This window comes from Erwinia sp. MYb416 (assembly GCF_037479575.1).
GTDB lineage: Bacteria > Pseudomonadota > Gammaproteobacteria > Enterobacterales > Enterobacteriaceae > Erwinia > Erwinia rhapontici.
In genome coordinates, this window is record NZ_JBBGYT010000438.1 from 1,547,749 (window position 1) to 1,661,837 (window position 114,089).

Here is a 114,089-nt window from a genome sequence, read left to right on the forward strand (position 1 = left end):
GACCAGACCCGCACTGGCCGCGCCTTTCGACATAATAATTGCCGAAACGATACCGCCAACCAGTGGCGGGATAGTGACGATAGCCGTATTAAAATCGAACAGTAGCAGGCAGACGCCAAAGACTGTGACAAAAATACCGGCGATACCGGCCAGAGAAATAACAATCGTCTTCCACTGACGGATCAACTCCGGCACGGACAGCAGCGTGCCCATATTGGTGATCAGCAGATACATCAGCATCACCGCTACCACCGGCGTGATCCCGGCAACGCTGACAATATCTTTGGGGAAAAAAGTCCAGTAACCGATTAAAAACAGTACCGCGCAGACAAAGACGGAAGGCACCCACGCTTTCGTTCTGACTGAAACCAGATCACCGAGATATAGAATAGAAATAATCAGTAAAAGAGCGAGCATTTGCGACATGAACCACTTCCATTTGAATAATTATTAGAATAATTCCTCTGACCGAGGCGCGAATGACGATATGATTAAAACTCAATGAAATCATGGGGTTTCCAGCTTCCAGGTTTCATAGTAAGCGGAATGCAGCCGTGCTGACCAGCAGAGATTGAAATAAAGTGAAAGGCGGTGGAAACAGGAAGGCACGACGGAGGGACGGGAGGGGCGGACCTCTTGCGGTCCGCCTGATATCTCACTGAACCCGTGGGATTAACGCTGATTCAAACGGTAGTACGCTTCGTTCCAGCGCAGGGCATCGCGGAACCCGTGCAGCGTTGTCTCCTCATCAATCACCAGCACCTCAATTCCGTGCAGTTCAGCATAGAGGCGCATATCTTCCACCGTCAGCGCCTGGCTGAACACCGTATGGTGTGCACCGCCGCCGAGGATCCAGGCTTCAGACGCTGTCGCCAGCGAAGGCTGCGCACGCCACAGTGCACGGGCCACCGGAAGCTTAGGCAGGGCCTGCGGCTGTTCAATCGCATCCACCACATTCACCAGCAGGCGGAAACGGTCGCCCATATCTATCACACTGGCGTTCACCGCGCGCCCGGCAGGGGCAGAGAAGATCAAGCGGGCCGGATCGGCTTTGCCACCTATACCCAGCGGCTGCACATCCAGCAGCGGTTTGGCTTCGCGTGCAATGGTCGGGCAGACTTCAAGCATATGGGAACCCAGCACCAGATCGTTACCCGGTGCGAAGTGATAGGTGTAATCCTCCATAAACGAGGTGCCGCCCGGTAAATCCCCTGCCATCACCTTGAACACATGCAGCAGTGCAGCGGTTTTCCAGTCACCTTCACCGGCAAAACCATAGCCTTGCTGCATCAGGCGCTGAACCGCCAGACCTGGCAACTGCGTCATGCCATGCAGGGTCTGGAAATTCGTGGTAAACGCACGGCAGCCTTCATCGTCCAGGAAGCGCTTGATCCCCAGCTCAATACGGGCAGCATCCAGCACATTCTGGCGCTTATTACCGTTTACCGCTGCCGCCGCGCTGAACTCATAGCTGCTTTCATACTCGTCGATTAGTGTGTTCACATCGCCGTCGCTGACCTGGTTGATCACGTCCACCAGATCGCCCACGCCCCAGCCATTGACCGCATAGCCGAACTGGATCTGTGCCGCGACTTTATCGCCTTCGGTCACCGCGACTTCACGCATATTGTCGCCAAAGCGCGCCACTTTGAGCTGCTGGCTGGCGAGCAGGGCGGCGGCACCGCGCATCCATTGGCCGATACGCTGCTGGGAACGCTCGTCCTGCCAGTGTCCGGTCACCACCTGATGCGGCAGGCGCATACGCGCGCCAATAAAGCCGAACTCACGCCCGCCGTGTGCGGTCTGGTTCAGGTTCATAAAGTCCATATCCATCGTGTCCCACGGGATTTCCGCATTGAACTGGGTATGGAACTGCAACAACGGTTTATTCAGGATCGACAGGCCGCCAATCCACATTTTTGCCGGAGAGAAAGTATGCAGCCAGGTGATAATGCCCAGGCAGCTTTGATCGTGATTAGCCTCGCGGCACAGCGAAAGCGCTTCATCAGGGGTTTTCACCAGCGGTTTAAGGACCAGCGGGAAGGGCAGTTTACCCGCCCGGTTTAAGCCATCCACCACCTGCTGTCCGTGCTGCTCCACCTGGCGCAGGGTTTCCGCACCGTACAGATGCTGTGTACCAATCACAAACCATACGCTACGGGCGTTTAACTGTGTCATAAAACGATTCCTTAACTGACTGATGAAGGTTGTGGGGCAAACTGCGGTTCCGCCAGTTCACACCATTCAAGATAACGTTGATAAAGCTGTTGGAAGCGGGCAACGCGCATCGGGTCCGGTTGCAGGGTTTGTTCCAGCGGGCTGGCCATCTGCGCCTGTGCTGCGGGGATATCCGCATACACGCCAGCGGCCACCGCAGCAAAAATCGCAGCGCCAAGGGCACAGCACTCATCGGAGGCGACAATATCCAGTGGACGGTTCATCACATCACAACACACCTGCATGATGGTTGGTGATTTGCGGGCAATCCCGCCCAGCGCGAGGATTTGCTGTACCGGAATATCCTGCTGTTCGAAACACTCCATAATGGCGCGCGCGCCAAATGCGGTCGCCGCAATAAAGCCGCCAAACAGCGTTGGGGCATCGGTGCCCAGATTCAGATCGGTGATCACACCTTTCAGGCGCTGGTTGGCAAAAGGGGTACGACGGCCGTTAAACCAGTCGAGTACCACCGGAAGATGGTCGAGCTGTGGGTCAGCCGCCCAGGCGGCGGTCAGCTGTTCCAGCAGGCTGTGCTGGATCGCTTCCAGCTGCGGCTGCAGGTCGGGGTGCAGCGTGGCCGCCTGCACTAACGGCCAGCTCAGCAGGCGGCCAAACCAGGCATACATATCGCCAAAGGCTGACTGTCCGGCCTCCAGGCCAATCATGCCCGGTACCACGCTGCCGTCCACCTGGCCGCAGATGCCTTTAATCGCCCGGTCAGCCACGCGATCCGCATCGGCAATCAGAATGTCGCAGGTGGAAGTGCCAATGACTTTCACCAGGGTATAAGGCTGTGCGCCTGCGCCCACCGCGCCCATATGGCAGTCAAATGCCCCGCCGGACAGCACGACATGGTCCGGCAGGCCAAGACGTTCGGCCCATTCGGCACTGAGCTTGCCGACAGGCACATCGGCGGTCCAGGTCTCGGTGAACATCGGGTGATCGAGATCGGCCGTGAGCAACGGATCGAGAGCATTAAGGAATTTCGCTTCTGGCAGTCCCTGCCATAAAGGGTGCCAGAGGGATTTATGACCGGCAGCACAGCGGCCACGCTTCAGGTCGGCAGGGGCGGTAGTGCCGCTGAGCAGGGCGGGCACCCAGTCGCACAGTTCCACCCAGGAAACGGCGGCCTCACGAACCGCCGCATCGTTACGGCTGATGTGCAGGATCTTGGCCCAGAACCATTCAGACGAATAGATACCGCCGATAAAGCGCGAGTAATCCTGATAGTCACCGCTGTGGCAGAGTCGGGTAATGGCTTCAGCTTCTTCAATCGCGGTGTGATCTTTCCATAGCACGAACATCGCATTGGGGTTGTCGGCAAACTCCGGGCGCAGCGCCAGCACGCGGCCTTCACGATCGACAGGAGCGGGGGTGGAGCCGGTGGAATCCACGCCAATACCCACCACGTTAAGGCGCTGCTCAGGGGTTAATTTAGTGACAACGTCACGAATGGCCTGTTCCAGGGCATCAATATAGTCCTGCGGATGGTGACGGAACTGATTGTTCGCCGGGTTGCAGAATCGCCCGGCCTTCCAGCGAGGATAGGCAACCACGTGCTTGTGCAGCTCACGACCACTGGCGCAATCGACCGCCAGCGCCCTGACCGAGTCGCTGCCGAAATCCAGACCGAGGGTAATCGCACCCTTATGCATAGTTGTTCTCCGTTATGTTCAGAAGAGGCTCTTTTACTGTTCCTCTATCCTGGAAACATCGCGGCGGAGTGGTTAGGTGCGGCTGGCTGCAAATATGCACTTTTCTGTCATGCAGGGTGGGAATGTGATGGGCTTCAAATGTTGCCTGTCGGTTAAATTGGCTGAATAGATGGACAAAACGACTGTAATTTCAGGGTGTGATAGCGCTCTACATATTTCCCTTTACTTGCGGGTAAAACTAGCGCACTACCGCCACTGTTAAGTTGTCAGTGCTCAGGTAAGGTCTTGTTTAAATGCTTTTAATTTTTTCAACAACCGATTGTTACCGTTTACACAATCCCGCCCTGAGCGGGCACTGAGCCGGAGAGCCTCATGCACAAATTCACTAAAGCGCTGGCCGCGATTGGCCTCGCAGCCGTTATGTCACAATCCGCTATGGCGGAAACCATGAAGCTGGGTTTCCTGGTGAAACAACCGGAAGAACCCTGGTTCCAGACTGAATGGAAATTTGCCGATAAGGCCGGTAAAGATCTCGGCTTCGAGGTGATCAAAATCGCTGTGCCGGATGGTGAAAAAACCCTGAATGCTATCGACAGTCTGGCGGCCAGCGGCGCGAAAGGGTTTGTTATCTGTACACCTGATCCCAAACTCGGCTCTGCCATTGTGGCCAAAGCACGCAGTTATGGCCTGAAAGTGATCGCGGTGGATGACCAGTTTGTGACCGCGAAAGGCAAACCGATGGACACCGTACCGCTGGTGATGATGGCTGCCACCAAAATTGGCGAACGTCAGGGCCAGGAACTGTACAAAGAGATGCAGAAACGCGGCTGGGATGTGAAAGACACCGCGGTGATGGCGATCACCGCCAATGAGCTGGACACCGCCCGCCGCCGTACCGGTGGCTCTATTGATGCCCTGAAAACAGCCGGATTCCCGGAAAAACAGATTTACCAGATCCCCACCAAATCTAACGATATCCCCGGCGCCTTTGATGCCGGTAACTCCCTGCTGGTTCAGCATCCTGAAGTGAAGAACTGGCTGATTGTTGGCATGAACGATAACACCGTACTGGGTGGCGTCCGTGCGACCGAAGGTCAGGGCTTTAAAGCGCCGAATGTGATTGGGATTGGCATTAACGGTGTGGATGCAGTGAGTGAACTGTCGAAAGGCCAGGCGACCGGATTCTATGGTTCGCTGCTGCCAAGCCCGGATGTCCACGGTTATCGCAGTATCCAGATGCTGCATGACTGGGTGACGAAAGATATCGAGCCTGCCAAATTTACCGAAGTGACCGATGTGGTGCTGATCACCCGCGACAACTTCAAAGCAGAACTGGCGAAAAAAGGCCTGATGTAATCCGTGGCAGCGGGTGGGGCATGCCCGACCCCTACATAACACATGACCGCTGGGGTAAGGGATGCCCGCCCCTGCAAAACACATGACCGCAGGGGTGAGGGATGCCCGCCCCTGCATAACACACGACCGCAGGGGTGAGGGATGCCCGCCCCTGCATAACACACGACCGCAGGGGTGAGGGATGCCCGCCCCTGCATAACACACGACCGCAGGGGTGAGGGATGCCCGCCCCTGCATAACACACGACCGCAGGGGTGAGGGATGCCCGCCCCTGCATAACACACGACCGCAGGGGTGAGGGATGCCCGCCCCTGCATAACACACGACCGCAGGGGTGAGGGATGCCCGCCCCTGCATAACACACGACCGCAGGGGTGAGGGATGCCCGCCCCTGCAAAACACACGACCGTAGGGGCGAGGCATGCCTCGCCCGGATGCCTCCACCCAAAAATGCAGGAGACACCATGACTTCGCAACCACCGTACCTCAGCTTTCACGGCATCAGCAAAACCTTCCCGGGCGTGAAGGCGCTACAGGACATCAGTTTTGACTGTTATGCAGGACAAGTGCATGCCCTGATGGGGGAAAACGGCGCCGGGAAATCAACGCTGCTCAAAATTCTCAGCGGAAGCTATCAGGCCAGCGGCGGTGAGATTCGCCTGCAGGGCCAGCCAGTTAATTTTCAAAACACCACCGATGCGCTCAATGCCGGGGTGGCGATTATTTATCAGGAACTCCATCTGGTGCCGGAAATGTCGGTGGCAGAAAATATCTTTTTAGGCCAGTTGCCACAACGTGCCGGGCTGGTCAATCGTTCCCGCCTGCGCTCAGAAGCCGCGCGTCAGCTCAAAATCCTCGGTATGGATATTGACCCGGATATGCCGCTGAAATACCTCTCTCTCGGGCAGTGGCAGATGGTGGAAATTGCCAAAGCGTTAACGCGTAATGCGCAGGTTATCGCCTTTGATGAGCCGACCAGCTCGCTCTCGGCGCGTGAAATTGATCAGCTGTTCCGCGTGATCCGCCAGCTGCGTGCCGACGGCCGCGTGGTGCTGTATGTCTCCCATCGCATGGAGGAGATTTTTGCCCTCAGCGATGCCATCACGGTGTTTAAAGATGGCCGCTACGTACGTACCTTTACCGATATGGCCACCACCGGAAACGACGAACTGGTGCAGGCGATGGTGGGGCGTGAAATTGGTGATATCTACGGTTACCGACCACGCGCGCAGGGCGATGTGAGACTGAAGCTGGACAATGTGCATGCCAAAGGCGTGCGCAGTCCGGTATCGTTCAGCGTGCGTGCAGGGGAAATTGTCGGGCTGTTTGGCCTGGTGGGGGCCGGGCGCAGTGAGTTGATGAAAGGGCTGTTTGGTGCCACGCGTCTGACCAGCGGTGAACTGTGGCTGGATGGTAAAAAACTCCAGATTAATGAGCCGATTGAAGCCATTCGCGCCGGTATTATGCTCTGCCCGGAGGACCGCAAGGCCGATGGCATCATCCCGGTACATTCCGTGCGCGACAACATCAATATCAGCGCCAGGCGTAATAACCTGAAGGCAGGTTGTCTGATCAACAACAGCTGGGAAGCCAGCAATGCCGGGGTGCATATCCGCTCGCTCAATATCAAAACCCCGTCAGCAGACCAGCTGATTATGAATCTGTCCGGGGGCAATCAGCAGAAGGCGATCCTCGGTCGCTGGCTGTCCGAAGAGATGAAAGTCATCCTGCTGGATGAACCCACGCGCGGCATTGACGTCGGCGCGAAAAACGAAATTTATCAGCTGATTTACGCCCTGGCCGACCAGGGTATTGCGGTGCTGTTTGCCTCCAGTGACCTGCCCGAAGTGATGGGGCTGGCTGACCGTATTCTGGTGATGCGCGAAGGCGAAATCGCCGGAGAGCTGGACCATAACGACGCCACTGAAGCCCTGACGCTGAGTCTGGCGATGCCAAAAACCGCCAAACCTGCCACACACGTGGCCTGACTATGCAGGAGAAACCTATGTCAACGACCTCATCTGTTACACCCGCTGCCCCATCGCGCTTCAGTCTGAGCCGTGTGTGGGACAACTTCGGCATGCTGGTGGTGTTTGCCGCGCTGTTTATTGCCTGCATGGTGTTTGTGCCGAATTTTGGTTCCCTTATCAATATGAAAGGCTTAGGGCTGGCGATGTCGATGTCCGGCATGGTGGCCTGCGGTATGCTGTTCTGCCTGGCGTCCGGCGACTTTGACCTGTCGGTGGCCTCGGTGATTGCCTGTGCCGGTGTCGTCTGCGCGGTGGTCATCAACATGACCGAAAGCCTGTGGATCGGGGTGATTGCCGGGCTGTTACTCGGCGTAGCCTGCGGCTTTGTGAACGGTTTCGTGATTGCCAAACTGAAAATCAACGCCTTGATCACCACGCTGGCCACGATGCAGATCGTGCGCGGGCTGGCGTATATCTTCTCCGACGGTAAAGCCGTGGGTATCGAAGACGAGCGCTTCTTCGCCCTGGGTTATGCCAGCTGGCTGGGCGTTCCAGCCCCGGTATGGCTGACCATTATTACCCTGGTATTGTTTGCTTTCCTGCTGAACAAAACCACCTTTGGGCGCAACACGCTGGCGATTGGTGGCAATGAAGAAGCCGCCCGTCTGGCCGGTGTGCCGGTGGTACGCACCCGTATCATCATCTTTATTCTTTCCGGCCTGGTGTCGGCAGCGGCAGGGATCATCCTGGCATCGCGTATGACCAGCGGCCAGCCGATGACCTCGCTGGGTTATGAACTGATTGTTATCTCAGCCTGTGTGCTCGGCGGCGTCTCCCTGAAGGGCGGTATTGGTAAAATTTCTTATGTGGTGGCCGGGGTCCTGATCCTCGGAACGGTGGAAAATGCGATGAATTTACTCAATATATCGCCTTTCTCACAGTACGTGGTACGTGGTCTGATATTGTTAGCAGCGGTGATTTTCGACCGTTACAAACAAAAAGCGAAAGCGGTCTGACAGGAGGCGTTATGTATCATCGTCTGGCGCCCGTGGCGCAATCCAACCCGTTACTTCCCGGCTATCCGTTTAGCGCCTGGGCACCGTCCCCACGGCATGAAAGGCTACATTCTCAACCTGACCATCAAAGGGCGCGGGCGGGTGTTTGACGGTGAAGCGGCCTTCGATTGTGAACCCGGTGACCTGCTGCTGTTTCAGCCTAAAACACCGCATTATTACGGACGCCTCCCGGACAGCGATTGCTGGTATCACCGCTGGGTTTATTTTCGTCCGCGCGCCTACTGGAGCGACTGGCTGGAGTGGCAGGATGAGGCGCAGGGCGTGGGGCGACTGCGGCTGCCGGAGTCATTACGCGGTGAGTTTGACCGTCTGTTTGCCAATATCGAACATACCCATAACTCCGGGCGTCCGTTTGCAGAAGAGCTGGCAATGAACCTGCTGGAGCGTTTGCTGTTGCGGGCGGTACAGGAAGATCCGCGCAGCCAGCAGCAGGTGCGCGATGCGCGTGTGGTAGAAGCCTGCCAGTATGTGACCAACAACCTGGCCGCAGAGGTGAAAATCGAAGAGGTGGCCAAACATGTCTGTCTGTCACCGTCACGGCTGGCGCATCTGTTCCGTGAGCAAATGGGCGTGAATCTGCTGCGCTGGCGTGAAGACCAGCGGGTGATCCGGGCCAAACTGCTGTTGCAGACCACTCAGGAGCCGATAGCCAGCATTGGCCGTGAAGTGGGCTATGACGACCAGCTCTATTTCTCGCGCGTGTTCCGCAAGCGGGCGGGTGTCAGCCCCAGCGACTTCCGTCGCCGCAGCCTGGACGCCCATGATGCGCTGGTTGCTCAGGAAACCTGGCATTTACCCCGACGTGCCCAGGAGGCGTAATTCAGCCAAATCCTTCTTGTGGTTAGTGAGTTGATCGTCTTAAATCAACGGGTAACCACGAGAGGGATTAATATGAGTGACAAGATTCGAGTTGGCCTGGTCGGCTACGGCTTTGCCAGTAAAACCTTCCATGCACCGCTGATTGCCGGCACATCAGAAATGGAACTGGCCGCCATTTCCAGCAGCAATGCGACCAAAGTCCAGGCCGACTGGCCGTCGGTACAGGTTGTGTCCGATCCCCAGATGCTGTTTGACGATCCCACCCTGCACCTGATCGTCATTCCTACCCCCAATGAAACCCACTTCCCGTTAGCCAAAGCCGCGCTCACCGCGGGTAAGCATGTGGTGGTGGATAAACCGTTTACCGTGACGTTGTCACAGGCGCGGGAGCTGGATGCGCTGGCGAAGGCCAAAGGCCTGTTGCTGTCGGTGTTCCATAACCGCCGCTGGGACAGTGATTTCCTGACGGTGAAAGCATTGCTGGCTGAAGGGACGCTGGGGGACGTGCGTTATTTCGAGTCACACTTTGACCGTTTCCGCCCTCAGGTACAGCAGCGCTGGCGTGAGCAGCAGGTGCCGGGCAGCGGTATCTGGTACGATTTGGGTCCACATCTTATCGACCAGGCATTACAGCTGTTCGGTTCCCCGGTGGCGATTAATGTTGATACCGCCGAGTTGCGTGCGGGTTCAGTGACGACCGACTATTTCCACGCCACGCTGATCTATCCACAGCGCCGCGTGGTGCTGCACGGCAGTTTACTGGTGGCCGCCGAATCTGCGCGTTATCTGGTGCATGGCACCAAAGGCAGCTATGTCAAATTTGGCCTCGATCCGCAGGAAGACAGCCTGAAGTCCGGTGCACGTCCGCCGCAGGAAGACTGGGGCTACGATATGCGTGACGGCGTACTGACGCTGGCGGATGGGGATGTGATGATAGAGAAAGCGCTGCTGACCATTCCCGGTAACTATCCGGCGTACTATGCAGCGATCCGTGATGCGGTGAACGGCACAGGTGAAAATCCGGTGAAAGCGGAAGAGGCGATTCAGGTGATGGAACTGATCGAGCTTGGCCTGCAATCGGCTGAGAAACGCCAGACGATGTCACTGAAATAGCAGACGGGCTGATGCCCCGGTAGGGGCGGGTCATGACCCGCCCTTGTTAGAGTTACGCTGCAACGCGAGCGCGAACCGCTGCTTTCTCAGCATCGCTGAGGAATGCAATCTTCAATCCGTTCTCCTGCGCCGTACGCATTTGTGCCTGGCTCAAACCGGCTGCCGGGGCTGCCACATGGTACTCGTGACCAATCTCAATCCCCTGGACTGCCGGGTCATCCGTATTGATCGTGGCCAGGATGCCGTGCTCCAGGAACGTTTTCAGCGGATGACGGGCGAGTGAAGCCACGGTGCTGGTCTGAATATTGGAGGTCAGGCAGGATTCCACACCAATGCTGTGTTTTACCATAAAGTCCATCAGTGCCGGGTCTTCCACCGCTTTCACGCCGTGACCAATACGTTCTGCCCCCAACTCACGAATCGCCTGCCAGATGCTTTCCGGCCCTGCGGCTTCCCCTGCGTGGACGGTAATGCGCAGTCCGGCATCGCGGGCGCGCGTAAAGTGGCTGAGGAACTGGCTGCCAGGGAAGCCAAGCTCATCTCCGGCAAGATCCAGTGCGGTAATGCTGTCACGGTGTGCCAGCAGGCCGTTCAGCTCATCCAGACAGGCTTCTTCACCAAAGGTACGGCTCATAATGCCAATCAGACGCACATCAATATTATTTGCGCTGCAACCCGCTTTAATCCCGTCGATAACGGCTTCAACCACACCCGCAATCGGCAGGTTGTGGGTCATTGCCATATAGCCCGGGGAGAAGCGCAGTTCAGCATAATGAATACCGGCACGTGCCGCATCCTGCACGTTTTCCAGCGCCACACGGCGGCAGGCATCCAGAGAGCCCAGCACTTTTACGCCCCAGTCCAGCTTATTGAGGAAACTCACCAGGTCAGGCTCGGTTTCAATCACCTGCACATGCGGGCGCAGGGTTTCCAGCGTGCTGGCAGGCAGCGTCAGATTAAACTCACGGCCTAAATCGAGGATGGTTTGTGCGCGAATATTGCCGTCAAGGTGGCGGTGAATGTCGGTGAGGGGAAGCTGGGAATCGATCATATCGGCACTCTCTGTTTTTTTAATAAAGTGCGGAGCATTATAAAAACTTATTGCGCAACAGCGCCAGTTAATTGCGCATCAGGTTAAAGGTTTTAGTTTTTTTGCCGAAAATAGCATCAGAAGTACCACATTTACTGTGACGCTACGGCGTAAGACCAAGGGACTGAACGCAATGACTGTTATTTCTTCTGTTGGAAACCTGTCAGTGAACACGTTGCCGGGCGCAACGAAACTGGCCACTACCGCTGCGGCGGTAGACACGTTACAAACGCCGCCCCTCTCCTCAACCACGGTGTCTCTCGGCCAGTCTGCGGCCGCGCCCCCCGTTTATTCTCTGCCACGTGTTTCAACAGCTGCGACGCAAACCGACAATCAGGGGACTCTGAGCGTAAAAACCGCCAGTGGCGCAGAGGTTGAACTGACCCAGGCCAGTGACGGGTCGGGTGTTCAGATCAAAGTGAACAAGGGAACCTTGAGTGAAGCTGAACGCAGCGCGCTTGAGAAGCTGTCGGACGGTTTTAAGAAGGCGATGGAAGGGCTGACAGGTCAGCCACCGCGTCTTGACCTGAGCGGCTTGACCAGATTTAACAGTGCAGTACTGACGTCAGTCGATCTGCAGGCGAAAGTGACAGGCGAAAATAAGCTGACGCTGGCTTTTCATGCTGACACTAACACGCGTTCGGTAAAATCCACCGGCACCCTCGGCACCGTAGATATCAGCGTGGATATGAGTAAGCGGGCGATCCTGGGTAATGAGAGTCAGCAGCAGCGGGCGCTGAGCCAGTATCTGAAGCAGTTCGACCGGGCGCAAAGCCGGGGTGAGGGTAACAGTACGCTGATGACCATGTTCAAGGATGCCTTTACGGCGCTAAACAGTCACTACGACCATAAAGCGCTGACCTCCGGGCTGCAACTCGCGCTGACCGCGGACAGAAACGCGCAGAATTATTTCTACACGCAGATTGATGATAAGGCGGAAAGCACCACAGAAGTGCAGTATCGCAAAGGGGCGCTGGTGTCGGCGACGCTTGACCAGTCGGCGAGTACTCCTTTGCGGATTATCTGCGCCAGCATACACTGCCAGATTTCGGGGAAGAGGTGCTGTTAAATTCTGATCCTTCCAGTCTATAAAGCCAACGGGCCGCGGTTGCGGCCCGGTGGTTTACACATCTTACTGCGGCATACCTTCTGGTATGGCATAACTACCCAGCATATTTTGTTGCGAAACGCCGAGTCGGGGCAACAGTTTTCGGACTTTCTGATATACCGTGCCCGCTGGACTCACGCTGAGTCCGTCCGTAAGTGGATCGTCCAGCGGACAGTAAAGACGGATTTATTGTATTCCAGGAAAATCACTACTGACGCAGTCTCATACGACTGGTACAGTATCAACCTTTATTACCGAACCCTAATCGGACACGTAATAAAATAGGAGAGTGATGGTTTATAATATGAAAAGGACTGCTGCAATTTAACATCATGTAAAGGAATACACTATGTACGTAGATGAAGACGGTTATATTTTTGACGTCCGAATTGAAAGGAAAATATTTAAAGGGATAGAACGGGGTAACCTGGATAACGTCAATGGCATTATTGTCCATCAAACTGACAGTACGTCGGCTCAGAGTACATTTAATAGCTATAATAATACGTCCGCGAATGGGGCGCATTTTTTAATTGATAAAGATGGAACGGTCTATCAAACAGCCTCTCTATTAAAAATGACATGGCATGTTGGATTGATGCAATCCCGATGTATTTTAAAGAAAGCATGTAACCCTACTGAAACCACATTAATAACGTTGCATAATGGCCACTGGAACTCTACAAAACCTAAAAAGATATCAGATTTAGAAAAGGAGAAACGTTTCCCCGATCGCTTTCCGAACAACACTGACAGTATCGGCATTGAAATAGTGGGATCGCCGAGCTTACATCTAAATTCAATGTCCCTATGACTGAGATTTACAGGCATCCTGATGTAGGTACAAAACACGAAACTGAGGCCAGCACAGCGATATGGGAATAAAAAATCTCTTACTAAGCGCTATGTTCTTATTATCTTTGTATGCACAGGCCGGTAGGGAAGTAGTGCAACTCGAAATATTACAAAGCGGTCATTATGGGGGGGCTTCTAAGGAAGATCCCTACAACTACACTACGGAATGTAAAGGCTGGAATCCCACCAAAGAACAATTGATGGACTACTTTGTCAATGCTAAAGAAGCGGATTCTAGCGAGGGTTGGCTACACGAATACTATTCTCCCTGCATTGCGACTGGGAAAGTAACCTTTAAAGATGAATCCTTTGGGGAGTGGGGGATTTACGATACCGGTTATGGGGTGGTGGATTTTAAGGACAAGGCGAATAAAACCGTAAAGCAAAAATATTTCCTTAACTTAAAGAATGGATGGGATAGCGAATAAGTAAACGTCTTACTGGATTATCTGCGCCAGCATACACTGCCAGATTTCGGGGAAGAGGTGCTGTTAAATTCAGACGGGCCGCTGTTGCGGCCCGTTGGTTAACACATCTTACTGCGGCATACCTTCCGGTACCGCTCCGCCACCCAACATATAGCGGGAGAGGAACTGTTCCAGCGGCATCTTCTCACCGTTCATGGTGATCTGACCGGCGCCATATTGCAGGCTGATGGTGATGTTATTATCCTGCTGCGTGGTCAGTTTGAACATCTGGCCCATCGCCGCCAGGCCTTTCACCTGCTGGTCAGCCAGTTTCACCGCATCTTCCTGCTTGTAGCCTTCACCCATGGCGACGTGAGTCATCATTTCGGTCGCCATTGGCATCGAAACAGCCAGTTTGGTATCCAGCGTTTTCAACACACTGTCCACTTGCTGACCCAGATTCTGCACAGGAGCAGTGGCAGTAGACGGATCTTTGAACTGTGCATTCAGGGTATAGGTGCTTTCCCCTTTGTCATTTTTCCAGCTAAATGGCGCAATGCTGATGGACGGATCGCCCTTCAACAGCAACGACAGGTTAGCCGTCAGCAGTTCACTGGCGCGCTGCTGATAAAGCTCAGGGTTTTCCTGCATCGCTGGATCGTTGGTCAGTGCCTGCACCTGGCGATTATAGTTTTCAGAGAAGGTCTTGACGGCTTTGCCATCGAAGCCATCCAGTTTAATCGTCAGCTTGCCCTGGCCAAAAGGCTGACCCTGCAATTTCAGGCTGTCTAAACTGTAGTCAATCAGACCGGAAACGCGGTTGTTGGTGGAGTCAAAACTGGACTTACCGTTCAGTCCTTCAGCCACCATCGCTTCTTTACCTTCCACCGCCGCGCTCAGTTTTTTCAGATTGATGGTCTGATCGCCAATGCGCAGTCCTTCCGGGCTGAGATGGGTATTGGCATCAATTTTCAGGCCGTTGACGGTAAACAGCACCGGCATATCCAGCTCATTTTTGGTGGTCATCACCAGGCTGTCGATATCACCGCTAAAGTCGACCTTATCGCCTTTGTCATCGGCGCTCACCTTCAGGGTGCCGCCATTGAAGGCAAAGCGCTCACCGGTTTGCGCATTGCTGTAATCGGCCGGCAACAGGCGAATGTCTGAATCGGTGCTGCCGCCGTAGCCGATACGGGTTTCTGCCTGCACGATGGACTGACCTTTGGTGATTTCAAACAGCTTTTTCACCACATCGGTATTCTCCAGTTCACTATGAACGGAGGCCATGCTCGGCATCAGGTTGAATTTTTTCAGCTGGGCCAGCGGGAAAGGGCCATGATCGATATTTTCACTGAAAATGATGCTCTGGCCTGGCTTCAGAATAGAGTTATCTTCGGTTTGTGAACTCGACTGTAAGACAAAGCGCGCATGGCTGCTGAATACGCCACGCTGGAAATCCTGGTAGCTCAACTTCAGCCGGCTTTCCGGTGCCGTGTTCTGGATTTGCGCGTTAGCCTGCTGAACCATCTGGTCCATGTTTTTTTCCAACTGCTTGCCAGTAAACCAGGCTCCCGCAGTCCAGGCCACGCCAAGAGCAATCACTACACCCACGGCAATCTTTGTTTTTTTCATCTGTAATATCGTCCTTTTCTGTTCACGAAGACGGGCGTACCCGTTCAGGTCCTGCAGGTAACCCTTTGGCGATAAAAAACGCCATAACGGCGTTTTTGATAATTCCTAGATAATCTTAGCAATTATGGTCGCTGACGTCAGCCGCAATTCGGCAGATCGTTATAGACTCGCGCCACGCGACCGCTACCCCTTAGCGTAAGGGGAGACTCGCTGGCGGTAATCCATGCCGATTCGCCTGCTGTTAACGACAACATCTGTTCACCACAGTTCAATAGCGCTTCACCGTCAATACAAAAAAGGATCGCAGCGCTTTGCTGGCTAACGGTTAACGGATCGTCGGTCAGCGTGTGGATGGCAAAGGCGAAATCATCCACCGGAATCGGGAAGTTAAGCATCGTTCCCTGCTGCACGGGTGTGGTCAGCAGACTCTCTGCTGGACGGGAATCAAAGCGCAGATTGGCCAGCAACTCCGGGACATCGATGTATTTCGGCGTCAACCCGGCACGCAGCACATTATCTGAATTTGCCATCACCTCCAGCGCCACACCGTGCAGGTAGGCATGCGGTGTTTCGGCGAACAGAAACATCGCATCAGACGGCTGTAAGGTGATGACGTTCAGCAATAGCGGGGCAAACAGGCCGCTGTCATCAGGATAAACGTCAGCGATCTCAGCGATGGTCTGCCAGGGTTCAACAGACTGACTGGCAACGGTGGTGCGCAGGATATCCAGCGCGAGGGATTTCTCTTCATCCTGCATAGAGAGCAGGCTGGCAAACAGCGAAGCGAGAGACGTGGTATCTGGCGTATTTAGAAAATGGGCAATGGCCGGATGAGCGCCTGCGACCGGCTGTAGCAGCGAGACGATTTCAGACAGCGGACGGAAGCCGTTAATTGCTTTAAACGGCGTCAGCGCGTACACCAGCTCCGGTTTATGATTGGCATCTTTATAGTTTCGCGTGGCCGCATCCAGCGGAACGCCGCTGGCGTTTTCGCGTGCATAGCCAACTTCGGCCGCCGCTTTACTCGGATGCACCTGAATCGACAGCGGCTGTGCAGCGCACAGCACTTTAAATAAAAACGGCAACTCGCCAAAACGCTGCGCCACACCGGCACCTAACTGCGCAGGCGGGTCAGCATCGATCACATCGCGTAGCGAGCGAGATTTGCCATCGACGACGATGTGCGATGGGCTTTTCGGATGGGCTCCCATCCATAATTCGGCCATCGGCTGCTGCGACGGATTAGCGATCCCATACAGTTCAGTGAGCGCGGTTTTACTGCCCCATGCGTAATTTTGCAGCGAATTGATTAATTTTTGCATCATATCTCCCTGGTCATTCACTGGTTACTGGATGTATTAAAGCAGAAAAGCACCGCTGAAAGACAATCGGGATGCAATAAACGCGAATGAGTCGCATAATCGTAACCTGGTGTATGTCAGACTACCGCCGCGCTTTTTAACCGCAAAACGGCTAATCAGCGTCAATAATATTCATATGTTTGTGCTCAAGGAGACAGAAATGGCTGCGAACCGCGTTGAAAAAGACTCAATGGGACCGATTGATGTACCTGCCGACAAACTCTGGGGGGCGCAAACGCAGCGTTCTCTGGAACATTTCCGTATCTCCACGGAGAAAATGCCTGCTGAACTGGTGTATGCGCTGGCGCTGACTAAGCGTGCGGCGGCAAAAGTGAACAATGACCTCGGTCTGTTACCGGATGACCGCGCGGGCGCGATCATCAAGGCGGCTGATGAAGTGCTGGCCGACAAGCATCAGGGTGAGTTCCCGCTGGCTATCTGGCAGACCGGCTCGGGTACACAAACCAATATGAATATGAACGAGGTGCTGGCGAACCGGGCCAGCGAGATCCTCGGTGGCGAACGCGGCATGTCACGCCTTGTGCATCCCAATGATGATGTGAACAAGAGCCAGAGTTCCAACGATGTCTTCCCAACCGCGATGCATGTGGCGGCGGTGGTGGCCGTGCAGGAACACCTGATCCCTGAGCTGAAAGTGCTGCAACAGACGCTGCATGAAAAAGCTGAAGCTTATAAAGACATTGTCAAAATTGGTCGTACTCACTTGCAGGATGCCACACCGCTGACGCTGGGCCAGGAGATCTCCGGTTGGGTGGCGATGTTAAGCCACAGCCTGAAGCATATTGAACAGAGCATTCCACATGTTGCCGAGCTGGCACTGGGTGGTACAGCGGTCGGTACCGGGCTGAATACTCACCCTGAATATGCCGTGCGCGTTGCCCAGGAGCTTGCTGAGCTGACTAAACAGCCTTTTGTCACCGCGCCGAACAAGTTCGAAGCCTTAGCCACCTGTGATTCGCTGGTTCATGCCCATGGTGCGCTAAAAGGCCTGGCGGCATCACTGATGAAAATCGCCAACGACGTGCGCTGGTTATCATCCGGCCCGCGCTGTGGAATCGGTGAAATCGCTATCCCGGAAAACGAGCCGGGTAGCTCCATCATGCCGGGTAAAGTGAACCCGACGCAGTGTGAAGCCATGACCATGCTGTGTTGTCAGGTGATGGGCAATGATGTGGCGGTAAACATCGGTGGCGCATCCGGTAACTTCGAGCTGAACGTTTACCGTCCGATGGTGATCCATAACTTCCTGCAATCTGTTCGTCTGCTGGCGGATGGGATGGACAGCTTTAATCACCACTGCGCTATCGGTATTGAGCCAAACCGCGATCGTATTACTCAATTGCTGAATGAATCTCTGATGCTGGTGACCGCGCTGAATACGCATATTGGCTACGATAAAGCGGCTGAAATTGCCAAGAAAGCGCATAAAGAAGGGCTGACCTTGAAAGGGTCTGCGCTAAAGCTGGGTTATTTGACGGAAGAAGAGTTTGATGCCTGGGTGCGTCCGGAAGAGATGGTCGGTAGCATGAAGGTGTAAGTTGTTGCCAAAAACCAGGTCTTAGACCTGGTTTTTTTATGCCTGCACCAGACGATCGGTATAAAGATGCAAGCGAGGGATCAGTAAATAGAGCGGCTGAGCATCAGGTTTGTAACGATGGGTCACGTTAGCGGCATCATAATTCAGCAGCTCTCCCAGTTTTGGCACGCTATTGGCGTCCGGGCACAGTACCAGCAGCGGAGAAGGGCAGGCCAGCTGGGTTTGTTTTCGATCGCTGCTGCTCCAGACGCGGGCAATCGGTTGTACTTTCACCGGGCGTTTAATTTTAAATGCCGCGCCTGCAGGCAGTGATTTTACCGCTTCAATTTCGCCCTGGACGCGTTCTGCCCATTGCTCACGTGTCCAGGGGGCCACGGCACGTCCGGCCTTCAGGCTTTTTTCCAGCGTTGCCAGCATCTCATCAGGACTGATATTTTTAATAATATGCTTATTCGCCCAGCCAAAGCGCACGGAATCGGGCGCTTCAAGCAGCGTCAGCGAACGGTAAGCGTTCAGGGTAATCAACCCGCGCAGATGACGGTGGACAAACTCGAACCGCTCCTCGCTCGGCAGGCCCGATTCCACGGTAATAATCTGCTCCAGCCGTTGTTTCAGTTGATTGATTGAGGCGACCTGCTGGTGGAGCAGGGCAGATTGCGTATTATCGGCTTCCAGGCACACCGCACCAGGAAGACGCACCGCCGCCTTAGTGCTCAGTTTTTCTGACTGGTGCTGCATAAACAGACGCGCAAAATGCGTCAGGGAGCGCTGCAGGGCGGCCTGACCAGTCAACTGCTCAACCTTAACCTGCGTCAGCGGGTCGTGCTCCTTACCTTTTTCCACCTCTGGCAGTTCAAACACCCTGGCGGTCAGCAGACGCATACTCAGGATCTGCTGCTGTAATACCTCCAGTTCCTGCTCGAGATCGGCCACACAGCGGTGAAGCTGCTCAACAGTATCGTAATGACGCATGACACCTCCATTAGTTACAACATACTAATGACTATAGCAGTCGAAAACAGAGATGAACATCAACAACGGTGTTTTTTGCGTCGGGCAGGGGAAAATGGTGCCATTGATCAGAGGGATTCATTTTTTGTAGGGGCGGACCTTCTTTTTCGGTCCGCCTGTGACAACACATTGTGCCCGGAAGTTAGAGTTTTCGTCCGTGTAGACGGCTTCCTACCAGTAACGCCAGCACCAGCATGGCAGCAATAAACGCTGTAATTCCGTACCAGCCAAAATGATGCCAGAACACACCGCCGAGCGTACCGGCAACGCTTGACCCCAGATAATAACTGAACAGGTATAGCGATGATGCCTGGCCTTTAGCGCGGCGCGCACGATGGCCAATCCAGCCGCTGGCAACGGCATGTGCAGCAAAAAATCCGGCGGTAAACAACATCATACCTGGCAGAATAAACCAGATATTGCTGGCGAGAGTGATCAGAAGACCGCTCAGCATCAGTGCGGTGGAGAACAGCAGCACCGGTGCGCGTCCATATTTTGCCGTCATCGCACCCGCTTTAGGCGAACTCCATGACCCCGTGAGATAGACCACCGACAGCAGGCCGACAATCGCCTGATTCATTGAATAAGGCGGCGAAAGCAGACGGTAGCCGATGTAGTTAAACAGGGTGACAAAGGCCCCCATCAACAGAAAACCTTCGGCAAACAACAGCGGCAAACCGTTATCGCGCCAGTGCAGCCGGAAGTTAATCATCAGACTACGCGGTTTAAGCGAAGCAGGGCGGAAATGGCGCGAGGCAGGCAGAATTTTCCAGAACATCAGCGCAGCGGCCAGTGCACAGCAGCCGATGGCCATCACGGCAATGCGCCAGCTGCTGAAATCGGTGATCACCCCGCTGAGTAAACGGCCGCTCATACCGCCAATCGAGTTCCCGCTTATATACAACCCCATTGAAAACGCCACCATACTGGGATGAATTTCTTCACTCAGGTAAGTCATCCCCACGGCCGCAACACCGCTCAGCGACAGGCCGGTCAGCGCACGCATCAGTAAAATCCCGTGCCAGCTGGTCATGCTCGCGGACAGCAGGGTACAAATTGCGGCCAGCATCAGCGCGGTCACCATCACCGATTTACGCCCGATGGCATCGGATAACGGACCGGTTACCAGCAGCCCAAGCGCCAGCATCCCGGTGGAAATCGACAGGGAAATGCTGCTGGTCGCCGGAGAAACGCCAAACTCCTGCGACAGAACCGGAAGGATCGGCTGTACGCAATAGAGCAGGGCAAACGTCGCCAGCCCGGCTGAAAATAGCGCCAGCGTGACGCGCATAAATTGAGGAGTACCACGTTTGATATAGAGATTTTTATCGACAGCAGGTGAGTCGGTGATGGCAAGAGATGCACGGTCAGCAGAATACGGCGGTCTGACGGCATGGGATGAGCGGTTCACAACAGATCCTTAGAGATATTCAGGGAGTTCACGTTGTAAAGGGTAAGAAAGTCAGATTATGATGTCTAATATATTAATAATCTCGAATGATACTTTTAACATATGAATATCGAGTTGCGTCACCTGCGTTACTTTATCGCCGTGGCAGAAGAGCTACATTTTGGCCGTGCGGCACTGCGCCTGAATATTTCCCAGCCGCCGCTCAGCCAGCAAATTCAGATCCTCGAGCATGAAATAGGCGCACGCCTTTTCGCCCGTACCAACCGCAGCGTCCAACTGACGGCGGCCGGGCAGCAGTTCCTGCAGGATGCTCGTCTGGTACTGCAACAGGTCGATCAGGCTGCCGACAAAGCTGCGCGCCTGCATCGCGGTGACGAAGGCGAAATACGTATTGGTTTTACGTCATCCGCCCCGTTTATCACCGTCGTATCAGACGCATTGTTCACCTTTCGTCAGCGCTTCCCGGCGGTCCATATCCAGATGCAGGAGATCAATACCCGCCAGCAACTGGCGCCGCTGGGTGACGGGCGGCTTGATTTAGGCGTGATGCGCAATACCCTTCTGCCGGAAACCCTCGATCATCAGCTGCTGCTTCGTGAACCCATGTATGCGCTGGTGCATCGTGCCCATCGCCTGGCAGGCAGGCCGCAAATTGCACTGAGCGATTTGGCGCAGGAGCCCTTTGTCTTCTTTGACCCGCAGGTGGGAACAGCGCTGTACGGTGAAATTCTGGGGTTACTTGGCCGTTACGATATTCAACCTAATATTGCTCAGGAAGTGGGGGAAGCAATGACGATTATCGGCCTGGTGTCTACCGGACTGGGCGTCTCTATTCTTCCGGCATCTTTCCGACGCGTGCGCCTGAGCGATGTGGTGTGGATCCCGCTGGTGGAGCAGGACGCGCGTTCGGAAGTGTGGCTGGTGTGGTCGAAGCAACGTGAGATTCCTGCCGTGGTTGCCGCGATGATGACGTTGTTATTGCCGAAATGATCTGGCAATCGCGGAAAACATGAGCGTTCAGCAACGGTTTATGTGCGGCAAATCACATATCGAATCAAATATTTGACGCCATCTGATAAGTGTTTCACCATGAGCGAAATGCTTTATTTTGAAGCGTGAAAATAACAGACAGCAGCGCCTTTTAAGACAGGTGATAAGTGGGAGTGGGGTGTGATTGCGGATAGTCAGCCTGGTCATATTGACCAGATTAAACAGACTAATGCCGGAGCGGTGTACCGACTGATTGATCGGTTTGGTCCCATCTCGCGTATAGAGCTGTCCAAAAAAGCGCAACTGGCCCCGGCCAGCATCACGAAAATTGTGCGTGAAATGTTGGAAGCGCATCTGGTGCAGGAAACGGAATTTCAGGACCCAGGCAGTCGTGGTCGTCCGGCTGTCGGACTGGTGCTGGACACCCAGGCCTGGCACTTCCTGTCTGCCCGTATCGGTAATGGCGAAATCACCCTCGCGCTGCGCGATCTCAGCAGCAAAATGGTCGTTGAAGAGCAATTCCCCCTTCCCGCAGAGGCCGATTTGCCGTTGTTGACGCGTATCGTCCAGCAAGTCGACCAGTTCTTTATTCACCACCAGCACAAACTCGAGCGTCTGACGGCCATTGCCATCACACTGCCGGGCATCATGAACAGCCAGTCAGGTATTGTTCACCGCATGCCGTTTTACGAGGTTGATGATATGCCGCTGGGGCCGGTTCTTGCCGAGCGCACCGGATTGCCAGTGTATATTCAGCATGATATCTGCGCCTGGACGATGGCAGAATCGCTGTTTGGTGCTTCACGTGATGCCAGCGATGTGCTTCAGGTGGTGATTGATCACCATGTGGGCGCCGGGGTGATTACCGGTGGGCGCTTGCTGCACGGTGGTAGCAGTTCGCTGGTTGAAATCGGTCATACCCAGGTCGATCCCTGGGGAAAACGCTGCTATTGCGGGAATAATGGCTGCCTGGAAACCGTGGCCAGCATCGACAATATGCTTGAGCTGGCAGCGCAGCGCATGCAGGCGTCGATGAGCTCGGTCCTGCATAATCAGCCGTTGACCATTGATGCACTGTGTGAGGCGGCGCTGGCGGGCGATCATATTGCCTGCGATGTCATTACCGGCGTTGGTAACAGCGTAGGGCGCATTCTCGCCATCATGGTCAATCTTTTCCATCCACAAAAAATCCTGATTGGTTCCCCGCTTAATCAGGCGCAACGGATTCTCTTCCCTGCCATCGTTAACTGTATTCGCCAGCAGGCATTACCGCGCTACAGTGCCGATCTTAAGGTAGAACCTACTGAGTTTGTGAATCTTGGCACCATGCCGGGTGCCGCACTGGTGAAGGATGCGCTCTACAACGGATCCTTATTAATCAAACTGCTACAAGGCTGATAAATTCACTAAACATTGCGCTAACGCAATCCCCGACATCCGGCACTACCCTACAATTTTCGTTCATTCATCATGTTCGAAAATTATCAATGAGGCCAGACAGTGCCTGTCGGAGTCATCCCATGTTAAAACGTTTATTTGTCACCGGCACAGATACGGAAGTCGGTAAAACCGTGGTGTCGCGCGCGTTATTACAAAAGCTGGCAACGGGCAGTAAACAGGCCGTAGGATATAAACCCGTCGCGAAAAGTAGCCAGCAAACGGAAGAAGGGCCACGTAATAAAGATGCTCTGGTTCTACAGGCATCCTCCTCAGTGCAGTTGCCTTACCATGCCATTAACCCGGTCACCTTACTGGAAGATGAGATCAGCACCAGTTGCACGCCCATCAGCTATGCCGCGCTCAGTAGCGGCCTGCAAGCGTTGGATCAGCATGCGGACTATATCGTGGTGGAAGGGACGGGCGGCTGGCGTAGCCTGATGAATGATCTGCGCCCGTTGTCTGACTGGGCAGTGCAGGAGCAGCTTCCGGTCGTACTGGTGGTAGGCATCAAACTGGGTTGCATCAGCCACGCTTTGCTAACCGCGCAGGCGGTGATCAACGATGGATTGCCGCTGTTGGGCTGGGTAGCGAACCGCATCAATCCGGGGCTGGCACATTACGCGGAAATCATTGATGTGCTGCGCGATAAAATCCCGGCACCGCTGCTGGGCGAACTACCGTATCTACCACGAGCGGAGAGTCGCGATCTGGCGCATTATTTGGATTTGACTGCGCTGAATTTGTAACAATCACCTCCTTGTACTGGCCAAAGTCGCTGCTTATTCGGCCGTTTTTCGGACGGTCGGATAAGCTCAGGCATGGTGTAATACTGCAAACATATAGCCTGAGTATGCGACGTAAATGCCCCCTGGATGCTCATTCCCCTCTTGTTTTATCCTCCCTTTCTGTCCTTCAGGCTTCAGTGTCAAATGCGTCTGAATGACAAATTTATAAACAAATCATTTTTTTTGTAAATTTAGTTAAATAAATGTGATTAATGTCACGATTTTGTTATTAAATTGTGAAGGATAACTGGTATTTCTTTGCTCCAATCAACGCTAATGATAAGTATTGTTACTATATTATTCTGCTGGTGACGTTAGTTTTCCTCGAAGTCGCGGCACGTTCACCAGGACTGATGACGGTACCGGCTTATCAACGCTGGGAAGGCGTCAATATGTATGACTTGGAGTTGCTGATCCAGTGTGGTATGCCTGCTTCCGATATTGCATTACCGCACAGTCAGCACCGGTCACGCCCCTCCTTCTTTGTCGTCTACCCGAAAATTTCCGGTAGCATCAATGCCCTGAACACCCCTGAAACAGAGGCTGAGATTGACATTGACTGGCAGGTCACGGCGGGGCAGGAGGTCAGCGATACCACCACGAATATTGATTATGCGGCGCGATTTTTTGTCACCTGTAATAACGTCGATGAGGCAAAGCGTACGTTTGAATACCTCACTCGGGAATTTAAAGCCGTTGACTATGCATAAAAGCGACGTGACCTTAAGAAAGGAAAAAGTGCCACTTTTCCGTCCTTTCCGACACCGGACTTTTCGCCATCTGTGTGTGGCGAACTTTATGGCGAATATCGGTAGCTGGATGCAGATTTTTGCCACGGGTTGGCTGGTCGCCTCGCAAACCCGGGACCTCCTTCTCTGGGCTCTCTGCTTTTCCTGCTGGCGGGACCTTCCATCCTCTATTTCACTCATGCACTTTGTCTGGCATCTCTGGTGATGATTTATATCTGGATGCAGCGAAGAGACCACCAGGCCGTGTCGCAAAAGCGACAGAGCTATAGCGCCCTGCTGGCCGAAGGCATGAAGGTGAGTGCCGGTAATCAACATTTTAGCAGTATTTTGTTTACGACGGTCATCGTGTTTTTTTCTGTTTCAACGTTTCAGGCTTTGTTACCTGCCTATGTCAGTCTGGCATTAAACGAAGACAGCCACGCGCTGGGACTATTGATGAGCGGATTTGGCTGCGGCGCAGTGATTTCAGCGTTTGCATTGCCCACGCTAAGAAGCGTGTTTGAGCGACACCAGCTTCTGGGAGGGGCTGCTCTGATTTACGGTATTTCTCTGCTGGTGTTTTCCGCTACTTTACCGATGGTTGCGCTGGTGCCAGTGGCGGTAGTGGGAGGTTTTTCATGGGCGGCGATTGTCTCGACGTTTAACTCAGCGGCGCAGTCTGTCTTTGGCGTATCCGTCCGGGCGAGGGCGTTGTCGGTGTACAGCATGTGCTTTTACGGTGCGCTGACGCTGGGCAGCCTGACCTGGGGAAAAGTTTCCGGGCTTCTGACTATCCGCAGTGCTTTTCTGATGTATGGGCTGCGCGTAAAACCGCGGACGAAAATACGGGTCATAATCTGGCCTCCGATTTAACCGATAAGAGATAAAACGTGTCTGAACAGATGACGATATCACCGGCACTGGCGGAACAGGTGTTGGAAAAACTCGCCTTCAGCTATTTTCCTGCGGTGACAGAAGCAGGACTGGCTGCCCTTTATCAGGCGTGGTGCAGGAAAGTGCCTTTTGACAATATCCGCAAGCGCATCGACGCCTGCAGTGAACAGCGTCGCCCTTTGCCTGGCGCAACGGCAACGGATTTTTTTGATCACTGGCTCAGATTAGGTACCGGCGGCACCTGCTGGGCAGGGCATGGTGCGCTTTACCATGCTCTCTCAACGGACATCACTTGCGGGTTCTCCGGGTCACGGTACCTTGCTGATTAACCTGGAACAGGGCAGCTTTATTGTCGATGCCACCATGCTGCATGGTGAGCCACTTCCTCTCAGAGAGTGGTACTCAACCGATCCATTGTGGGGGACGCAGGTGCATCGCAGTGACGGTTACTGGTGCGTCAACTGGAAACCGTTGGGACGCCCCCGACTGGATTGTCGCCTCCTTGAGCGAAATGCCCCGACCAGTGAGTATCCGCGCCGTCATGAGATGAGCAGGCACAACAGCCGCTTTGATGGCGCACTGCTGATCCGTCTCGCCGAGCCTGAGGCGATTATTGGCATTGTGAAGGGTGAACAGGTGGTCAGAAATGCCACCGGCACTGAAACCAAAATGACGCTTTCAAATGAAGAACAGCGTAAGCTGCTGATAGAACAATTTGGCATTGCTGAAGAGATCGCCGTCATGCTCCCGGATAATCTTGTCGAAACACATTGAGTATAATGGGGGGACCGTTTACCCCCCATTTTCTCTGTTCGTTAAGCCGGGTTCAGTATCCGCCGCGTACGCCCTGAACTGAGGTAATCTGCAATATAATCCTGCGAAATCTCCCCGCTGTAACGACCCTCTTCATCGACAATCGGCATCCATACCATATTGTGTTCGTACAGTTTCGACAGCACCACGCGCAGGTTCTCTTCAGCCCGTCCCGTCACCGTAAAGTGGTGCAACAGGTCAGCACACTGACCGCTGGCACCACGCGCCTCACGGCGCTTCACAAAGCCCAGTGGTTTACCGTCCTCGTCCACCACGGTAATCGAGCGCAGATCGTTATCATCCATGATGCCGAATGCATCAGACAGCGGCGTGGATTTACGCACGGTGAGGGTCGGTTGCTGGTCGGTCACATCACCGGCCTGCACCAGAAGCAGACGTTTTAACGTGCGGTCCTGGCCGACAAAGGAGCCGACAAACTCATTGGCGGGTTTCGCCAGCAGCTCGTCCGGGCTGGCACACTGCACGATTTTACCCTGGCCAAACACGGCAATACGGTCACCCAGCTTCAGCGCCTCATCAATATCATGACTGACCAGCATCACGGTTTTTTTCAACTGACGCTGCATATCCAGAAACTCATTCTGAATCACTTCACGGTTGATCGGGTCGACCGCACCGAAGGGTTCATCCATCAGCAGCACCGGAGGATCCGCCGCCAGCGCACGGATAACGCCAATACGCTGCTGCTGTCCGCCGGACATCTCACGCGGATAACGATGCAGGAATTTCTTCGCATCCAGCGCCATCATGCTCATCAAATCGCTGGCGCGTTCTTTACAACGCTGCTTGTCCCAGCCCAGCATCCGCGGCACCACGGTAATGTTCTCTTCGATGGTCATATTCGGGAACAGACCAATCTGCTGAATGACATAGCCAATATTACGGCGTAACGTCACGGTATCCAGCCCGCTGGTGTCTTCTCCGTTGATCAGGATCTTACCGCTGCTGGCAGGGATCAAACGGTTAATCATTTTCAGCGTGGTGGTTTTGCCGCAGCCGGAAGGGCCGAGCAGCACGCACATTTCACCCTCCGGGACGTTCAGGCTGACATTGTCCACCGCATTCACGCTGGAGCCATTTTTCTGTTTGAAGGTTTTGGTGAGATTTTCCAGTTTTATCATTATCGGATCCCCTTAGGTGTCAGTGCGACCTGCAAACGGTGCAGCAGCCAGTCAAGAACGACGGCCAGTAAACAAATCATCAGTGCGCCAGCAACCAGCATGCGGACGTCACTTCCGCTAATACCATCCAGCAGCAGCAGGCCCAGACCGCCAGCACCAATCACGGCCGCGATAGCCATCACGCCAACATTCATCACAACGGCGGTACGAATACCGCCAAAAATCACCGGTAACGCCATCGGAATTTCTACCCAGCGCAGACGTTGCCAGAAGGTCATGCCAATACCTCGTCCCGCCTCGCGCAGCCCGCCGGGCAGATTCTCCAGCGCAGTGTGGGTGTTGCGCACAATCGGCAGCAGGGAGTAGAGAAACACTGCCGTGACGGCGGGCAGCACACCAATACCCTGACCGATCAGCGAAAACAGTGGGATCATCAGACCAAACAGGGCGATAGAGGGAATGGTCAGTACAATGGTGGCCAGACCGAGTACCGGGGTGGCCAGCCACTTAAAACGCACAATCAGAATACCGACGGGGACGCCAATTACGATAGCGAAACCCACAGCCAGCGCCACCAGCCACAGATGCTGGAAGGTGAGGCTCGCCAGGTAACCGCTGTTGTCCATGATGTAATGAATCGTTTCCACCAGGCCTCCTTAAAGCATGTTATGGGATGTCAGGAAATCATGTGCCACCTGTTGCGGCGACTGATGATCGATATCCACACGTTTGTTCATTTCAGTAATCGCCTCATCGGTGATTAACGGCGACAGCTTATTCAGTGCGGCATCCAGACCCGGATGGTCCTTCAGCGCTTTTGCCGTGACCACGGGCGTTACGGCGTAGCTGGGGAAAAATCCTTTATCATCTTTCAGTACTTTCAGGTCGAAGCCTTTTACGCGGCCATCGGTGGTGTACACCAGCCCGGCATCGACAAAACCGTCGCGAATGGCGTTATACAGCAGCCCCGGATCCATCTGGCGGATCTGCGGACGATCCAGCGGCATGTTGTAGGCTTTTTGCAACGGTTTCAGGCCATCTGAGCGCCCGGCGAATTCCAGATCCAGTCCCAGCATCCAGTTGTTATCCGGGTCGGTTTGACGCACGTGCTCCAGCTTCGCCACCATCTGTGAAATCGTCTCAATATGCTCGGCTTCGGCCCGTTTGGCCGACATGGCAAAAGCATAGGTATTGTTCATCGGTGCCGGGTTAAGCCATACCAGACCCAGCTTCGCATCCAGTTTTTTCACCGTCTGCCAGGTCTCATCGGGTGACATCCGCTGCGTGATATGGTTGAAGATAATCAGTGAGGTCCCGGTGTATTCCCAGGTCATATCAACCTGCTTATTGATCATCGCATTACGACCAATTACCGTGGCAATATTGGTTTTGGGTTCGATCTCGAAGCCCTGTTTGCGCAGATACTGTGTGGTCAGCGCAGACAAAATATGCTGCTCAGTAAAGCTTTTGGTGGTCATCACAATCGGGGCTGCCGTTGCCATACTGCTCAGTGTCAACGAGGCGGCAAGGGCGAGGGTGGCGGTACGTAGCCAGCGGGTCAGTACAGTAGTAGCATCAGCCATCATCCGTTCCTTATTCTTCAGGCAGTGTGTGGGCTGAGGAGACGGCCAAGGCCGGCCAGCAACAGATCGAGGATCAGGGCAAACAGCGCAGTTGCCGCAGCACCCAGGATCAACGTCGGGAAATCATTGAGGTAAATACCGGGAAAAATCAGCTCGCCGTAGCTACTGGCCCCAATCAAACACGCCAGTGGGGCGGTGCCAACGTTGATGGCCATTGCCACGCGGATGCCGGACAGCATCACCGGCATAGCGTTCGGAATTTCCACCTGACGCAGGCGCTGACCTTTGGTCATGCCGATGCCATTGGCAGCCTCAAGCAGGGAGTCCGGCACTGAACACAAGCCGGAATAGGTGTTGCGCACGATGGGCAGAGTGAGGCCAGGAACAGCGCGATGATCGCCGGGCATTACCGACGTTAAAAATCTGCATCACATACTCGGCCCAGCGACGGGCGCCGGGACGGCTGAGAATGATCCCGCTGGGAATACCGATTAACAGGGCAAACAGCATAGACCAGAACACCAGCGTCATGTGTTGTTGCCCGAGGTAGATCAGATCGACGCGTTTCGCCTTAATGGTCTCAATCCCCAGCCCCCAGACCAGCAGGGCGATGATCGCAGCGACAAACAGCGTCGCCAGTAAGGCACGCCGTAACAGCGTGGAATGTGGCATATCAGTGTTCTCCCTGGGGGGCAAATAAGCATTAAAAGTGTTTATCTCGTGGGCGATTATCACTTTACCCGGTAAACTTGCTTTCAAAGCTATAGCATTTGCCAAATTTCTGGCCGAAAATCAGCAGGATACTTTTTCGGCAAAACAGGCGTCAGCCGTTGATAGCGCTGGGAAAATCGTCGATGAAAAAAATTGCATAGAGCACAATCCGAAAACTGTTGTGTGGAATATCATGCACACTTTCAGGACGTGCGACAGAAAGGGGATATATGACGGAACAGACTGCGACACAAGTGACACACCGTCACTGGGTGCTTATCGCCTCAATGCTGGCGATGTTTATGGCCGCCATTGAAGTCACGATTGTTGCCACCGCCATGCCAACGATTATTGCCGAGCTGGGGGGCTTCTCTCAGTTTGGCTGGGTGTTTTCAATCTATCTGCTCACTCAGGCGGTCAGCGTGCCGATCTACGGTCGTCTGGCAGATCTCTGGGGCAGAAAGCGGATGTTTTTTATCGGCACCGGGCTGTTCCTCATCGGGTCGGTGTTATGTGGGTTCGCCACCAATATGGGCTGGTTGATCCTGTTCCGCGCCTTCCAGGGGCTGGGGGCCGGGGCGATTATGCCGCTGACCTCGACGATTATTGCCGATGTCTATCCGCCGAAAGAGCGCGCGGGCGTGCAGGGCTGGCTGTCGAGCGTGTGGGGCATCGCGGCGATTGTCGGGCCGCTGACCGGGGCCTGGCTGGTGCAGCACTTTAACTGGGCGTTGATCTTCTGGGTCAATGTCCCCATTGGCATTGTGTCGATGCTGTTGCTGGCGCGGTTTTTCCCTGAGTCGAAGGAACGTAGCCCGCATCGGCTCAATCTGGCAGGCAGCGCCTGGCTGATGCTGACCGTCAGTGCATTGCTGGTGGCCCTGCTGCAGGCAGAAGCACTTGGCACCCTGTTTGTTGTTGCACTACTGGTCCTGGCCGTGCTGGCGGGTACCGCGCTACTGCGGCATGAGCGTCGGGCCAGCGAACCGCTGTTTCCACTGGCGATCTGGCGCAGTCGCACACTGCTGGCGGGTAACGCGGGAAATCTGCTGATTGGTGCGGCGATGATGGGGATCAGTGCGTTTCTGCCCACCTGGATCCAGGGCGTCAATGGCGGAACGCCACTTCAGGCGGGCAGCGCACTGGCGATGATGTCGATCGGCTGGCCGCTGGCCAGTACGCTCAGCGGGCGTCTGATGCAGCGTACCTCGTACCGGTTTACCGCGTTGCTGGGTTCCGCCTTGCTGATCGCCGGCACCGCATTGTTACTGACGCTGCACCGGGAAAGCCCGGTATGGCACGCCGGGCTATTTGCTTTTGTCATTGGCACCGGCATGGGCATGACCAGCACCACTTTCCTGATCGCGGTACAGAACACGGCCGACTTTGCCATTCGCGGTATTTGCACTGCCTCGATTATGTTCAGCCGTATGCTGGGGTCGGCACTGGGAACAGCGTTAATGGGCGCGGTACTGAATTACAATTTACTGCTGCGTTTGCCTGGCGATAATGATCCGGTACAGCAGGTGATGTCACACGCTCAGCGACAGCAGATTGATGCCCCCAGTCTGGAGATGATGTTGAGTGAAATTGCGCATTCGCTGCACTGGGTGTTTGCGGTCTCGACGGTGATTGCGGTGATGAGCCTGGTGATTGCACGCTTTGTGCCGGCAGAGAAGCCACACTAGCGGTAAGGCAGGGCGGCCCTAAAGGGTCGCCCTAAAGAAGACTACTGCGCAGGGGCATCCTGAGAGGTGCCTGCACTGGCGGGAACACTGCTGTCACCATCGTTGCCCGTGCGTTTGTAGACAATTTTCTGTGTGTCATTTTCGCAATGCCCGACAACCTGTCCTGCAGCCTGATCGGCCTGGTCGTTAGGGACAATATCAAGCGTAAAACCGGAAGCCGGCACGCCATTGTTAATGATTTTCTGATTAATATCGGCTTTGACCGTTTCGCACGACGCCTGAACAGCGAGTGGCATCGCAACAATCAGCCCGGTTAACATCCACTTAAACCCTTTCATCATTTCATCCTTATCTGTGTGAAAATCCCGCTAACTATAGCAGTTAAATCCACTTATGGCGCAACCGGACGGCCGGTGCGACGGTCGAGGCAACGCAGCGTATTGGGTTCCCAATAGGCATTCACATTCAGGCTATGTTCGCAACCGTCACGGGTATCAAACGCACGGTCAGTTTTATCAAACTCTTTCTCCACGCGGGTGTTCACCTTGTTACGCAGGCTACGGGTCGCATCCCACTGCTCTTTCTGTTCGCGTGCCTGCTCGGTCGTGAGGGCATTATCGCCTTCTGAAATAATCAGACGGTCAGTACGCGCCTGAGCGCTGTGCTGAACAGAAAACAACGCGGTCAGCAGCAGCAGTGGGACAGTGGCTTTTGTCAGACGGCTTTTCAGGGTATTCATCATCGGTTCCTTTATATGGGCAGCCACGGCAACGGCGACTGAACAGGTCATGTCATGTAGTATATCACCAGCTTTCAGGCCCTCACCAGTCTGCCTGACACTGCCGTTTACCATTGAGAGAGAAAAGAAAACGTGCTGACCACGACACTGCTATTTTTTGCCACGGCATTAGCCGAAATCATCGGCTGTTTCCTACCCTGGTTGTGGCTGAAGAAAAATGCGTCTGCCTGGCTGTTGCTGCCTGCGGGCGTCAGCCTGATGGTGTTCGTTTGGTTGCTCACGCTGCATCCGGCAGCCAGCGGGCGTGTTTACGCGGCTTACGGCGGGGTTTATGTGGTCACGGCGCTGTTGTGGTTGCGTATTGTCGATGGGGTAAAACTGAGCACCTATGACTGGGTGGGTGCCGCCGTGGCGTTCTGCGGAATGTTGATTATCGTAGCAGGATGGGGACGGGCCTGAAGGCAGGCCCGAACAGCGTTGATTACGCCTTGTGCACGCGCAGGCCCGCCTGGCTCTGACCCACCGGCATCATCTCCAGCGCGCTGATATTGACATGCTTCGGCAGGGTGGCAACCCACCAGACGGCTTCGGTCACATCTTCCGGCGTCAGCGGTTCAGTACCGTCGTACACGCTGCCCGCACGGGTGTCATCACCTTTGAAACGCACGTTGGAAAACTCGGTGCCGCCGACCAGACCGGGTTCGATATCGGTCACGCGTAACGCCGTGCCGTGCAGGTCGGTACGCAGGTTGAAGCTGAACTGGCGTACAAAGGCTTTGGTGGCACCGTAAACATTCCCACCGGGATAAGGCCAGCTTCCGGCGATTGAACCGATGTTGATAATGTGGCCAACATTACGTTCTACCATCGCGGGCAGCAGGGCGCGCGTCATGTACACCAGCCCTTTATTGTTGGTGTCGATCATATCTTCCCAGTCTTCCAGGCTGGCACGCTGCGCAGGCTCAATACCGAGCGCCAGCCCGGCGTTGTTGACCAGAATATCAATGTTGCGCCACTCAGCAGGCAGGCTGGCGATGGCGGCATCAATGCCCGCGCGGTCGCGCACATCCAGTACCAGCGTATAAATACTCTCACCAAACTCCTGTTGTAGGGCGTCGAGACGCTCCTGACGGCGACCGGTCGCAATGACTTTATGGCCCTGGGCGATAAAGCGGCGGGTAATGCTTTGACCAAAACCGGCGGTGGCGCCGGTAACAAATACGATCATCTCACTGTTCCTCAACACATTTTGGATTTTTATCACCTTACCATCTGATGGCCGAGGTGATAAGAAGCGAATTGTTATGATGAATGAGAAAGAATGGATAACACCCCCTGGCAATAAAAACTGCACAAATTTCACGCACCCCCTGGCTGCTTCTATGCATGATCAGAACTGTGGTGAGTTATCGACTTGCACCATCACCACATTAATTTTTGAAACTGAACTAACAGTGACAGTTTCAGCAGGATCACTGCCTTTCCAGCAATATCCCTCCACTGAACAGAAATTTTGCTTAGTGTAGCCAAGAGATGCCAGATAAGCGTTAACCCTACTGGCATCAATTGTATTGTAAAACGTAACCGAATAGACAAGTGATCCGGGACCCGCCACGTTATAAAAATCAAACTCATAGCGGTCAGATATTCTTGGTATTTTTTTCAGGATGTCCGGGGTGTAAAATTCATATTCCCGCTTATCTTGTTCAGTGTAGTGTGCGCAACCCGCCAGCTATATTTTTATCGTTGGCCAGCATAAAAAAACACGCCTGCTATCACAACGATAATGAACAGTGTTGCTTTAAGTGAGCTTTTCATACAATTAAATCCTTCCTCTTGCCATCTTGTATGAAAGAGCCATCCATGGTTGCAATAGCAACGTTTCCTGATTTCCAGTCATTGTAGGGTTTTATGGCCTGCATGAAGATGGTTGCGTAGCACCCCAGCTGAATGATTCTATCTGTATCCATCCCTGATGGCGGGCATCTCTTGACTCCCCTGTGACACCATCAATTTTTAAGAAAATGTCCGTACTCATATCGTTCTCCCTTAGTTATATATTATGTGGACGTATATCTCTGTGTTTCTATAAAAATTGTCACAAGGCATATTGCACCGTCAGCGCGCAACGGCGGGAGATTCTGCGTTAGCGCGGTGCAACGCCATCAGGATGATGAGGTAAAACCGGATAAGCCGCTCGCTATATTGCCGACGGGCTGCTGTTGCTCAATCAGGGCGTTATCGTCGGGTTGTCAGACTGGGAAGAGGGGCAGCACCTGCTGACGTCGGACATATCCACTACCCGCAAACCGAAATGATCGGCGCATTTGGTGAACAGCTGCTGGAGTGGCTAAATCAGTACACGTTCCCGGTTGAAAGCCAGTATCACTGTCCGCAGCATGCGGCACGCATGTCGGCATTTTTCCTGCAACAGCTGCTGAGTAACGGTACCACCACTGCTCTGGTGTTTGGCACCGTCCATCCGCAGTCGGTGGATGCGCCTGGGTAAAAACACTTTTCCCGCAGCATAACGGCTACCTGGATGTGTATCACCAGTATCAGTTGACCGGGAAGCGCAGTCTGTTTGCGCACTGCCTGCATCTGGACCGACACGAATGGGACTGCCTCCACCACACCGATTCCGCCGTCGCATTCTGCCCGACCTCCAATCTGTTCCTGGGCAGCGGCCTGTTTGACCTGAAAACCTGCTGGCACAAAGGGGTGAAGATGGGCATTGGTACGGATGTCGGCGCGGGCACGACCTTTAACATGCTGCAAACAATGGGAGAAGCTTACAAAGTGGGGCAGCTCCAGCGCTATACACTTTCAGCCTGTGAAGCCTTCTACCATGCCACGCTGGGCGGGGCGAAAGCGCTGGATCTCGATGACCGCATTGGCAACTTTATGCCGGGTAAAGAGGCCGATTTTGTGATCCTCGATCCGGCAGTCTCCCCGCTGCAACAGATGCGCCACGCCAACAGCCGTGATATCTGGGAGAAACTGTTTGTACTGATGACGCTGGGTGACGATCGCAATATCGCCGCCACCTGGGTCAATGGTCGCTGCGTCTGGCAGCGTGAAGAGAAGGAGCAGGCCGCATGATCCAGTTTTTACTTAACCAGCGCCTGGTCAGTGAGCAGGACCTTGACCCCAATACCACGATCCTGAACTACCTGCGCCAGAACCACCGGCGTTGCGGCACCAAAGAGGGGTGTGCCTCCGGGGATTGCGGTGCCTGCACCGTCACGCTGGGCCATGTGGATCAAGGGAAAATGCGCTATCAGACGGTGAACAGCTGTCTGACGTTTGTCAGCCATTTACAGGGAAAACAGCTGATCAGCGTGGAAGATCTCCGCCAGCCGGAGGGCCTGCATGGCGTACAGCAGGCGATGGTGGACTGCCATGCTTCACAGTGTGGTTTCTGCACGCCGGGCTTTGTGATGTCGATTTTCACCCTGCAAAAAAATGGCGGCGGTCATCACCAGCAGATCGAACAGGCGCTGGCCGGCAATCTTTGCCGCTGCACCGGCTACCGTCCGATTGTCGATGCCGCCCGCCAGGCCTGCGCGCTGGCACAGCAGGACAGCTTTGATCGGCAGGAAGCGGCGACTGTGGCGCAGTTGCTGACGCTGCAAACCCCGGAGATGCAGGAAATTAACCACCGGGGCAACCGCTGCCTGCTGCCGAAAACAGTGAAGCAGCTGTCCGATGCGCTGCTAGCCCATCCGCAGGCGAAACTGCTGGCCGGGGGAACTGACCTGGCGCTGCAGGTGACCCAGCGCGGCGAAGCGTTACCGCTGTTGGTCGCCCTTGATCAGATCGATGAGCTGAAGCACTGCACGCTCAGTGACGATGAGATGGTGCTGGGCGCCGGGACGTCCCTGAGCGACTGCTGGCAATGGCTGGAGGAGGGTATCCCCGCGCTGACGCAGATTCTGGCGCGTTTTGCCTCGCAGCAGATCCGCAACCTCGGCACGCTGGGGGGGAATATTGGCAACGCCTCTCCGATTGGCGATATGCCGCCTATGTTGCTGGCGCTGGATGCATCGCTGATTTTGCAACAGGGCGGCAGCCAGCGTCGTCTGCCGTTAGACGACTTCTTCCTCAGTTACCGTAAAACGGCGCTGCGCGAGGGCGAATTTATCCGCGCTGTGGTGATACCACGGGCCATGATCGCGCAGCATTTCCGCGCCTGGAAAGTGTCTAAACGGCGGGAGGATGATATTTCCGCTGTGTTTGCCGCCTTCACGCTGGCGACGGATGACGCGGGCCGCATCAGCAGCGTGCGCATCGCGTTTGGCGGGATGGCCGAAACACCACGCCGTGCCCATCACTGTGAGCAACAATTACTGGGACAAATGCTGACGACGACCGCGGTAGAAAGCGCCTGTCGTGCACTGGAACAGGATTTTCAGCCGCTGAGCGATTTCCGCGCCAGCGCTGCGTATCGCCTGCAACTGGCGAAAAACCTGCTGCGGCGTTATCACGCCACGCTGAGTGGCGAACTGACCGTGACGGAGGTATCAGACTATGTCTTATAAACCCCCGGCGTTAAGCCCGGACGCGCTGGCCCGCCAGTTTCAACAACACAATGCGGGGGGCGTGGGTAAAAGCACGCGACATGACAGCGCAGCGATGCATGTCGCCGGAGAAGCCCTCTACATTGACGACCGTCTGGAACTGCCGGGCATGTTGCATCTCTCTCCCCCGGTGAGCTGGATATTGGCCCGCTGGAGCCGGGCGATCCGTTGATGGCGAAAGCGATCGTGGAATACGTCGGGCAGATGGTGTTGGTGGTGGCCGCAGAAAGTGAGCAGGCGGCGCGTCAGGCGGCCGCGCTGGCGGTGATTGAATATCAGCCGCTGACCCCGTTGCTGGACGTGAAGCAGGCGCTGGAGCAGGGCAGTTTTGTCCAGCAGCCGCATATCCACCAGCGCGGGGATGCTGATGCAGCGCTGGAGAAGGCACCCCATCGCCTGAAGGGCGAGTTTCATATTGGCGGTCAGGAGCATTTCTATCTGGAAACCCAGGTGGCGCTGGTGGTGCCGGGCGAAGATCGCGCGTTGCAGGTTTACTCCTCTACCCAGAACCCCACCGAAGTGCAGAAGCTGGTGGCATCGGTGATGGGGCTGACGATGAATAAAGTGACCATCGATATGCGCCGCATGGGAGGCGGTTTCGGCGGTAAAGAAACGCAGGCAGCAGGCGTCGCCTGCCTCTGTGCGCTGGCGGCACGTCTGAGCGGGAGGCCTGCTAAAATGCGTCTGTCGCGGCGTGACGATATGCTGACGACCGGAAAACGGCATCCGTTTTTCGTGCGCTATGACGTGGGTGTGGAGGCTGACGGGCGTTTCAGAGGGGTGAAGATCGACCTGGCGGGGAACTGTGGCTACTCGCTGGATCTGTCCGGTTCGATCGTCGATCGCGCCATGTTCCACGCCGACAACGCCTATTATCTCGGTGATGCGCTGATCACCGGCTACCGCTGCCGCACCAACACCGCGTCCAATACCGCCTATCGCGGTTTTGGCGGCCCACAGGGCATGGTGGCGATTGAGCAGATCATGGATCATATCGCCCGTGAGCTGGGCCTTGACCCGCTGGAGGTGCGCAAACGTAACTACTACGGCAAACAGACGCGCAACGTCACCCACTATTATCAGACGGTCGAGGATAATCTGCTGGATGAGATCACCGCACAGCTGGAACAGAGCGCGGACTATGCCGCACGCCGTGCGCAGATCACCGCCTTTAATGCTGCCAGCCCGGTGATGAAACGCGGCCTGGCCCTGACACCCGTGAAGTTTGGCATCTCCTTTACTTCCAGCTTTCTCAACCAGGCGGGAGCACTGATCCTGATTTACACCGATGGTACGGTACAGTTGAATCATGGCGGCACCGAAATGGGCCAGGGGCTGAATACCAAAGTGGCGCAGATTGTCGCTGAGGTGCTGCAAATCGATATTAACAGCATTCAGATCACCGCTACCGATACCGGGAAAGTGCCTAACACCTCGCCCACGGCGGCCTCCAGCGGCACAGACCTTAACGGTAAGGCGGCGCAGAATGCGGCTGAAATCCTGCGTGAAAGACTGGTCAGCATGCTGTGTAAGCTGCATGACTGTCGCACGGAACAGGTAACGTTCAGCAACGGCATTGTTCACGTCGGCGATAAATACTTTACCTTTGCCGATGTCGCCCAACTGGCATGGCTGAATCAGGTTCCGCTTTCTGCCACCGGCTACTACCGTGTGCCGGGCATCCACTACAACCGCCTGGCCGGGCGGGGGCAGCCGTTTTATTACTTTGCCTATGGCGCGGCCTGTGCCGAAGTGCTGATCGACAGCCTGACCGGGGAATACCGCCTGCTGCGTGCCGATATTCTGCATGACGTGGGGGCTTCGCTGAACCCGGCCATTGATATCGGTCAGGTAGAGGGCGGTTTCGTACAGGGTATGGGCTGGCTGACCAGCGAAGAGCTGGTGTGGAACGACAAAGGTCGTCTGCTGACCGATGGCCCGGCCAGCTACAAAATTCCTGCGATTGGCGACGTGCCGCACGATCTGCGGGTGACGCTGGTCGAAAATCGCAAAAATCCGCAGGACACCGTGTTCCATTCTAAAGCGGTGGGAGAACCGCCGTTTATGCTGGGGATCGCCGTCTGGTGCGCCTTGCAGGATGCGGTGTCCAGCGTGGGCGGCTACCGCCAGCATCCGCTGCTGGATGCACCCGCCACGCCAGAGCGCGTGTTCTGGGGCGCGGAGAAACAGCGTTCAGGAGGTGAAGATGCGTAGCGATGACTGGATTACTGTTCTGGCAAACCTGCGCGATCGTGCAGAGCCCTGTGTGCTGCTGACGGTACTGGATGATAAAGGGTCTGTCCCACGCGATCGCGGCAGTAAAATGGTGGTGACCGCCGATAAAACCTGGCTGACCATCGGCGGCGGCCATCTTGAGTTTCAGTCGGTTGCCATTGCACGCGAGATGCTGCTTGCCGGGCAGACGCAGGCGCGCTACGAGCAGTTTAACCTCGGGGCGCGTCTTGGGCAGTGCTGTGGCGGCATCAGCAGCGTGCTGTTCGAACCGCTGATCCAGGCGCAGCCGCAGATAGCGGTCTTCGGTGCCGGGCATGTTGGTCAGGCACTGGTGACGTTACTGGCAACGTTACCCTGTCACGTTCACTGGGTGGATGAACGGGCGGAACAGTTTACCCAGGTGGCACCCGGCGTCACCGTTTGCTGCCTTGAAGACCCGACAGAGCAGGTAAAACGTATGCCTGCGGGCAGCTACTACGTGGTGATGACCCATCATCATCCACGCGATCTTGAACTCTGTGAAGCGATCCTCCGCCGTGATGATGTCGCTTATTTCGGCATGATCGGCTCAGACACCAAACGCCAGCGCTTTGACTATCGGCTGGAGGGCAAAGGCTTCAGCCGTGACCAGCTCAATCGTCTGCGCTGCCCGATTGGCTTGCCGGATGTGAAAGGTAAACTCCCTGCGGAAATCGCGGTGGCCGTGGCGGCGGAGATTATTGCCTGCTATCAACGACGGGAATGATTTTGCGCCACGGCGCGCGGGCGATTATGCTGGAGGTTCAGCCAAAGGGAATGGGAGCAGGGAAATGAGGATCGCACCGTTAGTCTGGGCCATTAGTCTGGCACTGACCGCCAGCGCACAGAGCGCACTGGCGGCAGAGCCGCAAAAGGAGAGTCGTCACATGTCGTCGCAGCACAACAACCCCTTCAGTCAGGCCAGTTCACTGCCTTTCCAGGCACCGCCTTTTGACCGTATCACTATCGATGACTACCGTCCGGCGCTGATAGCGGCGGTAACGGAAAAGCGCGATGAGATTGCACGCATTGCAGATAATCCCGCCACGCCGACGTTTGAAAATACCTTCCAGGCACTGGAACAGAGTGGGCAACGCCTGCGACGCGTCAACAATGTGTTCAGCGCCATGACCTCGGGAAACACCAGCGATGAACTTCAGGCACTGGATGAGGAGATGTCACCGACGCTGGCCGCACTGGATGATGATATCAAGCTGAACGGTAAGCTGTTTGCCCGGCTGGATGCGGTTTACCAGCAGCGGCAGCAACTGGCGCTGGACCCGGAGTCACTGCGCCTGGTCGAGGTCATCTGGCAGGCCTATGTGCTGGCGGGCGCACGCCTGACGGAGAGCGACAAAACGGCGCTGAAAGCTCTGAATCAGGAGTCAGCCACACTCAGTACGCGCTTTACCAACCGTCTGCTGGCCGCCACCAAAGCGGGAGGCGTGGTATTTGACGATGCGCAGGCACTGGCAGGACTGAGTGATGCAGAAAAGGCGGCGGCGGCGGAAGCAGCAGGGGCGCGCGGATTAAACCATCAGTGGCTGCTGGCTCTGCACAACACCACGCAGCAGCCCGATCTGCAAACCCTGACGGATCGCGCTACCCGTGAGACGCTTTTCACCGCCAGCTGGACGCGCGCCGAAAAAGGCGATGCCAATGATACCCGCGAGGTGATCGTGCGTCTGGCGCAGGTGCGCGCACAGCAGGCAAAAGGGTTTTGACAGCTACGCTGCCTGGAAATTACAGGATCAGATGGCGAAAACCCCGCAGGCGGCTTTTGACTTTATGCGTCAAATTGTGCCGGCCGCCACTGCGCGGGCGCAGCGTGAAGCGGACGATATTCAGGCAGTCATTGACCAGCAGAAAAGCGGCTTTACTCTGGCCCCCTGGGACTGGCAGTTCTATGCCGGGCAGGTCCGTCGTGCGAAATACGACCTCGATGAAACGCAGATTAAACCGTATTTTGAACTGAACAACGTGCTGGAAAATGGCGTATTTTATGCGGCCACCCAGCTGTACGGCATCACCTTTAAACCGCGCCCGGATATCCCGGTTTATCACCCGGATGTGAAAGTCTATGAAGTGCTGGATAAAGACGGCAGTTCGCTGGCGCTGTTCTACGCCGACTGGTTCAAACGCGACAACAAGGGCGGTGGCGCCTGGATGGGCAATTTTGTTGAGCAGTCGACGCTGTTAGGGACAAAACCGGTGATTTACAACGTGGCTAACTACAGCAAGCCCGTAGCCGGGCAGCCTGCGCTGTTGTCATGGGATGATGTGATCACCATGTTCCACGAGTTCGGCCATGCGCTGCACGGCATGTTTGCTGAACAGCGCTACCCGAGCCTCTCCGGTACCGAAACGCCACGAGATTTTGTCGAGTTCCCGTCGCAGTTTAACGAGCACTGGGCCAGCAACACTCAGGTGTTTAACCACTTTGCCCGTCATTACCAGAGCGGGGAGCCGATGCCTGCGGCATTGCGTGAAAAGATGCTGCGCGCCAGCACCTTTAATAAAGGTTATGACATGAGTGAACTGCTGGCTGCCGCGCTGCTGGACCTGCACTGGCACAGCCTGAGTAACGGGCAGCCCTTGCAACAGGCCGATCGCTTTGAACAGGCGGCGCTGGAGAAAGAACATATCCATCTGGCTGCCGTACCGCCGCGCTACCGTTCCAGTTATTTCCAGCATATCTGGGGCAATGGTTATGCCGCCGGCTATTACGCCTATCTGTGGACCGAAATGCTGGCCGATGATGGATTTGCCTGGTTTGAAGAGCACGGCGGGCTGACGCGGGAAAATGGTCAGCGTTTTCGCGATAATGTGCTGTCGCGCGGTAACAGTGAAGACCTCAAGCAGCTCTATCATGACTGGCGGGGACAGGAACCGGCCATTGAACCGATGCTGCATCACCGTGGGTTGAAATAACGTTATCTAAAACGGGCAGGCCGGTAAAGGCCTGCCCCTGACGCTTACTGACCGTAGGCCAGCTGTAATTTGGCGTAAAAATCTTCCAGCACAAAGCGCGCATCAATTGCGTTATAGACACGAATTTCGCGATGGCTTTCATCGATACTGTATGTCAGATCATCATTCAGCTTCGGTGCTTTCACCATCGTATAGTGATACTCGTGATCGTCCAGCAGCAGGGCAATCGCCGGGTTGTCGCCCAGCACCCAGACCTCACTTTTTGGCCAGGGAATGCCTTTCAGATTAGCCGATGCCCAGTCGTTAAATTCCAGCATCTGCTGCCAGAGATACTCCCCGGTTTTCCCCTGCGGTTTGACTTTCACGGCCAGCTCGGCCAGTGACACACGCATCGACATATAAACGTTGTGCGGTACCTGCCACAGCGGGGCTTTTGATGCGAACATAATGCGTCCGGCCTGCGGGTCGTTATACAGGTTGTATTCCCAGCCGCCTTTTGGATACGGATTGCCGCCAATCCATACCACGGTTAAGCGACTGGCAATCTCAGGCCGCGCCTGCAAGGCCAGCGCCACATCGGTGGCCGGGCCGAGCACCAGCACAAACAGCGGGCGTGTGTCGTTGCTCAACGCTTCCCGAATAATGCCCTCAGCACCTTCACTTAGCGGCTGGGTCTGTTGATTGATTTCATGCTGTGCACCGTGCCAGACCGGGGTGGAGGCGTGCATCAGCGAGGTCAGATGCTGCAACTCCTGATAGCTTTTCGGTTCGGTCGGGTCAAACTTCTTCATCATTGTTGCCGTGCGTTGGTAGTGGGCAGCAATCAGCCCGCGCACATCAAAGGTCGGTGTCAGCAGGGCGTGTGCCACGGCAAAGTCATCATCCGCTTCATTTTTGGCGTCGCTGCTGATAATCACCCGTACCTGTTTCGCCACATCGGGTTTGAAAGGCAGTGGATGCCCGGGCGTGGTGGCCAGCAGCGGGGCAGAAAACGACAATGCCAGCACCATCAATAACGGTTTGAACATGATCTCTCCAGAGGATGTCACATAAAACAACGCCCTGCGCGATAGCGCGCATCGTCACAGGGCGTGGAGTAAAGGGCAGCCAGGCTGCCCGGGGGGGATTACTTCAGTGATTCGCCGTGCGTTTTAATCACGTTCTGATACCAGAAAAAACTCTTCTTACGGCTGCGGGCGAGGGTGCCGTTGCCCTGATCGTCACGATCAACGTAGATGAAGCCGTAACGTTTGGAGAACTCCGCTTTTGACGCACTCACCAGGTCAATCGGGCCCCAGCAGGTGTAACCGAGCACTTCAACGCCATCGTCAATCGCTTCACGCACCTGCACAAGGTGGTCGTTCAGGTAGGCGATACGATAGTCATCATTAATGGATCCGTCGGCTTCCACGGTATCGCGTGCACCCAGACCGTTTTCCACAATAAACAGCGGCTTCTGATAACGATCGTACAGCTCGTTCATCAGATAACGCAGCCCTTCAGGGTCGATCTGCCAGCCCCACTCAGAGCTTGCCAGATGCGGGTTAGGCACCATATTGAGAATATTGGCGCGGGCTTTGTTGTTTTGCTCTTCGTTGGTGGTCACGCACCCGGTCATGTAATAGCTGAACGAGATAAAATCGATAGGTTCGCGCAGATCCTGCTTGTCCTGTTCGGTGATCTCAAGTGTGATGCCATTCTCTTTAAAGTAGCGCGTCATGTAGGCCGGGTAGTATCCACGCGTCTGCACATCACCAAAGAACAGCCAGTCGCGGTTCTGCTTCTGGGTTTCAAGCAGGTCAGCAGGCAGCGGGCTGAGGGGGTACAGCATGGCACCCAGCAGCATATTGCCGATTTTGGCATCCGGGATGATCTGGTGGCAGGCTTTCACCGCACGAGCACTGCCGACCAGTTGATGGTGGATGGCCTGATACACGGCCTGCTTATCACTCTCTTCCGGCAGGCCTACGCCAGTGAAAGGCGCATGCAATGACATATTAATTTCGTTGAAAGTCAGCCAGTGCTTGACCTTATCTTTATAGCGAGCGAACACCGTTTCGGCATAGTTCACGAAGCAGTCGATGGTTTTACGGTTGCCCCAGCCGCCATACTTTTTAATTAAACCGTAAGGCATTTCATAATGGGAAAGGGTGACCAGCGGGGCGATATTGTATTTCGCCATCTCGTCGAACAGACGATCGTAGAACGCCAGGCCTGCTTCGTTCGGCTGTGTTTCATCCCCTTCCGGGAAGATGCGCGTCCAGGCAATTGAGGTACGCAGAACCGTAAAGCCCATTTCGGCAAACAGCTTAATGTCTTCCGGGTAGCGGTGATAGAAATCAATGGCCACATCCTTGATACCAAAATCACCTTCCTGACGTTCCACGCGCTCACCAAAAATGCCGTGTGGCTGTAAATCCGAGGTGGAAATGCCTTTACCCTCGGTCTGCCATGCGCCTTCTACCTGGTTTGCGGCAACGGCACCGCCCCAGAGGAAATGTTGTGGGAAACGTTGTGTCATGTTGATCTCCTTATGAAAGATTATTTAATCAGCGTCAGCAGTGGCTCACCTGCGGCCACCTCGCGTTGCTGGCTGGCAGCCAGCACGTCGATATAGTCATCGCTGTTACTGATTAGCACCGGAGTGGTGAGGTCATATCCCGCCGCACGAATCGCCGGGATATCGAATTCCAGCAGCAGGTCACCGACACGTACTTTGTCGTCCTGGCTGACATGAGCAGTAAAATGCAGTCCATCAAGTTTTACGGTATCAATGCCCACGTGGATCAGCACTTCTGAACCGTCTTCTGCTTCCAGACCAATAGCGTGGCGGGTGCGGAACAGCGAGGCAACGGTGCCGTTAACCGGCGAGACCACCCGGCCAACACTGGGCTGAATACCGATGCCTTTCCCCAGCAGACCGCTGGCAAAGGTCTCATCCGGCACCTGGTCCAGCGCAACGACAGCACCGCTCATTGGGCTGACCAGCGTCTCTTTATGCAGCAGGTCAGGATTGACGACCGCCATCGGGGCAGCGGGTGCCGCTTCTTCTTTTGCTGCTGCTTTCACCGCAGGCAGACCGAACAGCGAAGTGGTTATGGCGGCAAAAATAAAGGCAATCAACGCCCCGGCAATCGCGGCAACCACGCTGGCATCAAAGCCAGTTTTTGGTACCACCTGGCTGAAGGTAAACACTGACGGTAAACCAAAGGAGTAGCTGGTGGTGTGATAGAAACCGAGCACCGCAGCACCCAGTGCACCGCCAATACAACCGAAGATAAACGGACGGCGGTTCGGCAGCGTGACGCCGTAGACCGCAGGCTCAGTGATACCAAACAGGCTGGCACTGAAGGCCGACGCAGCAATCCCTTTGAGTTTTACGTCACGGGTACGCAGCAGCACGCCCAGCGTTGCCCCGGCCTGGCCGAGAACGGCAGGCATCAGCAGCGGGAGCAGGGTGTCCGCGCCATGTACCGCGAGGTTGTTCAGCATGATAGGGACAAGGCCCCAGTGCAGACCGAAGATCACGCAGACCTGCCAGAATGCGCCCATAAAGGCACCTGCAAAGGTCGGGCTGAAGCTGTAGGCATGAAGGTAGCCCGCTGCCAGCAGTTCACTGACCCAGGTGGCGACCGGGCCAATCAGCATAAAGGTGACCGGAACCACAATGGCCAGACAGATCAGCGGGGTGGTGAAGTTACGAACCGCGCCCGGCAGGCGGTTGTGCACCGCGCGCTCAATCAGGCAGGAGAACCAGGCCGCGAAGATAATCGGGATCACGGATGAGCTGTAGTTAATCAGGATCATCGGAATGCCGAAGAAGTGCAGCGGCGGGCTACCCGCCTGTGAAGCCGTAAAGGCCGCCATCATCATCGGGTGGACCAACGCCGCACCGATAATCATTGTCGTAAAGGCGTTACCGCCAAATTTTTTGCCCGCACTGAAGCCCAGCAAAATCGGCAGGAAGTAGAAGACGGCATCACCGGCCGCAGAGAGCGTAATGTAGGTGCCGGTGGTTTCCGTGGTCAGGCCGCAGGCCAGCGCCAGAGAGAGCAATCCCTTAAGAATACCGGAGGCGGCCATGATGCCGACAAACGGGGTGAAAATACCGGAAACAATGTCAATAAAGCGGGCAAACAACGAACCTTTATCCTCGTCCGCGTTATTGCTGCTGTCGTCTGCCAATCCCGCTGTGGTGAGCAGGTCCTGATAGACCTCGCTGACGTGGTTACCAATCACCACCTGATACTGACCCCCGCTTTCCACCACCATAATCACGCCAGCGTTGGCCTTCAGCGTTGCGGTGTCGGCTTTACGGCTGTCTTTAAGTTTGAAACGCAGACGCGTAGCGCAATGCATCACCGAATTGATGTTCTCTTTGCCGCCTACACCTTGCAGGATCTCTTCTGATAAAACCTGGTACTTCATCTTATGCTCCTGGTTTCGACATCTGTAACCTTCATATTTCACGGTGCAGGTGTGTTGGCTGCCTTCCTGCACCTTGAATTATGTTGGGTCTATGTTTTCGGGCCGTTGCTGAATTCAGGCCAAAAAAAAACCTAAACTGCTTCAACATCGCCGAACGGGCGTGAAAAGCAGTTTAGGTTTTGCCTGAAAATCATTCAGGAAGTGGGTCAGATTAGGCAACCGCTTCAGCACAGGCTAGACTGTATCGCATTGATTCTGTTGAGGGCGACGCAAACGTGGATGTTATTGCTGGTAAATCATTGCAGGTGTCTGACGCGATTATTTCCTGTCAGTTAGATGGAAAGGGCGGGTTAATCCCGATCGACGACAGCGATGTGCTGACGTGTGACAAGCCGTGCTGGCTGCACCTGAATTATACCCACCGTGAGAGCGCAGACTGGCTGGTGTCGACCCCGCTGCTGCCTGACGCGGTTCGTGATGCGCTGGGCGGCGACAGTATGCGTCCACGCGTTAACCGGCTGGGTGATGGCACCATGATCACCCTGCGTAGCATCAATCTCAACAGCGAATCACGCCCGGAACAACTGGTAGTGATCCGCGTTTTTATCAACGAGAAGCTGATTGTTTCAACCCGGCAGCGCAAAGTCTTTGCCATCGATGAAGTACTGACCGACCTGAAAAATGGCAATGGCCCGGTGGACGGTGGCAGCTGGCTGGTGGATGTCTGCGATGCGCTTACCGATCACACCAGCGAGTTTATTGAAGAGTTGCACGATAAGATCATCGACCTGGAAGATGCGGTGGTTGATCAACAGGTGCCGCCACGCGGTGAGCTGGCATTGATTCGTAAGCAACTGATTATCATGCGGCGCTACATGGCACCGCAGCGCGATGTCTTTTCACGTATTGCCAGTGAACGTCTTCCCTGGATGAGCGATGACGATCGTCGTCGTATGCAGGATATTTCTGACCGCTTAGGGCGGGGGCTGGACGACCTTGATGCCAGCGTGGCACGTACTGGCGTGCTGGCGGATGAGATCAGCACGGTGATGGCAGAAGCGATGAACCGCCGCACTTATACCATGTCGCTGCTGGCAATGGTTTTCCTGCCGACGACCTTCCTGACGGGGTTGTTTGGCGTCAATCTGGGTGGGATACCGGGGGGGGAATGGCATTATGGTTTTGCGACCTTCTGCCTGCTGTTGACGCTTCTGGTTATCGGGGTTGCCTGGTGGTTACGGAAACGTAAATGGTTGTGATAAATGATAATTATTGCGGAAGAGACGCAACAAACGGCCCGAAAGCTGATCGACATCAATAAATCCCCCCGTGGTTCAGGGCAAACTCTTTCCCGCAGGTGAATGCAACGTCAAGCGATGGGCGTTGCGCTCCATATTGTCTTACTTCCTTTTTTGAATTAATGCATAGCACATTTGATTCGTACGACGCCGGCTATCCGCCGGCTTTTTTTTGCGCGTTTGCCAGCGCGGTCAGATGTCCTACGCTTAAGGTTCATGCAATGTTTGAGGAGGAAGGTATGCCTGTTGACCGTATTATGGCGATTCGCTCATCTGAACCACTCAGCGACCCGGCGCCCGTTCCTGGTCCCATTCCCACACCACAGCCGTTACCCGATCCACCGCCGATTGACCCCGACCCGATTATTGATCCGCCACCGCATGTGCATCTTCAATAAAATCTCTGGTCAGGAAAAATTGATGGCAGGGCCCTGGGAAACTTCCGTATAATATCCCTTTAAAGAGTCAGCTGATATACATCGCTATAAAGCTCCCAGGGCCCAGAGAAGTATTTATGAATCAAGTGGATGTAAGAAAAGAAACCCTGGAGATTAATAAACTCCAGAAACGCCTCAGAAGAAATGTTGGCACTGCCATTACCGATTACAACATGATTGAAGACAACGATGTGGTAATGGTCTGCATGAGCGGGGGCAAAGATTCATTCGCCATGCTGGATATTCTTCTCGGCCTGCAAAAGGTGGCACCGATCAAATTTGAGATTATTGCCGTCAATCTGGACCAGAAGCAGCCAGGGTTTCCTGAACACATTCTGCCCGCCTATCTCGATAGCTTAAATATCCCTTATTACATTGTGGATAAAGACACTTATTCAGTGGTTAAAGAGAAAGTCCCGGAAGGAAAAACGACCTGTGGCTTATGTTCGCGCCTGCGTCGCGGCACGCTTTATTCCTTTGCCGAGAAGATTGGCGCAACGAAAATCGCGCTGGGCCACCATATGGATGACATCGTTGAGACGTTGTTCCTTAATATGTTCCATGGTGCAAAAATGAAGGCGATGCCCCCTAAGCTGCGTTCTGATGACGGGCGTAACGTGGTTATCAGGCCGTTGACGTACTGCCGGGAAAAAGATCTGATCGCCTGGGCAGAATATAAAGCATTCCCGATCATCCCCTGTAATCTGTGCGGTTCGCAGGAAAATCTCCAGCGTCAGGCCATCAAGGCGATGCTGATGGAGTGGGATAAAAAGACGCCGGGCCGTGTCGACAGCGTTTTCAAGTCCATCCAGAATATCAGTCCAAGCCAGTTAGCGGACAAGAACCTGTTCGATTTTGAGGCGTTACCTCTGGATCGTAGCGGTGACAGAGCGGAATATGCCTTTACCGAGGCCACCGTTTCGTCAACCAACATTGATAAATCGCTCTATATTGACGTTGCCAATCTCTGATTCTGACACAGGCAACACCTGCCTGCGCCGATGCCCCTGACATGACTTAGGAAGAGTGAAAGATGGGGCGTCATCAACTACGCTTAGTGTAAACAAGCGAGAGGAGGGCGTAATGTCGAAAGAAAAACCAAAACCCGATCAACATCCGGCCAAAGATAATCCTAACGAGCATGGTGAGATCCCACGTACACGCGACGACAGTGATGATGACAAAAAAGATCCTTATCAAGATCAATAGCCTGGTTCGACTGTCGCCCCGTTATCAGGGGCGGCAGATAGCCTCACATCACTAAGAATATTCTGGATTTCCTAAAGCCCCTTAAGTTTTCGCTTTTCCCGCCGTTAATTCCTTCAGTACTTACATCAAATTTTTATTGCTCATTTTCCCCCCTGTTTTGCTCAGGGCCGGTTCCTGGCGCGGGTATCCTCATAATAAACAGGCGACACCCGGGGCCTGGCTTGACTATAATGACCACCGAGAATTTCGGATTAATCCCACCTTTTACATGCGTGGTGGCGTTAAGATCGAAAGTAAGGAGAAGGACTATCTATGAAATGGACCCGGAGAAATACCTGGATTGCGATGGTGGCGGCCTGCCTGATTTTCTGGCTGTTAATCGCGTTGGTTTTATCTTAGTCAGATGACACAACACACAGCGCTGCGTGGCACTATCGCCAGCGCTTTTCTCCCCGCCCCGGGTGGTTTTCTGCTACACTCTGCGCCAATAATCCTGTCCGTTTTACCAGAGAACTCTTCCGTGACTGCTTTTTCTACCCTGACACAACTCCCTGCCAGCCAGATCGAAAACCTGAATGAACTCGGCTACCTTGACATGACGCCGGTTCAGGCGGAATCGCTGCCTGCTATTCTTGAAGGGCGGGATGTTCGCGCTCAGGCAAAAACGGGCAGTGGCAAAACAGCTGCTTTTGGTCTGGGTGTGATGCATCGCGTGGATGCCAGCCAGTACGTTACCCAGGCGCTGGTGCTGTGCCCAACGCGCGAGCTGGCAGACCAGGTTGCCAAAGAACTGCGCCGTCTGGCGCGTTTCACCGCCAACATTAAAATTCTCACCCTGTGTGGCGGGCAACCGCTGAGCGCACAGCGTGATTCACTGGTGCATGCGCCGCAAATCGTGGTGGGCACGCCGGGCCGTATTCTTGATCATCTGAAACGCGAAACCCTGAAGCTGGACGGGATCAATACGCTGGTGCTGGATGAAGCAGACCGTATGCTGGAGATGGGTTTCCGCGAAGACATCGACAGTATTATTCGCCACTGTCCACCAACGCGTCAGACGCTGCTGTTCTCGGCCACCTGGCCGCAGGGCATCGCTCAGATCAGCCAAAGTATTCAGCGTGACCCGCTGACGGTGGAAACGGGCGATGTGTCCGATCTGCCGAAGATTGAACAGACATTCTACGAAGCTGGTCCACGTGAGAAACTGACGGCGCTGATTGGCCTGCTCAGCGAGCGCCAGCCGTCATCCTGCGTGGTGTTCTGCAACACCAAACGTGAATGCGATGACATTGCCTATGCGCTGACAGCCGGTAACATCAGTGCGCTGGCATTGCATGGTGATCTTGAGCAGCGTGACCGTGACCAGGTGCTGATTCGTTTCGCGAACGGCAGCTGCCGTGTGCTGGTGGCGACCGATGTTGCCGCCCGTGGTCTGGATATCAAATCGCTGGCGATGGTGGTTAACTATCAGCTGTCGTTTGATCCTGAAGTCCATGTTCACCGCATCGGCCGTACGGCCCGAGCCGGAGAGGAGGGCTGTGCTGTCAGCTTCGTGGCGCAGGATGAGATGATCCGTGCGCATGCGCTGGAAGATTATCTGCAACAGAAACTGGCCTGGCGCAATGTGTCCGAGCTGAAATCTGTTGCCGCGAAGCCATTACCGGCAGAGATGGTAACCGTGAGCCTGGACGGCGGGCGTAAAGCAAAGATCCGCCCGGGCGATATTCTCGGGGCATTGACGGGTGACGGTGGACTGACCGGCGATCAGGTCGGGAAAATTGATATTGGTCCAACGCAGGCGTACGTTGCTATCCGCCAGACGCAGGCGCGTCAGGTGATGGGGCAACTGAAAGACGTGAAGATCAAAGGGAAGTCGTGCCGGGCACGTTTAGTGAAATAACGATTTTTATCTCTGATGTAGGGGCTGGCCTTCTGTTTCGGTCAGCCCGCTAAAACACCCTTTAGATCTTCGTAATCACCGGGGGTTCTGCCAGCAGACCTTCAACGCCCGCCAGCAGCGCTTTAAAGTGGGGCTGTGTTTCATGCAGTTCGATAGCCGCCGCGCTTTTCCAGGTTTCGTGGAACAGGAACAGATCGCTGTTCTCGACGCTGCGATACAGATCGTAATGTACGTTTCCTTCCTCAAGACGGCTCGGCGCCACACAGCGGTTCAGCACTTCATACAGCGCATTGCCTTTCCCTGTCGCAGCAGCAAAAGTAGCAACGATCAAAATCGGTGTATCAGACATCTGTCTCTCCTTTATAAACGTCAAACGACGGCGTTGATAACGGAATGCCATCCCGCCGCCAGAATTTAACAGCCTGTAAGCCTGGCATGATTACACCCATTTGACATGATCTTTTCAGGCTTCATTGCATTTCGCCCGACTCGACAATAAATTAAGACGTTGTGCTATTGATATTTCCAGTGGAATGATTTTGTAAGAATCCGTGACAGCTATCGACCTGATGCGCAACGTAGCTTATGCTGGCAAACGCATTCCAGCCTACATCCCGGAGCCTGACCTCATGAAAGCAGCGACATTTTTGCTGGCGGCAGCCACGTTATTCCTGTCAGCCTGTAGTAGCGACAGTGATAATGAGCCACCGCAACAGGCCACGGCAGCCCATGTCCCGGCCCGGGTAGTGATGGCCGACATGGCTGAAAGCGCCTGTTCCAACGCGGGAGGCACGCTGGCGTTATCGCGTCAGCTGGACGGCAGCTCAGTAGGTATGTGCCAGATGGCCAATGGCCGTCGCTGTGGTGAAAGTGCGTTGATGAATGGAAGCTGTGCACGCTAAGTCAGCCGTGTGTTTCCACTACCCTCGTCAGTTTACATGCATGCAGTTGATGAACCCGAGAGTCAGGGTTTAGCGGCCTGAAACTGACGATGTTGTTTTTTTACCCCTGTAACTTCTGACCTTGCACCGCCTCCTGGCCCCATCTTGCCGTAACGCCCCCTCTGCCGATCACAATAATTCCTCATAGCTTAACTGTGCATTTGCCCGCGTCGCAGGTAGAATGCATGCCGTTTATCGTTTGCGCCATGCGGTGCTCCACTCAAAGAGGGTAAATCCATGCTTTCACCTCAGGTTACCGGTTCACCGATTGTGGTGGCGTTAGATTATGCGGACCGCAATCGCGCTCTGGCGTTTATCGATCAGATTGAACCGGGCAGTTGTCGCCTTAAAGTCGGCAAAGAGATGTTTACCCTGTTTGGCCCACAGTGGGTGCGCGATCTGCAACAGCGCGGATTTGACGTTTTCCTCGACCTGAAATTCCATGATATCCCTAATACAACTGCCCATGCGGTGGCGGCGGCGGCTGACCTCGGCGTATGGATGGTGAATGTCCATGCCAGCGGCGGTGCGCGGATGATGAGCGCTGCGCGTGAAGCGTTGCTGCCATTTGGTAACGATGCGCCTCTGCTGATTGCGGTCACGGTGCTGACCAGCATGGATGCCGATGATTTACGCGGCCTGGGGATTGAACTCTCCCCGGCAGAGCAGGCCGAGCGTCTGGCGCGTCTGACACATCAGTGTGGTCTGGACGGAGTGGTCTGTTCCGCGCAGGAAGCCCGTCATTTCAAGCAGGCGATAGGCCAGGACTTCCGTCTGGTGACACCGGGGATTCGCCCGGCAGGCAGCGATGTTGGCGATCAGCGCCGCATCATGACGCCACAGGAAGCGAAGCAAGCCGGGGTGGATTATATGGTGATCGGGCGTCCGATTACCCAATCAGCCGATCCGGCGGCAACGCTGCGTGACATCCTTCGTTCCCTGCAAGAGGCATAATCATGGCCGATGACAACAGCCGCCTGGTCTATTCCACTGAAACCGGGCGCATTGATGAGCCCAAAACGACTGTGCAACGTCCGAAAGGTGATGGCATTGTTCGCATTCAGCGGCAGACCAGCGGGCGTAAAGGCAAAGGGGTTTGTCTGATTAGCGGTATCGATCTGGATGATGCCGGACTGAACAAGCTGACGGCCGAACTGAAGAAAAAATGTGGCTGCGGCGGGGCGTTAAAAGACGGGGTGATTGAGATTCAGGGCGATAAACGCGACCTGTTAAAAACCCTGCTCGAAGCGAAAGGCTTTAAGGTCAAACTGGCCGGAGGCTGACCAATAACAGGGGCCTGAACAACGTCAGGCCCCCAATAAGCTGCTTTTTATTTGTCGATCTGATGTCCGATGATCCCGCCAACTGCGGCGCCACCCACGGTGCCTAAACCACTTCCATTTGTCAGAATAGAACCGCCAATTGCGCCAGCACCTGCGCCGATGGCCGTGTTTCGATCGCGTTTAGACCAGTTTGAGCAAGCGCTCAGAGAAAGAACTAAGGTTGCGGCCAGCACGGCGGCGGTGATGCGTTTTGCAGTGATAGACATAATGACTCTCCTTAAAGAACAGCGACGAGATACCTCTACAGTATAGAGGACGCTCTGTAATCCCGACCCGATTCCATCGTTTTTTCAAGTGACTTCTGTCACTGAACAGGCAAAAAGCAGTATAAAAAATCGCCTTCAGGATTTAGGGCTGAATCCGGGGTCGGCAACGGTACATCTGGATGGTTAGACATCTTACTATCACCCAGGTTAATTTCTGTGAACTATTTTGAATTATTACCGGATATCTTAACAGGTAAAAACTCTTAATTTCCCTTGTGTCTTAAGCGAGTGTGATCACTCAAAACCACGGGAACAGTCGGATTCTGCCGTTGATACAGCAGATGCCTCCATACCCCGATCATCAAGTGGCGCTGACAATAAATCAGCAGCCATAACGGGGACAACAACATGCTGGAACAACTGAAGCAGCAAGTACTGGAAGCAAATCTGGCGTTACCGCGCTACGGACTGGTGACGTTCACCTGGGGAAACGTCAGTGCTATCGATCGCCAGCAGGGGCTGATGGTGATAAAGCCTTCAGGTGTCAGTTATGACGACATGAAGCGGGACGACATGGTCGTCGTGGCGCTGGCGTCCGGGGAAGTGATAGAAGGGGACAAACGTCCTTCATCGGATACGGACACTCACCGTGCACTCTATCTTGCCTGGCCTGATATTGGCGGCATCGTCCATACTCACTCGCGCCATGCCACCATCTGGGCGCAGGCAGGAAAAGATATTCCCGCCTGGGGCACAACGCACGCGGATGATTTCTATGGTGCCATTCCCTGCACGCGCCAGATGCGCGATGAGGAGATCCTTGAACGCTACGAGTGGCAAACCGGGCAGGTAATCATTGAAACGCTGCAACAGCGCAATATTGACCCACTGGCGATCCCAGCCGTGCTGGTGAACTCGCACGGGCCGTTTGCGTGGGGCCGCAGCGCGGAGGATGCGGTCCACAGTGCCGTTGTACTGGAAGAGGTGGCTTACATGGGTATTTTCAGTCAGCAATTGACGCCGCAGCTGCCGGCAGTGCAGCAGGTATTACTGGATAAACACTATCTGCGAAAACATGGCAAAAATGCCTATTACGGGCAGAAATAGCCGCTAACATCATCAGCTGGCGTCGGGTTATAACGGCGCCAAATTAAGATTATCCTTACCTATTGTTCGACCACGCTTGAGTATTTTATCCTTATCCTGCCGCAAGTCTCTCCTGTTATCCCGTCAATTCAGCGGTTCTGATTGCATTTCGTCGTGCACATATGGCGTGAGGAATTTCTTTATTTTATCTTAAAAATCAAACACCCATTTAGCATGATGACACTCTGGATTAGGCTGGAGCTGCGAAGAACGCATAATGAAACAGAGGATAATGCTATGACCGTTATAAATCAGACTACTTGCCGCTTGTTCAACGAAGCTGGACAAATGACGCAGCTCTCCGCCTATTATGAAGAAGAACGTCGCACCATGTGGATGATGCTGCGCGCCCAACCTCGCCCAAGTTTTAATCATCAGCTGATCGAGGAGATCATGAACCTCAGCTACGCTGCCCAGCGTTCCGGTTTGAAGATTGATTTTTGGGTCACGGGTTCGCTGGTACCGACCATGTTTAATGCCGGCGGCGATCTGCGTTTCTTTGTCGAAACGATTAAAAATGGCCGCCGCGAAGCCCTGCGTGCCTATGCCCGTGCCTGCGTGGACTGCATTCATGCGGCAGCGCGTGGCTTCGACACGGGTGCTGTTACCATCGCGATGGTGGAAGGGAGCGCGCTGGGCGGTGGATTTGAAGCCGCGCTGGCGCATCACTTCATCCTGGCACAAAATACTGCCCGTATGGGGTTCCCGGAAATTGCCTTTAACCTGTTCCCTGGCATGGGCGGTTACTCACTGGTGGCACGCCGTTCCGGCATGAAACTGGCCGAAGAGTTGATCTGTGAAGGGGAGTCGCATACTGCAGAATGGTTTGAAACGCGCGGCCTGGTGGATCGCCTGTTCCAGCCGGGAGAGGGCTATCGCTGCACGCGTACGTTTATTGATACGCTGCAACCGAAGCTGAACGGTGTCAGAGCGATGCTGAAAGCCCGTCAGCGGGTGCTTCAGCTGACGCGTGCAGAACTGATGGATATTACGGAGGACTGGGTTGATTTTGCCTTTACTATGGAGCCGAAAGATATCGCTTATATGGAGCGTTTAGTCCAGTTGCAAAACCGCCACAGTGCGCAGTCATTGCTGAAAGCGGGCTAATTTATCGTTCTCAGGAAGCCGTAATGGCATGATGCCGCGTAAGCCAGTGCTCGAGTTCTTCAGCGGGCATTGGCTTCGCATACAGGAACCCCTGACGGGTATCCACACCGTTCGCCATCACAAACTCCGCTTCTTCTTCCGTCTCAATCCCTTCCGCGATCACCTGCAAGTTCAGCGCCTTAGCAACGGCAACAATCGCCCTGACCAGTGACTGAGAGACTACCTGCTGGTTTACGCCACGGATAAAGCTCTGGTCGAGCTTAATCGCATCAATCGGCACGCGTGCCAGCTGTGACAACGACGAGTAACCCGTACCGAAATCATCCAGATGCACGGCGGCACCCAGTTTCTGAAACTGTTTCATTAATGCCAGCGCCTGCTCCTCATTCTCAATCAGGCAGCTTTCGGTCAGCTCAATATCAATCGGGCAGACCTCCAGTCCGGCTTGATCCAGGGCGAGTTTCAGGTCGGTATAGATACTTTGGTCAATCAGCTGACGCGGCGACACATTTACCGCCACCCGCAGGTCAATGCCCTGTTTGCGCCAGCGCAGGATTTGCTCCAGCACGCTCAGCATCACCCAGCGACCGAGTGGGATAATCAATCCTGACTCTTCGGCATAGGCAATAAAACTGTCCGGCGGCACCAGCCCACGCTCTGGGGACATCCACCGCACCAGCGCTTCCACACTGGTGACCGTGCCATCGGCATTCACTTTCGGCTGATAGTGGAGCACCAGCTGATGATGTTCCAGCGCCTTGCGCAGGTTGGTGTCGAGCCAGAGATATTCAAACACCCGCTGATTCATTTCCGCTGAGAAAATGCAGAATTTACCGCGTCCGTTCTCTTTCGCTGTGTACATCGCCGTATCAGCATTGCGGATCAGGCTTTCACGATCTTCGCCATGCTGCGGAGCAAGGGCAATGCCCACGGAGCATCCGGAGTAAACCTCAATCAGCCCGATACGGAACGGCTGCTTCAGGCGCTCAAGAATACGCGACGACATCGCTTCTAATGCGGCCTGGCTGGTGTCTTCGGCCAGCACAATAAACTCATCGCCACCCAGGCGCGCCAGCGTCTGATCTTTATCAAGGCAGCTCAAAATCGCCAGAGAAACCGCCTGTAACAGCTGGTCGCCGAACATGTGCCCGTAGGCATCATTCACTTTTTTGAAATTGTCGAGATCAAGGTAGACCACGCCAATCTGCTGGTTAGCACGTTTTTCCAGTGCTTCAGTGATTTCGTGATTGATGGCATTGCGATTCGGCAGGCCGGTAATGGTATCGGTATTGGCCAGCACGCGCAGACGCTCCTGGGCTCGGCGCTCTTCGGTAATATCCGTGCCGGAGCAAATCAGGTAGATCTCATTTTTTCCGCTGCCGCTATGGACGAATTTATTGCGGAACAGGAACAAACGCTGACCTTTCTTCGTCTTGATCCAACGCTCGACTTCATAGGAGCTGCCTTCACGGAAAAACATGCTGATATTACGCCGTGAGGCCGCCGCTTCCTGGCGTGACATAAACAGCTGAAACACATTACGGCCGATCACTTCCTGTTCTTTGAGGCCGGTGTACTCTTCACTCAGGCGGTTAAAGCGCTGGATATGACCTTGCTGATCGACGATGACAATGACGGAATTGGCTTCAGATACCACCTGTTCTGCAAATGACAGACCCAGCACCAGATCGCGCGCGACCGAGGAAGTGTCTCCCCATGCTGACGCGGTCCCCGCCCAGGCAATCTGGGAGACTTTCCTGCCGACCAGATGCATGGAAAGTGCATTACCGTACAACGTGATGGTGAGATTCACGCTGGTGGTGATCACCGTCATGCTGCGCAACAGGCTGGCTTGCGGGGGAGTGAGCGGGACGGCAATGTTGGTTTCGCCCCCTTCGTCTTCGGCAAAATGCAGCGCATCGCTGTCGGAGGATAAACGCCAATGAGGGCTGCTGGTGCATACAGTAGCGTCTGCCCTTGTTCATCGGTCATTTTTATTCCCTTGGTGCTACTTTGCAGGTGGTATCTTCTTATTTTAGCAACAGTATTCGGCAAGCAGCAGAATCACAAGCTACGAAGACAATATATTTTTTTGGTGAGAATTGATATGCAGCATAAAATCCCCCGACATGGCGGTCGGGGGAGCATATTAGCAGGATAATTTGACTAAGGTGACCCCTTTGTCGGGAAAATATCCTTCAAGATAGTTGCGTTTAAAACCCTTTACTGTCAGCCGCTTACTCATCAGATATTGACTTTTTCATCGCGCAGTACGACCGGACTTTCACGAACGGTAGGTAGATCGCTGTGCAATGCGCGTCGGATGGCAAAGCATGCCGCCACCAGCATAGTGATGGCCACCAGCATAAAGAAGGCACACAGCCCGGCATTGATCTGGTTACTGATCACGATAGTCTGCATATCCGCCACGGTTTTCGCCGGGGCAATAACGATCCCCTGGTCGATACCCTTGCTGAACTTTTTCGCCTGGGCCAGGAACCCAATGGCGGGTTTTTCATGGAAAATCTTCTGCCATCCTGCCGTCATTGAGGTAATAAATAACCAGACGGTGGGCACAATCGTGACCCAGGCGTATCGTTGCTTCTTCATTTTAAACAGCACCACGGTGCCGAGGATCAGCGCCATGGACGCCAGCATCTGGTTACCGATACCAAACAGCGGCCAGAGCGTATTAATGCCGCCAAGCGGATCGATGACGCCCTGATAGACGAAGAACCCCCAGCCTGCAACGGCCACCGCGGTGCCGATAATATTGCCTACCCAGGAACGATTATTCGCCAGCGAAGGCACCACCGTACCTGCCAGGTCCTGCACCATAAAACGACAGGCGCGCGTACCGGCATCGACGGCGGTCAGGATAAACAGCGCTTCAAACAGAATGGCAAAGTGATACCAGAAGGCCATCATCGCCCGACTGTTAAAGACCTCGGTAATGATATGCGCCATGCCCACCGCAAAGGTGGGTGCGCCACCTGCGCGCGATAGCACTGACATCTCTCCGACATCACGGGCGATGGCGGTTAACACCTCCGGTGTAACAACAAACCCCCAGCTGTTGATCGCCTGACTGGCACTTTCGACGGTGGTGCCAATCAGCGCCGCCGGGGCGTTCATCGCAAAGTAGACACCGGGGTCGATCACCGAGGCACAGATCAACGCCATGATGGCGACGAAAGACTCCATCAGCATGGCGCCGTAGCCGATCATGCGGATGTGGCTTTCTCGCTCCACCAGCTTCGGCGTGGTGCCGCTGGAGACCAGCGCATGGAACCCAGAGATTGCCCCACAGGCGATAGTGATAAACAGGAACGGGAACAGTCCCCCTGAGAACACCGGGCCGCTACCATCGATGAATTTGGTCACTGCCGGCATTTTCATCTCCGGCATGGCAAAAACGATGCCAACGGCCAGACCGACAATCACGCCGATTTTCAGGAAGGTGGACAGATAGTCACGCGGTGCCAGCAGCAGCCAGACGGGAAGCACAGAGGCAACAAACCCGTAAATCACCAGTACCAGAGTCAGCGTGGTGCCTTTTAGCGTAAAGAAAGGCCCCCAGTATGGATGCAGAGCGATATCCCCGCCGTAGATAATCGCGGCCATCATCAGCACAAAGCCAATCAGCGACACTTCAGCGATTTTTCCTGGCCGCAGGAAGCGCATATACACGCCCATAAACAGCGCGATAGGCAAGGTGGCCGCCAGCGTAAACAGACCCCAGGGGCTATTGGTCAACGCCTTGACCACCACCAGCGCCAGCGCCGAGAGAATAATAATCATCACCCCCAGTGCGCCCAGCATGGTGATCACCCCGGCGAAGGCGCCCAGTTCCTGTTTCGCCATTTCACCCAGTGAACGGCCATCACGGCGGGTGGAAATAAACAGGATCAGGAAGTCCTGCACGGCACCCGCCAGCATCACCCCAATCAGGATCCACAGCGTGCCGGGCAGAAAGCCCATTTGTGCCGCCAGCACCGGGCCGACGAGTGGGCCAGCCCCGGCAATGGCAGCGAAGTGGTGGCCGAACAGCACCCATTTGTTGGTGGGAACATAATCCAGACCGTCATTGTGACGCTCAGCGGGCGTCAGGCGACGGTCATCCAGTTCGAAAATACGACGGGCAATAAACAGGCTGTAAAAGCGATAAGCAATGCTGTAACAGGCGACGGCGGCCACCACCAGCCATAGCGCGTTCACGGGTTCGCCCCGGTTAAGCGCCAGCATGGCGAAAGCCACAGCACCTGCTAACGCCACCAGTAACCAGATCAATCCGGCTTTGACGTTCTTCATCACGTAACTCCTTGTCAGATCCATTAAGAAGAGGGACAAGTTAACCGTAATGTAAAAAAGTGTTAATGACAGGCGGTAAGTAAAGAAGTGTGAGGCGCAGGCGATTTTTTCGTTTTAGAAGGGGAAGGGCAATAATAGAGGAAAATACGGGATAGCCAACAGGCTATCCCGTTGAAGACAATCAGACAACCGGACGGGCAACGACGCTGCGGGTTTCCATACGCACTTCGGCGATGGTCACGTCAATCAGGTCGGTGACGCGGTAAGCCACATCGCCTTTGATCTGCACGGTGCCATTCTCGTTGCTGCACACCAGCTCATCACGCACCGCGTGGATGAACGGGGCAGGGATAAAGGCAACCGCACCATTTTCCTGAAGACGTACACGCATACCGCCACGGGAAACATCGATCACTTCCGCGCTGAAACGCTGGTCAGTACCGACCGATTTCTGCAGGAAACGCGAGTACAACCAGTCTCCGACATCGCGCTCTGCCATACGGTTCTGACGGCGGCGTTCGCCCATCTTCACCGTGACGTCATCCGCAGGGCGGCTGGCCGCTTCCCCTTTGATGATCGCTTTCAGCAGGCGGTGGTTCACCATATCGCCATACTTACGGATCGGAGAGGTCCAGGTTGCGTAGGCATCCAGACCAAGGCCGAAGTGTGGGCCTGGTGTGGTGCTGACTTCAGCAAATGACTGGAAGCGACGAATACGGCTGTCGAGGAACTGAGTCGGCAGTGTATCCAGCTCGCGGCGCAGCGTGCGGAAACCTTCCAGCGTGGCAATGGCTGCGGGATCTGCCGTCACACCGTGGTTCGCCAGAACGGCGGCAGCCTGCTCGGCATTCACGTCGTCGAAACCAAGGTGCACGTTGTAGATACCGAAGCCCAGCTTATCGCGCAGCACGGCAGCCGCGCAGATGTTGGCCAGGATCATCGATTCTTCAACGATGCGGTTAGCAATGCGACGATGCTCGGCAATGATATCCAGCACTTCGCCTTTCTCGCCTAACAGGAAGCGGAAGTCAGGGCGGTCTTTGAACACCAGCGCATGTGTCTGACGCCATTCGCTGCGTGCCTGGCACAGACGGTGCAGCAGACGAATCTGTTGTGCGATGGCGTCGCTTTCCGGCTGCCATTCACTGGTACCGTTAGTTTCCAGCCAGTCAGAGACATTGTCGTAAGCCAGCTTGGATTTAGATTCAATCCAGGCCGCGAAGAACTGAATGTCATCTCCCGGTGTGCCATCAGCGGCGATAGTCACGCGGCATGCCAGCACAGGACGTCGCTCATTCGGACGCAGCGAACAGATGTCATCAGACAGCTCGCGCGGCAGCATCGGAATGTTAAAACCAGGCAGGTAGTTAGTGAACGAGCGCTCAGCGGCAACCGCATCGAGTTTGCTCCCCGCGGGCACATAGGCCGTTGGGTCGGCGATCGCGATGGTCAGTTTCAGCGCGCCATCGGCGGCCTCTTCCACATACAGCGCATCGTCCATATCTTCGGTGCTGGCGCTGTCGATGGTCACGAAGGTTAGGGCAGTGAGGTCTTCACGCTCCAGTTGCTCGTCCAGCATCTCTTCCGGCGTTGCCACATCGGGTGCTTCACGCTCCAGATTATGGCGAGACAGCGTCACCCACCACGGCGCCAGATGGTCATCCGCAGTGGTAATAAATTCGGTCAGTTCGGCGTAGAAACTGCGATCGCCTTTGAGCGGATGACGGCGCATCTCAGCCACTGCCCAGTCACCGGCCTGGAAGTCATGCTTCACATTACGGTCAGGACGGCACTGAATGGCGTCTCTCAGCAGCGGATGATCAGGCACAATCGACAGGCGATCGTCTTTCTTCTGAACACGGCCAACAAAACGGGTCAGGAAGGGTTCAATCAGCGTTTCAGGGTCCGCAACTTCACGATCTTTATCGGTCTGAATCACTGCGCTAACGCGGTCACCGTGCATGACTTTTTTCATAAACGGTGGCGGAATAAAGTAGCTTTTCTGTGCATCGACTTCCAGGAAGCCGAAACCTTTTTCCGTGCCTTTTACCACACCCTCAACACGCGGCGTTTGGGAGTGGAGTTTCTCTTTTAGCTGCGCGAGCAGCGGGTTATCCTGGAACATAATTTCAACGTTTTCGTGGCCTAAGAGCGGCAGACAGTTTTACGCGATTAACCGCTCCACGGCAAGTAAAAAGCCTTTTCTGACGTGGTGGTGGGGGGGGCGGTTTTTGCGGCCGCCCGGGTCTGTCAGGCGATACGTCTTCCGGCCACAACAGGTGACAGACTGATCTTCACCGGCACCGACTTCGAGGTGGGCGTTCCGCTGCCGTCACCAAAACTGGAAAGCGGCACCAGCGGATTGGTTTCGGGATAATAGGCGGCCAGATTCCCACGCGGAATGGCATAGGGCACCAGCTTAAACCCGCTGACTTTACGGGTAATACCATCATTCCACAGCGTTTCGATATCGACGTTATCTCCGGCGGCGTAGCCCATGTTGTCCATGTCTTCCGGGTTGATAAACAGCACTTCACGCTGGCCGTAAACGCCACGATAACGGTCATCCAGCCCGTAAATGGTGGTGTTGTACTGGTCATGAGAACGCAGCGTTTGCAGCGTGAACGGCACTTCAACATCGAGCGCCGGGAACAGCGAGCTCGGCAGGGAGGCCGCGCTGAACTGAGCTTTTTCATGCAGCGTATTAAAACGCAGTTCAGCCGCCGCGTTGCCTAAATAGAATCCGCCTTTCAGATCGCATTTGGCATTGAAATCGCTGAAACCGGGCAGCGTTGCCGCAATATGATCACGAATGATATTGTAATCGTCCGCCATTGCGAGCCAGTCCACTTTCTCGCTGCCCAGTACTGCATGAGCAATGTTAGCCACGATCCAGGTTTCAGAACGCTGGGTATCGGCTATCGGTTTACCCACACCTTCTGACGCATGCACCATGCTGAAGGAGTCTTCGACGGTAATAAACTGCGGGCCACTGGCCTGAATATCCTGCTCGGTACGGCCAACGCCAGGCACAGATGGCTGCGGTTGAGCTTGGTGCTGATCTGCACCGTCAGACCGCAGCGTTTCAGGGCTTCTTCGGTACGCGGGCTGTCCGGAGCGGCCGCAGCCAGGTTGCCCCCGAGGGCAATCAACACCTTGATTTCATCACGCAGCATCGCTTCCAGCGCCTGTACCGTGTTGTGCCCGACGTTGCGCGGTGGCTCGAAGTCAAAATGCTGCCCCAGACTATCGAGAAACGCCTGAGACGGCTTTTCATCGATGCCCATCGTGCGGTTACCCTGCACATTACTGTGGCCACGTACCGGGCAAAGACCTGCGCCTTTTTTGCCTAACTGCCCGAACAACAGTTGCAGGTTGACGATTTCGCGCACGGTATCGACAGAATGTTTGTGCTGGGTGATGCCCATCGCCCACGTACAAATCACACGTTCGGCGCTTTGGTAAATCGCTGCCGCTTCACGGATCTGCTGTTCGCTGAGACCGGACTGACTGACAATCTGTGACCACTCCGTGGCATCCACGGCGGCAAGATAAGCCTCCAGACCTTCCGTTTTGGCATTGATAAACATCTCATCGAACAGGCCTTTCTCACCCGCCGCGATCAATGCACGATGGTTCTCAGCCAGCACTTTGACCATGCCGCGCACGGCGGCCATATCCCCGCCGAGGTTCGGCTGGTAATAGGTTGAGCTGATTTTACCTGCCATGCTGGTGACCACTTCCAGCGGTTTTTGCGGATCGGCAAAACGTTCCAGCCCGCGTTCGCGCAGCGTGTTGAAGGTGACGATTTTAGCGCCGTGATCGGCCGCGTGACGCAGACTGTGCAGCATGCGCGGATGGTTGGTACCCGGGTTCTGCCCGAAGACAAAGATGGCGTCTGCATGGTCAAAGTCGTCCAGACGGATGGTGCCTTTCCCCACGCCAATACTGCGCTTCAGCCCGACACCACTGGCTTCATGGCACATGTTCGAGCAGTCAGGGAAGTTGTTACTGCCGTTCATGCGGCCGAACAGTTGATACAACCAGGAGGCTTCATTACTGGCGCGGCCGGAGGTGTAAAGCTCCATACGGTCGGGATGATCCATCGCCTTAATATGGCGTGCGATCAGGGCAAAAGCCGCGTCCCAGCTAATCGGTTCATAGTGGTCAGTGGCGCGGTTATAGCGCAGCGGCTCGGTCAGACGTCCCTGGTATTCCAGGAAGTAATCGCTCTGCTGATAAAGGGCGGCAACACTGTACTGGGCAAAGAAGTCAGCACCGATATGGCGGCGGGTGGCTTCCCAGGTCACGGCTTTGGCGCCGTTCTCGCAGAAGCTGAAGGTACTTTTGTTGTCATCGCCCCAGGCACAACCCGGGCAGTCGAAGCCCTTTGCCTTATTCATACGCATCAAATTGCGCATGTTTTTTAACACTTGTTTGCTGTCAAAGACGAAACGGGTGGTGGCTTCCAGTGAACCCCAGCCGCCCGCAGCGGCCTGGTATGGCTTAATCGCTTCTTTAAATTTCATAATGTCGCAGGCTTATGTTGAATAGTTGTTAAAAAATTATTGCTTCTTTTTGGCGATTTTGCGATCCGAGCGAAGAATTGTCTAATTGATTGCAGAGATGGTGCGATAGGTCGTGTTTATCGCGATAAGACTGGAAATGTGACGTTGGTCAAAGATTGTCCGTTGAATATCCCCATTAAGGCAGCATCCTCCGACATGCAACGCATACTTAGCCCGTGATAATGACAGCGGGAGAGACGGATGAAAGCGTTTGCCAGTAAAGTCCATGCCTTCGGTAAAGCTCTGATGATGCCGATTTCGGTGATTGCCGCCGCCGGTATTTTCTTAGGCGTTGCGGCCGCGTTGCAGAACCCGGTGATCACCGGGGATGCCTTTGCCAGCTTGCAAATACCGCAGCTGATCATTGGATTCATCCGCAAAGTGGCGGGGGCGTTGTTTGCTAACCTGCCGCTGTTCTTTGCTGTAGCCAGCGCCATTGGCCTGGCGAAAGCAGAAAAACCCACGGCGGCCTTTGCCTCGGTGATTGGTTTTATCGCCATGCACGTCGGCATCAGCGCCACCCTGGCAGCGCGGGGCCTGACGGCCGCCACCACTACCGCAGCGGCCTTGCAGCAGCAGGGGATGGATCAAACTACGGCGATGATGACCTCCGCGGAATTTATTCCCATGCTGGGCATCTTCACTTACAACATGAGTGTGCTGGGTGGGGTGATTGCCGGGCTGGTGACGGTAATGATTCATAACCGCTTTTACACCACCGAGCTACCGACGGCGATCAGCTTTTTTGGCGGGCGACGCTTTGTCCCGATTGTCACCGTGCTGGTGCTGCCGCTGGTCGGCGTTTTGCTGGCGCTCATCTGGCCGACGATCGGTGCCGGGATTGCCTGGGTCGGCGAACTGATTGGTGAGAGTGGTCAGTACGGTGCGTTTCTCTACGGCACCAGCGAACGGTTGCTGATCCCCACCGGGTTGCACCATATCCTCAATGAAACGGTGCGATTTACGCCGATTGGCGGCATTGCCACGGTCGATGGGCAGACCATTGTCGGCGCGCTGAATATCTTTAATACCTCGCTGACGCACCCGGGTTCCGTACCGGATACCACGGTGCAGGACGCTACACGTTTTCTTGCGCAGGGAAAAATTCCGGTGATGATGTTCGGCCTGCCCGCCGCCGCGCTGGCGATGTATCACTGTGCGCGTCCCGAGCATAAGCAGCGGGTGAAAGCGCTGGTGCTGGCCGGGGCGCTGACCTCCTTTACCACCGGAATTACGGAGCCGCTGGAGTTTTGCTTCATCTTTGTTTCCCCGGTGCTTTACCTATTTCATGCTTTGCTGAGCGGCCTCTCCTTTATGCTGATGTCATTGCTGCATCTGATGATTGGCAATGTGCAGGGGGGCGCTATCGATCTGGTGGTCTTCGGCATTCTGGGGGGCAGTAAAACCGCCTGGTGGTGGAGCGTGGCGCTGGGGCTGATCTATATCCCGATCTACTATTACGGTTTTCGCTTCGTCATTCTGCGGATGCGCGTGGAAACACCGGGGCGAGAGTCAGAAGAGGCACCTCAGGCCGCTAAGGTGACGGGGGATGAACGCACCCGCATTATTATCAGCGGGCTGGGCGGTGAGGCCAATATAGAGGATGTCGATTGCTGCTTTACCCGCCTGCGGGTGAGGGTTAAACAGATGAATGAGGTGGTCGATCATACCCTGATGAGCACCGGTGCCAATGGCATCAACCGCGTCAGCGACCACGATGTTCAGGTGATTTATGGGCCGCAGGTGGAAAAAATTGCCAATGAAGTGAAAAGTGCGTTGGGTCTGGCCTGAATGGCCCGGTATGATAGCGCCTGAATAAAGGCGCTAAGTTGCCGATAAAACTCAATATACCCTAAATAATTCGCATTGCAGGACAAAAACGTTACTCGTTTTTGAACAGCACTTGTGCTGGCCCCAAAGGGGCGCGCCCAACGCATCTGCAATGAGAATTGTGACGGGTAAGGACCCACGTTGCATGGACAAGATTAAAACGACGATAGCCTTGCTGTTGCCGGTGCTGCTTCTTGCGGGCTGTAAAAAAGAAGAAGATGAAGGCATTTCATTAAAAATCAAAAACCTGTCTTTCCTTTATCAGTTTGAGGCTATTCCCGGAAAGATAAAAAGCACCCATCAGACCATTTTTGATGCCAACGGCGAGAAACGTTACGACGGGGTATTTAATTTTGATAAGGACGGCTGCGTCACGGATTTTGATGTCACCAACCTCGACGTCGGTAATATCAGCGTGCGTCGGGAAAAAAACCAGCTGGTCGGCGAAGAGAATGGAAAACCCGTTGTCCTGACGTTGGATAGCAAATGCAACGTGCAGTCCAAAACCAGCGGCAATTTCACCATCGATATTCGTTACAACGATAGCGGGCTTATTTCCGGGCTTTCTTCTACACAGTCTGACTATCGCGTTGAACTGACGTATGACTCTCTGGGGCGTCTGGTTGCTCAGCATGCGTTTAGCGGCGATCGCCCGATCTCGGAAGGGGTGCAGAAATATGCCTCGGATGCCGGTGATAAACCCTCCGATGCCGTGACCATCAGCAAAACTGCTGAAGGCACCAGGGAAACCACTACTCGTTGCGATTATCAGCAGGGCGTGCCCGTGACCTGTCGCTTCACCCTCAAAACCACGCCGGGCGACAAGGTGGTTGAACGCCATGCGCAGCTGGCCACGACGTTTTACTAAAGCGTAAATATTATGGATATCAAACAGCTCATCTATCTGTGTAATAAGTCGTTCACCCCCGGCTTTTCCTGAACCATCCCCAATTATCCTTTTAAGCCCCTGCTGTGCAGGGGTATTGCCTCTCTTTCCTTCCTTGTTATTCTTTACTTATCTTCAAAGCTCCCGAGTCTTCCCGGTTTTTTATGTACATCTGGTAGTACATACACTAGTTTACTTAGCCATTACTTTGCTTTTTATGTACTAAAGGTGGTGGCATGGCCCTCTCTGATAGTTTCCTGCGCTCAATTATTGGTAAGGATAGCGAGAAAGTTTTCGAGAAGACGGACCGCGACGGGCTTTCAGCACGCGTTTCGAAAAAGGGAAAAATAACTTTTCAGCTTAGATATATGTACCTGGGTAAGCAGAGGCGCACAGACCTTGGAAGTTATCCGGGTATGACCCTGAAAGCAGCACGCGACGAAGTCATTCTGCTGCGACGGGTGTTAGAGACAGGTACGGATCCTGCTGACTTCATTGCAACCCGGATCAACAAAAATCTGAATGCAGCAACAGTTAAAGACGTAATGCTCGAGTGGGAGAGGGTGTACGCATCACTGAACATCAAAAAGTATGAAGAGGTTATGCGCTCATTCGAGCTTCACGTTTACCCAAGGATTGGTGATTTAAAACATGACTCAGTAACTACACATCAATGGGTAGAGCTGATCGAGGGAGTGTTGAAGAAATCGCCAGGCATCGCGCGGAGAATTTTAACAAATTCAAAGCAGGCACATTCTTGGGCTGTAAGGCGAAAGATTGTTGAGCAAGAGCCACTTGCGTCAATAACAGCACATGATCTCGGCATGAAGAGGATTGTGACAAAGCGCGTGTTTAGCGATGATGAGATCCGCTTGCTGTTTGAAGCTATGGAAAACACAGCGATGCTACGTAAAAACATCGTTTATATACAACTGGTGCTTCTCTATGGCTGCCGAACCAGTGAACTGCTCAATGCCAGAAAGTCGGATTTTGACTTTGATAAAGAGGTATGGGTGGTTCCTCCGGAAAACCATAAGGGAGGGAAGAGTGGAAAATCAATAATCAGGCCGATAATCCCGGCGGCTAAAGCACTGATTAAAGAGGCTTCAGATCTCAATCCTGGTTCGGCATTTCTCTTTGGAAGCTGGCACCGCGATAAAAGTGTTCAGGATAAGCCGGTGCCGAGTCACTCAGTATTGTCGCTGCCAAAAACCATCATGAATTACGTTATTAGAGAGAAGAATCAGATCATGCCTCATTGGTCGCTACACGACCTGAGGAGAACAGGAAGGACGCGGTGGGCTGGGTTTGCACCACCGCATGTATGCGAGATCATGCTTGGCCATGCGCTGCCTGGTATCTGGGCAGTTTATGACCACAATGATTATCTGGATGAGCAGAGGAAGGCTTATACCACGTGGTGGACTACAGTGATGGGGATCGTGCACGGGGAAGATAAAGTACGTTCAATTGTTACGTTGTAACTTGCCGAACTGTTCTATGTCATCTCGAAGAAACAATCCACGATGCACCGGATCAGGAAAGTCAGCATGTGTTTTCTTTCCGGTGCGCTTACAGCGGCTGTTCCAATTATGGATTGTTTTTACGGACCTCTGGAAGAGTAAGGCTACCTCCTCATAAGTCATATATGGTGAACGGGTTTCATTTGATGTGATGTTCTGATTATTCATTACGCTACTTTCTCCTGTGGTAAGCACATTTCTGGCAAGTTTGCTCGCACCAGCGCTTCGGCGAACGGCGGCGGTACGGCGTTGCCGCATCGCGCAACTTGTTTATCTTTTGCGTATTTGTTGCCACGGTAGTCCTGATCAATGACGTACCAGGCGGGGAAGCCCTGGGCGGCGTAAAGCTCTTTCGGCTGCAACATGCGCATGCCGATATCAACGATGCGGTATGTCACCCCCTGGATCTGGACGAACTCGCTCAGGTCATGCTGACGCAGGAACTCACTCACCAGCGCCGCGCGATCCTCGTCATAGTCATGTACCGACAGGCTGGTCTGGACTTCGCCGAAGTGCTGGCCGCCAGCTGTGACCGTTTGCAGCGGTGTGTCGATGGGCTGCCCGGTGTTTGTGCCGCGCATTTTGATGATGCTCGACGTCACCAGCGCGTGGTGATCCGTGGTTGTGACGGTGTGCATTGGTCCATCCAGCGGTGCACCCGGTCCGGTGTAGTTCCCGCCGAAGTGCTTCGCCAGAAACGTGGTAGCCAGCGCAAATTTGTTGCCACCCGCAGTTACGGTACCGATCGGTTTATTCAAGTCCAGCACTCGCGGAGCCTGTCCGACTCGTTCGCCATATCCCATCTGGATTAGCGTCGGGCAAACCAGTTGGCTTTTTCCGCCACCACTGGCGGTAACTGTTCCCGCTGGCTGATCAACAGCGTGACCGATGCTTGCGCCGAACTGGCGGGCAATTACAGGCGCAATCACGCATGAGTGATTAGTGTTAACGACGGTATTCATCGGCTGATCAACACTGCGCGGTTTGGCTGAGTATTTCGGGCCGCCAGCGCCAGCGGTAAACGGTACCAGTTTGGGATTAACCACAGCGTAGCCCGTCTTTTTCGTGACGGTCTGTAGCGGCGCATCCAGACCCTGGCCCCGGAAGGTGTCATAACTGGTTTTGCTGCTGGTGTGGTTGCACTTCACGATGAACGGCGTGGGGTTGTCGATCACGAAGCGCTGAATGCCACGGGCAATCCGCTTCATCGTGTTTTCAGCCAGCGGCTTTTTACGGGAAAAAATCGACGGGCAGGGCAATGACCAGTCGATGCATTCTGCGGCGGTACGCCACGGCAGCAACTGACCGCTTTGCACTGGCAGTGATTTAGGATCACCGTGGGACTGTTCCGGCCAGGCCACCGGCCGCCCGTCGCAGCGCATCACCATGAAGAAGCGTTTGCGGATCGTCGGCGCGCCGTAATCGCAGGCGCGTAACTCCCGGTATTCGACTGCATAGCCGAGGCCATCAGTCAGCCGCTGCGCCGCCGGACTGTTCCGTCCTATCTGCAGGAACTCGCACACTTCATCCAGCGCAGGGTGATCTACTGGTACGCCAGTACCCAGCATGCCCACGAAAGCGGCGAACGTCTCGCCTGCGCGGTCCGGGTCCGGGCGATCCTCATCAGTCAGCAGCGGCCCCCAGGTTTTAAACTCCTCAACGTTCTCAAGCATCATGACGCGGGGGCGGGCCGCCAGCGCCCAACGTAGGACAATCCAGGCGAGGCCGCGAATCTCTTTTTTCACCGGAGTGCTGCCCTTGGCTTTAGAGAAATGGCGGCAGTCCGGGGAGAACCAAGCTAATCCCACTGGTGCGCCGCTGGTGGCAGCAACCGGATCAATATCAAACACCGATTCGCAGTAATGCAGAGTGTCCGGGTGATTAGTGCTGTGCATGGCAATGGCGTTCTGGTCGTGGTTGATAGCGATATCCACGCTGCGCCCGGTTGCCATTTCAAAGCCTGTGCTGGCCCCGCCGCCGCCAGCGAAGTTATCTACGATGATTTCACGCATTAGGGAATTCCTTAAAAGTTGATGCCAGTGACTGAGCCATAACGATGATCGCGCCGGATGGCGCGCGGTCCAGCAGCAGGTGGTTGATGTGCTGCATCACTTTGCGGTTTTTGTCTGATGGCAGTTCGGCGAGGTGCTCTATCCTCCTGGCGATACGGTGTACCTCTTCCGGCCAGACATCGTTTTCGGTTTCCGGCAGCGGTGGGGCGGTGGGTGCTGGTGGAATCATTCTGGCCGCCGCCCGCTCAATTTGTCGCATGAACGCGGTGCCGCGCGCTTCCAGTTCATCGCGGCTCACGTAGTCAAACTTCGGCCCGCGCCACGTTTTATCGAACACGGCGACCGCCGCACCGAACCCGGCTGATGATTCCGACGGTTGTCCCTCTTCCGGTCGGTACCACACAGGCAGGTCAAAGCTGATGCGCCCGCGAATGAAAGCAACGTGATCCGCATCTTCCGGCCACCATACTTCACCAGTTGCGGCTTTAATCAGGAAAACGTACCGGCCACCTAGTTCGCGCATTGCCATCGTGTGAGCCATGATGTGGCGCATGCCAGTGATGTACTGGCCTTCGTGCTGGCTGGCGCGGGAATAGGGTGGGTTGGCGTATCCGGCACCGTTCAACTCCCTCAGGCGAGCACTCCAGTCTTGTGTGAGAGAATTATCCTCAGCGCTGTAATACGCATCACACTTCGCATTATCACGGTCGGCAAACAGGTCCAGCACGAAAGGGCCATATTTTGAGTTGATGCCCCACCACAGCGGATCCGGCGAGCGCCACTGGTCACCAACCTCTTTCAGCTTGTGAGTTGGCGCTGTGCGGAGTGCTTCGAGAGCCGCGCAGTACGGATTAATAGTGTGATCGGTCATTATAGATACAGCTCCGCAGTTAAAGCCGCGATAAGCAGCAGGATCAGCACGGCCGCCGGGCGGGCGCCGTAATAGAAAAGGTGGTGGCGCCGCAGGTGCGCCCGGATTTTGGTTTTCATGGGTAATAGGGCGTAAAAAAACCGCCAGGGTGGCGGTTATAGTCGAATTAAAAAATTCAGATTGGTTTAAGTTTCGAGCTGACTATCAGTGATTCAAGTTCATTTGTGTTCGATATGCACCTTGTGCATAACAGTAGGCCTTTCCGTTACTTTTGCGGCGACTGTGCTTTCTGAAAATCCTGGCAGCCTCCTATCTTCTATCGGTAAATCTATGTGGCTTCTTCTGGCCAAAGCTTCGTAAATTTTTCCGTGTAACTCACCACCAACCGCTAAATATTCCCAATATTCATTTTCCATTACGGCTCCATATATTAACGTGACATGTCACGATAGTTATATCACCAGTTTCGTTTCATGCCACCCAAGATTAACCCAACAGGCCTCCTCAGTTTTGCAGCAGCAATCCTGCACCGGCAGGCGGTCGCCGCATTTCCCGCAGCATCGCTTTGCCAGTTCCTGCTGGGTAGCCAGCAGTTCGGCGTGATATTTCCGGATCATCAGCGCGACCAGTTCGGCGCGGTCATACGGTTCGCGACCGGGCCGCCGGGCGATGCAGTCGTGGTCAAGCATCGCCAGTTCCTGCGCATCGAGGACCAGCTCGAGCTTATGCTCACCTAATTCTGCCTGGCGTGCACGCTGCGCGGCTTTACGTTCTGCTGCTGACTTAGCCATTAACTCACTCCGTATTCAGGCAATAAAAAACCCCGCCGGAGCGAGGTTCATTAGATTTTGCTTTGTGGGTTTAAGCTATGTTCGCTACCAGTCGGCCATCGATTAATTTAATTTCAACGGACTTGAGGTGCTTAGCGCCTGCGTTGCGGACCGTTCCATACACTCCTTCCTTAGGGGTAACTAAAACCTCAGCGATAATGCTTCCTACTGCCAAGTCTCCACGTTTTAACTGCACAGTACGCATTTCCATATGAATCTCCTTGTCGCTATTTACGTGAGATTAAATTGTACGATATTTGTTCATTGGCGGACAAGTTAAATACAGCAAGCTGGCGCTGCCGTCGCGCACCTGAGAGGCCATGATCAGGAATACAAAGGTGATGGTGCTCATGTTGCCAGCTCCTTCATGAACGCAATCCAGTGAGTGTTGGCGCGCTTGCCGGATGGGTGACCAAACGCGGGCTTCTCCGGCGTCAGCGCCAGTATTTCCCGCGTCGCTATCTGGGTTTCATTCCACTTAAAAATGAGGGTGCCGCCCGGACGGAGAACACGGAATGCTTCACGGAAACCAGCGGCCAGGTCATCGCGCCATGTTGCTTTGTTCAGAACGCCGTATTTGGCGCGGAGCCAGCTGGTTTCGCCTGCATATTCGAGATGCGGAGGATCTAACACTACCAGGTTGAATGAGTCATGCTCGAACGGCAGGGCACGGAAGTCAGCGACCATGTCAGGTGCGATACTCAGTGACCGTCCATCACAAAGCGTGTGCTGTTCGCTTCGGATATCGCAGAACATGACGCGTGGATCGGTGCGGTCTAACCAGAACATTCGGGATCCGCAGCACATATCAAGGATGGTTTTCTGCATGGCTATGGCGTCCAATAAGTCAGTTCTTCGGCCACATTCCAGCCCCGATGCCAGCCAAGCGCTTTCGTTTCGATACGCCAGGCGCGGTTTGCCAGTTGCATTTGAGTTTTAGGCATTGGATTTCTCTCTGGTGCGTGGCGCACCGCGATATTCAGGATATGGACGGCGTTTCGGCGGCGCGATGGTGTGCTTAATAGCTGCCTGCCATGTGGCCCGGTTATTACGAAGCCAGCGCCCGCCGTTCACATCAAAGAAACCATCTGGAACCGGATGGGATAGAGGCTCAAGCACATCACATGGGACGGCTATGGTGTTCTCGCCATCGTTGTAATAGCTGAGGTGGGCCTTTATCTGGCTCTCAGTGTAGCGCCCGGCAGTAGCCATGCGACCGCGATAGCCGGAGTCGTCAGGCGCCCATAAAATGATGTACGGGGATCTGCGTTGAGTGTGCGCGATGCTCAAAACGAAATATTCACGCTCAGACATTGGTTCTCCTTCGAAGCGTCGATCGCCAGCCCCGACAGAGACGCGCCCGGGCATTGCCGGGCCGTTAAGAGTCAGGGAGTTGGCGGGGAGTGGGGATCAGGAAGATGCTCTTTACTGGCCTGGTGGCCGCCAGGTAAATCTGTCAGCCGACTAATGTCATCTCGTCCTTACGGATCTGGTAAACATCGGTCGCAAGGTTAAGTTTGTCTGTATCGGTGGACAGCATGCGCGCAGCGTACTTATAGAGCCCGTCCAGTTCCTGCACGGATTTTGCGTTGCTGGTGGCTTCGGTAAAGTCAGCGAGCAGTTCATCAGGTGTGCGCCCTTGAACTGGCTGCGTTTCCTGTTGCTGTTCAGTACCGGGTTTTTGATTAATCAGGTTGTTCAGGTCTTGCCGGGTGCGTGCCGGGGTTACGTCGCGTTCTGCTCGCTGCGGCTGGTCGAATTCTTCCGGCGTGTACACACCGAGGATGACGTCCGGACAGTACAGGCGCGCCCAATACTTAACGGCCAGGTAAGCGAGCTGCTGCTTTGGCGCTGTCTTCCACAGAGGGGAGTTACGTGTGGTGACGTATTCCATGATCAGTGGCTCACCCCATGTGATTTCCGTTTCACCACGAAGTACGGCGCCGACACGTACGAACAGGCCACGTTCATTGGCTGCGTTCGCCACACCCGGTTTTAATTTTTCCCAATCCCCGCCGTATTCATATTTAAAACGGCCCTGGACGGCAGTTGAGCTAGTGATCACTGCATTCACCAGTTGTGCTTCATAACCCAGCGTTCCGTTTATCACATGTGTTTTCTGTGCCACTGCGTAAGGATTCATTCCCCACTGAGCAGCCTGCAGGGCGATAGCCAGGCAGTCAGCGGGCTTTCCCGCAAGGTGGGCGGGCAGGGTAGCTTTTCCCTCCGCCATGACAGCGGCGAACGCCTGGAGCTTTTGCAGCCCTGACGGACTAAAAATTGCCGCTCGGGTGTCAGATTCCCCCTGGGATGCGTGAATAATTTCATTGCTCATGATCAGTCCTTTTTACGTGCCCAGGCAGGGCGTTTGATTTCTTCAACGCCACCCCAGTTGTCTGTGGTTCGGCATTCATGGAAGGTGTTGAGGCTCTGGCGGAAGAGGCTGTATCCTGCGGCTACATCTTCCTCGTCAAGTTGAAAAACGCGCGTCGGATATCGCCCGCAGTCGATGGTTTCGCTTACGGCAATGAAGATGAAAAGCGGGTATTCTCCGAAGTGGCGGAGGTATCCTTCCCGATACATTGCATCCTGCATGTGATAGCGAAACTCTTCGACGTGGCGCGGGAAGCGGTCCATATCAGCGACTTTCTTAACATCGGCGATTACCGGCTGCCCGGAAAGGAATTTATCTGGCCGGAACCGGCACAGTTCCCCGGTTTCTTCATCGTTCCAGTAAATAGATGCTTCACTATGCCCGTCAGCTTCAAGCAACCAGCGTGCTGCCGGGTGAGCCAGGGCGCTTTCACGCATAAGCTTCAGTTTGCGCCCCTGTTCGGCATCCATGACGGTCATACCCGAGTGTTCACAGTCTTTCAGAAAGCGGGCTTCTTCTTCCTTGCCTACGGTAGTGCGGCGGTTAAAGGCCGGAGCGATGATGAATCTCTTATCAAACTCCATCGGCTCCAGCAGCAGGCAGTGCAGGGCGTTGCATCACGCAGCCTCCCTGGTTTTATGCTTTGCGCGGAAGATATCCAGCGCATACTGAAATCGGTGGTAGTCAGTCAGGCTGTCCCACAACACATTGTTCATTCGGTCCTGAAAATCGATGGAATCAGCTGCAAGGTCGAAAGCCTGCATGTCATGGCAGAGCTGCCGTATAACGGGGGCCACCGGGCTGGACTTATGCCGGTTCACCGCGTCTTCAACCACCTTGTAAATCTGCTCGTGATCCTGCTCGGTGAATGCCGCTATGATGGCGTTTATTTCTTTGCGGTCGTTGAATGTCAGCTTCATGGGCGCCCCTCCGATCTGAGGAAGTCAATCAGCTTATCCAGCCAACTTTTGTGAGGTGGCGGGGTAAAGCTGGCGCTGGTGAGAATGTTCGACGGGTGAAACTGGATAGATTTAAATGCGTCAAAGCTGGAGCCACCCACGCGGGCAGCCCCTGCAGTTGCTAATTGCATGGGTGTTTCCTCTGAATTGAGTTAGTAGGTGATGCTGGTATGCGGGATGCAGTTGTCTTTGATGGCTGTGAGTGTGGCAATAGCCTGTTCGCGGGTCAGGCCTGCATGGCCAATCAGGTTGTTCACAATCAGGGTTCCGATGGCTTTGCGGTGAGCAACGTCAGCTGCGCGCCGGGCTGCTTCATTGGCGATCCGCTTTTCCTCCGCTAAACGCGCAGTTTCAGCATCAGCGGCTTTGCGTTGCTCTGCTTCAACAGCCTGCTGCTTTTCACGTTCTGCCTGCTCACGCGCTTCCTGTGCAAGTCTTACCGAGCGCTCCTGAGCCTCTCGGGCTTCGCGCTCAGCACGTTCCTGTGCTGCTTTAGCATCAGCCTCAGCTTTCTCCTTGGCGGATTTCAAATCTCCGCTTCGGCTTTTGCTTCAGCGGCGTCCCGGTCAAACTTATCGTTCAGCAGGAGGGCGATTTCGTGATCGGCTTCGATACGTTCGGCGCGAACCTTGTCCCACGCTTCGTTATCAGCCAGAGCTTCGGTATGCCAGTCCAGCATCTGCTGTTCGGCTTTAATACGTTCCTGCTCCGACTCCCACTCCGTCAGCGGCCGGCGCACTTCATCGCGCAGGTTGTCGCACTCGGTAACAAAGCGGCGTAGTTCCGCCTCCGCAGGCTTCACAGCCTCTTTGAGATGTCGGAGGTAATCACGGCCAGGCTTTTCGATTAAGGTTTTGCTACGTGACACCTGGGCTGCCAGCGATGCCACCCGGGTGCGGCCCTTTGGTGTGCTCAGGTCTGGCACCTCATTCACAGCTTGGCGAATCTGGTCGAGGTAATTATCAAGCCCGTTGGCCACGTATACCGCTCGTTGCCATTGATATTACCCATTCATAATTATAAAGCCTCTTTTTCATATCTGTTGAGGTTATATCGTCCAGGTGAGTAATGTCTTTGTCTAGCTCAGAGATGTACTCATAAGCACTTGCGATGCTTAGTAACTTATCTTCTTTCATAACAGGCTACTCATAGGAGGTGATGCTAAAAACTTCTCAATTAATTGATGAAGAGAGCTTATTGTTGCCAGAAGGGCTAAATCGTCCATTTCAATTTCCTAGGTGATAAATTAATATAATCCTCCTTTATGAGCTGAATGAACGACAGATAAAAGCTATAATTGGTGCATTCCATTTCACCTAGCCGTCACTGATTCTGTTGCTTTACGATACCCAGCGGCATACATCGCCACATCTGGCAAGCACATCGCCCCGGACTCTTCTTTCACATCACGAACACTAGGCCCGTTGATTGCCCGGGCTACTTTCAGGCTGCTGCAACCAGAAGCGATTACAGTGATTTTGCGGGACAGGGAAGCATCCGCATTAGCTTGCTCACGCAGAGCCTCTCTGCGTGCCCTGCGGCGATTTCTGGCGTTATGGCCAGAATGGTGATTACTAACGTCATATGTACCTCCGGTAATTGGCTTAGGTGAAATGGTGAGTGTGACGTTGTGGCTCGCATCGCAGCAGCGCCGACCGCCATCCCGATTCGCTAATGCCCTGCGCAGCATTTCACGTTACTTTTTGGCTCGGTCACCATTCCCCAAAGCCAACTGCACTTTGGTTCCCCGCATTCCTGCGGAGACATACCCCCTGATTTTTAAAGAGCGTGACATCATGTCGGTGGTGCTGTGCTTCGTGCTGATGAATCTAATTTAAGACAACTTAAATTTATCGTCAAGTTAAAAATAAAGAAAACTTAAATTTAGGGGTGTTAGAACGAAAACGGCAGGTGTTTTTTTGTGGAGAGTGGTGATAGTGCGATGCAGGTGATAGGTCAGGTAATTGAAGATGGATGGTCGATTAAGTGCGTCTCAGTATCCGAGTGTTGGGGCGCTTCTCTTTGGGTCTGCGGCTGATTGTCTTGAAGGGCCTCTTGATTGGCCCTTGTGAGATTTTATGGGCAGTTTCTCGCAATCTTTATGTTTTGCAGCTGCATTAATCGACTGTCTGCTTTCTCAGTAGCAGCACTCTTAGCCAAGCCGTTGCCAAGCCCAAAGTCACCAATGAATCCCATAACCGTTCTCGCGTCAAAGTTACCGGTTTCTTTGATCTGGTTCTGTACGCTGTGAGCTTTAGCGATTTCCTGGTTTAGCGCCTTGCAGTCGAATGCCGATGCTTCCTCTGAGGTAACTGACGGAGAATTTAGTTACGTGCATCGAAGCGTTCCGGGCTTACTGTATAGATAGCGTAATATCGGCAGGGAAGTAATGAACTTTAGGATGGACGTAAAAAAACCGACGCGGTGGCCGGCCATGTTTATAAATTCTTAGTTCTTTTCATGACATTACTGTTGTCTAAGGTATAATCGAACAAAAATGGGGAGGCTTTCTGACGTAATTAGAACTCTTGCTGCAGAAAATCGCAGAATTGATGGCAAACCTTCTGCTCGCATGACTACGCTGCTAAATGCTGTCGTCAAAACCTTAGATAGTGATGAATTTAAGAATGTCCCGCTTACACTTGAAGGTATTGAATTATAAAAATTATAAAACTCCCCGACTCAGTGCTCGTAGTCGGGATGGCGTGATTAATTTTTAAAAAAGGTGATCAAATTCTCCAAGTGCATAAAGCTCGTGAGAACCCCATTGGCGAAAAGCAATAGCCTTCTTAGCATTGACTCTAAAGCCAACACTGATGATGACATCCATATTGAAATGGTTGATTGTTCTGCGAACGGAGCGTAAACCCTCATTTCGAACTACTGCAAAAAGTGCAGTAGTTGACTGCTCATCTAATTCGCCATCATTAAATATATTCGATATGTGCCTGATTATATTGGTTTCATCGACATCATATAATGCAGCTATATCACGAGATGTGACCCAAATATCTTTAGATTGATTATGGATCTTTACATCTACTAAAGTTTCACCGACTTTGTAGACGGCTAGAGTCAAATCATCTTGGTTTACATCTGGAGGCATTTTCTGTACCTAATCTAACCCTGGAAACAATAAGCGACCCGATCTATGCCAAGTTCGCGCTGTGTGTAAATCATCGGCAACTGCCGCAGAAACTTAAAACCCCATCTCTGCGACCTCTTCCTAACAACTCCCTTACCCGAACGCCTTTTCCGACCACTAACCTATAGTCAGCCCAAGCACTGCGTTCACGAATCCAGCCACAAGCATTGCTAATCCCGAAATCAGAAAATTCTTCTCATGCCTCTTTCGCGCCAGATAGAACATTAGTGCCGCAACACAAAACATTGGGATTGCTACATACATGTAAACTGACATGCCATCTCCTTAGATAAAGGTCTCTTCAGGCCAATGGGCTAACGCCTATGGTTTTTCCGGCTAATCCTGTGCTCTATCATCGTGCCGATGATGTTCAGTTTGCCAGCATCTGAACGCAGAGTAGGGAAGTCATCATTGAGCGGAACCAGCTCGTACAAATCATTACCATGCATATCAACGCCAGTAGGGCGGTACTTTTTGAATACGGTCTCGCTCTTAACATCATCACGAGCAACAACGAAGTCACCAGGCACTGGATAAACGTCCGGATCGACGATGATGCGATCACCGGCATTGAATTTAGGCGCCATAGAGTCACCTTCAATCACAAGAGCAAAAGCGCTGTCTGAGCAATCGTCGTCCATTAACAAATAACTCATCCCGCCGTCGTACCCTCTGATTTCCTGACTTTCTGTCCATAGACCCGCCTGCACATAACTCAGGAGGGGAATTCTTTTGCTGCCCATTGCAGAAGGGGAAACGTTAGAAGCCGCCTCCTCACCTGTAGAAATGAAATTCGCCGTCACACCCATAGCTTTAGCCAGGGCCAGAAGGTTGTCACCTCTCGGTGCAGTTTCGTCTTTTTACCACTGGGAAATGGAAACGTGAGACACCCCGACTTTTGCAGCCAGGTCTTTCTGCGTAAGCCGCAGTTCTTTTCTTAGCGCACGTATGCGCTCGCCAACCGATGTGTTTTTCATAATTAAGATATCTTAAATCGTGTTGACTTAAGTTTCCTTTAGTTAGATAATTTAAGTGTTCTTTAATTTCGGAGCGAGTCTATGAAAAAGAAACATGTTATTGACCACTTCGGAACCCAGCGAGCAGTGGCACGTGCATTAGGCATTAGTGACGCAGCCGTATCTCAGTGGAAGGAGATTATCCCTGAGAAAGACGCCTACCGATTGGAAATCGTCACAGCTGGCGCCCTGAAGTACCAAGAGAAGTCTTACCGAGTAGCAGCATAAGCAACACCGCTCTTTAAAACCCTGAAGCCGCTCCCACCGCAATGTCGGAGCAACATTGCGCACTCACTGAGTGTGCACGTAACTAACTAATCAATATGGAAATAATACGTAATGGATAACGCAACTCAAAGCAAGAACGCCCGCCGCATTGAATCCGCATTACTGAACAAACTCGCGACTATCAGTCAGAAGGTGTTTGCAGAGAGGTTGGGCGTGGCGGAATACGTGGAGCGCCGTGTGGCTGACCTTGATGATGGGTATGTCAGACTGGCAACAATGATACTTGAAGAGATGGCGGGAGCGGATTTTACCAAGCGGCAGTTGGGGATAAAGAATCCCTCAAATTGGGGTATCACAATCCCTCAAAGCAGGGGGACACCATAGACATTACTACCAAAGACAATAAAAACATTACGTCAGAGAATTCTCGCGAATCCTCCAACGGTCCCCCTGAAGACCTTCCCATATCCCGGCCAGATGCAGCCACACAGTCCCCGAAAGGTGACAAGTGGGGTACTGCTGACGATCTGCGTGCTGCGGAGTGGTTGTATCGAAAAGTCGTGCATATATCACCGACAGCTGAGAAACCAACATGGTACGCATGGGCCAACGATATCCGTCTGATGCGCTGAAAATTACACACCGGGAAATCTGCGAGATCTTCGAGTGGGCGAACTCGGATGGTTTCTGGCAAACCAATATCCTGTGTCCTGCCAAACTGCGGAAGCAGTGGCCCACACTCAGGGCGCAGATGGCACAGCCTGGCCGCAGTCGGGCGCCAGATAACCCGCAGCAGGTTCCGCACTGGAACAGCCGCGAATCATGGGAGAACGATTTTTTATGAGAAACCTTGTTACAGCAATACAGAACCGGGATGGCAGCGTGCTGGCGCAGATGGCTGGTGATACGCCACCACCGGCCGATCGTGGCGTGCATGCAGACGTTGAGCGCCTGGTGGACACCCTGTTTTCGAACTTAAAGCAACTTTTCCCAGCATCCATCAGCACTGCTCTGCGCGATCCCAGGGATGAGGCCGCCGCTAAACGACAGTGGATCGCTGCTTTCGTTGAGAACGGCATCACCAGCAAGCAGCACCTGTCAGCAGGCATGAAGTATGCTCGCGCCAGCACTTCTCCGTTCTGGCCATCACCGGGACAATTTGTGGACTGGTGCCGACAGGGAGAGGCCAGTAAGTACGGCCTTCCTGATGCCGACCAGCTCTACGATATGGTGCTGGATTACAGTTCGCGCCGGGGTTTCTACAGCAGTCCGGAGAAATTCCCCTGGCAGAGTAACGAATGCTGGCTGATGGTTCCTGCGCTCTACTCGCAGATGCGATCGGGAAATCTCACTGCTGCTGAACTTCGGAATAAGTGTGTGAGGGAATTGCGCAGCATGGTTCGCCGCCTGGACTCCGGGGAGAAAATCCGTGCGCCGGTGGCCCAGCTGCCAGTGCTGTCCTGCCCGCTCAGCAACGAGAAGGGGCTGGATAAAATCGCGGAGATACGCGCCAGGTTTGGTATGAGGGGGAAATCGTGACACCTGACACCAATCCAACCATCCGATCCGCAACCATCACAATCACTCGGCATGAATTCTTCGGACTGTGTGAGGCGCAACTGGCGCTGGCCACCTGCCGGGAGCAACTGGAACAACTGGTCGAAAGCCGGTGCAAGCCGATCCGCACTGCTGCCAGAACCGCCCTGGAGCAACTTCAACAGGCGCAGATCAAACTGAGGGCCACCACAGGAGGCTGAAATTGAACAAACAAACCTACTTCCTGATCGACAATTTGCGACGGCAAAACTGCACAGAGTTCATCAGGCAACTACCCACCAACCCCGATACCCCCCTCGTAGTAACCATCCAGGAACGAACCCGCACCCTCGACCAGAACGCCAAACTATGGGCCTGCCTGAACGACGTCTCAGAGCAGGTTAACTGGCATGGCCGCAAGCTGACCAGCGAAGAGTGGAAGCAACAGCAAAAGCCGCCAGGAGGCGATGCAAAAACCCTGACTGCCGCGAATGGTTCAATCCTCCCTACCAGAATCACACATGGTGCAGTCCTGAGTGCGGGATGCTGGCCACTACCGGACTCGCGGCGCATCACCGGCAACCCGGTATGACGAAACCAACTGCCACAAGCAATGCGTTCAGTGTAACCAACACCTGTCCGGGAACATCGAAAACTATACGCCCAGGCTGATCATCAAAATAGGACAGGCCGCGTTCGATCGCCTGATGGGGCCACATCCGGTGAATAAGTGGACGCGTGAGGAGTTGCAGGAACTGTCCAGATTTTACCGTCAGAAAACCAGAGAGCTGCAAAAGCAACAGGAGCAGGCCGCATGACCTGGATTAAGAACTTACTAACCCTTTTTGCCCCTGTGAAACCTGAGCCACTGCAACGAAAGCGAAATAGCTACCCGGTTAATCAGCAGCGGATTATCAAGCGGAGAAAGCCATGAGCATACGCGAGTTAAATCTCACGAAAGACCAGCATGACTGGTTAAACAACTGGCTAGAACTTTGGGGCGCGTGGGTTTATAGCGGCAGGTTAGAAAAACGCATGAGCAGCATGATCGCTCAGTGGATGGAAAGCGTCGAACCCAGCGGGATCCAGAGCCGCCCGATGTGCAATGACGATGATGGAATGTTGATTTCTCAGGTCGTAGATTCCGTTATGCGCATTGACCAGCGGGCATTTGGTATTTTACTCAGCTACTACTCTCACGGAGCATCTAAGAGAGCTATTGCATCTTAATATCACTCGACTGCAAGACCACGCAAGTTCGTGTGCGGGAGGAAGGGGGAAGGGTGGCGCAAGCCCTCAATGTCGACATGCCGGAATGAGATCAACGATATTCTCAATGCAAAAAAGCCCCGGGATTAACGCCTTGGGCTTTTTTGTTTGTCATTTCCGGGGCTGCTACTATTCTTAATCTTGTAGCAACTCAATGCGCCGCCCTTTCGATGGATTGATTCATAATCAGAGACGATAAACAGGCGCACCATATTCAAGGCTCCGCATATGCGGGGCCTTTTTGCTTTACAGGGCTTCGATACTAACTTTCTGCTCTACTAACTGCCGTCCAGCAGCTGCTTATATTCCTTTCTTGGCATGTATTAGCTATCTCTGCGCCGAAGGCAGTGCGTGTTTTTTCAATATTATCATTGGTCACATGACCTCCTTTTTCGCCGTTATTTCTCCAGTGACTAAAAAACAGCTTCTCGTTTCCATTATCAATAGCAGCTCGGATAGCTGTCTGTCTGGCCGGCTGTTTTGATGGGATAGTTTCTGGGATGCTGTTTGAAAAGCTAGTGAAGAAATCTGACGTTTTGAATCGGTTGGCAGGGTCAGGCGTGACCCCCAGGGCATCCAAAAGATCCTTGTAAGCTGATTCTGGTCGGATGGCCGTGCCAATTTCAAATCCAGGTTGAACATTCACAATGAAAGCGCACTTGTGCCCAATTGCGCCGAACAAAAGTTGGAATGGCTTCCTATCTATCAGAAAAAAATGATTCAAAACCATCTTTGATCTGTATCACGCGACCATAATCGATACGATCCCCAAGACACCTTTAACGATTGGCAAGCTTCTGGGAGTCGCTGTTCTTTAGGCATTATAAAATTAAAAGGCTCACTTCGGTGGGCTTTTTTTAATTCCTTTCCCACCCACACACGGCACCACGGCAAAGCCGGAGGTGAATATGTATCGAATGGACAAACTAACAACGGGCATTGCCTACGGAGCGTCAGCGGGTAGCTCAGGCTTCTGGGCATTACAGCTCCTCGACAGAGTCAGCCCGTCCCAATGGGCGGCCATCGGGGTGCTTGGTAGCCTGGTGTTTGGTCTGCTGACGTTCCTCGCGAATCTCTATTTCAAAATCAAAGAAGACAGGCGTAAAGCCGCAAGGGGTCAGTAATGGCATTGTCACCACAACTGAAGAAAAGCATTGCCGGGGTTGTGAGTGGCGGCGCTCTGGCAATTGCAGCTGTCCTTATCCCTTCGCTTGAGGGGAAAGAGAACAAGCCTTATCAGGATGTCGTCGGTGTATGGACGGTCTGTTACGGCCACACTGGCCCCGACATCATCAAGAGCAAGACGTATACCGATGCGGAATGTCAGGCGATTCTGAATAAAGACCTGGTGCCATTTGCCCGGTCGGTAGAGCGTTCCGTGAAAGTCCCAGCCACTGAATACCAGAAGGCCGCGCTTATCTCATTCAGCTACAACGTTGGGGTGAGTGCGTTCGAGCGATCGTCTCTGCTTCGTAAGCTGAATGCAGGTGACTACACCGGGGCGTGTGACGGCCTGCGCCAGTGGATTTATGCAGGGAAAGGCCTGATGAATCGACGCGAGATTGAGCGGGAAGTCTGCATGTGGAGTCAGAAATGAATGGCCGTGCCTGGCTGATTATCGCCGTGGAATTTCTGGTCGCAGTCGTCGTAGTGCTTATCTTGTCGTCTCAGCTTACGAAGCAAAAGACCCGGGCTGACAATCCGAGTCCCAGGCAAAGCAGCGGCAGGAAACCATCAATGACATGCAGACGCGCCAGCGTGACGTTGCTGTGCTCGATACGAAATACACAAAGGAATTGGCTGATGCCAAAGCTAAGCTTGATGCTCTTCAGCAGTGTGTTAGTTCTGGCAAGTGTGGGCTGCGCCTCAACGCAACCTGCTCAAAGGGTAGCACCACCACAGCCGGCAGCATGGGCGATGATGCCACCGCCCGACTTAACGACTCCGCTCAACGGGATTATTTCACTCTCAGAGAGCGAATCACTACAATCACTGGGCAGGTGAACTATCTCCAGCAGTACATCAGAGAGCAATGCCTCAGATAAACAGGCCGCTTTAACAAAGGCTCTCGAAATTGTACTCTGAATCCCTTCTAATGGTTTTGGAAAAATTGCGCATGCCAGGGTTTATCAGTGACTACAAAGGGGGCTTTTATCGAAAGAGCACAATCAGTATCAAGCGGTGGATTTACTTCTTTCTAAAGAGTTCATTGCTGTTTCTGCTGTTGTTACTATTATTTAGCGTCGTTCAGTATGCGCTCATAACATACACTCCATTGCTTGAATACGTGACTGTGTCTGGGATAAAGCAATCCAACATGTATGGCATCATTCTGATGCTTACTATCAGTTTTTCCCCTTCAGTTCTCTACCTGGTCAAAATCATCAGGCAGTGAGCATCACAAGGCCCATTTGCGAGTGGGCCTGATGATGTAGAAAATAAAAAAAAATAGTAATATGTCCATTTTTGAAGTGAGGGGATATGGACGCAGATATAATTTCTTATGAATCTATGGTATCGACACAGGAAGCTGCTAAATGGGCTTTTTGGGCGATGATTGGAACTTGGTTTTCTGGTTTTGCCACATTTATAGCGGTTTTAGGGACGCTGTTTTTAGCTAACAGAAAGCCTAAAGCCTTTGTAACCTGTAAGGTTGGGCGGCGCATTATATTTGGCTCAAATGCACTGCTTCAGAAAATCCAGGAAAATGGTATTGCCATCGAAGTAACCAACCAATCATCAGTTCCTGCTCAGATCGTGAGTATCGGATGGAAGGTAGGAAAAAAAATTTATTTTCACCAAATTTTTGGTGATGCCAATTCAGCTACCCTTCCAAAAAAAATTGAGTACGGTGAGAAGGCGCTATTCTGGATAAAACTTGATGATAAAGAACAGTGGCTCGAAGGGATTGCTGAAAAAATAATCAATCAAGGTGGTAGTATTAAGAACCTAAGGTGTCTGGTAAACATCTCAACGGGTAAGAGTTTCAGCGTTAAACCCGAGAAGGAATTCATTTCAGAGTTGTTAGCTGCATCAGTACCGAAATGAATGGATCCAAGATATAGGCACTAGCCAGCACAGCCAAACATAATCAGGTGCGCGAGATGTCGGTTAATCCCGATCCGGACGAAGCGTGACGCCGATACAGACCCGTGAGGTGGCGCGGCAGCCAATACCGATGGGTCCATGGGTTCGAATCCCATCCTGATTACCAATCAAAAAGATAAATTTCTCTTCACTAGGATTAATCCTAACGATATCGTGTAGCCTCACTTTATGAAATGGAGGTTGTGATGTTAGAAGGTTATTTTGATTGAAGCGGTTAAAGGCTATATTTCTGACGTTGCAGACGCCATACAAACCGCACTGGAAAAAAATTAACAATTAACCGCCTACGGGCGGTTTTTTATTTTTTGCTAAAAACTGCATTCACTGAGTTCACTTTTTAGCATAAACACAATGAATCATCGGTTTGCGGTTATTACCGAGAGATGTCTCCATCTGTCCAGCAGGAAACTCCAAATGAGCAACGATGATCATAAACCTGACGGGCGATTGCCTTTCGGTTACTCCCCCGATTCCCTTAAAAATATCAACATCACGATTTATGGTCTTGAGCAATGGAAAGACGGAATAGTGTCCGGCGCGGAAGTCCGTATAGATATTTTGCAAAAGGGTAAGTGCATCCACAGCGAAGTATTTTCAGGGAAAGCCTCGGCCCTGAAAGTTTCAGCGGAATTTTCAGATGCTGTCCTCGTAGAGCGTGGACAAGTATTCATCAAGCAGGCATTCATCAAAGATGGCATTGCCGATGCAGAATCGAAATTGAGCGAAAAAATGCGCAAGCTGATTGATGATGCTGTGAGTGAAGGTATTCGTAACAGTCTTCGCCCTGGCGGCTTACTTCACGGTCGATAACCTCCTTCGGGAGGTTTTTTATTGCCATCACCATGGCAGTCAGAAAAAGCTTTTTGGAAGTGGGAATGCAGCCCCACAACCAAGCGTAAAAAGGAAGACGTCATTCATAGTCACATCATTAGTTGGGTCGAACACCTTGCGGTAGACAGCTTGGCACTTCTGGATGGATTTCTTCATGGCGTTACTCCTTGCTCGGATTGTTTCATTCATTATGGATAGTGTTTTTGGGATTAGTGGCAACCAAAGCAGCCCTATCGTTATTACATTTTTCACAACTTGAATGACGTCACCTTCGCAGCTTCCAAAAAGCTCTATGGAGAGTATTGATCTTCTTCGTTAAATATTAAAGGGAAAAATAATGGCATCACCTGACTGGGAGGCTATCGAATAGCATTGCCGGGATGGTGGCAGCATTTTTCAGCACATACACTGCAGTTCATCGGGAGGGCAGGTGTAACCTACCCTCCCAGTTAATCACCTAATCCAAACCTCAGAAATTGACAGGATAAGCTGAAGTATCTCTATCAGAAGTTGCATCTTACTTTCTGGCATTAGCAGGAAAACAGTAGGGCATCCGATAGTGATTAGTGTAGCGAAAAAATATTTCATAATTGTCATTCCAGTATCAATGGAGTGACTAATTAGCGAGGGCGAGCCAAGCCAAGCCTGAAATTTAGATCTATTTATGAGTAAGTTCATTAACTAATTGATTATAAATGAATTAAAGTTGGAAAAAATATGGCAAAACCGGACTGGGGGGCCATTCAGAAAGAGTTCCTCGCCGATCACGCCATATCAGGAATATCACCGAAGGAGTGGTGCGAGGCGCGGGGTTATAACTACTCCACGGCCCGCCGCTACATCAAGCACCCTTCTGCGCAAAATGCGCAAACAACTGCGCAGGAGAAAGTGCGCAGTGCGCAGTCAAAGCGCAGCGCAAAACAGCTCGTTGCTAATGACAACCTGACCGACCAGCAACGTCGGTTTGTTGCCGAGTACCTCAAAGATAACAACGCTACTCAGGCCGCTGTCCGCGCCGGGTACAGCGTTGCGTCTGCCGGGCAACTTGGATATCAGTTGCTTCAAAAACCTTCAATAATCGACGCCATCACTGAGCAGCAGACTGCGCAGATGTCCCGCGTGCTGATTTCGGCGGATACCGTTCTTGCGCAGATGTGGCAACTGGCCACGTTCGACGCTAACGACCTGTCGCAATATCGAAGGGGCTGCTGTCGATACTGCTGGGGCTTCGGCCATAACTACCAGTGGCGCGATATGGTCGAGTTTGACGAGAAGCACGTTGAGGCGGTTGAGCGAAAGCAGCGCGAACCAGTCGACGCAGGCGGCTACGGCTACGACGCAACGAAGCCCGCTAATCCCGAATGCCCGCGCTGCAATGGCGAGGGGTTGGGTCGTGCGTATATTCAGGACACACGCGAACTGCCGCCGATTGCCCGCCTCGCTTACTCCGGTACGAAGGTAGGCAAAAACGGCATTGAGCTGGCCAGCATAAGCCGGGAACGGATGTTCGAAGCGGTGGCGAAGCGGCTCGGCCTGGCGGATACCGAATTCACGCAGAAATTGCAGCAGATCGAAATTGAAAAGCGTCAGCTTGAGATCGAGAAACTGCGCAAAGAGTTGGCAGAGGATGGCGATGACAAGCAGCCAACGCCAGTGCAGATAAATATAAACGTAGTAGACGCGAGGGCAGACGATGGGGATCAGCCCGACGCTTAATATCCCGCAGGCGCGATTTCTCGCGATGCCGCATAAGTTCAAGGCTTACGTGGCCGGTTTCGGCAGCGGCAAGACGTGGGTAGGGTGTGGCGGCATCTGTAAGGGCTTCTGGGAGTTCCCCAAAATCAACCAGGGTTACTTTGCGCCGACTTACCCGCAGATCCGCGACATCTTCTACCCAACGGTAGAGGAGGTGGCTTTCGACTGGGGTCTGAACGTCAAGATCAACGAGAGCAACAAAGAGGTCCATTTCTACGAGGGCCGAACGTATCGCGGTACCACTATCTGCCGATCGATGGAGACAGCAGTTTGTTAAGGCGGTGCGCGATAAACCGGAGCTGGCCACGCTTTACGGACTCACTCAGGCCAGCACATTCGACAATGCGAAGAACCTGCCGCCTGACTACATCTCGTCGCTGCTGGGTTCATATCCGGAAGAGTTGATCAAAGCCTACCTGCGCGGCCAGTTCACTAACCTGGCCAGCGGCACCATTTACCACCAGTTCGACCGCAGGAAAAATAACTGCAGCGATGAAGAGCAGCCAGGCGAGGCGCTGTTTATCGGAATGGATTTCCTCGGGCGACAGCCGCAAATCGAACAACGCCAGCGAAACCGATATCGCACAGCTCAAACAGGCCGGGTTCAGCGTGATGGTTAACCCGTCTAACCCACCTGTGAAAGACCGAATTAACTCGATGAACGCTATGTTCTGCAACGCGCTGGGTGAACGCCGCTACCTGGTTAACGTACAACGCTGCCCGGTCTATACCGAATCACTGGAACAACAGGTGTGGGCCGATAACGGTGAACCGGACAAAAAGGCTGACAACGATCACCCGAACGATGGTGGCGGTTATTTCATCGTGAAGGACTACCCGATCGTGAAGCCTGCTTACTCAATCTCAATGGATACCACCTACTGATGGCAAACCACGACATCACTTTTGTTCGGCCGGAACATAAAGCGGCCTGCGCCAGCTGGAAAAAGGTGCGCGATTTCTGCCGGGGAGCTGATGCCGTTAAGGCTGCCGGGCACGCATATTTGCCAAAGCTTGACCCAACCGATACCTCCGTACGCAACAAGCGCCGCAACGAGGACTATCTGGCCCGCGCGGTGTTCTATGAAATTACCGGCAATACCAAGATCGGCATGCTGGGTATGGCCTTTCGCAAGGACCCGACCTTTACCGCGCCGGATAAGCTGAGCTATCTGCTGACCAATGCCGACGGGGCCGGTACCAGCATCTATCAGCAGTCGCAGCTGGTGACCGAGAACGTGCTGGAGGTGGCGCGCGACGGTCTCTACGTCGATTTCGCGGAGGATGGCCAGCAGGCAATCATCCTGCGCTATCAGGCCGAGCAGATCGTTAACTGGCGCACCGAGCGCATCAACGGTCGCGATCACCTGGTGCTGGTGGTGCTGCGCGAGTGCATCGAGGAGCCGGACGGCTACGGCTTTAAAGAGCTGATCCAGTACCGTGAACTGTTGCTGGAAGAGGGGCGCTTTAAGTGCCGGGTCTGGCGGCGCAGCGGCGACACGCAAAGCGGCACGTTCGAAATCAGCAGTGAGTACGAGCCAAAGCCCAAGGCAGAGGCGTTCTGGGATGAAATCCCGTTCACCTTTGTTGGCGCGCAGAATAACGATCCGTCAATCGATGAGTCGCCGCTGTCTGCACTGACCGAGATTAACCACGGGCACTACCGTAACAGTGCCGACTATGAGGATAGTGTCTGGTTCTGTGGGCAGGTTCAGCCGCATATCTCCGGCCTGGATGAGGGCTGGCGCGACTACCTGGAAAAGGCCGGTGTTAAGCTTGGCTCTCGATCGCCATTGCTGCTGCCGAAGGATGGCAGCTTTGGTTACGCCCAGGCGCAGCCAAATACGCTGGTTAAAGAGGCGATGGACAGCAAGCGCGACTACATGGTGGCGCTGGGCGCCCGTTTAATCGAGCAGAACTCCTCGGCGAAGACCGCCACTCAGTCGAGCGGGGAGCAGACGTCATCCACGTCTGTGCTGGGGGTCTGCGCCTCCAACGTCTCAGAAGCCTACAGCTGCGTGTTGGCCTGGTGCGCTCGTTATATCGGGCTGAAAAGCGAAACGACGACTTACACTATCAGCCAGGAATTTATTGCCAGGGTGGCCGAGTCCGGCATGGTGACTGCCATCGTTAACGCCTGGCAGTCCGGGGCCATTCGTAGCGCGGATCTGGTCAGGGCGCTGCAGAAGCTGGACCTGATCGATCCCGCAGCCGATCCAGAATCGGTTATAGACGAACTGAACAACCCACCACCCACGCTGATCGGCGGTATCAATGACAAAGGTAAACAACCACCTGCGTGATGAGGCGATAGCACACTCGCTGTTTGTCAGCCGTTTCGGCACCGGCGCGGCTAAGCGCATAGTGAAAATTCTCAACGACAGTGACGCTGAGCTGTCAGCGCGGTTACTGGTGGCAATGGACAGCCTTGGGCGCGATGGCTTCACAGTGAACCGCCTGGAGAGCCTGCTGGGAAGTGTCAGGGAGGTAAATCATACGGCGGTGCAGGGCGCATTCGGCACGCTGGCCGACGAGTTACTGGCGTTCGCTTCGCATGAGGTTGGCTATCAGCACGACCTGTTCGACGAGCTGTTGCCTCTGGCGGTGTTACGTCAATATCCACTGGCCGCAATCACACCCGATATGGCATATGCTGCGGCAATGTCCAGACCGTTCCAGGGGCGTCTGCTGAAAGAATGGGCGGAGAATCTGGAAACTGACCGACTCACACGGATCAGTAACACGGTCCGTTCCGGCTATCTGGCTGGCGACACAACCGAGCAGATAGCCAGAAAGGTTCGTGGTACCGCGACCAATAATTTTCAGGACGGATCGCTGCAAATGAGCAGGGCTAACGCTACCAGCATCACCAAGACAGCGGTGAGCCACGTTGCGGCGGTAGCTCGGGAAAGCTTTGCAGATGCAAACAGCGACATTCTCGACTGTACGCAATGGCTTTCGACACTCGACAATAAAACCACGCACACCTGCATCATCCGCGACCGTAAGAAATACACCCTGGATCACAAGCCAGTGGGACACAAAATTCCGTATCTGCAAGGCCCCGGCCGGATCCACTTCTGCTGTCGCTCAACGGAAACGCTGGTCACCAAGTCCTGGCGTGAACTGGGGATAGACAGTGACGAAATGGATGCAGGCACAAGGGCATCAATGGACGGGCAGATACCGGAGGATACGACGTATCTGGAGTGGCTTGCTCGTCAGTCACCAGACAGACAGGACCAAGTGCTAGGAGTTGAACGGGGGCGCATGTTCCGCGCCGGGGAGTTGCAACTAGGTGACATGTTCACCGACAAAGGTGAATGGATAACGCTGGCGCAACTCAAATCACTGTAATAGTCGCAAATAAATCATCTCTCATCAGGCTGCCCGCGGGCAGCTTTTTTTATGGGCAAAGCCCACCAAATCCCAAGGGGACAACATGCTTATTCGCAATATGTTCATCAAATATTACGCCGAGGCCGGTGCTGAGGATGGAGCCGGTAGCGGTGGTTCTCAAACGGAAATTTCCCCGGAGATCCAAAAGCTGATTGATGAGCGGGTTACCTCAGAGGTGACCGGATTGAAAAACAAAAACTCCGAGCTACTGGGCACCATTAAGCAGCAGAAAGATAACCTCTCACGTTTCGAAGGCATCGATCCTGACGCCGTCCGCGGCATCATCCAGCGCTTCTCCGACGACGAGGAGGCAAAGCTGATTGCGGCCGGAAAAGTGGACGAAGTGCTCGATAAGCGTACCGAGCGCATGCGTGCCGACGTCGACAAGCAGATCAAAGCTGCCAACGAACGCGCGGATAAAGCCGAAGCGTTCTCCAGTAAATTCCGGGATCGGGTACTCGGTGATGCTATTCGCGCTGCGGCGGCAAAAGCCGGCGCACTGGCGGAAGCGTCCGACGATCTGATCCTGCGCGCCAAAGGCGCATTCCAGCTCAACGACGAAGGCGAGGCCGTAGCGGTTGATGCAAATGGTGATGTTCTGTTCGGCAAAGACGGTAAAACGCCACTAACCCCGCTGGAGTGGGCCGAGTCGCTCAAGGAGACGGCACCCCACCTGTTCCCGCGCGCTGAAGGTACAGGCGCAGGCGGGCACAAATCAGGCAGCGGCGGGGGCAGTCTTAAACGCTCGGAAATGACATCCACTGACAAAGCAGCCTATATCCGTAAGCACGGCCAGCAGGCTTTCCTCCAACTTCCTAAGTGAAGGACAAATAAACCATGGCAACCACTGTAAAGAGTGACCTGAAGAACGGTGCGATCTTGCTGGATAACGAGCTGATCGAAGGCGATTTCCGTAAGCGCGCTTTCTACAAAGTTGGCGGCAGCATCGAGTCGCGCGACGTCAACTCAACCAGCACCATCACCGGCAAAAAAATTGGTGCAGGCGAGGCGGTATCGGTTAAGGCACCGTGGAAATACGGCCCTTACGAAACTACCGAAGAGGCCTTTAAACGTCGCGGGCGCAGCGTGGATGAGTTCTCAGAAGTGATCGGCGTGGACGTGGCCGACGCCACCCTCGAAGGTTACGTGAAATACGGACTGAAAGGACTGGTGGCGGCGATTGGCTCGAATGCCGACATGGTGGTGACCGCAAATATCGCTACTGACGGAAAGAAAACGCTGACCCGCGGCCTGCGTAAGTACGGCGACAAGTTCAACCGCGTGGTGCTGTTCGTTATGCACTCTGCCACCTATTTCGACATCATCGATGAGGCGATCGCCAACAAGATTTATGAAGAGGCGGGCGTAGTTGTGTACGGCGGCCAGCCGGGCACCCTGGGTAAGCCTGTGCTGGTGACCGATACAATGGACGTTAACGCGATCCTCGGGCTGGTGGCTGGCGCGGTGACCATCACAGAGTCGCAGGCTCCCGGCTTCCGCTCCTACGACATCAACACGCAGGAAAACCTCGCGGTAGGCTACCGTGCTGAAGGTACCGTGAATGTTGAGCTAATGGGCTACAGCTGGGATACCTCCAAAGGTGAAAATCCGGACCTGACTAAAATCGGCACCGGTGCCAACTGGAAAAAGCACGTCACCAGCAATAAGTCCACGGCTGGCGTGCTGATCAAGCTGGATGCCACCGTGGGTGGAGTAATGCTGTCGGCGGATAAAACCTCCGCAACTGCTGACAGCACTGACGCGGTAACCCTTTCGTTGAAATACACCAGAGATGGTGTAGGCGTCGGGGGCGAAAACGTCCTGTGGACGACTACTGGCGGCACCCTCAGCACTGACGCATCACGCACCGGCTCCACCGGCGGCGCTACCGTCAAACTCACCTCCGCCACTGCAGGCACCTTCACGGTCACCGCTTCGGTGGATGGCGTAAGCCAGACGTCGGAGGAGATTACCTTCACCACGCCGGCAGGCGGCTAACAGTATGGGGCGCAAGCCCCATCACTCAGGGGGAAGCATGATTGATACCGATCCCGGGTCGCCAGATTTCAACAGTTACGCCAGTGTGGCGATGCTTAAATCTTTCGCGACTGGACGCGGCAGGGAGATCACCGTCGATAGCGAGGTGATGCTGATCCGCGCGATGGATTATCTGGAGGGGCTGGAGTGGGGCGGGCGGCGCACCGATCCGAATCAGCCGCTTGCCTGGCCACGCAGTGATGCCTGGTTTGATGATTACCCGGTCCCGGTTGGCAAAGTCCCCCGGCAGGTTATCAGTGCGCAGTGCATGCTGGCGCTGGAGGCCATGAGCGGGGAGTTGCTTAGCAGCGTGCGTGAAGCGGCGGTGAAATCGGAGCGCGTGGAAGGTGCAGTGACCACCACTTACGCTGTTGCCGATGGCGATACATTCACCCCGCAGTATCCTGCCGTGTTTGCTGTGCTGGGCAGCCTGGCCGCCGGACGGGGGTTTGCCATTAACACCTTTGCAGAGCGGGGTTGATATGCCAATCAATTATTCCCGTATGCGAGCCACAGCGACCCGCCTGTTGACCGAAAACGGCATGAAGTATGACGTTAAGCGAAAGGGGGGCATCAGGGTTGTGGCTGGTAAAGAGGTGCACGATCCCGACCTGGACTTTACGGCCACAGGCGTGAGAACCGATTACGACCCAAAGGAAATCGACGGTACCAATATTCTGGCCGGTGATGTGCGGATCGCGTTCACTGCTGAAGCTGAGTTGCTGGTGGGTGATCTGATTGAGGTAGACAGCAAACCGCACCGTATTGTCAAACCTCACCAGGTAAAACCAGCATCGCTGGTGCTGTGTTATCAGGCACAATTGAGGGCGTGACATGTCACAAAATCAATCCTTCCTTTCCTCCATTGATGCTTTCGTTAACAAGGCAAAAGCTAACCAGGCAGATGTCGTGCGTGCAGTGTCGATCAAGATACTGGCCCGACTGGTTCAGATGTCACCCGTTGGGAATCCTGAGACATGGGCTGTGAACCAGACTGCGGTTTCATATAATGAGGCTGTAGCAGAGCACAACAGTCTGCTGCGGCAGAACCCGGAGAACCTTACGAAAGCGGGGCGGCTCAGGCCCGGCCGTAAAGTGAAGGACAGCATGGGTATCACTGCACCGCCAGGTTATACGGGCGGCCGCTTCCGTGGCAACTGGCAGGTGTCATTCGATCAGAAGTCGGAGGGGGAAACCGGGCGTATTGATAAGTCCGGTAACGAAACCATTGCCGCAGGAAATATGGTGATCGAGCGCTTTAAGGTTGGCATGACAGCGGTCTATTTTTGCAACAACGTCCCGTATGCCTATCCGCTTGAATTCGGTCACTCAAAGCAGGCACCCGGCGGCATGGTGCGGATCACCGCTGCTGAGTTTCAGCGGTTCTTTGATGAAGCGGTACGGGAGGTGCAACAGTGAGTCGGCCTGATATTACGACAGCGCTGGAGGCCCGGCTGGGTGAGTGGGCAGAGGGGCAGGGATTGCAGGTGGCATATGACAATATCTCTTTTGACCCTCCTGGTGGTATTTATCTGACTTCTCACGATATGCCAGCCACGCCTTACGCAATCGACCTCAGCCAGCGCAGCAAAGTCTTTATCGGCGTGTACCAGGTGAATGTGGTGATCCCGGCAGCGCAGGGCCGAACAGCAGGAAAATCTGTTGCCTCCCAAATTGAGGAGCTCTTCGCTAACGGTACCGAAATGAACGGAGAAGGATTCGCCTGCTATATCAGTTCTGAACCGGCTCAGTATGCCGGGATCTCCACTGATACCACTTACACCATCCCCATAAGCATGAACTACCGCGCTGACGTGGCGCAGTAATCCCCTACCGACATTCGTCGGTTTTTTTTATGTCCAAAAAACGGAGAAACCATTATGGGCTTCGCATTACCTAATGGCGCCACGGTGTTCGTTGGTTCAGAGCTGGATGATGCTATTCCAGTAACGGCCGTATCGAATGCTCTTGGCGCTGTATTCACCGTTGCCACCGGCCATGGGCTGGCGGTTGATGATGTCGTGCTGATTAAATCGGGTTGGTCATTAATTGACGATTTGGTTGCTCGCGTTTCTGCGCAGACGGCTACCAGCATCACGGTCGGCATTATCGATACGTCAGATGTGAACTTCTTTGCAGCCGGTGCAGGTATCGGTTCACTTCAGAAGGTTACTGGCTGGACGGAAATCCCTCAAATTATGGAGGTGGCGCCATCAGGCGGCGATCAGCAGTATGTGCAGATCCAGTTCCTGGCGGATGATAACCAGCGAAACCTGGCGACGTATAAAGCGGCCAAAACGCTGACTTATACCCTCGCGCATGATTCAACGCTGCCGATTTATCCAGTGCTGAAAAAAGCCGATCGATACGGGGACACTATGCCGATGCGCATGTACGTACCCAAGGCGAAAGAGATGCGCTACTGGTCTGGCACGCCTTCATTCGACGGCGAACCGACATCAGCGGTAAACGAGGTGGAAAAAACCACTGCGGCATTCTCACGGAAGTCCCGCGATATGACGTTCTACAAGGAAAAGTGAGCACAGTAGCGGTAACTGGCGTCAGCCTGGATAAATCGACGATTGCTCTGGCAGTCGGTGAAACGTCCACGCTGACCGCTACTGTACTTCCTGCCAACGCCACTAACAAAGCCGTCATCTGGTCATCATCTGATCCGACTATCGCTACCGTAACCAGCGGTGGGGTAGTGGAAGGTGTTGCTGATGGCAATGCAACTATCACCGCAACTACTGAAGATGGCAACAAAACAGCAAATTGCACCGTGACGGTAGCTTAACCACGCCCCCGGATGGGGGCTTTCTCAGAGAGAATTATGGCAACTAAATTTCAGCTTCAACCAAAGCCGACTTTTAAGGTCGACGTATCTATCCCGCGTGCTGGTGATGAAAATGGAGTTATCACATTCACCTTCAAGCACAAACCACTGAAAGAGCTAACATCTATCGAAACGATGGAAGGGAAAAGCGTCGTTGATTTTCTGCTCGCAATCACAGAAGCGTGGGCGCTGCCTGACGAGTTCAATCGCGATAATCTGGAAAAGCTGCTTGATAACTACCCGCGAGCGCTCGAAGCCGTCACCAAAGCTTATTACGACGAGCTGATGACGAATCGCCAAAAAAACTGATAGCGGTTGCCTCGGCGTTTTATACGCCTGACCCCTCCACAGAAGACCTCGCAGCATTCGGCCTGAGCGCTGATGACTATACCGAAGAAGAGCAGACCGTTGAGGTCTGGCCTGATTGCTGGGCCGCATTTGGCGTTTTCCGTGCTATGGCAACGCAATGGCGCACTGGTGTGGGCGGGATTACCGGGCTGGATTACAACGTTCTGCCCTGGTTGATGAAAATGGAAGGCATAGACGACGAGGCAGCCGCGCTCAATGACGTCCGGATTATGGAACGTGCTGCGCTGGACCTGGTCCACAGCAAGGGGGCGTAATGTCCGATATTGCAACAATTTCGCTCCGCGTTAACACCTCCGAACTGGAACGCGGCAATAAGGCTCTGGATGATTTCAAGGATGCTGCCGATACCGCCGCAAAGGGGGCTGACGATTTCGGAACCAGCAATAAAAACGCAGGGAAACTGACGGCGGACGCTGCGCGAGAGATCAACGAGATTCATCAGCGTGTGCGTGACTTTACCAACGCACAGAAGCAGAGCCTGAGCAGCACCAAAAACGCAACTCAGGCAACCGCCCAGCAGCAGCAGGAGCTGCAAAACCTGCTCAACCGCATCAGCCCGGTAAACCGTGCGCTGAATGACCTGGACGACCTGCAGACCAGCTTGTCGAAGCATCGCGGCAATCTTGACACGGAAACCTACGCCCGCTTTAACGCCATTCTGGATACCACTCGCACCAAGCTTTCGCAGGTGATGGAGTCAGAAACGGCAGAGGGTCGCGCCCGTCAGGAGCAGGCGCAAAACGCAGAACGTGCTGCTGTTTCACAAAAGTCGTTTCTGCAAAGTCTCAATGATCAGGCGGCCGCGGTTAAATCTTCTAAAGCTGACATCGCTGAATACCGTGCCGCGCAAATGGGGATTAGCCAGCAAGCCGCCCCTATCATCGCCCGGCTACGTGAGCAGGAGCAGGCCGTTGCACGTGAGGCGGATCAGAAGCGTGCTGCTGCCATCGCATCCAGAGGGTTGAAACGGGCACTGGCAGAACAGGAATCTGCTGAACGTGCGGTAGCAGCTGAATCAAGGCGTGCCGCCGCGGCGCAGCAGACCTTTATTGAGTCCCTGCAAAGCCAGGTCACAGCGATCGACAAAACACGCTCTGAGTTGCTGGAGCTTAAAGCCGCACAACTGGGTGTTTCATCGCAGGCCGCGCCGATGATTGCCCGACTGCGGGATCAGGAAAATGCGTGGAAAACGGGTGCTGTTAGTGCGGGACAATACCGACAGGCGATGCGCATGCTCCCCGCACAGTTCACTGATATCGCGACTTCTATCGCCGGCGGCATGCCTATCTGGATGATCGCCATTCAGCAGGGCGGCCAGATCAAGGACTCATTCGGTGGAGTGGGTAACTCGCTTAAAGCACTGGCAAGCCTGATCACCCCCGTCCGCCTGGCGCTCGGCGGGCTGGTTACGGCTGGTGCGCTGGTGGCCTACAACTTCTACAGCGCAGCAGAGCGTACTGAAGAGCTGCGAAAGTCTCTGGCACTGACCAACAGCTATTCAGGGCTGACGGCCACATCCCTGCAGAACACGGTATCAGCGGCTAACGGGGCTGGCGTGTCCTACTCCAGCGCATCATCTGCACTAAACAGCCTGGTTAAAGCTGGCGTGCCGGCCGGTGCTAATTTCGAGATGCTTACCGTTTCGGTGGCGAAGTTTTCGAAGGAGTCCGGCGTCGCGCTCGACGAAGTTGCCAAAGATATCGCGGCGCTGGCGAATGACCCGTCAAAAGGCATCCTGGCGCTGAATGAGAAATATCATTTCCTCACTGCGGTGCAGTACGAGCACATTGCCGCGCTGCAGGAAGAGGGGCGTTATACCGATGCGCTGGCTGAAGCCAACCGTATTGCCGCTGATGGTATGGAAACTGCCGCCACCAACATGAAGGAGTCACTGGGTACTGTCTCACGCATCATGCGCGGCTTGACCGATATGGCTAAAGGCATGTGGGATGCGATTGAGGGCATTGGCCGCGCGCCAACACAGAATGAAGCGCTGACCACACTGATGAACCGTCGCAACAGTGTGCAGGCGAAAATCACCAACTCAGAGGCGACCGGATATAACCAGAAAAACGGCCGCCTTGATGAGTGGCGCAAAGAACTTGGTGTGCTTAACGCTCAGATCAACGCTTTTACTCTTCAGGGCGATATTCAGGTAGCGAAGGAAAAAGCCGCCAGCGATGCGCGGGCGCAGCATAACCAGAACCTGACTGATGCCATATCTCTGCAGCAGGGCCTTAATCAGGGGCTTACCAACGCTGGGAATAGGGCTGAGGATAGCGGGCAAAGCGAACTTCTGGCACTGCAGGCTCAATATAAAGTTCTCCAGCAGCACAGCAGCATCAATGATGTCATCAGTCAGCAGCGCAAAGATCTCTGGAAAACCGAATCACAGTTCACTGTGCTGGAGGAAGCGGCACGGACTCGCCAACTGTCAAAGCAGGAGCAATCGCATACTGCGCAGAAGTACGCCACACAGATGTCCGAAAAGACTGACGCGCTAAATAGCGGTTCAACAATGAGTGATCGCCTGGCTCAACGTGAACTGGCGCGTTCTCAGCTTCGTTCCGGCTGGCAAAATGCTGGCGGTAGCCTTTCAGATGAGCGCAGCAACTGGTTGTCCGGTGCTAAAAAGGGATGGGCTGAATATCAGGACTCTGCAACAAACGTTTATTCATCTGTGAGCCAGATTGCGCAGGCCGGGTTAAATGGCCTGGCCGATGCCCTCACATCAATGGTCACCACCGGAAAGGCCAGCATCAAAGATTTTGGCGTTTCCATGTTGAAGATGATCGTTGAGGTTATCAACCGCCTGCTCATTGCCTACGCAGTTCAGCAGGCTCTCGGGTGGATTAGCGCCGGGGCATCTGCTTCATCGACAGCCGCCAGCTCAAACAATGCTTTTTCCGGTGGCGCTTATAACAACCTCTCTCTGGCATACAACGGCGGTTACATACCTGAATACGACACCGGCGGTTATACGGGAGATGGTGGAAAGTACGAGCCTAAAGGGATTGTGCATGGTGGTGAGTTTGTTTTCACCAAAGAGGCGACACAGCGGATTGGCGTATCAAATCTTTACGGGATGATGCGCGGCTATGCAGATGGCGGCGTGGTCGATGGTGCAGGGATGATGTATGGCACATCGTCCAGTGGCGCGGCAGGTGTAAACGTACAAGCATCAGTCACCGTAAACACTGGAGACAACCAACAGCAATCAGCCAGCCAGAACGCTGCACTTTCCAAAGCCTATCAACAGACAGTTGATCGCTCTGTGAGAGAGGGGATTCAGAGGGAAACACGGCAAGGTGGCATCATCTGGCAGGCCCAGCAGACCCGTTAACGCCCGGTCCGCCGGGTATTTCTTCCTGGAGGGAAAATGGCGATCGAAACATTTACCTGGCGAACCCAGATCCAGAACCAGCCCCAAGGGGCTTACACACAACGTGTGCGTGAAGCAGGGTTTGGGGATGGGTACAAACAGGTGTCAGGGGACGGACTCAACCCTGAGTCACAAAGCTGGCCTCTCACTTTTACAGGTCGTGAGCAGGACATGCTGCCAATCCATACCTTCATGCGCAACCATGTAGTTAAATCCTTTATCTGGACGCCACCATACGGTGTTGCAGGCCTTTACCGCGTAGCGAAGGAGTCCATCGGCGCAATGCCGATCGGCGGTAATGCTATGACCGTCATAGGGACATTCGAACAGGCATACGCATCATAGGAACCATATGGCTATTAACAGTGACATACAGAAACTTGAGCCGGGAAACTGGGTCAGGCTTCTTGAGGTGGATGGTAGCGAGTTTGGCGCTGATATATTGCGCTTCCATGCGCATAACATTCCGCACTCTCCTGAGGAAATTGCAGCAGCCGGCGGTGATGAAACCAAACTTCCCCCGAAGTCCATCTGGTGGCAGGGCAACGAATATACCGCGTGGCCATGTCAGATAACTGGTATTGAAGCGGCTACCAGCGGCACAAGCGCACAGCCAAAGCTATCTGTGGCAAATATCAATAGTTCGATAACCGCGCTGTGCCTTGCTTACGACGATATGCTACAGGCCAAAGTGTCCGTTCACGACACGCTGGTGCAGTATCTTGATGCGCGGAATTTTTCAGGTGGAAGCACCACTGCGGATCCTACTCAGGAAAAGTTCCAGGTTTTTTACATCGACAGTAAAAGCCAGGAAACCAACATCTCAATCGAGTTCACGCTATCCAGCCCGATGGACCTTCAGGGGCTGATGATACCCACGCGCCAGTTGCACTCACTTTGCACCTGGTGCATACGAGGGAAGTACCGCAGCGGCGATGGCTGCGACTATGCCGGTACCAAATATTTCGATAAGCACGGCAATCCGGTAGATGACCCCTCGCAAGATGTTTGCAATGGCACTCTAAACAGTGGGTGTAAACCCCGTTTTGGCGCTAACAATCCGCTACCTTTCGGTGGCTTCCCGGGCACCTCCCTGATTAAGAGCTGATCATGCGTGAAAAAACTCAGCAGGCAATATTTGAGCATGCGCGTCAGTGCTATCCGGCAGAGTGCTGCGGCGTCATTGCGCAGAAAAGCCGGGTAGAGCGGTATTTTCCCTGCCGTAACCTGTCGGAAAAGCCAGAAGATGATTTCCATCTCTGTCCGGAGGATTACGCCGCGGCGGAGGACTGGGGAACCATCACTGCTATCGTTCACAGCCATCCTGATGCCACCACCCAGCCCAGCGAATTGGATAAAGCCCAGTGTGACGCCACTGAACTTCCCTGGCATATCGTGACCTGGCCGGAGGGGGATCTGCGCACCATACAGCCTCGCGGCGAATTACCGCTCCTGGAGCGCTCATTTGTGCTGGGGCATACCGACTGCTGGGGGCTTGTGATGAGTTACTTCCGTCAGCAACACGGTATCGAGCTAACTGATTACCGGCTGGATTACCAATGGTGGACTACCGGCGACGAAAACCGCTATCTCGATAATTGGCACAAATGCGGGTTCCGGGAGTTTAGCGGAGACCCTCAGCCAGGCGATCTGATCATCATGCAGGTTCAGGCCCCCGTCGCTAACCACGCGGGTGTTCTCTTGGCTGATAACATGCTGCTGCACCACATGTACGGCATGGTGAGCCAACGAGTGCCATACGGGGGGTACTGGCGGGACAGGACGGTGAAGATAGTCCGATATGGGGGTTTTTGTTGATGACTACCTGGCGAAGAAGGCGAGACGTTTGGCAAAGGCGACTTGAGCCGCCGATGCTCATGATTTAATGTGAGGCAGAGATGGATAAACTTCTACAAGAAAATGGCGAAGGTGATTTACCAACCACTCAGCTGCTGCCGGCCCTGTCACTCTGTACCAGACAGAGACTTTATCGTAGGTTCCCTGGTATTCAAGGGGAGTGTGCTCCCACACAAGACTTGCCTGCGAATAAGCTAACGGATGGGGTTCCGATTTATCATCCGAGTATAAGTCACTAATCCAACTGTAAAAGTGATCATCTAAAATGCGCAAATCGTCAGTATTTGAGTGACGAAACAGCGGTCTGTGAGAAAACTCGATATGATGTGAGATCTATGCCTCCGTTATTGATATCGCCATTCTCGCGGACTTCCTTTCTATAAGGGAATCGAGTGAAATGGTCGTTAACCTTTGCCTTTTCCATTTGTGCATCCTCAGCTTTGTGTCTGCTGAGACTACCCTGGCCGCATCGATTCGCACATCCTGATAGATGATCAGTGCTTATGTTTTTGCTGGCCTAAGCAATGTTTAGAAGTTAATTCTTCTCCAATACTGACACTTGTTTTAGCATGTTATTTTGGGATTACTTAGTGGAGATGAAAATGACAGGCTGCCCGAAATGTGGAAGTGAAGTAGTGCTCAGCGGGATTGTTCGCTGTTTATGTGACAAGGATTACTGCACGGGACAACGCTGCGGTGCTTCAGAAATGAGCAGGCATTATCAGTGCAAAAACCCCGACTGCCTTGATGAAGGAATGCCTGATACAACACGCGTTTACTATGCGGTGCATGAGAGACGATTAGGGTAACCTGGTTCAACATATTTGATGCTAAGCCCAAGCGCGTTGCACTAACGCCATGCTTACACAGAAAAGCCCACCCAGGTGGGCTTTTTGCTATTTGTGATCACTTCATTAGAACGGCTAGTCCGGCTGCTGTGACCGTCTGGACGACAGTCTTGAGCGACTCCGTCGTCAGTTCAGAAAGCTTAGACTTTGCCTTTTCCTTCTCGGTATCGTTCATGCCCGAAATGGCGATAAGGTCTTCAAGCACGACGACAGCATCGCGGTGGAACTTGATGGTTTGGACGTTCAGTATTGCGCTCAGTCCGCCATCATCTTGGATAAAATCAATGCCTTTCGTAGTTGCTTTTATATAACCCACAACACCTTCAATATCATTTGCTGACGAGCATCTAGTATCCATTATTAGAAGACCTTGATCCCTAAGATAGTTAACTTCCCTCCATAACTCGTTAACTAAGCTGGAGTATATTAGCGGATATTTAATATCAAAATTATCAATACTTTTGATATTAAAACGACAAAAAGATGGGTATGCATCAGATGCCAGCATTAGTATTTCATTCTGTAGTTTTCTATTGAACACGCTTCAATTCCTCTATGGAACCAGCCCACTCAGGTGGGCTAATTTTATGCATTTGGCAGTGTTGGCCACTTCCTAAAGGGTAAGCTGGATTTAGGGACCTAAGATATCCCCTTCCTTGGTCAATGATGAATTGCTTGAACGTGAAATGGTCATCGCCAGGAAGCGAGAAGAGCCCAAAATCTCCATTTTCTGGCGTAATATGAGGATCAACAATAATGATGCTTCTACTCGCCCGCATTCGGCGGAGCTGGTATGAAATCACTCGCTGATGCATTTTCATAGAAGTCATCAAAATCAAAATCACCGCCCATGGCTTGGGCATAGGTAAGAAGCGGCACTTCTCTTACTGTCACAGTTCTTTTAATGTGGCTGGTATTTGGTCCCTCCCCTTGACCCGTGGTCAGCCATGCGACTGAGGTGCCAAGAGCAGCAGCTAAATTAACTAAAACCTTCTCTCTCGGACGAGCTTCTGCTCCTTCGTAAGCAGCAATTTGCCTCTGAACCACACCGACCGCTTTAGCAAGTTCGGCCTGAGTCATGCCGATCGCTTGACGAGCAGTTGCTACACGCTTTGGAAATGAGCTATCAAAATTCATTAAGTGAACCTTAGCAAATGCATTGACTCATTTTGTGTGATGACGCATATTTATTACACCGCATGAGCAAATGCGTTTCTTAAAACACATGAGGTGCATAATGGAACAGAAGAAAGGTGAGATCAAGCCAATGGCGTATCGGATGCGACCTGAAGTGAAAAATTTTGTGGAGGGTAATGCTAAGCGTACTTACCGCTCTGCGCAGGGGATGATGGATTACCTGATGGATAAAATTATGGAAATGGAGAAGAAGGGTGATTTTGTTATCTAGTAAAAACGACGAAGCCCCAAAGGTTGCACCCAATGAGGCTTCTAATTGAACTCGTCAACTCACGCAAGGCGCTAACGTCACTTGATGAGGATGAAAAAGATACCGTAACTTTAAGTGACGGTAATAAAGGCAATCCAAATCAGTCTGTTGTGTCAGAGTCAGGCATGTATACCTTAGTGCTTCGCTGTAGAGATGCAGTTAATAAAGGCTCCGTTCCGCACGCCTTTCGTAAATGGGTAACTGCCGAGGTTCTTCCCGCCATTCGCAAGCATGGCGGCTTACGCCTCTGCGCCAAACGGCAGAGCGTCTGATTACTACCGGAATGGGGCGTATCTATCCAGATATCTGGAAGTTGGTGCACAAGCAGTTTGAAGTGAAGCATATTCACCAGCTCACTCCCGCGCAGGTCGGTGAGGCGGTTGAATACTACTTCGAGCAGTACAGCTGGATGCGCGGCCTTGATGACAAGGCATTAAGCGCGCCATGGAGATACCCGGCTGATATGTTGGTTCCGAACGGTGATAATCCTAATCCACTCGGAAAGATGCTCGGTGAAATGCGTCAGATGGGTTATGAGGTTGAAGCTGCACTGTTTCAACTGCTTTCCCTGCAGCGGATAAAGTTGAGCGAAGTCCTAGGTTGGGGGCGTTTCTCAATGGTTGGAGTAACGGATGAATTTACCCCAGGTGGAGGAATTTTTGAATTATCGGAAGTGCAGAAGGGGCCGCCACCACAGCCTTCGTTAATAGTTCATTCGTCAAATGTTTTATGGCGTCTGCCGGAAGCTCTCGAAGCTTTGAAACGATACTCGCCCGATCAGGTTCCGGAAGATTGGCAACAGAAATGATGTCTTCAAGCGCTGTTAGCGTGTCATTGTGAAGTCTCACTGTGTGAATTTTTTGTATTGCCGAAATGCCACCATCATTGAGCATGAAGTCAATACCTGAAACGGTCGCCCTCATATGGTCTAAGAAGCTGTATGGATCATCACTGGTTCGTTGCCTAATACTTATCAGATTATGCTCTGCCAGATAGACAATGTTTGCCGACATTTCATCGTCACTGTATTCAGAGCACTCGGCCAAAAATTGGGCGAAGTTAGTGTATCCGGGGTAAACGGCGATGCACTTAAGAAGTAATTTTTCATGCAATACGCGTTTGAACTTATCCATTTGTTTGCTCTCCACTGTGTGTGGTAGCAGCGTACCCTGGCCCTCAGAAATCGGCTATCCTGACATTTGATCAGTAAGCGCTCGTAATGCATGACATTGCATCAGCTTCCCTTTAGGATTATCGCCATACTTACTTATGGGGATAGGGATATGAGGAAGGTTTTAATATTACTTGCAGCGATTGGTATTACAGGATGTACAACCACGCCAGTTTCTACCGACAAAGCAACGGATATACCTTTCGACAGGGTCTTCAATAAGTCCTTGTTGCAGACCGGACCCGGAAGAGGTGCCGTAATTATTAAACGTGACTCTGGCCATGTCGGGAATATGTGTTACTCGAAGCTATATCTTGATGGCAAAGAAATTGCTCAGATTGATGTTGCGGAAAAATTGGTATTTCATCCTTCCATTGGTGATCACCTTATCGGTGCCTACCCAGGAATCTGTGGTGGGAGTCTGAGTGAGGCATCTATAAAGGTTGAGACTGGAAAAACCATTCTATATAGAATTGGATACGATTCTGGCGTGATATATGGCCTAAGGCCAACCGCTTTTTGACAACGAAGGCCGCTTTGAGCGGCTTTTTTTATGGGTGGAATATGCAGGAAAAAATGAGAACAGTACGCCTTTATGGTGTGCTTGGGGCAACTTTTGGGCGGGTACACCGTCTCGCAGTGTCCACGCCAAAAGAAGCGCTTAAAGCACTATCTGTGATACTCCCAGGCTTTGAACCGTTCATCAATAACAGTAGGCGCAGGGGCCTCGCTTACGCGGTATTCAGTGGTAAGAGCAACCTGACGATTGACGGGCTGAATACTGACAATAGTGATCGTGATATTCGTATTGCTCCGATGATTATCGGTAGTAAGCAGGCTGGGGTTTTCCAAATCATTGCAGCCGCAATTATCGCTGTTGTGATGTGGTGGAACCCAATGGGGTGGTCTGCGGCAGCGTATATGGCTGGGTATGCGGCCGCAGCATCCATGGCAATTGGAGGTGTGATCCAAATGCTTTCACCGCAACCCAAAGGCCTTGCCAGTAAACAGGACGCTGACAACCAGGCTTCTTATGCGTTTGGAAGCGTGACTAACACGGCCGCACAGGGATATCCCGTTGCACTTCCCTACGGAAAGCCAAGAATCGGCGGGGCCATTATATCCGCCGGGATTTATGTCGAAGACCAACAGTAATTGATAGGTGAGGAATAGGCGTTTACTTGACACTCCAGGGTGAAAAATATAAAACCTATTTTTTAATGGCTTGTGAATTTATTTTAATCACCCCATTAAATATATTTAAGGTGTTTTCCATGATGTTAAGTATCATTACGTTGCAGATCCAACAGGCGACCATGTAGGTCGCTTGTTGATTAAAGTCTATTATTTATAAGGTTGTTGGCGCCGTCGAAAACCTCCTTAAGTATCACTTCATCTTTCCATTGCTCTATCTTTTCATCAAGAGCAGATTCGATATCAATTTTCTGATTTTCAGAAAGATGCTGGAATACTAGAGTTAACAAAACCTCTGCTGACTTCAATCGTTGTTGCAATATCTGCAACTCTGATAGTTCTTCATATGACATTTTATTCCCTTATCTAGAGGTAATCAGCCTTACCTCATTATGGTAGACGACCGCGACCCAAACATGAACGCGCTGAAAATTCAACATAACCTTATTTTTCTATCAGAAACATCCTGATATCCGATCAGTACTCAACCTTTAAGGCTGCCTCCGGGCGGCCTTTTTTCATGGGCGCATTATGGTAACAGCTAACGCTATTAAAGGCCGCAAAGGTGGCAGCTCCTCTGGCCGTACTCCCGTCGAAAAACCTGATGATCTCCAGTCTGTCGCTAAAGCAAAACTATTGCTTGCCCTCGGTGAGGGTGAGCTTGAGGGCGGTTTGACTGATCAGACAATTTTCCTCGATGGCACACCGCTGAAAAACAGAGACGGATCCAGTAATTTCAGCGGCGTGGTTTGGGAATTCCGCCCGGGAACACAAGCACAAACTTATATCCAGGGTATGCCCGGCACTGAAAACGAAGTCAGTGTTGGCACTGAGGTTAAAAGTGATGCTACCTGGTCCCATACCTTTACCAACACGCAACTGTCTGCAATTCGTCTCCGTCTTAAGTGGCCGTCCCTGTTTAAGCAGGAAGACGATGGGGATCTAGTTGGCTACTCAATACGCTATGCCATAGATCTGCAAACAGATGGCGGTTCGTTTGTCACAGTCGTCAATACGGCAGTAACTGGCAAAACCACTTCCGGCTATGAGCGCAGTCACCGCATCGATTTGCCGCAGGCTGGAAGAACCTGGACGGTGCGTCTGCGCAGGATGACAACCAACGGTAACAGCGCGAAAGTTGGCGATGCAATGACGCTTCAGAGCTACACGGAAGTGATCGACGCCAAACTGCGCTATCCGCACACCGCACTTCTTTATATCGAATTCGACTCCAGCCAGTTTAACGGTTCAATCCCTCAGATTTCATGTGAACCCAAAGGGCGGATCATCCGTGTTCCGGATAATTACGACCCGATCGGTCGCACTTATGCCGGGACTTGGTCAGGCGTTTTTAAGTGGGCGTGGACTGACAACCCTGCGTGGATTTTTTACGACATCGTGATCAGCGACCGCTTTGGCCTTGGCCAGCGCCTTTCTGCCGCGAACATTGATAAATGGGAACTATATCGCGTTGCGCAGTATTGTGACCAGCCAGTGCCGGACGGCAAAGGCGGTAATGGTACGGAACCTCGCTATAAGTGCGATGTTTACGTGACTGGGGCGGTAATCAGATTGTGGCGCTGGCCGATATGCCGCGTGACGTCGACTACAGCTACACCCGCGCCAACGTGATTGATGGCCTGTTCACATACTCGAGCAGCACCACCAAGACTCGTTACACCACTGCCCTGGTATCCTGGACGGATCCGGGGAATGGCTATGCAGATGCAATGGAGCCGGTGTTTGAGCAGGAGCTTGTAGCGCGTTATGGCTTCAACCAGCTCGAGTTGACGGCGATCGGCTGCACCCGACAGACGGAAGCAAATCGCAAGGGGCGTTGGGGCATTCTGACCAACAACAAAGACCGCGTTGTGACTTTCTCCGTAGGCCTGGATGGCATGATCCCGCAACCGGGTTACATCATTGGCGTCGCTGATGAACTCCTGTCAGGGAAACCGTACAGCCGATGCAGTGGCTGGTGATCGGCTGATTCTGAACCTACCGAGTGGCGCTGCGCAGAGTCGTACTATTCAAAGCGTAAACGGCCCGGTAATCACCGTGACGGTGGCATATAGCGAGATACCAGAACGCGAAAGCGTTTGGGTTGTTGAGTCTGATCTGCTGTACGCGCAGCAATAATGACAACACCTTCACTATTTCAGCCGCTTATCACGACCCGGATAAATATGCCCGCATCGATACCGGCGCAATAATTGATGAACGCCCGATCAGTGTTGTACCGCCAGGCAGCCAGTTACCGCCTTCCGGTATCACTATTGAGTCGTATTCGGTGGTTAACCAGGGCATCAGCGTACAGACCATGCGTGCGGCGTGGGGTGAAACGGCTAACGCCATATCTTACGAAGCGCAATGGCGGCGCAATGAGGGCAACTGGGTGAGCGTAGCCCGCAGCTCAACGACGTCCTTTGAAGTACCTGGCATCTATGCTGGCCGCTATGTTGTCCGCGTTCGTGCCATTAATGCGGCGGAAATTTCGAGCAGCTGGGGATATTCGGGTGAAATCACGCTGACGGGCAAAGTTGGCAATCCACCCAAGCCGGTTGGCCTGGCCGCTATCGGTATCAACTGGGGTATTCAGTTGAACTGGGGTTTCCCGGAAAACACGTCAGATACCCTGAAGACGGAAATTCAGTATTCAGTTAACAGCGACCAGTCCGATCCGTTGCTGCTTTCTGACGTGCCATATCCGCAAGCCACATACACACAGATGGGGCTGAAAGCTGGTCAGGAGTTCTGGTACCGGGCGCAACTGGTCGACAAAACAGGCAACGAGTCCGGCTACACAGAATGGATCAGGGGCATGGCCAACAATAATGCAGATGATTACCTGGGCGATATCACGGGTAACTTCCTGACCGGGAAAGATGGTGACAGGCTGACGAGCAACATTGAGATGAACCTTGAAGCCATTCTCCAGAATGCGCTCAGCCTCGGTTCTACCATCGATCACCAGTTCGCCGTGATGGGTACAGTCAAAGCCGACATTATGACTATCAGAACGACGATAGCCGAAGTTGATGAAGCACTGGCCGAGCTATCAACAACAGTCCAGGCGCAAATCGAAGACGTCACCGCAACGCTTGAAGATAAGCTGACTGCGGTCGTTGATGGTGACGGAGCATCGGCGGTTTACACGCTGAAAGCAGGCGTTCGCATCAATGACGTTGTGTATAACGCGGGTATGTCGATTGCAGTATTGGCAGAGCCGGGTCAGCCTGTTGTAACCCGTGTGGGCTTCAATGCTAATCAATTTGTTCTGATGTCTGGCTCTGGTGATACGCAGTTCTCTCCCTTTGCAGTAAAGGATGGGCAGGTGTTCATCAGTAGCGCCTTTATTCAGAATGCAACAATAACCAGTGCACACATTGCTGATGCCGCAATTACTCGGGCAAAAATTGCCGAGGTTATTCAATCAGAAAACTATGTGCCGGGTAAAACTGGCATGGCTATTAATTTTAAAACTGGAGAGTTTGAGCTTAACGGAAGTGTTCAAGGGGAGGGGCGTTTCTCCATTACAAACCTACGGTCTGTATCATTTGACGAAGAGGGTTTCCCTTCTGCCGTTATGGGGAAAAGATTATAATGACATTTGGACTTCAAACATTCGTCAAAGGCACTTCATATGATGTTGTGAATTCTATGGACTTCAATTTTGTGTTTGATATATTCAACGCAAATGCAGGATCTGGAAGTCGTAGTTACAATAATTTACCTTCCTGCTCCTTTGAGCTTGTGCCCATATCAAATCTTGCTAGTACTGGAAGCAGAACATTTTCGTTTAGCCAGTCAGGTAAGACAGTTACATGGTCTAGCAGTACGGCAGTTAAAGTGGCTGTTATAGCCACGCCAAAAGTAGGAGCTGAATTTCCCGAAAATAATTTCGGGTTTAGATATTACAAAAATAAGATTCCATATTTATCCCCTAATTTCGTGCCGTTTTCTCTTGTTCAGGTGCTCAATGTCACCCCATCGACAGGGGCGATAATCCGTACCAACGTCCCTGCTGGGAAAAATGTTTTGGTGTTTCATCGCGGCGTTAGCGGGATTGATGATTTCTGGTACACTGAAACCACTCAGGCAGGTTTTGTAGCATTAGACGTTGCATTTTAAAAAACACTCCAATGGCAATTATGAGTACGGTTTCAGGGAACCTCAATTTACAACTGGGAGGATCAGGATACAGAAGAATATTTACAGCACCTGCCGCTGGTTGGAGTGGAACACAATATGAGGCGTCCACGATGGGTTATCGTTATATTAACGATATTATGTCAGGTTCGCCTCCAGGAGGCTGGCGAATGCCTTATGTGGGTTATATTGATACAGCTATCTATGATCAGTATTATAAGTCTGCATTGGGTTACTGAGTTACCTTATAAGCTAATTTATCACACTCTCCAGTGTACGTGAATGAACCACGCTTCACCCATTCATAACCGAATACAGAACCAGATCGGTATTCTTTATCGTTGACACCCTGCCTGATATCAAATACGGGAATATCATAATCCCCACGAGAAAGATGAGCAGTGTTGTGGCAGATGGGGGGTGTATTTGTCACGCATGAAGCTGAGGATACAACCACCAAAATCAGCAAGCTTTTACGAAGAATTTCCATTTCTCACCCATAAGTAAAATTAATGAGAATAATCTTACAGTATACGTAACAAAATGCTTCTTTTTTTGCGATTGCGATTCTTTACCCCCGCCTTTAACTCAAATAACCGCAGCAGCCCAACCCTCCATGGAGGGTTTTTCGTCTGGAGAAAACTCTATGCCAGCAGGTACTATTGCATTAACTAATAACTCAGCAGCCGTTACGGGGACAGGGACTTCATTCGGAACTGAACTGGCTGCGAATGATTTCATTGTGGCCACAGTCGGCGGTGTCACGTACACCCTTGGTATTGAGTCTGTCGACTCTGCAACGGCACTTACGCTTTCAAAAATTTATGACGGCCCAACAACAGCCACCGCAGCCTGGACGCCTTTGCCGGCTGCCGCAATGTCACTAATCAGTGCTCAGACAGCCGCGGATGTGGCGCGAGCGTTGCGTGCTGCCAATTTTGACAAGGTAAACTGGCAGCAAGTGTTCAGTGAACTCGGCGACATCACAGTGACGCTCTCTGACGGTAGTCAGTTTTCTGGCCCAAGCTGGCGAAAAATTTCCGAATTGCTCGCAACCCTGGACGTCGGCAGCATTACTGAGATTGCAGCTCAAATTCATGCTGATGCGGAACAGGTCGCATCTGATAGTTCTATCGCAGAGAGCGCAAAGACCGATGCTGTTTATGCTAACGAGAATGCGCAACAAGCAAAGCAGATGCTCAGGCTGCAAACACTTTAGCTCAGCAAGCAAAGACCGACGCAACCACCCAGGCAGGGATAGCCACAACTGAAGCTGATCGCGCTAAAACTGAAGCTGACCGGGCTGCGGCATCGAACCCCGATAACTCACTGCTGAAAAGCCAGAATCTAAATGATCTCCCGGATAAATCTGAGTCTCGTAATAACCTGGAGGTATACTCAAGGGCAGAAGTAGACGCCAAAGGTGGGGGATATGTTGGGCGTACGTTCTGGCACCCACTGCGTACATCCGTGCCGGGCGGGGACTCTCCTGGCGATGGTCAGATGGTCAACAGAACGGGTACGTACGCGTCTTTGTGGGCTGAATGCGCAGCTGGTCGGCTGCCAGTCGTTGCCGATGAGGTGTGGCTGGCCGATCCGACGAAACGCGGTTGCTACTCAAGCGGGGATGGCTCAACAACATTCCGCTTCCCCGATTATAACGGCGTTCAGCCAGGCTCTATACCTGCGCCCGTAATGCGTGGTGATGGTGGGTTGACAGACGGGACCATTCAGCAGAACGCTGCGCCAGCAATCCGAGGCAGTCTTGGCGGGTATTGGCGAGCAATTGGTACACCTGATGGTGCTTTTGCTGCGAGCGCCCCGGTTAGTAGCAACACCGCAGGCACAGCAACACCGACTTACACTGATACCAATTTTGACGCCAGCCGTTCAAACCTTGCTTATGGCCGCGACGGCGCACTTGAAGTTCGCGGTAACAGCATTGTCGGTTGCTGGGTTATTCAGTTTGCCGGGGTCGCTAATAACGCTGGCAGCATTGATGCACTGGCTCTATCCACGCGGATTGAACAGGTTGCGCAGTCGGTAGCTGCTGTGGCAGCGAGGATTGACAGGGCGACCATTGTGACCTCCACAAATTTGGCGCTGGGTAGTCGCACTGTTTTTGATAACCCCTTCGGCAATAGTACGCCGGTAATCACGCTTTGTGAGGTCTACCACGCGACATTGTTGAAATGGATTCCCACTATTTGGTCAGTAGTCACCACAGCAGAAGTAGGAGGGGTTGTGGCATCATATTCAGAAGGAACAGGAATTGTGGTGCGCGTCGCACCAAATGCATACGTCCTTCGCACGGCAATGAGCGGCACCAGCGAAGATTTCGCCGCCAACTACGCCACTCCAAGTCCTATTAGAATCCACGTATGGAAGGTGCTGCCATGATTATCTATCTTTCG

Annotated in this window: 113 protein-coding genes and 16 pseudogenes (2 of these 129 only partly in view); 81 read left to right on the forward strand and 48 right to left on the reverse strand. The window is 53.6% G+C overall.

Translation table 11 applies throughout. The features are described 5' to 3' along the window. From WH277_RS16815 to WH277_RS16825, 3 genes are all read right to left on the reverse strand, one after another. A protein-coding gene (locus WH277_RS16815) for a hypothetical protein (protein ID WP_339505982.1) crosses the window boundary here: on the reverse strand, positions 1-426 show its 5' end (the start). 786 nt of this gene lie to the left of the window's left edge; the window shows 426 of its 1,212 coding nt (coding positions 1-426); its start codon is at positions 424-426; its stop codon lies beyond the left edge, outside the window. Positions 427-672: 246 nt separating this feature from the next. Further along, entirely contained in the window at positions 673-2,178 is a 1,506-nt protein-coding gene (araA, locus tag WH277_RS16820) for an L-arabinose isomerase (protein WP_133845174.1), read from the reverse strand. A gap of 11 nt (positions 2,179-2,189) precedes the next feature. Continuing rightward, complete coding sequence (locus WH277_RS16825; RefSeq protein WP_133845172.1) at positions 2,190-3,875, reverse strand: ribulokinase; 1,686 nt, start codon at positions 3,873-3,875, stop codon at positions 2,190-2,192. Positions 3,876-4,247: 372 nt separating this feature from the next. On the opposite strand from WH277_RS16825, the gene WH277_RS16830 reads away from it, so the two are divergent. The 5 genes and pseudogenes from WH277_RS16830 (at position 4,248) to WH277_RS16850 (ending at position 10,209) form a co-directional block, all read left to right on the forward strand. Beyond that, the gene (locus WH277_RS16830) at positions 4,248-5,231 is read left to right on the forward strand and encodes an arabinose ABC transporter substrate-binding protein (RefSeq protein WP_133845170.1); all 984 of its coding nucleotides are present in this window, start codon (positions 4,248-4,250) and stop codon (positions 5,229-5,231) included. Positions 5,232-5,695: 464 nt separating this feature from the next. Beyond that, entirely contained in the window at positions 5,696-7,219 is a 1,524-nt protein-coding gene (gene araG / locus WH277_RS16835) for an L-arabinose ABC transporter ATP-binding protein AraG (RefSeq protein ID WP_133845168.1), read from the forward strand. Positions 7,220-7,236: 17 nt separating this feature from the next. Further along, positions 7,237-8,217, forward strand: coding sequence for an L-arabinose ABC transporter permease AraH (araH, locus tag WH277_RS16840; RefSeq protein WP_133845166.1), 981 nt, complete (start codon positions 7,237-7,239; stop codon positions 8,215-8,217). Positions 8,218-8,228: 11 nt separating this feature from the next. After that, a pseudogene (araC, locus tag WH277_RS16845) lies at positions 8,229-9,096 on the forward strand (arabinose operon transcriptional regulator AraC). 72 nt (positions 9,097-9,168) lie between these two features. Beyond that, the gene (locus tag WH277_RS16850) at positions 9,169-10,209 is read left to right on the forward strand and encodes an oxidoreductase (protein WP_133845162.1); all 1,041 of its coding nucleotides are present in this window, start codon (positions 9,169-9,171) and stop codon (positions 10,207-10,209) included. 52 nt (positions 10,210-10,261) lie between these two features. On the opposite strand, the gene add is transcribed toward WH277_RS16850, so the two are convergent. Then, complete coding sequence (gene add, locus WH277_RS16855; protein ID WP_200642144.1) at positions 10,262-11,260, reverse strand: adenosine deaminase; 999 nt, start codon at positions 11,258-11,260, stop codon at positions 10,262-10,264. A 172-nt stretch (positions 11,261-11,432) separates the two neighbouring features. Here add and WH277_RS16860 point away from each other — a divergent pair, with 172 nt between their 5' ends. From WH277_RS16860 to WH277_RS16870, 3 genes are all read left to right on the forward strand, one after another. Beyond that, positions 11,433-12,368, forward strand: coding sequence for a hypothetical protein (locus WH277_RS16860; protein ID WP_339505983.1), 936 nt, complete (start codon positions 11,433-11,435; stop codon positions 12,366-12,368). A gap of 388 nt (positions 12,369-12,756) precedes the next feature. Then, on the forward strand, positions 12,757-13,221 hold the full coding sequence (locus WH277_RS16865) for a peptidoglycan recognition protein family protein (RefSeq protein ID WP_339505984.1): 465 nt from the start codon (positions 12,757-12,759) through the stop codon (positions 13,219-13,221). Between the two features lie 61 nt (positions 13,222-13,282). Continuing rightward, positions 13,283-13,690 carry a hypothetical protein gene (locus WH277_RS16870; protein ID WP_133845154.1) on the forward strand — a complete coding sequence of 136 codons (408 nt, stop codon included), beginning with the start codon at positions 13,283-13,285 and terminating at the stop codon, positions 13,688-13,690. 108 nt (positions 13,691-13,798) lie between these two features. Here WH277_RS16870 and WH277_RS16875 read toward each other — a convergent pair whose 3' ends face one another. Together WH277_RS16875 and manA are read right to left on the reverse strand one after the other, a co-directional pair. After that, positions 13,799-15,301, reverse strand: coding sequence for a YdgA family protein (locus tag WH277_RS16875; RefSeq protein WP_133845152.1), 1,503 nt, complete (start codon positions 15,299-15,301; stop codon positions 13,799-13,801). Positions 15,302-15,438: 137 nt separating this feature from the next. Then, a complete protein-coding gene (gene manA, locus WH277_RS16880; RefSeq protein ID WP_259150559.1) occupies positions 15,439-16,623 on the reverse strand; it encodes a mannose-6-phosphate isomerase in 1,185 nt (394 codons plus the stop codon). A gap of 199 nt (positions 16,624-16,822) precedes the next feature. On the opposite strand from manA, the gene fumC reads away from it, so the two are divergent. Beyond that, on the forward strand, positions 16,823-18,220 hold the full coding sequence (fumC, locus tag WH277_RS16885; protein ID WP_159337192.1) for a class II fumarate hydratase: 1,398 nt from the start codon (positions 16,823-16,825) through the stop codon (positions 18,218-18,220). A gap of 36 nt (positions 18,221-18,256) precedes the next feature. On the opposite strand, the gene tus is transcribed toward fumC, so the two are convergent. Beyond that, entirely contained in the window at positions 18,257-19,192 is a 936-nt protein-coding gene (gene tus, locus WH277_RS16890; RefSeq protein WP_339505985.1) for a DNA replication terminus site-binding protein, read from the reverse strand. A gap of 181 nt (positions 19,193-19,373) precedes the next feature. After that, the gene (locus tag WH277_RS16895; protein ID WP_339506390.1) at positions 19,374-20,582 is read right to left on the reverse strand and encodes an MFS transporter; all 1,209 of its coding nucleotides are present in this window, start codon (positions 20,580-20,582) and stop codon (positions 19,374-19,376) included. A gap of 162 nt (positions 20,583-20,744) precedes the next feature. On the opposite strand from WH277_RS16895, the gene WH277_RS16900 reads away from it, so the two are divergent. From WH277_RS16900 to WH277_RS16930, 8 genes are all read left to right on the forward strand, one after another. Beyond that, positions 20,745-21,632 carry a LysR family transcriptional regulator gene (locus tag WH277_RS16900; RefSeq protein ID WP_133845146.1) on the forward strand — a complete coding sequence of 296 codons (888 nt, stop codon included), beginning with the start codon at positions 20,745-20,747 and terminating at the stop codon, positions 21,630-21,632. A gap of 180 nt (positions 21,633-21,812) precedes the next feature. After that, positions 21,813-23,030, forward strand: coding sequence for a sugar metabolism global transcriptional regulator Mlc (gene mlc, locus WH277_RS16905; protein WP_133845144.1), 1,218 nt, complete (start codon positions 21,813-21,815; stop codon positions 23,028-23,030). A 122-nt stretch (positions 23,031-23,152) separates the two neighbouring features. Next, on the forward strand, positions 23,153-23,818 hold the full coding sequence (gene bioD / locus WH277_RS16910; RefSeq protein ID WP_133845142.1) for a dethiobiotin synthase: 666 nt from the start codon (positions 23,153-23,155) through the stop codon (positions 23,816-23,818). A gap of 275 nt (positions 23,819-24,093) precedes the next feature. Next, positions 24,094-24,567, forward strand: a complete 474-nt coding sequence (locus tag WH277_RS16915; protein WP_339505986.1) for a hypothetical protein — start codon at positions 24,094-24,096, stop codon at positions 24,565-24,567. After that, positions 24,560-24,811: an MFS transporter gene (locus tag WH277_RS28725; protein WP_445235323.1), complete on the forward strand. Its 252-nt coding sequence runs from the start codon at positions 24,560-24,562 to the stop codon at positions 24,809-24,811. Before WH277_RS16915 ends, WH277_RS28725 begins: the two co-directional genes overlap by 8 nt. Further along, positions 24,697-25,458, forward strand: coding sequence for an MFS transporter (locus WH277_RS16920; RefSeq protein WP_339505987.1), 762 nt, complete (start codon positions 24,697-24,699; stop codon positions 25,456-25,458). The genes WH277_RS28725 and WH277_RS16920 overlap by 115 nt, the downstream gene beginning before the upstream one ends. A gap of 62 nt (positions 25,459-25,520) precedes the next feature. Further along, positions 25,521-25,808, forward strand: a complete 288-nt coding sequence (locus tag WH277_RS16925) for a hypothetical protein (RefSeq protein WP_339505988.1) — start codon at positions 25,521-25,523, stop codon at positions 25,806-25,808. Next, positions 25,798-26,253, forward strand: coding sequence for a hypothetical protein (locus WH277_RS16930; RefSeq protein ID WP_339505989.1), 456 nt, complete (start codon positions 25,798-25,800; stop codon positions 26,251-26,253). Before WH277_RS16925 ends, WH277_RS16930 begins: the two co-directional genes overlap by 11 nt. A 41-nt stretch (positions 26,254-26,294) precedes the next feature. Here WH277_RS16930 and osmV read toward each other — a convergent pair whose 3' ends face one another. The 4 genes and pseudogenes from osmV to WH277_RS16950 form a co-directional block, all read right to left on the reverse strand. Continuing rightward, entirely contained in the window at positions 26,295-27,434 is a 1,140-nt protein-coding gene (osmV, locus tag WH277_RS16935) for an osmoprotectant ABC transporter ATP-binding protein OsmV (protein ID WP_339505990.1), read from the reverse strand. After that, complete coding sequence (gene osmW / locus WH277_RS16940) at positions 27,434-28,081, reverse strand: osmoprotectant ABC transporter permease OsmW (RefSeq protein WP_159337188.1); 648 nt, start codon at positions 28,079-28,081, stop codon at positions 27,434-27,436. The genes osmV and osmW overlap by 1 nt, the downstream gene beginning before the upstream one ends. A 9-nt stretch (positions 28,082-28,090) precedes the next feature. Further along, complete coding sequence (locus tag WH277_RS16945; RefSeq protein WP_339506392.1) at positions 28,091-29,017, reverse strand: glycine betaine ABC transporter substrate-binding protein; 927 nt, start codon at positions 29,015-29,017, stop codon at positions 28,091-28,093. A 17-nt stretch (positions 29,018-29,034) separates the two neighbouring features. Next, positions 29,035-29,689 (reverse strand): annotated as a pseudogene (locus tag WH277_RS16950) (ABC transporter permease). A 269-nt stretch (positions 29,690-29,958) separates the two neighbouring features. Here WH277_RS16950 and WH277_RS16955 point away from each other — a divergent pair. Further along, positions 29,959-31,416 carry an MDR family MFS transporter gene (locus WH277_RS16955; protein WP_339505991.1) on the forward strand — a complete coding sequence of 486 codons (1,458 nt, stop codon included), beginning with the start codon at positions 29,959-29,961 and terminating at the stop codon, positions 31,414-31,416. A gap of 41 nt (positions 31,417-31,457) precedes the next feature. Here WH277_RS16955 and WH277_RS16960 read toward each other — a convergent pair whose 3' ends face one another. Together WH277_RS16960 and WH277_RS16965 are read right to left on the reverse strand one after the other, a co-directional pair. Then, the gene (locus WH277_RS16960) at positions 31,458-31,757 is read right to left on the reverse strand and encodes a DUF1161 domain-containing protein (RefSeq protein WP_374760119.1); all 300 of its coding nucleotides are present in this window, start codon (positions 31,755-31,757) and stop codon (positions 31,458-31,460) included. Positions 31,758-31,807: 50 nt separating this feature from the next. Then, positions 31,808-32,155, reverse strand: coding sequence for a DUF1283 family protein (locus WH277_RS16965; protein ID WP_133845451.1), 348 nt, complete (start codon positions 32,153-32,155; stop codon positions 31,808-31,810). A gap of 132 nt (positions 32,156-32,287) precedes the next feature. Between WH277_RS16965 and WH277_RS16970 the strand changes: the two genes are divergently transcribed. Continuing rightward, a complete protein-coding gene (locus WH277_RS16970; protein ID WP_133845126.1) occupies positions 32,288-32,614 on the forward strand; it encodes a YnfA family protein in 327 nt (108 codons plus the stop codon). A 22-nt stretch (positions 32,615-32,636) separates the two neighbouring features. On the opposite strand, the gene ydfG is transcribed toward WH277_RS16970, so the two are convergent. Beyond that, entirely contained in the window at positions 32,637-33,383 is a 747-nt protein-coding gene (ydfG, locus tag WH277_RS16975) for a bifunctional NADP-dependent 3-hydroxy acid dehydrogenase/3-hydroxypropionate dehydrogenase YdfG (RefSeq protein ID WP_133845124.1), read from the reverse strand. Positions 33,384-34,076: 693 nt separating this feature from the next. Then, positions 34,077-34,193 (reverse strand): annotated as a pseudogene (locus WH277_RS16980) (type VI secretion system tube protein Hcp); the annotation flags it as partial. A gap of 157 nt (positions 34,194-34,350) precedes the next feature. Here WH277_RS16980 and WH277_RS16985 point away from each other — a divergent pair. From WH277_RS16985 to dcp, 5 genes and pseudogenes are all read left to right on the forward strand, one after another. Then, a pseudogene (locus tag WH277_RS16985) lies at positions 34,351-35,257 on the forward strand (amidohydrolase family protein); the annotation flags it as partial. Then, on the forward strand, positions 35,254-36,696 hold the full coding sequence (xdhA, locus tag WH277_RS16990) for a xanthine dehydrogenase small subunit (protein WP_171148563.1): 1,443 nt from the start codon (positions 35,254-35,256) through the stop codon (positions 36,694-36,696). The pseudogene WH277_RS16985 and the gene xdhA, both read left to right, overlap by 4 nt. Continuing rightward, positions 36,686-38,949 (forward strand): annotated as a pseudogene (xdhB, locus tag WH277_RS16995) (xanthine dehydrogenase molybdopterin binding subunit). Before xdhA ends, xdhB begins: the two are co-directional and overlap by 11 nt. Next, complete coding sequence (xdhC, locus tag WH277_RS17000) at positions 38,942-39,715, forward strand: xanthine dehydrogenase accessory protein XdhC (protein WP_339505992.1); 774 nt, start codon at positions 38,942-38,944, stop codon at positions 39,713-39,715. Before xdhB ends, xdhC begins: the two are co-directional and overlap by 8 nt. Positions 39,716-39,779: 64 nt before the next feature. Then, positions 39,780-41,919: pseudogene (gene dcp / locus WH277_RS17005) on the forward strand (peptidyl-dipeptidase Dcp). Positions 41,920-41,963: 44 nt separating this feature from the next. On the opposite strand, the gene WH277_RS17010 reads toward dcp, so the two are convergent. The 3 genes from WH277_RS17010 to bglF form a co-directional block, all read right to left on the reverse strand. After that, entirely contained in the window at positions 41,964-42,947 is a 984-nt protein-coding gene (locus tag WH277_RS17010; RefSeq protein WP_339505993.1) for a nucleoside hydrolase, read from the reverse strand. A 98-nt stretch (positions 42,948-43,045) separates the two neighbouring features. Further along, the gene (locus tag WH277_RS17015; protein ID WP_133845105.1) at positions 43,046-44,440 is read right to left on the reverse strand and encodes a glycoside hydrolase family 1 protein; all 1,395 of its coding nucleotides are present in this window, start codon (positions 44,438-44,440) and stop codon (positions 43,046-43,048) included. Positions 44,441-44,460: 20 nt separating this feature from the next. After that, on the reverse strand, positions 44,461-46,347 hold the full coding sequence (gene bglF, locus WH277_RS17020; RefSeq protein WP_159337179.1) for a PTS beta-glucoside transporter subunit IIABC: 1,887 nt from the start codon (positions 46,345-46,347) through the stop codon (positions 44,461-44,463). A 275-nt stretch (positions 46,348-46,622) separates the two neighbouring features. Between bglF and zntB the strand changes: the two genes are divergently transcribed. From zntB to dbpA, 5 genes are all read left to right on the forward strand, one after another. After that, a complete protein-coding gene (gene zntB, locus WH277_RS17025; protein WP_133845101.1) occupies positions 46,623-47,606 on the forward strand; it encodes a zinc transporter ZntB in 984 nt (327 codons plus the stop codon). Between the two features lie 260 nt (positions 47,607-47,866). Beyond that, entirely contained in the window at positions 47,867-48,043 is a 177-nt protein-coding gene (locus WH277_RS17030) for a hypothetical protein (RefSeq protein ID WP_159337177.1), read from the forward strand. Between the two features lie 116 nt (positions 48,044-48,159). Further along, positions 48,160-49,053: a tRNA 2-thiocytidine(32) synthetase TtcA gene (gene ttcA, locus WH277_RS17035; RefSeq protein WP_133845099.1), complete on the forward strand. Its 894-nt coding sequence runs from the start codon at positions 48,160-48,162 to the stop codon at positions 49,051-49,053. A 112-nt stretch (positions 49,054-49,165) separates the two neighbouring features. Next, positions 49,166-49,291, forward strand: a complete 126-nt coding sequence (locus WH277_RS17040; RefSeq protein ID WP_259149943.1) for a hypothetical protein — start codon at positions 49,166-49,168, stop codon at positions 49,289-49,291. Between the two features lie 520 nt (positions 49,292-49,811). Beyond that, positions 49,812-51,191: an ATP-dependent RNA helicase DbpA gene (gene dbpA, locus WH277_RS17045; protein WP_133845097.1), complete on the forward strand. Its 1,380-nt coding sequence runs from the start codon at positions 49,812-49,814 to the stop codon at positions 51,189-51,191. Positions 51,192-51,252: 61 nt separating this feature from the next. Here dbpA and WH277_RS17050 read toward each other — a convergent pair whose 3' ends face one another. After that, positions 51,253-51,540 (reverse strand): putative quinol monooxygenase, encoded by a 288-nt coding sequence (locus WH277_RS17050; protein ID WP_133845095.1) that lies wholly within the window; start codon positions 51,538-51,540, stop codon positions 51,253-51,255. Between the two features lie 280 nt (positions 51,541-51,820). Between WH277_RS17050 and WH277_RS17055 the strand changes: the two genes are divergently transcribed. The 3 genes from WH277_RS17055 (at position 51,821) to yciH (ending at position 53,415) form a co-directional block, all read left to right on the forward strand. Continuing rightward, positions 51,821-52,093 (forward strand): putative hemolysin, encoded by a 273-nt coding sequence (locus tag WH277_RS17055; protein WP_133845093.1) that lies wholly within the window; start codon positions 51,821-51,823, stop codon positions 52,091-52,093. 276 nt (positions 52,094-52,369) lie between these two features. Next, a complete protein-coding gene (gene pyrF / locus WH277_RS17060; protein ID WP_133845091.1) occupies positions 52,370-53,086 on the forward strand; it encodes an orotidine-5'-phosphate decarboxylase in 717 nt (238 codons plus the stop codon). 2 nt (positions 53,087-53,088) lie between these two features. Beyond that, complete coding sequence (gene yciH / locus WH277_RS17065; protein ID WP_133845089.1) at positions 53,089-53,415, forward strand: stress response translation initiation inhibitor YciH; 327 nt, start codon at positions 53,089-53,091, stop codon at positions 53,413-53,415. A gap of 47 nt (positions 53,416-53,462) precedes the next feature. Here the strand turns inward: yciH and osmB are convergent, their stop codons facing one another. Further along, positions 53,463-53,681 carry an osmotically-inducible lipoprotein OsmB gene (gene osmB / locus WH277_RS17070; RefSeq protein WP_133845087.1) on the reverse strand — a complete coding sequence of 73 codons (219 nt, stop codon included), beginning with the start codon at positions 53,679-53,681 and terminating at the stop codon, positions 53,463-53,465. Positions 53,682-54,089: 408 nt separating this feature from the next. Here osmB and araD point away from each other — a divergent pair, with 408 nt between their 5' ends. Then, the gene (gene araD / locus WH277_RS17075; RefSeq protein WP_159337175.1) at positions 54,090-54,788 is read left to right on the forward strand and encodes an L-ribulose-5-phosphate 4-epimerase; all 699 of its coding nucleotides are present in this window, start codon (positions 54,090-54,092) and stop codon (positions 54,786-54,788) included. A gap of 276 nt (positions 54,789-55,064) precedes the next feature. Further along, a complete protein-coding gene (locus WH277_RS17080) occupies positions 55,065-55,934 on the forward strand; it encodes a crotonase/enoyl-CoA hydratase family protein (RefSeq protein WP_133845083.1) in 870 nt (289 codons plus the stop codon). A gap of 10 nt (positions 55,935-55,944) precedes the next feature. Here the strand turns inward: WH277_RS17080 and pdeR are convergent. From pdeR to WH277_RS17100, 4 genes and pseudogenes are all read right to left on the reverse strand, one after another. Continuing rightward, a pseudogene (gene pdeR, locus WH277_RS17085) lies at positions 55,945-57,926 on the reverse strand (cyclic di-GMP phosphodiesterase). A 252-nt stretch (positions 57,927-58,178) separates the two neighbouring features. Then, a complete protein-coding gene (locus tag WH277_RS17090) occupies positions 58,179-60,245 on the reverse strand; it encodes a carbon starvation CstA family protein (protein ID WP_159337174.1) in 2,067 nt (688 codons plus the stop codon). 181 nt (positions 60,246-60,426) lie between these two features. Continuing rightward, positions 60,427-62,370 (reverse strand): exoribonuclease II, encoded by a 1,944-nt coding sequence (locus tag WH277_RS17095; RefSeq protein WP_133845077.1) that lies wholly within the window; start codon positions 62,368-62,370, stop codon positions 60,427-60,429. A gap of 125 nt (positions 62,371-62,495) precedes the next feature. After that, positions 62,496-64,774, reverse strand: a pseudogene (locus WH277_RS17100) (FdhF/YdeP family oxidoreductase). A 240-nt stretch (positions 64,775-65,014) separates the two neighbouring features. Between WH277_RS17100 and WH277_RS17105 the strand changes: the two are divergent. From WH277_RS17105 to WH277_RS17115, 3 genes are all read left to right on the forward strand, one after another. Then, complete coding sequence (locus WH277_RS17105; RefSeq protein ID WP_133845072.1) at positions 65,015-66,604, forward strand: PTS transporter subunit EIIC; 1,590 nt, start codon at positions 65,015-65,017, stop codon at positions 66,602-66,604. Positions 66,605-66,788: 184 nt separating this feature from the next. Then, positions 66,789-67,511, forward strand: coding sequence for a YnfC family lipoprotein (locus WH277_RS17110; protein WP_227536250.1), 723 nt, complete (start codon positions 66,789-66,791; stop codon positions 67,509-67,511). Between the two features lie 254 nt (positions 67,512-67,765). Further along, complete coding sequence (locus WH277_RS17115; protein WP_339505994.1) at positions 67,766-69,013, forward strand: tyrosine-type recombinase/integrase; 1,248 nt, start codon at positions 67,766-67,768, stop codon at positions 69,011-69,013. A gap of 206 nt (positions 69,014-69,219) precedes the next feature. On the opposite strand, the gene WH277_RS17120 is transcribed toward WH277_RS17115, so the two are convergent. The 16 genes and pseudogenes from WH277_RS17120 to WH277_RS28735 form a co-directional block, all read right to left on the reverse strand. Next, positions 69,220-71,064: a DNA cytosine methyltransferase gene (locus tag WH277_RS17120; protein ID WP_339505995.1), complete on the reverse strand. Its 1,845-nt coding sequence runs from the start codon at positions 71,062-71,064 to the stop codon at positions 69,220-69,222. Beyond that, entirely contained in the window at positions 71,057-71,935 is an 879-nt protein-coding gene (locus WH277_RS17125) for a phage N-6-adenine-methyltransferase (RefSeq protein ID WP_339505996.1), read from the reverse strand. Before WH277_RS17125 ends, WH277_RS17120 begins: the two co-directional genes overlap by 8 nt. Before the next feature lie 218 nt (positions 71,936-72,153). Continuing rightward, positions 72,154-72,351, reverse strand: a complete 198-nt coding sequence (locus WH277_RS17130; RefSeq protein WP_339505997.1) for a hypothetical protein — start codon at positions 72,349-72,351, stop codon at positions 72,154-72,156. 36 nt (positions 72,352-72,387) lie between these two features. Beyond that, on the reverse strand, positions 72,388-72,726 hold the full coding sequence (locus tag WH277_RS17135) for a hypothetical protein (RefSeq protein WP_339505998.1): 339 nt from the start codon (positions 72,724-72,726) through the stop codon (positions 72,388-72,390). 70 nt (positions 72,727-72,796) lie between these two features. Further along, the gene (locus tag WH277_RS17140; protein WP_339505999.1) at positions 72,797-72,976 is read right to left on the reverse strand and encodes a hypothetical protein; all 180 of its coding nucleotides are present in this window, start codon (positions 72,974-72,976) and stop codon (positions 72,797-72,799) included. A 137-nt stretch (positions 72,977-73,113) separates the two neighbouring features. Next, a complete protein-coding gene (locus WH277_RS17145) occupies positions 73,114-73,593 on the reverse strand; it encodes a class I SAM-dependent methyltransferase (protein WP_339506000.1) in 480 nt (159 codons plus the stop codon). A 108-nt stretch (positions 73,594-73,701) separates the two neighbouring features. Continuing rightward, on the reverse strand, positions 73,702-74,079 hold the full coding sequence (locus WH277_RS17150; RefSeq protein ID WP_339506001.1) for a hypothetical protein: 378 nt from the start codon (positions 74,077-74,079) through the stop codon (positions 73,702-73,704). Positions 74,080-74,221: 142 nt separating this feature from the next. After that, positions 74,222-75,100, reverse strand: a complete 879-nt coding sequence (locus tag WH277_RS17155) for a RecT family recombinase (RefSeq protein WP_339506002.1) — start codon at positions 75,098-75,100, stop codon at positions 74,222-74,224. A gap of 2 nt (positions 75,101-75,102) precedes the next feature. Then, positions 75,103-75,750, reverse strand: a pseudogene (locus WH277_RS17160) (PD-(D/E)XK nuclease-like domain-containing protein); the annotation flags it as partial. A 6-nt stretch (positions 75,751-75,756) separates the two neighbouring features. Next, on the reverse strand, positions 75,757-76,059 hold the full coding sequence (locus tag WH277_RS17165) for a hypothetical protein (protein ID WP_339506003.1): 303 nt from the start codon (positions 76,057-76,059) through the stop codon (positions 75,757-75,759). Further along, on the reverse strand, positions 76,056-76,229 hold the full coding sequence (locus WH277_RS17170) for a hypothetical protein (RefSeq protein WP_339506004.1): 174 nt from the start codon (positions 76,227-76,229) through the stop codon (positions 76,056-76,058). The genes WH277_RS17165 and WH277_RS17170 overlap by 4 nt, the downstream gene beginning before the upstream one ends. A 21-nt stretch (positions 76,230-76,250) precedes the next feature. Beyond that, positions 76,251-77,077: pseudogene (locus tag WH277_RS17175) on the reverse strand (hypothetical protein). Between the two features lie 333 nt (positions 77,078-77,410). Beyond that, positions 77,411-77,788, reverse strand: a complete 378-nt coding sequence (locus WH277_RS28730; protein WP_445235324.1) for a transcriptional antitermination N peptide — start codon at positions 77,786-77,788, stop codon at positions 77,411-77,413. Positions 77,789-78,814: 1,026 nt separating this feature from the next. Next, positions 78,815-79,204, reverse strand: coding sequence for a RhuM family protein (gene rhuM / locus WH277_RS17180; protein ID WP_339506005.1), 390 nt, complete (start codon positions 79,202-79,204; stop codon positions 78,815-78,817). Positions 79,205-79,557: 353 nt separating this feature from the next. After that, positions 79,558-80,052: a LexA family protein gene (locus tag WH277_RS17185; RefSeq protein ID WP_339506006.1), complete on the reverse strand. Its 495-nt coding sequence runs from the start codon at positions 80,050-80,052 to the stop codon at positions 79,558-79,560. Between the two features lie 51 nt (positions 80,053-80,103). Next, on the reverse strand, positions 80,104-80,220 hold the full coding sequence (locus tag WH277_RS28735) for a helix-turn-helix domain-containing protein (RefSeq protein WP_445235325.1): 117 nt from the start codon (positions 80,218-80,220) through the stop codon (positions 80,104-80,106). An 81-nt stretch (positions 80,221-80,301) separates the two neighbouring features. Between WH277_RS28735 and WH277_RS17190 the strand changes: the two genes are divergently transcribed. The 9 genes and pseudogenes from WH277_RS17190 to WH277_RS17225 form a co-directional block, all read left to right on the forward strand. Further along, positions 80,302-80,487, forward strand: coding sequence for a Cro/CI family transcriptional regulator (locus WH277_RS17190; RefSeq protein WP_338636989.1), 186 nt, complete (start codon positions 80,302-80,304; stop codon positions 80,485-80,487). Between the two features lie 111 nt (positions 80,488-80,598). Further along, on the forward strand, positions 80,599-80,871 hold the full coding sequence (locus tag WH277_RS28740) for a replication protein (RefSeq protein ID WP_445235326.1): 273 nt from the start codon (positions 80,599-80,601) through the stop codon (positions 80,869-80,871). Positions 80,872-81,079: 208 nt separating this feature from the next. Further along, the gene (locus WH277_RS28745; protein WP_445235327.1) at positions 81,080-81,331 is read left to right on the forward strand and encodes a hypothetical protein; all 252 of its coding nucleotides are present in this window, start codon (positions 81,080-81,082) and stop codon (positions 81,329-81,331) included. Further along, the gene (locus tag WH277_RS17205) at positions 81,328-82,026 is read left to right on the forward strand and encodes a replication protein P (protein WP_339506007.1); all 699 of its coding nucleotides are present in this window, start codon (positions 81,328-81,330) and stop codon (positions 82,024-82,026) included. Before WH277_RS28745 ends, WH277_RS17205 begins: the two co-directional genes overlap by 4 nt. Continuing rightward, positions 82,023-82,244 carry a hypothetical protein gene (locus tag WH277_RS17210; RefSeq protein ID WP_339506008.1) on the forward strand — a complete coding sequence of 74 codons (222 nt, stop codon included), beginning with the start codon at positions 82,023-82,025 and terminating at the stop codon, positions 82,242-82,244. The genes WH277_RS17205 and WH277_RS17210 overlap by 4 nt, the downstream gene beginning before the upstream one ends. Positions 82,245-82,246: 2 nt before the next feature. Beyond that, a pseudogene (locus WH277_RS17215) lies at positions 82,247-82,465 on the forward strand (recombination protein NinB); the annotation flags it as partial. Further along, a pseudogene (locus WH277_RS28750) lies at positions 82,459-82,526 on the forward strand (hypothetical protein); the annotation flags it as partial. The pseudogenes WH277_RS17215 and WH277_RS28750, both read left to right, overlap by 7 nt. 33 nt (positions 82,527-82,559) lie before the next feature. Then, positions 82,560-82,841 carry a recombination protein NinG gene (locus WH277_RS17220; protein ID WP_445235328.1) on the forward strand — a complete coding sequence of 94 codons (282 nt, stop codon included), beginning with the start codon at positions 82,560-82,562 and terminating at the stop codon, positions 82,839-82,841. Positions 82,842-82,953: 112 nt separating this feature from the next. Next, positions 82,954-83,364, forward strand: a pseudogene (locus WH277_RS17225) (antiterminator Q family protein); the annotation flags it as partial. A 190-nt stretch (positions 83,365-83,554) separates the two neighbouring features. On the opposite strand, the gene WH277_RS17230 reads toward WH277_RS17225, so the two are convergent. Next, a complete protein-coding gene (locus tag WH277_RS17230) occupies positions 83,555-84,022 on the reverse strand; it encodes a DUF6037 family protein (protein WP_339506009.1) in 468 nt (155 codons plus the stop codon). Positions 84,023-84,200: 178 nt separating this feature from the next. Here WH277_RS17230 and WH277_RS17235 point away from each other — a divergent pair, with 178 nt between their 5' ends. The 5 genes from WH277_RS17235 (at position 84,201) to WH277_RS17255 (ending at position 87,210) form a co-directional block, all read left to right on the forward strand. Continuing rightward, positions 84,201-84,416 (forward strand): class II holin family protein, encoded by a 216-nt coding sequence (locus WH277_RS17235; protein WP_167863905.1) that lies wholly within the window; start codon positions 84,201-84,203, stop codon positions 84,414-84,416. Further along, positions 84,416-84,889 carry a lysozyme gene (locus WH277_RS17240; RefSeq protein ID WP_339506010.1) on the forward strand — a complete coding sequence of 158 codons (474 nt, stop codon included), beginning with the start codon at positions 84,416-84,418 and terminating at the stop codon, positions 84,887-84,889. The genes WH277_RS17235 and WH277_RS17240 overlap by 1 nt, the downstream gene beginning before the upstream one ends. A gap of 145 nt (positions 84,890-85,034) precedes the next feature. Beyond that, complete coding sequence (locus tag WH277_RS17245) at positions 85,035-85,337, forward strand: lysis protein (RefSeq protein WP_445235329.1); 303 nt, start codon at positions 85,035-85,037, stop codon at positions 85,335-85,337. 436 nt (positions 85,338-85,773) lie between these two features. Continuing rightward, positions 85,774-86,340, forward strand: a complete 567-nt coding sequence (locus tag WH277_RS17250) for a hypothetical protein (protein WP_339506012.1) — start codon at positions 85,774-85,776, stop codon at positions 86,338-86,340. Between the two features lie 474 nt (positions 86,341-86,814). After that, positions 86,815-87,210 carry a hypothetical protein gene (locus WH277_RS17255; RefSeq protein ID WP_339506013.1) on the forward strand — a complete coding sequence of 132 codons (396 nt, stop codon included), beginning with the start codon at positions 86,815-86,817 and terminating at the stop codon, positions 87,208-87,210. Between the two features lie 39 nt (positions 87,211-87,249). Here the strand turns inward: WH277_RS17255 and WH277_RS17260 are convergent, their stop codons facing one another. Beyond that, the gene (locus WH277_RS17260; RefSeq protein ID WP_339506014.1) at positions 87,250-87,387 is read right to left on the reverse strand and encodes a hypothetical protein; all 138 of its coding nucleotides are present in this window, start codon (positions 87,385-87,387) and stop codon (positions 87,250-87,252) included. A 561-nt stretch (positions 87,388-87,948) separates the two neighbouring features. Here WH277_RS17260 and WH277_RS17265 point away from each other — a divergent pair. The 21 genes and pseudogenes from WH277_RS17265 to WH277_RS17365 all read left to right on the forward strand — a co-directional run bounded on the left by WH277_RS17265 (position 87,949) and on the right by WH277_RS17365 (position 102,827). Further along, positions 87,949-88,947, forward strand: a complete 999-nt coding sequence (locus tag WH277_RS17265) for a terminase small subunit (RefSeq protein ID WP_339506015.1) — start codon at positions 87,949-87,951, stop codon at positions 88,945-88,947. After that, positions 88,925-89,263 carry a terminase large subunit domain-containing protein gene (locus WH277_RS17270; protein ID WP_339506016.1) on the forward strand — a complete coding sequence of 113 codons (339 nt, stop codon included), beginning with the start codon at positions 88,925-88,927 and terminating at the stop codon, positions 89,261-89,263. Before WH277_RS17265 ends, WH277_RS17270 begins: the two co-directional genes overlap by 23 nt. Next, positions 89,217-89,606, forward strand: a complete 390-nt coding sequence (locus WH277_RS17275) for a terminase large subunit domain-containing protein (protein WP_339506394.1) — start codon at positions 89,217-89,219, stop codon at positions 89,604-89,606. The genes WH277_RS17270 and WH277_RS17275 overlap by 47 nt, the downstream gene beginning before the upstream one ends. After that, positions 89,599-89,871, forward strand: coding sequence for a phage terminase large subunit family protein (locus tag WH277_RS17280; RefSeq protein WP_339506395.1), 273 nt, complete (start codon positions 89,599-89,601; stop codon positions 89,869-89,871). The genes WH277_RS17275 and WH277_RS17280 overlap by 8 nt, the downstream gene beginning before the upstream one ends. After that, on the forward strand, positions 89,871-91,289 hold the full coding sequence (locus tag WH277_RS17285) for a DUF4055 domain-containing protein (protein WP_339506017.1): 1,419 nt from the start codon (positions 89,871-89,873) through the stop codon (positions 91,287-91,289). The genes WH277_RS17280 and WH277_RS17285 overlap by 1 nt, the downstream gene beginning before the upstream one ends. Next, positions 91,261-92,343 (forward strand): hypothetical protein, encoded by a 1,083-nt coding sequence (locus tag WH277_RS17290; RefSeq protein WP_339506018.1) that lies wholly within the window; start codon positions 91,261-91,263, stop codon positions 92,341-92,343. Before WH277_RS17285 ends, WH277_RS17290 begins: the two co-directional genes overlap by 29 nt. An 85-nt stretch (positions 92,344-92,428) precedes the next feature. After that, a complete protein-coding gene (locus WH277_RS17295; RefSeq protein ID WP_339506019.1) occupies positions 92,429-93,208 on the forward strand; it encodes a hypothetical protein in 780 nt (259 codons plus the stop codon). 44 nt (positions 93,209-93,252) lie between these two features. Then, positions 93,253-94,095 (forward strand): annotated as a pseudogene (locus tag WH277_RS17300) (major capsid protein); the annotation flags it as partial. A gap of 6 nt (positions 94,096-94,101) precedes the next feature. Then, positions 94,102-94,383: an Ig-like domain-containing protein gene (locus WH277_RS17305; protein ID WP_339506396.1), complete on the forward strand. Its 282-nt coding sequence runs from the start codon at positions 94,102-94,104 to the stop codon at positions 94,381-94,383. 37 nt (positions 94,384-94,420) lie between these two features. Continuing rightward, complete coding sequence (locus WH277_RS17310) at positions 94,421-94,903, forward strand: DnaT-like ssDNA-binding protein (RefSeq protein ID WP_339506020.1); 483 nt, start codon at positions 94,421-94,423, stop codon at positions 94,901-94,903. 1 nt (position 94,904) lies between these two features. Then, entirely contained in the window at positions 94,905-95,255 is a 351-nt protein-coding gene (locus WH277_RS17315) for a hypothetical protein (RefSeq protein ID WP_339506021.1), read from the forward strand. 1 nt (position 95,256) lies between these two features. Further along, complete coding sequence (locus WH277_RS17320; protein ID WP_339506022.1) at positions 95,257-95,841, forward strand: hypothetical protein; 585 nt, start codon at positions 95,257-95,259, stop codon at positions 95,839-95,841. Then, the gene (locus tag WH277_RS17325; protein ID WP_339506023.1) at positions 95,838-96,248 is read left to right on the forward strand and encodes a phage tail terminator-like protein; all 411 of its coding nucleotides are present in this window, start codon (positions 95,838-95,840) and stop codon (positions 96,246-96,248) included. The genes WH277_RS17320 and WH277_RS17325 overlap by 4 nt, the downstream gene beginning before the upstream one ends. Before the next feature lie 54 nt (positions 96,249-96,302). Further along, on the forward strand, positions 96,303-96,962 hold the full coding sequence (locus WH277_RS17330; protein WP_339506024.1) for a phage tail protein: 660 nt from the start codon (positions 96,303-96,305) through the stop codon (positions 96,960-96,962). Then, positions 96,959-97,219, forward strand: a complete 261-nt coding sequence (locus WH277_RS17335; RefSeq protein ID WP_339506025.1) for an Ig-like domain-containing protein — start codon at positions 96,959-96,961, stop codon at positions 97,217-97,219. The genes WH277_RS17330 and WH277_RS17335 overlap by 4 nt, the downstream gene beginning before the upstream one ends. A gap of 36 nt (positions 97,220-97,255) precedes the next feature. After that, complete coding sequence (locus WH277_RS17340) at positions 97,256-97,567, forward strand: phage tail assembly chaperone (RefSeq protein WP_339506026.1); 312 nt, start codon at positions 97,256-97,258, stop codon at positions 97,565-97,567. Positions 97,568-97,629: 62 nt separating this feature from the next. Beyond that, positions 97,630-97,881, forward strand: coding sequence for a DUF1799 domain-containing protein (locus WH277_RS17345; RefSeq protein WP_339506398.1), 252 nt, complete (start codon positions 97,630-97,632; stop codon positions 97,879-97,881). Then, positions 97,881-100,970, forward strand: coding sequence for a phage tail tape measure protein (locus tag WH277_RS17350; RefSeq protein ID WP_339506027.1), 3,090 nt, complete (start codon positions 97,881-97,883; stop codon positions 100,968-100,970). The genes WH277_RS17345 and WH277_RS17350 overlap by 1 nt, the downstream gene beginning before the upstream one ends. A gap of 36 nt (positions 100,971-101,006) precedes the next feature. After that, positions 101,007-101,354: a phage tail protein gene (locus WH277_RS17355; RefSeq protein WP_159338020.1), complete on the forward strand. Its 348-nt coding sequence runs from the start codon at positions 101,007-101,009 to the stop codon at positions 101,352-101,354. Positions 101,355-101,361: 7 nt separating this feature from the next. After that, the gene (locus WH277_RS17360) at positions 101,362-102,117 is read left to right on the forward strand and encodes a phage minor tail protein L (RefSeq protein ID WP_339506028.1); all 756 of its coding nucleotides are present in this window, start codon (positions 101,362-101,364) and stop codon (positions 102,115-102,117) included. A gap of 2 nt (positions 102,118-102,119) precedes the next feature. Continuing rightward, positions 102,120-102,827 (forward strand): C40 family peptidase, encoded by a 708-nt coding sequence (locus WH277_RS17365; protein ID WP_339506029.1) that lies wholly within the window; start codon positions 102,120-102,122, stop codon positions 102,825-102,827. Positions 102,828-103,772: 945 nt separating this feature from the next. Here the strand turns inward: WH277_RS17365 and WH277_RS17370 are convergent. From WH277_RS17370 to WH277_RS17375, 3 genes are read right to left on the reverse strand one after another with little or no spacing between them, the layout of a single operon-like run. Then, positions 103,773-104,222 (reverse strand): hypothetical protein, encoded by a 450-nt coding sequence (locus tag WH277_RS17370; RefSeq protein ID WP_339506030.1) that lies wholly within the window; start codon positions 104,220-104,222, stop codon positions 103,773-103,775. A gap of 22 nt (positions 104,223-104,244) precedes the next feature. After that, complete coding sequence (locus tag WH277_RS28755) at positions 104,245-104,577, reverse strand: S24 family peptidase (protein ID WP_445235330.1); 333 nt, start codon at positions 104,575-104,577, stop codon at positions 104,245-104,247. Further along, positions 104,480-104,851 (reverse strand): helix-turn-helix domain-containing protein, encoded by a 372-nt coding sequence (locus tag WH277_RS17375; RefSeq protein WP_339506031.1) that lies wholly within the window; start codon positions 104,849-104,851, stop codon positions 104,480-104,482. Before WH277_RS17375 ends, WH277_RS28755 begins: the two co-directional genes overlap by 98 nt. 100 nt (positions 104,852-104,951) lie before the next feature. Between WH277_RS17375 and WH277_RS17380 the strand changes: the two genes are divergently transcribed. The 4 genes and pseudogenes from WH277_RS17380 (at position 104,952) to WH277_RS17400 (ending at position 107,487) form a co-directional block, all read left to right on the forward strand. After that, positions 104,952-105,122, forward strand: a complete 171-nt coding sequence (locus WH277_RS17380; RefSeq protein ID WP_339506032.1) for a hypothetical protein — start codon at positions 104,952-104,954, stop codon at positions 105,120-105,122. A 44-nt stretch (positions 105,123-105,166) separates the two neighbouring features. Continuing rightward, positions 105,167-105,549: pseudogene (locus WH277_RS28760) on the forward strand (BRO-N domain-containing protein); the annotation flags it as partial. Between the two features lie 895 nt (positions 105,550-106,444). After that, positions 106,445-106,855 carry a hypothetical protein gene (locus tag WH277_RS17395; protein WP_339506034.1) on the forward strand — a complete coding sequence of 137 codons (411 nt, stop codon included), beginning with the start codon at positions 106,445-106,447 and terminating at the stop codon, positions 106,853-106,855. Positions 106,856-106,896: 41 nt separating this feature from the next. Beyond that, positions 106,897-107,487 (forward strand): tail assembly protein, encoded by a 591-nt coding sequence (locus WH277_RS17400; RefSeq protein ID WP_339506036.1) that lies wholly within the window; start codon positions 106,897-106,899, stop codon positions 107,485-107,487. 179 nt (positions 107,488-107,666) lie between these two features. On the opposite strand, the gene WH277_RS17405 is transcribed toward WH277_RS17400, so the two are convergent. Beyond that, on the reverse strand, positions 107,667-107,879 hold the full coding sequence (locus WH277_RS17405; RefSeq protein WP_339506038.1) for a hypothetical protein: 213 nt from the start codon (positions 107,877-107,879) through the stop codon (positions 107,667-107,669). Positions 107,880-108,057: 178 nt separating this feature from the next. Here WH277_RS17405 and WH277_RS17410 point away from each other — a divergent pair. Beyond that, positions 108,058-111,130 (forward strand): annotated as a pseudogene (locus WH277_RS17410) (host specificity protein J). After that, positions 111,130-111,657, forward strand: coding sequence for a hypothetical protein (locus WH277_RS17415; protein ID WP_339506040.1), 528 nt, complete (start codon positions 111,130-111,132; stop codon positions 111,655-111,657). Before WH277_RS17410 ends, WH277_RS17415 begins: the two are co-directional and overlap by 1 nt. 250 nt (positions 111,658-111,907) lie before the next feature. On the opposite strand, the gene cor is transcribed toward WH277_RS17415, so the two are convergent. Beyond that, on the reverse strand, positions 111,908-112,165 hold the full coding sequence (cor, locus tag WH277_RS17420) for a phage exclusion lipoprotein Cor (protein WP_339506041.1): 258 nt from the start codon (positions 112,163-112,165) through the stop codon (positions 111,908-111,910). Between the two features lie 156 nt (positions 112,166-112,321). On the opposite strand from cor, the gene WH277_RS17425 reads away from it, so the two are divergent. From WH277_RS17425 to WH277_RS17435, 3 genes are all read left to right on the forward strand, one after another. Then, the gene (locus WH277_RS17425; protein WP_339506043.1) at positions 112,322-112,894 is read left to right on the forward strand and encodes a hypothetical protein; all 573 of its coding nucleotides are present in this window, start codon (positions 112,322-112,324) and stop codon (positions 112,892-112,894) included. Positions 112,895-113,178: 284 nt separating this feature from the next. After that, complete coding sequence (locus tag WH277_RS17430) at positions 113,179-114,075, forward strand: hypothetical protein (RefSeq protein WP_339506045.1); 897 nt, start codon at positions 113,179-113,181, stop codon at positions 114,073-114,075. After that, positions 114,072-114,089: the beginning of a tail fiber assembly protein gene (locus tag WH277_RS17435; RefSeq protein ID WP_339506047.1), read on the forward strand. Its footprint extends 366 nt past the window's final position; 18 of the gene's 384 nt are visible here — the first part of the coding sequence; it begins with the start codon at positions 114,072-114,074; its stop codon lies off the right edge, out of view. Before WH277_RS17430 ends, WH277_RS17435 begins: the two co-directional genes overlap by 4 nt.

Coding starts and splice junctions, on each gene's coding strand:
- araA (WP_133845174.1), bottom strand. CDS start 2,178: ATGACACAGTTAAACGCCCGTAGCGTATGGTTTGTGATTGGTACACAG.
- WH277_RS16825 (WP_133845172.1), bottom strand. CDS start 3,875: ATGCATAAGGGTGCGATTACCCTCGGTCTGGATTTCGGCAGCGACTCG.
- WH277_RS16830 (WP_133845170.1), top strand. CDS start 4,248: ATGCACAAATTCACTAAAGCGCTGGCCGCGATTGGCCTCGCAGCCGTT.
- araG (WP_133845168.1), top strand. CDS start 5,696: ATGACTTCGCAACCACCGTACCTCAGCTTTCACGGCATCAGCAAAACC.
- araH (WP_133845166.1), top strand. CDS start 7,237: ATGTCAACGACCTCATCTGTTACACCCGCTGCCCCATCGCGCTTCAGT.
- WH277_RS16850 (WP_133845162.1), top strand. CDS start 9,169: ATGAGTGACAAGATTCGAGTTGGCCTGGTCGGCTACGGCTTTGCCAGT.
- add (WP_200642144.1), bottom strand. CDS start 11,260: ATGATCGATTCCCAGCTTCCCCTCACCGACATTCACCGCCACCTTGAC.
- WH277_RS16860 (WP_339505983.1), top strand. CDS start 11,433: ATGACTGTTATTTCTTCTGTTGGAAACCTGTCAGTGAACACGTTGCCG.
- WH277_RS16865 (WP_339505984.1), top strand. CDS start 12,757: ATGTACGTAGATGAAGACGGTTATATTTTTGACGTCCGAATTGAAAGG.
- WH277_RS16870 (WP_133845154.1), top strand. CDS start 13,283: ATGGGAATAAAAAATCTCTTACTAAGCGCTATGTTCTTATTATCTTTG.
- WH277_RS16875 (WP_133845152.1), bottom strand. CDS start 15,301: ATGAAAAAAACAAAGATTGCCGTGGGTGTAGTGATTGCTCTTGGCGTG.
- manA (WP_259150559.1), bottom strand. CDS start 16,623: ATGCAAAAATTAATCAATTCGCTGCAAAATTACGCATGGGGCAGTAAA.
- fumC (WP_159337192.1), top strand. CDS start 16,823: ATGGCTGCGAACCGCGTTGAAAAAGACTCAATGGGACCGATTGATGTA.
- tus (WP_339505985.1), bottom strand. CDS start 19,192: ATGCGTCATTACGATACTGTTGAGCAGCTTCACCGCTGTGTGGCCGAT.
- WH277_RS16900 (WP_133845146.1), top strand. CDS start 20,745: ATGAATATCGAGTTGCGTCACCTGCGTTACTTTATCGCCGTGGCAGAA.
- bioD (WP_133845142.1), top strand. CDS start 23,153: ATGTTAAAACGTTTATTTGTCACCGGCACAGATACGGAAGTCGGTAAA.
- WH277_RS28725 (WP_445235323.1), top strand. CDS start 24,560: ATGCATAAAAGCGACGTGACCTTAAGAAAGGAAAAAGTGCCACTTTTC.
- osmV (WP_339505990.1), bottom strand. CDS start 27,434: ATGATAAAACTGGAAAATCTCACCAAAACCTTCAAACAGAAAAATGGC.
- WH277_RS16945 (WP_339506392.1), bottom strand. CDS start 29,017: ATGGCTGATGCTACTACTGTACTGACCCGCTGGCTACGTACCGCCACC.
- WH277_RS16955 (WP_339505991.1), top strand. CDS start 29,959: ATGACGGAACAGACTGCGACACAAGTGACACACCGTCACTGGGTGCTT.
- WH277_RS16960 (WP_374760119.1), bottom strand. CDS start 31,757: ATGATGAAAGGGTTTAAGTGGATGTTAACCGGGCTGATTGTTGCGATG.
- WH277_RS16965 (WP_133845451.1), bottom strand. CDS start 32,155: ATGAATACCCTGAAAAGCCGTCTGACAAAAGCCACTGTCCCACTGCTG.
- ydfG (WP_133845124.1), bottom strand. CDS start 33,383: ATGATCGTATTTGTTACCGGCGCCACCGCCGGTTTTGGTCAAAGCATT.
- xdhA (WP_171148563.1), top strand. CDS start 35,254: ATGATCCAGTTTTTACTTAACCAGCGCCTGGTCAGTGAGCAGGACCTT.
- xdhC (WP_339505992.1), top strand. CDS start 38,942: ATGCGTAGCGATGACTGGATTACTGTTCTGGCAAACCTGCGCGATCGT.
- WH277_RS17010 (WP_339505993.1), bottom strand. CDS start 42,947: ATGTTCAAACCGTTATTGATGGTGCTGGCATTGTCGTTTTCTGCCCCG.
- WH277_RS17015 (WP_133845105.1), bottom strand. CDS start 44,440: ATGACACAACGTTTCCCACAACATTTCCTCTGGGGCGGTGCCGTTGCC.
- bglF (WP_159337179.1), bottom strand. CDS start 46,347: ATGAAGTACCAGGTTTTATCAGAAGAGATCCTGCAAGGTGTAGGCGGC.
- WH277_RS17030 (WP_159337177.1), top strand. CDS start 47,867: ATGTTTGAGGAGGAAGGTATGCCTGTTGACCGTATTATGGCGATTCGC.
- ttcA (WP_133845099.1), top strand. CDS start 48,160: ATGAATCAAGTGGATGTAAGAAAAGAAACCCTGGAGATTAATAAACTC.
- WH277_RS17040 (WP_259149943.1), top strand. CDS start 49,166: ATGTCGAAAGAAAAACCAAAACCCGATCAACATCCGGCCAAAGATAAT.
- WH277_RS17050 (WP_133845095.1), bottom strand. CDS start 51,540: ATGTCTGATACACCGATTTTGATCGTTGCTACTTTTGCTGCTGCGACA.
- WH277_RS17055 (WP_133845093.1), top strand. CDS start 51,821: ATGAAAGCAGCGACATTTTTGCTGGCGGCAGCCACGTTATTCCTGTCA.
- pyrF (WP_133845091.1), top strand. CDS start 52,370: ATGCTTTCACCTCAGGTTACCGGTTCACCGATTGTGGTGGCGTTAGAT.
- yciH (WP_133845089.1), top strand. CDS start 53,089: ATGGCCGATGACAACAGCCGCCTGGTCTATTCCACTGAAACCGGGCGC.
- osmB (WP_133845087.1), bottom strand. CDS start 53,681: ATGTCTATCACTGCAAAACGCATCACCGCCGCCGTGCTGGCCGCAACC.
- araD (WP_159337175.1), top strand. CDS start 54,090: ATGCTGGAACAACTGAAGCAGCAAGTACTGGAAGCAAATCTGGCGTTA.
- WH277_RS17080 (WP_133845083.1), top strand. CDS start 55,065: ATGACCGTTATAAATCAGACTACTTGCCGCTTGTTCAACGAAGCTGGA.
- WH277_RS17090 (WP_159337174.1), bottom strand. CDS start 60,245: ATGAAGAACGTCAAAGCCGGATTGATCTGGTTACTGGTGGCGTTAGCA.
- WH277_RS17095 (WP_133845077.1), bottom strand. CDS start 62,370: ATGTTCCAGGATAACCCGCTGCTCGCGCAGCTAAAAGAGAAACTCCAC.
- WH277_RS17105 (WP_133845072.1), top strand. CDS start 65,015: ATGAAAGCGTTTGCCAGTAAAGTCCATGCCTTCGGTAAAGCTCTGATG.
- WH277_RS17110 (WP_227536250.1), top strand. CDS start 66,789: ATGGACAAGATTAAAACGACGATAGCCTTGCTGTTGCCGGTGCTGCTT.
- WH277_RS17115 (WP_339505994.1), top strand. CDS start 67,766: ATGGCCCTCTCTGATAGTTTCCTGCGCTCAATTATTGGTAAGGATAGC.
- WH277_RS17120 (WP_339505995.1), bottom strand. CDS start 71,064: ATGCGTGAAATCATCGTAGATAACTTCGCTGGCGGCGGCGGGGCCAGC.
- WH277_RS17125 (WP_339505996.1), bottom strand. CDS start 71,935: ATGACCGATCACACTATTAATCCGTACTGCGCGGCTCTCGAAGCACTC.
- WH277_RS17130 (WP_339505997.1), bottom strand. CDS start 72,351: ATGGAAAATGAATATTGGGAATATTTAGCGGTTGGTGGTGAGTTACAC.
- WH277_RS17135 (WP_339505998.1), bottom strand. CDS start 72,726: ATGGCTAAGTCAGCAGCAGAACGTAAAGCCGCGCAGCGTGCACGCCAG.
- WH277_RS17140 (WP_339505999.1), bottom strand. CDS start 72,976: ATGGAAATGCGTACTGTGCAGTTAAAACGTGGAGACTTGGCAGTAGGA.
- WH277_RS17145 (WP_339506000.1), bottom strand. CDS start 73,593: ATGCAGAAAACCATCCTTGATATGTGCTGCGGATCCCGAATGTTCTGG.
- WH277_RS17150 (WP_339506001.1), bottom strand. CDS start 74,079: ATGTCTGAGCGTGAATATTTCGTTTTGAGCATCGCGCACACTCAACGC.
- WH277_RS17155 (WP_339506002.1), bottom strand. CDS start 75,100: ATGAGCAATGAAATTATTCACGCATCCCAGGGGGAATCTGACACCCGA.
- WH277_RS17165 (WP_339506003.1), bottom strand. CDS start 76,059: ATGAAGCTGACATTCAACGACCGCAAAGAAATAAACGCCATCATAGCG.
- WH277_RS17170 (WP_339506004.1), bottom strand. CDS start 76,229: ATGCAATTAGCAACTGCAGGGGCTGCCCGCGTGGGTGGCTCCAGCTTT.
- WH277_RS28730 (WP_445235324.1), bottom strand. CDS start 77,788: ATGCTGCGCAGGGCATTAGCGAATCGGGATGGCGGTCGGCGCTGCTGC.
- rhuM (WP_339506005.1), bottom strand. CDS start 79,204: ATGCCTCCAGATGTAAACCAAGATGATTTGACTCTAGCCGTCTACAAA.
- WH277_RS17185 (WP_339506006.1), bottom strand. CDS start 80,052: ATGGGTGTGACGGCGAATTTCATTTCTACAGGTGAGGAGGCGGCTTCT.
- WH277_RS28735 (WP_445235325.1), bottom strand. CDS start 80,220: ATGAAAAACACATCGGTTGGCGAGCGCATACGTGCGCTAAGAAAAGAA.
- WH277_RS17190 (WP_338636989.1), top strand. CDS start 80,302: ATGAAAAAGAAACATGTTATTGACCACTTCGGAACCCAGCGAGCAGTG.
- WH277_RS28740 (WP_445235326.1), top strand. CDS start 80,599: ATGGATAACGCAACTCAAAGCAAGAACGCCCGCCGCATTGAATCCGCA.
- WH277_RS28745 (WP_445235327.1), top strand. CDS start 81,080: ATGGTACGCATGGGCCAACGATATCCGTCTGATGCGCTGAAAATTACA.
- WH277_RS17205 (WP_339506007.1), top strand. CDS start 81,328: ATGAGAAACCTTGTTACAGCAATACAGAACCGGGATGGCAGCGTGCTG.
- WH277_RS17230 (WP_339506009.1), bottom strand. CDS start 84,022: ATGGTTTTGAATCATTTTTTTCTGATAGATAGGAAGCCATTCCAACTT.
- WH277_RS17235 (WP_167863905.1), top strand. CDS start 84,201: ATGTATCGAATGGACAAACTAACAACGGGCATTGCCTACGGAGCGTCA.
- WH277_RS17240 (WP_339506010.1), top strand. CDS start 84,416: ATGGCATTGTCACCACAACTGAAGAAAAGCATTGCCGGGGTTGTGAGT.
- WH277_RS17245 (WP_445235329.1), top strand. CDS start 85,035: ATGCAGACGCGCCAGCGTGACGTTGCTGTGCTCGATACGAAATACACA.
- WH277_RS17250 (WP_339506012.1), top strand. CDS start 85,774: ATGGACGCAGATATAATTTCTTATGAATCTATGGTATCGACACAGGAA.
- WH277_RS17255 (WP_339506013.1), top strand. CDS start 86,815: ATGAGCAACGATGATCATAAACCTGACGGGCGATTGCCTTTCGGTTAC.
- WH277_RS17260 (WP_339506014.1), bottom strand. CDS start 87,387: ATGAAGAAATCCATCCAGAAGTGCCAAGCTGTCTACCGCAAGGTGTTC.
- WH277_RS17265 (WP_339506015.1), top strand. CDS start 87,949: ATGGCAAAACCGGACTGGGGGGCCATTCAGAAAGAGTTCCTCGCCGAT.
- WH277_RS17270 (WP_339506016.1), top strand. CDS start 88,925: ATGGGGATCAGCCCGACGCTTAATATCCCGCAGGCGCGATTTCTCGCG.
- WH277_RS17280 (WP_339506395.1), top strand. CDS start 89,599: ATGGTTAACCCGTCTAACCCACCTGTGAAAGACCGAATTAACTCGATG.
- WH277_RS17285 (WP_339506017.1), top strand. CDS start 89,871: ATGGCAAACCACGACATCACTTTTGTTCGGCCGGAACATAAAGCGGCC.
- WH277_RS17290 (WP_339506018.1), top strand. CDS start 91,261: ATGACAAAGGTAAACAACCACCTGCGTGATGAGGCGATAGCACACTCG.
- WH277_RS17295 (WP_339506019.1), top strand. CDS start 92,429: ATGCTTATTCGCAATATGTTCATCAAATATTACGCCGAGGCCGGTGCT.
- WH277_RS17305 (WP_339506396.1), top strand. CDS start 94,102: ATGCTGTCGGCGGATAAAACCTCCGCAACTGCTGACAGCACTGACGCG.
- WH277_RS17310 (WP_339506020.1), top strand. CDS start 94,421: ATGATTGATACCGATCCCGGGTCGCCAGATTTCAACAGTTACGCCAGT.
- WH277_RS17315 (WP_339506021.1), top strand. CDS start 94,905: ATGCCAATCAATTATTCCCGTATGCGAGCCACAGCGACCCGCCTGTTG.
- WH277_RS17320 (WP_339506022.1), top strand. CDS start 95,257: ATGTCACAAAATCAATCCTTCCTTTCCTCCATTGATGCTTTCGTTAAC.
- WH277_RS17330 (WP_339506024.1), top strand. CDS start 96,303: ATGGGCTTCGCATTACCTAATGGCGCCACGGTGTTCGTTGGTTCAGAG.
- WH277_RS17340 (WP_339506026.1), top strand. CDS start 97,256: ATGGCAACTAAATTTCAGCTTCAACCAAAGCCGACTTTTAAGGTCGAC.
- WH277_RS17350 (WP_339506027.1), top strand. CDS start 97,881: ATGTCCGATATTGCAACAATTTCGCTCCGCGTTAACACCTCCGAACTG.
- WH277_RS17355 (WP_159338020.1), top strand. CDS start 101,007: ATGGCGATCGAAACATTTACCTGGCGAACCCAGATCCAGAACCAGCCC.
- WH277_RS17360 (WP_339506028.1), top strand. CDS start 101,362: ATGGCTATTAACAGTGACATACAGAAACTTGAGCCGGGAAACTGGGTC.
- WH277_RS17365 (WP_339506029.1), top strand. CDS start 102,120: ATGCGTGAAAAAACTCAGCAGGCAATATTTGAGCATGCGCGTCAGTGC.
- WH277_RS17370 (WP_339506030.1), bottom strand. CDS start 104,222: ATGCTGGCATCTGATGCATACCCATCTTTTTGTCGTTTTAATATCAAA.
- WH277_RS28755 (WP_445235330.1), bottom strand. CDS start 104,577: ATGCCCAAGCCATGGGCGGTGATTTTGATTTTGATGACTTCTATGAAA.
- WH277_RS17375 (WP_339506031.1), bottom strand. CDS start 104,851: ATGAATTTTGATAGCTCATTTCCAAAGCGTGTAGCAACTGCTCGTCAA.
- WH277_RS17380 (WP_339506032.1), top strand. CDS start 104,952: ATGGAACAGAAGAAAGGTGAGATCAAGCCAATGGCGTATCGGATGCGA.
- WH277_RS17395 (WP_339506034.1), top strand. CDS start 106,445: ATGAGGAAGGTTTTAATATTACTTGCAGCGATTGGTATTACAGGATGT.
- WH277_RS17400 (WP_339506036.1), top strand. CDS start 106,897: ATGCAGGAAAAAATGAGAACAGTACGCCTTTATGGTGTGCTTGGGGCA.
- WH277_RS17405 (WP_339506038.1), bottom strand. CDS start 107,879: ATGTCATATGAAGAACTATCAGAGTTGCAGATATTGCAACAACGATTG.
- WH277_RS17415 (WP_339506040.1), top strand. CDS start 111,130: ATGACATTTGGACTTCAAACATTCGTCAAAGGCACTTCATATGATGTT.
- cor (WP_339506041.1), bottom strand. CDS start 112,165: ATGGAAATTCTTCGTAAAAGCTTGCTGATTTTGGTGGTTGTATCCTCA.
- WH277_RS17425 (WP_339506043.1), top strand. CDS start 112,322: ATGCCAGCAGGTACTATTGCATTAACTAATAACTCAGCAGCCGTTACG.
- WH277_RS17430 (WP_339506045.1), top strand. CDS start 113,179: ATGGTCAACAGAACGGGTACGTACGCGTCTTTGTGGGCTGAATGCGCA.